The following is an 82,203-nucleotide window of genomic DNA, read 5'->3' on the forward strand; positions in this document are numbered from 1 at the left end:
GAGCCGAAGCGGCGACGGGGGCGGGGTGGGGCGGAGGGGTGGGTGTGGGGGCGGGGGGTGGGAAACGGCGGGGTCTCTTGTCAGCGGTAGGAACGAGGAGCGGGGTTCAGGCGCGGCCGCGCCGCAGGACGGCCTCGGCCAGGTCGACGGCCTCCCGCACCGGCACCAGCCGGCAGTCGGCGGTGCCGATGCGGGCCGTGGTGACGCCGCGGGCGGTGCGCAGGACCTCGGCGCCGAGGCGGCCGAAGTGGAGGTCGTCCAGGTCGGGGGCCCGGAAGGTGGTCCAGCCGTCCACGCCGACGCACCGGTACTCGCGCACGGTCACGTCGGGCATGCGCAGGTCGGCGAGGTGGAAGGCGGTGAAGCGGTCCATCGGGACGCCGAGCATCAGCACCCGGGCGTCCAGGTCGTAGAGCCGTCCGAGCGGCGACTCCGGGCCGAGGTGGGAGGTGAGCGGGTGGTGGGCGGTGACCTCGTGGGCGAGCCGGCCCACGGCGGCCCAGGAGGTCTGCGGGTGCCGGCTGCGCAGGACGCCCGGCCAGGAGCGGACGGCTTCCGACAGCGCCCCCATGGAGGGCGAGGCCGGGGTGGTGGCCGGGTCGAAGCGGGGCATCCGGGCCTGGTAGTCGGCCACCTCCGCCGGGGAGAGACCGGCGGTGGCGGACTGGTGGATGCGGGAGGTGGCGGAGTTCTCGGGCGTGGCGGTGTAGGCGACGAGGGTGCCGTCGGGGCCCAGGGCGTCGAGCAGGGCCTCGACCACCCCGGCCGCCCCGCCGGGCACCGGTCCGAGGGAGCGCAGCGATGCCTGGACGTGCAGCACCGTGCCGGGACGGACCCCGAGGTCGGCGAGGTCGCGGACGAGGGGGTGGACGGGGGAGGCGACGGCGACGCCGCCGCCGGCGCGGGGTTCGGTGAGGATGGCGTCTCCCGGGGGGTGAGGGCCCCGGGCGGGGGAGGTCCCGGGGCAGCGCGGGTGGGAGGTCAGACCCCGGCCCGTTCCCGCCGTACCCGGTCGGCCGCCTGCTCGGCGGCGGCGGGCAGCGACAGGTCGAGCCAGGGTGCCACGGTGGCACGCATGCCGTCGGCGAAGCGCGAGCCGGTCCCGGTCAGGGCTCCGGAGGTCGCCAGCCGCTCCACGGCCTCGGCGGTGTACCGCCGCCAGAGCGCGAACTGCTCCCGCGCCCGGTCGGCGGCCGTGCCCGGCAGTCCGTCGTACGCGAGGGTGCGGGTGCCCCAGTACTCGGTGACGGCCAGGTGGGCGTACGTGCCCTGGAGCAGCCCTTCGAGCGGCCGGGGGTCGGGCCGCCAGGGGGCGAAGTACAGGGTGGGGTCGGCGCGGTCGTACAGGTCGGTCAGGTCCAGCACCGCGCCGAGTTTGACGTGCTGGAACTCGTGCGCGAGCAGCAGGGCGAGGGTCGGCGCGGTGGCGGGCCGGGCGATGCCGACCGCGCCGTACGCCTGCCGGGCCGCCGAGCTGACGTCCCGGCCGGTCGGGCCCGGCCGCAACGGGGTGACCGTCGTCAGGCCGGCCCGGATGCCTTCCGCGTACCCGGGCAGATCGCGCCCGAGCAGCTCCCAGGCTTCGCGCAACGCGCCCGTCCAGTCGAGCAGTTCGCTCTCGGAGAGGTGGTCCGCGACGGGGTGGTCGTGGCAGTCGCGCAGCGGGTCGGCGTCCTCCAGGGCGACCGTCCAGCCGCCGGCCAGCCGGACCCTCCGCAGCGGTTCGTCCAGGTCGGTGCGCACCGTGCCGTCGGACGCCCGGACCGCGAGGCCGCCCGCCCGCCCGGTGACCACGGCCTCGCCGTCGGGTACGGCGATCCGGCCGAGCGTCGGCAGGTGCAGCCAGCCGCCGCGTACGGGCACGGCCACCGCGTCGCCCCGGCCGGCCCGCACGGCGGCCGCCGCGGCGAGCGCGGCCAGCGGGCCGAGTCCGGCCTGGAGGTCCCCGGCGAGGCGGCGGGCCGCCCAGGCGCGGGCGTACGGGTGGCCGAGGACGGCGTCCACGGCGGCGGGGGCCGCCGTGTCGAGCTCGGCCAGCAGGGTCCACGCTTCGGCCCGCCCCTGTCCGGAGGCGTCCCAGGCGGCGGCCAGCATCGCCCGGGTGAGGGCGAGTTGGGAGCGGCCGAGCGCGGCGACGGTCTCCGCGCTCCCGTATCCGTGCGCGAGTTCGTCGAGTTGCGACGGGGCGAGCGCACCGGGCAGCAGCGGTTCGGCCTCCGGCGATGGCGCACCGGGCACACCGGGCGCACCGGGCACACCGGCCGGCTGCGCGGGCACACCGCCGCCGGAACTCCCGCTCCCCGCAATGCCCTTGATGAACGTCATGAGATCACCGCAGTAGACGGAGGGATGGTCGAAGCTGCCTCCCCCATCGTCGCTCCGATAGCGGTGGGCGTACAGCCCGCCACCGCAGGAGCGGACCACGGAGCAGGCGCGGCAGGCCTCGCTCAGTCCGGCCAGGCCGGACTGCCGGGCGGCGATGCCGGGGTGGCGGGCGAGGTCGTCGAGGCTGTGCGCGAAAACGTTCATCCCGGTGGCGGGCGCGCCGTCGTACGCGGTCTTCAGGCTGTCGGCCTGCTCGAAGGTCCCGTCCGTCTCCAGGACGGCCAGGTCGGAGGGCTCCAGTCCGAGCGACTCGGTGAGGCTGGAGAACCCCCGCAGGGTCCGGTGCACGGACTCGAAGGTCCGTACGGCGAACGGCCGCCCGTCCGCGTCCCACAGCCCGTGGACGGTCAGCAGCCAGTCGGCGTACGGGGTGGCACCCAGCTCGGCGGGGCGCCCGGGCGGCTCGTCCCAGGTGGCGTGCGGGAGCAGGAAGTCCACGGCGGGCGGCCGGAGTTCGGCCAGCGCCCGGTACACGGCCACCGGGTCGTTCCGGACGTCCATCGTGCACAGCAGCCCGGCGAACAGGTGCCGGTACCCGGGTTCGTTCAGCAGCGCGACGGCCCGCAGCACCTGCGGGTGGCTGCTGCGTCCGTCGGCGAACCGCCGGTGGCGGTCGTTGGCGGCCTTGTCGCCGTCCAGCGAGATGCCGACCTTGATCTCCTGCTCCGCGAACAGCGCGCAGAAGTCCCGGTTCAGCAGCACGCCGTTGGTGTGGATGCGCAGGTCGAGGGCGCAGCCGGGCGGGAGTGCCGCCCGGAGCGCCTCGGCGGCGCGGCGCAAGCGGTCCGGGCCGGCGAGCAGGGGTTCTCCCCCGTGCAGGACGACCCGGACGGCGGGCAGCCGGTGGGCGGCCGCGTGCTCGCCGATGCGCTCGGCGGCCTTGGCCAGGATCCCGTCCGCGATGACCTTCGGCCGGGACCGCCAGCTGCTGTCCGCATGTTCGTAGACGTAGCAGTGGTCGCAGGCCAGATCGCACCTGCTGTGCATCTTGACCACGAACTGTGTCAACGGCAGCGGAATCGACGTCGTCATGGAACTGTCCGGTTCGCTTCGATCGGCTCGGTCTGCTCGGCCTGGGCTCCGCCGGGAGTTCCGGGCCGGGTCAGATCGAGGAGTTGAAGGCTGCGACCGGCACGAGGCCGGAGTCCGCGCCGGGGAGCGCGCGCTGGAGCCGGGAGGCGAGCTCTTCCGCCCCGAGTGCGGCGAGGTCGGCGAGCGAGGGGCGTTCCGGCGTCTCCTGAGGGTCAGTGAGCTTGCCGGCCGGCCTGGTGCTGGTTACCGGAGTCATATTCGTTTCCTTAGGCGCGGTTAGGACCTGCCGAGGGTGGGTAAGCCCACCCGGTTGCGACCAATGTAGTGCCCGCGAAGACTCCGCGCGGCACCTTGCGGACTCACGTTGGGCTCCCCGGGCTGCCGACGTCGTACGACAGCGCTTTGGGCCCCCAGAATTCACCCGTTCAGCGGTCGCGCACTTCGCCGTGGCCCGCGCCGAAGCGCGTCGCCGCGGCCCGTGCCCGAACAACCACACGGACCAGCCCCTGGTCACACCCCGGGAGTGCCCCGGGAAGCACCGGAACAATCGCCCCGCCGGGCCAAGCATCCGGCAAGCCGGATTCATTCCCCCGGCCCGCCGAGCGCCCGGACGGCCCGCACCAGCTCCCCGGTGAACTCCAGCCCCGCCGCCGTCAGTTCGCCGCAGCTCAGGAGCGTCTCCCCGGCGCTCAGGGTGTGTGTCCGCCAGCGGACGGACTCCCCCCGCGCACGTGCGAGGTCGCCCGCCCCCGCAGCCGCCTCCGCCCGCCAGAAGTCCGCCACCCCCAGGTGCGCGTACGCCCCCTGGAGCAGCGCCCCGGCCGGGCGCGGGTCGGGCCGCCAGGGGGCGTGGTAGGCGGCCGGGCCGTTGGGGCGGTGCAGCGGCACCAGGTCCAGCAGGGCGCCGAGTTGGACGTGCAGGAACTCGTGCACCAGGGCCAGCGCCAGCAGCACCGGATCGTCCGGCAGCGAGGCCGCCACCGCGCCGTACGCCCGCCGGGCGGCGGCGCTGACCGCCTCCCCGCCGGGGGCGGGCCGCAGCGGCACGACGGTGGCCACGCAGGCCGCGACGGCCCGTGCGTGGGGGCGGTGGCGGCGCACCAGGATCTCCCAGGCCTCGGCCAACCGCCGCTCCCAGAGGGCGAGTTCCGTACCGTTCAGCGGGCCGGCCGGCGGGCGCCCGTAGTCCACCCGGCGCGGACCGGCGTGGTCGAGCGACGGCGCCCAGCGCAGCCCGTCGCACTCCAGCGCGAGGGCCGGGCCCGGGGCCGGGCGGAGGAACTCGCCCAGCCCGCCGAGCTGGACGTCCTCCCCCGCCGCCGCGCCGCGCAGGCAGTCGGCCGCCCAGGCGTCCAACTCGGGCCGCAGCAGAACCTCTTCCCAGCGCGCCCGGTCGCTCCGCTGCAGCTCCCGCACCCGGGCGTACGCCTCCCGGTAGCCGTCGTGCTCCGGCACCGCCCGGCGCAGCGCCAGCAGCAGCAGCGCCCGCTTGCTCAACTGCCCGGCGCGCAGCAGCCGGACGGCCTCCGGCCCGCCGCGCGCGCCCGCGACCGCCCGGAACACCGCCCGGTCCACCCCGTGCCGGGGCAGCCCGTCCGCCCCGCGCGCGACCGGCACCCCGGCCGCCACCACCTCGTCCGTCCCCGCCACCGTTCCTCCTCGTGCGTACGGCCTCCGGCCCGTTCGGCCGGCCCATCGCCCAACCCGCCGCGCCCGCCCGCGGTCTCCCCGCGCCGGGGCGGATCAGCCGGACGGCGGCCGGGCATGACCCGGACGGGTGAGCCGAGGGGCCCCTCGACGCTCCCGACCCACCGACCCGACCTCCGCCGACAGCGCCGATCCCGCCGACTCCGCCGCCTGCCCGGGCGCCCCCGCCAGCTCCGCCACCCCCGCCCGCAGCCTCCCCGCCATGTGCCGGATCAGCCGGTCCAGGTCCGCGCAGTACACCGACGGCTGCCCGAAGCCGCCCGCCGCGTACCGGTGGGCGTACAGCCCCCCGCCGCAGACCCGGGCCAGCGGGCAGCCGGCGCAGACCGGCCCGAGGCCCGCGAGGCCGCGCTGGCGGGCCAGGAAGGCCGGGTGCGCGCCCGCCCGGGCGAAGCCGTGCCGCCACACGTCCAGGCCGGTCCCCGGGGCGCCGTCGTAGGCCACCTTGAGGCTGTCCGCCTGCTCGATCGCCCCGTCCGTCTCGACCACCACCAGGTCGACGGGCGCCAGCCCGACCGCCTCGCTGGCGGCCCGCCCGCCGAGCAGCAGCACCGCCAGCTCCTCGAACAGCCGCACCCCGGTCTCCCGGCGCGGCGCGTCGTACCAGCGGTCGAAGGCGGCGATCAGCCACTCCCCGTACGGCGCGGGCTCCGCGCCCGTCGGCGGCGCGTGCGGCACCGTCCGGGGCGGGGCGCCCGGCGGCGGCTCCCGCCAGGTCGCGTGCGGCAGCAGCAGGTCGAGCCGGGGCGGCGCGAACTCCAGCAGCGCCTCGTAGGTGGCGACCGGGTCGGAGGCCAGGTCGACGACGCACAGCAGGCCGGCGAACAGCTCCCGGTGCCGGTCGGAGCCGAGCAGCCGCACCGCCTCGGCGGTGCGCGCCCAGCTGCCCGCGCCGGAGGGCAGCCGGCGGTGCCGGTCGTGGCCGGCCGGGGTGCCGTCCAGCGAGACCCCGACCGCGACCCGGTGGCGGTGCAGCACGTCGAGCAGTGCCGGTTCGTCCAGCAGCCGCAGCCCGTTGGTCTGCACGGTGAACCGCACCCGGGGCCGGACGGCCGCCAACTCGCCGAGCAGCGCGTCCAGATGGGCCGCGCCGACGAGCAGCGGCTCGCCGCCGTGCAGCACCACGGACACCTCGTCCAGCCCGTGCTCGGCCGCGTGCTCGTCGATCCGCCGGGCGGTGCGGCGGACGGTCGCGAGCTCCATCCGCCGCGGCCGCCCGCGCCAGCTCTGGTCCGCGCCCTCGTACACGTAGCAGTAGTCGCAGGCCAGGTTGCACCGACTGTGGATCTTCAGCAGGAACTGCCGGAACGGCACCATGCCCGTGAGCCTAGGCCACCGGCCCCGGAGCGCGGACCACCGCACCTGACGGTCCGTCACACGTGCGGCGGCTCCACGTCGGAGTCCAGCCGCGTGCCGGCCCGCACCGCGATCGTCGTCGGGTGCTCCTCCCCCAGGGTGACCCGGGCCCGCCGGATGCAGTCCGACCGCAGCTCCGCGGCCCGCTCGGCGTACCCGAGGGCGGCCAGCGACAGCGCGAGGTTGGAGTTGATGCCGATGGAGTCGTAGTGGTCCTGGCCGAGGGCGGCGGTCATCAACGGCTCGGCCTCCAGCTCCAGTTCGAGCGCGGCCTGGAGCTCCCCGGCCAGCGACAGGTCGTTGGCGTGGTTCATCATCGCGATCGGGATGTAGAGGTGGTGGGCGCCGAGGACGCGGCGGAACTGCGCCAGCGTACGGCCGGAGAGCTCGCGCGCCTCCGCCGCGCGCCCCGCCAGCCGCAGGTACACCGAGAGGTTGTTGGCGCCGGCCAGCGTCACCGGGTGGTCCTCGCCCAGGTAGTCGCGGTACCGCAGCAGCGCCCGCTCGGCCAGCGGGATCGCCCGGCCGGTGTCGCCGAGCGCGTTGAGGTCGCTGGCCAGGTTGGTGGCGGCGGCCAGGGTGTCGGGGTGCTCGGCGCCGTTGATGTCCAGGTAGCGCTGGTAGATGTCCTCGTCGATCTCCAGGGCCTCGTGGTACCGGCCGGCCCGGCGCAGCGCCACGGCGAGGTTCTTGCGGGCGCGCAGGGTGTCGGTGTGACCGTCGCCGATGGTCTGCTGGTAGATCCGGACGGTCTCCTCCAGCAGGTCCAGGGCCTCCCGCAGCCGCCCGGTCTCGCGCAGGTCGCGGGCGTAGTTGGAGGCGGAGGAGAGCGCGTAGAGGCTGTGCGCGCCGAGCGCGTCGCGCTGCTGGAGGTAGTTGCTGCGGTGCCGTTCCAGGGCGGCCCGGCGGTCGCCGGCCAGGTAGTCGGAGACGGCGAGGTTGTTGGTGATCATCAGGGTGCGCGGGTGGTCCGGGCCGAGGGTGCGCCGGGCGGCGTCCAGGGTGCGGCGGTCGAGCGCCCGGGCCTCGTCGTAGCGGCCGAGGAAGCGCAGGTCGGCGCCGAGGCTATTGGCGACGGCGAGGGTGTGGGAGTGCTCCGGGCCCAGGGTCGCGGTGAAGCGGTCCAGGATGTCCCGGTCCATCTCGTACGCCTCCTGGAGGGCGCCCTGGGAGCGGCGGATGTTGCTCAGCTGGGTGCGCAGCATGAGCGTCTGGGCGTCGTTGTCGACGTCGAAGTCGGGCCCGCCGTAGCCGTCCTGGCGCCAGTGCTCCAGGGTGCGCTCGGCCAGTTCCCGGCCGGACTCGTGCAGGCTGCGCTTCCACTGGTAGCGGACCGAGTCGATGATCCACTGCCGGACGTCCTCGTCGGCGCTGTCGAGCGCCCCGGACGGCCAGAGGTGAGGCAGGAGTTCGGCGTACTCGGCCCAGTTCGCGGGCACGTCCGGGTCGCCGGGGTTGGCGGTGGCGAGCGCGGCGTGGACGACGCCGCGCAGTTCGGCCCGCCGGTCCTCCTCGACCTGGTCCCGCAGCACGGCCTGGACGAGCCGGTGCACGGTGATGGTCTCGCTGCCCTGGTCGGTGCGGGCGAGCCCGAACCGGTTGATGGCGCGCAGGAACTCGCCGATCGCGAGCTTGTCGCGGGGCGCGCGCGGGGGCAGCCGCAGGGCGCGGGTGACGGCCCGGCTGTAGAGCAGCCGCATCGGGATGGCGTCCGGGCCGAAGAAGGCGCAGATCTCCAGGATCTGGGCGGCCGGGGCGTTCATCCGGCGCAGTTCCTCGACCGAGATGCGCCAGGTCGCCGCGGCCGAGTGCGGGTAGTCGGCGGCGCGCAGCCGGGTGCGTTCCAGCATCTCGGTGAGCTCTTCGTCGAGCAGTTCGAGGTAGGTGGCGATCGGCATCGACGTCTCCTGGAGCCAGACGGCGGCCTGGCCGACGGCGAGCGGGAGGTCGCCGAGGCGGTGCGCGACCTGGTCGGCGTCCTCGGAGGAGAGGCCGCCGTTGAAGCGGCGCAGCAGCCGGACGCTCTCCTCGCGGAGGAAGACGTCGACCTCCACCAGGCCGGCGTGCCGGGCCCAGCCCTGGTTGCGGGAGGTGATCAGCACGTGCCCGCCGGAGGAGCCGGCCGGCTGCCAGGGGGCGAGCTCCTCGGGGGTGCCGGCGTTGTCGAAGACGAGCAGCCAGCGGCGGTACGGCTGGCCGCGGCGCAGCGCGTCGAGCACGGTGGCGGCGGTGTGGGCGACGTCGTCGCTGGTGGGCACGCCGAGCCGGGGCGCGAGTTCGGCGAGCTTCTGCGGGATGTTGGCGGGCTCCTCGGCGGGCACCCACCAGACCACGTCGTAGGCGGCCTTGAAGCGGTGCGCGTACTCGGCGGCGATCTGGGACTTGCCGGCGCCGCCGAAGCCGTAGAGCACCTGGCTGAGCACGGCGGCGGGCCCGCCGGTGAAGCGGTTGCGGAGCAGTTCCAGGAGCTTGCCGCGGCCGATGAAGGCGGCGTTGCGCGAGGGCGCGTCCTGGACCTGCGGGGCGGTGCCGGGGAACCGCGCCGGGGCGGCGAACTCCCCGCTGTCGGTGTCGGACTGGCGGCTGCTGCCGGGCGGCGGGCCGAGTTCGGCGTAGAGCTGGGACTCGGCGCCGACCGCGGAGGAGCGGACCAGGTCGGGCGCGGGCTGCCCGGCGAACGGGCGGGGCACCGGCTCGTCCGAGTCCTGGAGCCGGAAGGCGACCAACGCCGGTGAGCCGGAGGCCAGTTCGCGCCCCTGGAGGAGCTGCCAGACCTCGGCGGCCCGGGGCAGCGCGGTGTACTCGGGCGAGAGCAGCGCGAGCAGCCGGCCCTGGCCGTCGACCGGCCCGGCGACCTCGGGCGGCCGGGAGCCGGAGTACGGTTCGGCGGCGCTGTGCAGGGAGGTCTGGTAGCCGAAGCGGGTGAGCGTCCCGGCGGCCCACTCGGCCCACATCCGGTCCTCGGGCGCGTAGCTGACGAACACCTGGCGCGGCACCGCGCGGGCGGAGCGCAGGTAGGCGCCGTACAGCCGGCGGCGGGCCTCGGCGGTGAGCGGGCGCAGGGTGCGGACCCGGCCGTCGGTGATCCAACCCGCCAGCCGTTCGAAGGCGTTGAGCAGGCTGCGGGCCTCCTGCGGCCGGTCGGCGACGGTGGCGGGCACCTCCTCGTAGGCGTAGAAGGGCTTGTACGGCACCTCGACGTCGGCCCAGTAGGCGGCCCGGCGGTCGCCGGCCAGCCAGCGGCCGAGGTAGGGGGCGAAGGCCTCGCGGGCGTAGTCGCGGCCGGCCTCCAGGCGCTCCTGCTCGGCGTCCTCGACCCGCATCGGCACCGGCAGGACCCGGATCGCCCGCTCCTCGGCCTCGGCGATGGCGCGGGCGGCGTCGACGCCGCCGCGGATGTTCTGGACGCTGAAGGTGAAGCAGTCCACCACGGTGTCGGGCATCAGGACGGTGCAGATGCCGGAGGTGTCGCTGACGCCGGTGCGGCTGTCGATGAGCACGTAGTCGTAGCCGCGGGCCCAGCGTTCGCGCAGCTCGCGCAGGAACTCGCCGCCGCGGATGTCCCGGCCGTAGTAGAAGCTGCGCCAGTTGAAGCTGGTGACGGCCGCGCCGTAGGCGGCGTTCTGCCGGCCGGCGGGAAGGAAGTCGAGCCGGCCGCCGGGCGGCAGGTCGAGGGCGAGGCCGCAGACGTAGCCGTCCAGGCGCCCGGGCTCGTCCAGCCAGTCGGCCGGGGACTGCCCGACCGGCCCGGTGGCGGAGGGCAGCGCCTGCTTGACGTAGGAGCGCAGCAGGTCGATCAGGCCGTCGGTGGAGTGCAGTTCCGGGTCGACCAGCAGCGGGTGGTAGTACCGGTGGAGGCCGGGCGCCTCCAGGTCCCAGTCGACGACCAGGACGCGCAGGCCGCGGCTGGCGAGGATCCAGCCGACGTTGGCGAGCGCCATGGTGCGGCCGGTGCCGCCCTTGAAGGAGTAGAACGTGACGACCGATCCCGGTCCGCCGCGCTCCGGCTCCGCGCCGGGCTCAGTGGTCATCGTGCTTCTCCCCCCTCAGCGGGGCGGCGGTGTCCTTGCCCCGGCTCTGGTGCGGCAGGTCCGTGGAACCCGGGAGGCCCCGGTCGGTGCGTGCGGGCCCCTGGCGGGGCCCCGGCGGTCCGGCCGGGATGGCCAGTCCGGGCATCGCCGGGCCGGTGTCCGGGCCGCCGCCCGGACCGAAGCCGAAGGCGCCGCCGCCATCGTCCCCCCAATCCAGGTTGTCGTCCATGAGCTTGTTCTGAGCCACCGTCACCATGATGGTGAGGTCGCTGTCGAAGCTCTCCCGGCTCACTTTGACCCGGAACAAGTGCTCCAGGTCGCTCCGGCGCAGCCAGTTGCGCCGGAAGACGTCGCGCACGCCCGCCCAGAGCGCGTCGCGCTCCGGCCCGTCGGCCGGGTCGTCACTGCCGGCGGGCACCATCACGCCGGTGACCGGGTGGTTCTGCTCGTCGTACGCGCGCAGCGCGGAGCGGTAGCGCTCACCGCCAGCCACCCACGGGTCCACCAGCAGGATGCTCACCTGGCTGTCCTCGCGGGCCTGGTCGAGCTTCTCGGCGAGCGCGGTGTCGACCTCCTCCAGCGTGGTGGTGTGCCCGGCGCCGGTGATCACCTGCTGGGCGCGGGCCGCCAGGGACGGCTGGACGGGCGGGTGGTACGGCGCCCAGTGCCACGGCTTGGCGCCGTACCACCCGCCCGCGCGGGAGTCGCCCGCGGCCGCCTCCGGGGCCCGGCCGGCCGCGATGAACAGCCGCACCATCCCGGGGCTGGAGGCCACCGGCGGCGCCGCCGGGGGCGGGAAGTAGCCGCGCACGGCGCCGAGGTCGAACTCGGGCAGCACGCCGAGCCGGCGCGCGGCCGCGTCCCGGACCCGCTCCGCGACCACCCGGACGACCTGCTCGTACGCCCCGCTCTGCGCGGTGCGCAGCAGGGCCCGCAGGCCGTACCGGGCGTAGGCCTCGCCCATGTCCGGCTGGGCCCACTGGATCTTGTTCACCTCGTCGGCCAGGCCGCCCGGCTCGACGGGCTCCCAGAGCACCGGGACGAGCGCCGGGATGAGCTCCCCGGTGTCCTCGTGGTGGCGCCGGACCCGGCCGCGGAAGGCGGTCCACTCCTTGCCGCAGTAGAGGCTGGCGAAGTAGGCCGGGGAGTAGAGCGCGACCATGGTCCGGCTGCGGCCGAGCATCGTCGCCAGCTTCTCCGCCCAGTCGTCGCCCAGCCGCAGCCGCTCGGTGTCCCGGTAGGCCAGCTCCTCGATGCGCACGCCCGTGCCGACCAGCCGGCCGAGCTCGTCCCGCAGGTCGTTGAAGAACTGGTTGACGAAGGCGTCCTCGGCCTCGTAGTCCCGGCGCGCGTAGCTGAAGAAGAAGTACGGCCGGTGCTGTTCGTGCTCCATCACCTGTTCCCCCCGTGCCCGACGGTCCGCGACGGCGCTGGTTTCATACCCCAGCATGTCGCGAACTCCACCGCCAGTGCAGGGGAGTTGGGGGATTCGGCGGCCGCGTGGGGTTTAGCCGGTGGCCAGGCGCACTCCCCCGACCGGGGGCGCTCCGGCGCTCGGGGGCGCGCCGGCGGGGGCGCGGGCGCTCGTCGGGCCCGACACGCCGGAGGAGGGGCGCGGACGGTGAACGGAGGGCGCGGACGCCGGGCGGGCGCGCCGGGCGGCGCGCACCGGGCAGTGCGCGGCGCGCTACCGGTCGAGCGCCGACTGGAAGGCGGCGAGCGGCTCCGCGCCGGGGGTCAGGGCGTCCGCGACCACCCGGCGCAGCAGGTCGCCGAGGACGGTGTCGGGCAGGGCGTCGAGTTCGTCGAGCGGCAGGGCGGCGACGTCGACCAGGTCAGAGCCGAGTCCAGCGGCGGTTTCCGCACCGGTGACGCCCATCAGTCCCTCACTCGATCGTGTCGGCACAGCGGGCTGCCGGCCGCAAGTGCATCGACCCAGGTCCGCGACGGGCATCCTACACCCGGGGGATGACGGTCCATCAGCTCCGCGCGGGCGCCGCGCGGAGCCTGTGGGCCGAACGGATCACGGGCAGAGCCGCTCCACCCGCCACCCCGTCGGGCTGGACGGGTCGGCGACGTAGCGGAGCCGGTCGTGCAGCCGGTTCTCCCGGCCCTGCCAGAACTCGACGCTCCGCGGGACCACCCGGTACCCGCCCCAGAACGGCGGGACGGGCACGCCCTCGCCCTCCGGGTAGCGGCGCTCCAGCTCGGCGTACCGCTGTTCGAGGACCTCCCGGCCGCCGACCGGGCTGGACTGCTCGCTGGCCCAGGCGCCCAGCTGGGAGCCGTGCGGGCGGGTGCGGAAGTAGGCCGCGGTCTCGTCCCGGCCGACCTTCTCCACCCGGCCCTGGACGATCACCTGGCGGGCCAGCGCGATCCACGGGAACAGCAGCCCGGCATGCGGGTTGGCGGCCAGCTCGGAGCCCTTGCGGGAGCCGTAGTTGGTGAAGAACACGAAGCCGCGCAGGTCGTAGCCCTTGAGCAGGACGGTGCGCGAGCTGGGCCGCCCCTCGGCGTCGGCGGTGGAGAGCACCATCGCGTTGGGCTCCACCACCCCGGCGTCGTCGGCGTCGTGGAACCAGCGGGTGAACTGGCCGATCGGCTCGGGCGCGAGCTGCTCCTCGACCAGGCCCTCGTGGCTGTAGTGCTTGCGCATCACGGTGAGGTCCGGGCCGGGGCGGGCCTCGTCGGCCAGGGTCCGGTTGGCGGGGCTCGGGGGCGTCGACTGGGCGCGATCCGGGGTCTGCACGCCAACATCATCCCGTACGACAAGCAGCGGGCACCGCTACCTCCGGACAAACCCCGGTGGGAGATCAGGTGACCCTCCACCGCTCGGCCGCCCGCCCTGCGGGGAATTGTCCGGAACCGGACGTTTGGTTCCGGCGATTCCAGGGGTTCCGGGAGCGCCACGAGCCCGGCCGGCCCCTCCGACGGGGAAAGTCAAACGGGTCGACGGGAAACATCACCATGGTGGTGTATGGCGCAATGCACCCCGTGCCTGTCACCCTGGCACCGAGTGCCAAACACCATTCGGTCACTGGCGCGCCGCCCCACCACGGCGGAGCGCCGATCACAGAACTGAGGGAGCCGTCGCATGTCCGATTTCGTACCCGGGCTTGAGGGAGTCGTCGCGTTCGAGAGCGAGATCGCCGAACCCGACCGTGAGGGCGGCGCCCTGCGGTACCGCGGTGTCGACATCGACGACCTGGTGGGCAGCGTCTCCTTCGGCCACGTCTGGGGCCTGCTGGTGGACGGCAAGTTCAACCCCGGCCTGCCGGCCGCGGAGCCGTTCCCGATCCCGGTGCACTCCGGCGACATCCGGGTCGACGTGCAGTCGGCGCTCGCCATGCTCGCCCCGGTCTGGGGCCTCAAGCCGCTGCTGGACATCGACGCCGAGCAGGCCCGCGACGACCTCGCCCGGGCCGCCGTGATGGCACTCTCCTACGTCGCCCAGTCGGCCCGCGGCCAGGGCCTGCCGATGGTCCCGCAGAGCGAGATCGACAAGGCCGAGACGGTCGTCGAGCGGTTCATGATCCGCTGGCGCGGCGAGCCCGACCCGAAGCACGTCAAGGCCGTCGACGCCTACTGGACCTCCGCCGCCGAGCACGGCATGAACGCCTCCACCTTCACCGCCCGGGTCATCGCCTCCACCGGCGCCGACGTCGCGGCCGCGCTCTCCGGCGCGGTCGGCGCGATGTCCGGCCCGCTGCACGGCGGCGCGCCGTCCCGCGTGCTCGGCATGATCGAGGAGATCGAGCGCACCGGCGACGCCACCGCCTGGGTCAAGAACGCCCTGGACAAGGGCGAGCGCCTGATGGGCTTCGGCCACCGCGTCTACCGCGCCGAGGACCCGCGCGCCCGGGTGCTGCGCCGCACCGCCAAGGAGCTCGGCGCGCCGCGCTTCGAGGTCGCCGAGGCGCTGGAGAAGGCCGCGCTGGAGGAGCTGCACAACCGCCGCCCCGACCGCGTGCTGGCCACCAACGTCGAGTTCTGGGCCGCCATCATGCTGGACTTCGCCGAGGTCCCGGCGCACATGTTCACCTCGATGTTCACCTGCGCCCGGACGGCCGGCTGGTCGGCGCACATCCTGGAGCAGAAGCGCACGGGCCGGCTCGTGCGCCCCTCCGCGCGCTACATCGGCCCCGGCCCGCGCCGCCCCGAGGAGATCGAGGGCTGGGACGCCATCGCCCGCTGACCCCCCGGTCGGCGAATACCGGACGAGCGTCCGGTCAGTGCCCCTGAGCAGCGGGTCCGGCTCCGGCCGGGCCCGCTGCCGCACGTTTCCGGGCGGCTCCCCGAGCAGCCGTGACCGCGGTCTCAGCGGGCGGACGGCCGTACCCCGCCGGGGCCCCCGGCCGGTAGGCTGCGCGCGTGGCTCAGATCCAGATCCCCGCTGACATCAAGCCCGCAGACGGCCGTTTCGGCTGCGGACCGTCCAAGGTGCGCCCCGAGGCCCTGAGTGCCCTCGCCGCCACCCAGACCTCCCTGCTCGGCACCTCGCACCGCCAGGCCCCGGTCAAGAACGTGGTCAAGCGCGTGCGCGAGGGCGTGAGCAGCCTGTTCTCGCTGCCGGACGGCTACCAGGTCGTCCTCGGCAACGGCGGCTCCACCGCCTTCTGGGACATCGCCGCCTTCGGCCTGGTGCGGGAGAAGTCCCAGCACCTGGACTTCGGCGAGTTCTCCTCGAAGTTCGCCTCCTCGGTCAAGGCCGCGCCGTGGCTCGGCGAGCCGACCGTGATCAAGACCGCCCCGGGCACCCACCCGCTGCCGGTCGCCGAGGCCGGCGTGGACGTCTACGGGCTCACCCACAACGAGACCTCGACCGGCGTCGCGATGCCGATCGCGCGCCCGGCCGGCGCCGACGAGGGCTCGCTGGTCCTGGTGGACGCCACCTCGGGCGCCGGCGGCCTGCCGGTGGACATCACCGAGACGGACGTCTACTACTTCGCCCCGCAGAAGTCCTTCGCCTCCGAGGGCGGCCTGTGGCTGGCCACCTTCTCCCCGGCCGCCCTGGAGCGCGCCGCCGAGATCGCCGCCTCCGGCCGCTACATCCCGCCGTTCTTCTCGCTGCCGACGGCCATCGACAACTCGTCGAAGGACCAGACGTACAACACCCCGTCGCTCTCCACCCTCTTCCTGCTGGCCGACCAGCTGGAGTGGCTGAACGGCAACGGCGGGCTGGACTGGGCGGTCGCCCGCACCGCCGACTCCTCGTCCCGGCTGTACTCCTGGGCCGAGAAGTCCCCCTTCGCGACCCCCTTCGTGGCGAACCCGGCCGAGCGCTCCCAGGTGGTCGGCACCATCGACTTCGACGAGTCGGTGGACGCCGCCGCGGTCGCCAAGGCACTGCGTGCCAACGGCATCGTGGACACCGAGCCGTACCGCAAGCTGGGCCGCAACCAGCTGCGCATCGCGATGTTCCCGGCGATCGACCCGGCGGACGTCGAGGCGCTCACCCACTGCGTCGACTACGTGGTCGAGCAGCTCGCGCAGGTCTGACCCGGTCCCCCGAGGACACGGCCGAGGGCCACCGCCGACGGGCGGTGGCCCTCTCGCCGTTCCCGGGGTCCTGGGGCGTGTCTGTGCCCGGACGGGCCTCCGGCAGGCTCAGGCAGCCCTCGGACGGGCCTCAGGCAGGCCTCAGCGGCCGACCAGTGAGCTGATCAGCACGACGACCAGCATCAGCACCAGGGTGCCGGAGACGATGCGCATACGAGTCTTGGGATCCACGGTCAACGAGCGTACCTCCGGCTCACCCCGGACTCCGCCGGGCCCCTGCCCCACCGCCCCCACGGCCCGCCCCGCGGCGCTCAGCGCTCAGCCCTCAGCCCTCAGCCCTCAGCCCCAGTCGGCCAGCGCCCAGGTGCGCAGCGTCACGTAGCGCGCGGAGCCGCCGCCCTGGTCGCTGCGCACCAGGTGCAGCTCGGCGGCCTCCCACTCCGGCCCCCGGTAGTCGGCCAGCGCCGCCACCAGGCCGTCCAGCTCGGCCGCCGCGACCCGCCGCACGGCCCGCCGGTGCCCGCGCGAGGAGCCCGCCCGGGCGAGGGTGAGGTGCGGGTGGAAGGCGAAGTCGTCGGTCGCCCCGGTGACCTCGGCGGTAGCCTCCGTGACGGCCTCGGCCAGCCTGCGCAGCGCCCAGGCCTGGCCCTCGACCCCGGCCCAGAGCACCCGGTCGCCGAACCGCCCCGCGCCCGCGATCCGCAGCCGGTGCACCGGGTTGACCTCGGCGACGGCGGCCAGGCCCGCCGCCAGCTCGGGCAGCCGCTCGGCGGCCACCTCGCCCAGGAAGGCCAGGGTCAGGTGCCGGCCCTCGGCGCCGGTCCAGCGCAGCCGCTCCGCCCCCGGCAGCTCCCGCAGCGGCGCGACCGCGTCCGCGAGCCCCTGCAGCGCCTCGGTCGTCGGCAGCACCGCCACGAACAACCTCATGGATCAATCTTCCCGCGACCGGCCGTCTGGGGTAGAACGGTCTTCCATGAAGATCCGCAACGGGGGGTCCGCGGACGTCCCCGACATCCTGTCCCTGCTCGACAGCGCCGTCTCCTGGCTGACCGCCCAGGGCCGTACCGGCCAGTGGGGCGACCAGCCGTTCAGCACCAACCAGGCCCGGATCGACCAGGTCTCCTCGTACGCCGAGGAGCCGTTCCTGATCCGCCTCGCCGTGGACGAGGACGGCCGTACGGTCGGCTGCTGCGTGGTCTCCGAGGACCGCGGCCGGTGGATCCCCGCCGTGGACGAGCGCGAGCTGTACGTCCGCAACCTGGTCACCGACCGCACCCGCAAGGGCTCCGGCATCGGCGCCGCGCTGATCGCCGACGCGATCGAGGAGGCCCGCCGGCGCGGCATCGGCCTGCTCCGGGTGGACTGCTACGGCGGCGCCGACCGCAAGCTGGTCGGGCTCTACCGGGCGCTCGGCTTCACCGAGACCGTGACGTTCGAGGTCGAGCAGCCGCACGGCCTCTGGCCCGGCCAGGTGCTGGAGATCCGGCTCTGAACCGTCCGCCTCTGAACCGTCCGGGCTCCTGAACCATCCGGGCCCCCGGGGCACTCCCGGGGGCCTGACACGGCATCAGCAGGCCGCCGCCAGCTCCGACTTGCTCGCCGCACCGGTCCGCGGCACGAAGGCCACCACCCGGCCGCCACGGCCCGGGTGCAGGTCGAACCGCACCCGCAGGTCCGCGCTGCGGGCCAGCACCAGGCCGACCGTGCCGGCCGCCGCCGCGGAGACCAGTCCGCAGGCCAGCAGGCCGAGCCGGGGCCCGTACGAGGCGGTCACCCAGCCGACGACCGGGGCGCCGATCGGCGTGCCGCCGGTGAAGACCAGCACCAGCAGGCCCATCACCCGGCCGCGCATCTCGGGGTCGGTGGACAACTGCAGCATGGAGTTGACGGAGGTGTTGAAGCTCAGCCCGAACACCCCGATGAGCATCAGCAGCAGCGCGAAGGTCCAGTAGTCGGGCGCGAACGCGGCGACCACCTCCAGCGCTCCGAAGGCCAGCGCCGCGCCGACCAGCCGGCGCAGCCGCGGCACGCCCCGGCGGGCGGCGAGCAGCGCACCCGCCAGCGAGCCGATCGCCATCGCGGTGTTCAGCAGGCCGTACTGGCCGGCGCCCACCTCGAAGGTGTCGTACGCGAAACCGGAGAGCAGCGTCGGGAAGTTGAAGCCGAAGGTGCCGATGAACCCGGCCAGCACCATCGGCCAGAGCAGCTCGGGCCGCTCCCTGACGTACCGCAGGCCCTCGCGCAACTGCCCCTTCTCGCGGGCGATCGGCGCGGTCGGGCGCAGTTCGGACTCCCGCATCGCGAGCAGCCCGCCGATCACGGCGGCGAAGGACAGCGCGTTGACGGCGAACGCCCAGCCGCTGCCGACCGCGGCGATCAGCAGGCCCGCGACGGCGGGGCCGACCAGCCGGGCGGTCTGGAAGTTGGCGGCGTTCAGGCTGACGGCGTTGGCCAGGTCCTTCGGGCCGACCATCTCGGAGACGAAGGCCTGCCGGGTCGGGTTGTCCACCACGGTGACCAGGCCGAGCAGCAGCGCGAAGGCGTACACGTAGTACGGCGTCACCACGCCGCCGACGGTCAGCACCGCGAGGCCGGCGGCCAGCAGGCCCATCGCGCCCTGGGTGTAGATCAGCAGCCGGCGCTTGGGCATCCGGTCGGCGAGCACGCCGCCGAACAGTCCGAGCAGCAGCATCGGCAGGAACTGCATGGCGGTGGTGATGCCGACCGCGAGCGGGCTGCCGGTGAGGCTCAGCACCAGCCAGTCCTGGGCGATGCGCTGCATCCAGGTGCCGGTGTTGGACACCACCTGGCCGGCGAAGTAGTAGCGGTAGTTGCGAACGCGAAGGGAGGAGAACATCCCCCCGGGCCTCGTGAAGCGGGCGCCTGTGGGAGATGTGGCCGATCGGGATCGGCCGGGAGCGGCGGGGTCCGCCGCGGTGCGTTCGTCGGGGTCGTCGTCGCCGTTGCCGGGCAGTCCCGTGGGGGCGGGTGCCTGGGCTTCGGCGGCCGCGGCACTGGCCGCGGCGGGGTCGGTGGTGGGCTCGTCGGTGCGGATGGCGGCGCTGGCTGCGGCCGTCGGTGTCACGTTGGTCTCCCCTCGCGGCGCGACGGCCATGGCGGTGGCCGTCGCGCTCCTGGTGTCGGTGGTCGGTCCTGCGGTGATGCGGGCTCCTTGTTCTCCCGGCGGCCGGCCGGGGTCGGTGTGCCTCAGAGGTGTACGAGCTGCGGCCGTACGGACCGCGGGTGTACGGCTACAGGTGTGCGAGCTTGTAGAGCACGGGCGCGGCCTCCCTGAGGACGGCCCACTCCTCCTCGTCGAGCCCCTGGGCGAGCTCGGCGAGCCAGACGTTCCGGCGCCGACGACTCTCCGCGAGGATCGTCTCGGCCTGCTCGGTGCTGCTGACGACCACCTGTCGGCGGTCCTCGGGGTGCGGTTCGCGCCGCACCAGCCCCTTCTCCTCCAGCATCGCGACGATCCTGGTCATCGAAGGAGGCTGCACGTGCTCCTTCCGGGCGAGCTCACCCGGCGTCGCCTTCCCGCACCGGGCGAGGGTGCCCAGCACTCCCATCTCGGTGGGACTCAGCGACTCCTCCACCCTCTGGTGTTTGAGTCGTCGGGAGAGGCGCATCGTGGACGATCGCAGCTGACTGATCGCTGCGAGGTCCTGCTCGGACATCTCGGGCATCTCTTTAGCTTACGTCATTACTCTCGCTAAGGAAAATGAGATCCGCCGCCGTGCCGGAGGGTCACCCCGGTGCCATATTGGTGATGGGCCCCAGCTCTCGACTCCCAGAAGGGCCGACCTGCCATGTCCGACCTCGCCACCGAGCGGTCCGAGCGGTCCGAGCCGTCCGGACGGCCGCAGTCGTCCGAACGGTCCGACCGGCCCCGGTCGTCCGAGCAGCCCCAGCCGACCGGGCCGACCGGGCCCGCCGACACCGGCTTCGGCCGGCTCGCCATGGTCACCATCGACTGCGCCGACCCGGTCGCGCTGGCCTCGTTCTACGGCGAACTGCTGGGGTGGGAGACCAGGCACGCGGACGACCACTTCGCCATCCTGGACAACCCCGAGGGCGGCAGCCCGCTGGGCTTCGGACGGGTGACCGGCTACCGGCCGGAGCCGTGGACGGAGCCGGACGGCAGCAAGCACTTCCACCTCGACTTCTACGTCGACGACCTGGACGAGGCCACCGCCAAGGCCCTCGCGCTCGGCGCCACCGAGCCCGCCTACCAGCACGGCCGCACGCTGCGGGTGCTGATCGACCCGGCCGGCCACCCGTTCGGGCTAGCCCCCTTGGAGTAAGCACCAAAGGCGGCCGGGGACGGTGCGCAGGCGGTGTCAGGGGTTGGTGCCGGGATCATGCAGGCCGCGTAAAGGCCCATCCTGACCTGGGACTTCACGAAAAACGCGAACATTGTGCGACTGCCGGTCGATGGCTAATCTCCCCCTTGTCAGGGGCACCACACGCCAGGCTCCTCCCCGCGGGACGGCGTTCCCGCTCCGGTGCCCGTTCGCCGCGCGCCTTCCCCGACCAGCCGCGCCCTCCCGCGCCCCGGTGCCCTCAACCCTCGTCCAGGGAGCTCTCTTGGGTGCGATCCACCATGCCGACCACGGCTGGGTGACCCCGGCGGTCTCGTACTTCGTCGCCTGCCTCGGCGCCTTCGTCGCGCTGCGCAGCGCCCGCTGGGCGCTCGTCTCCCAGGGCCGCACCCGGGTCGTCTGGCTGCTGTTCGCCTCCACCTCGCTCGGCGCCGGGATCTGGTCGATGCACTTCATCGCGATGCTCGGCTTCTCCGTGACCGGCGCCGAGATCAGCTACCGGCCCCTGCTCACCGTGCTCAGCCTGCTGGTCGCCGTCGCCGTGGTCGGCATCGGACTCTTCACCGTCGGGTACTGGCGCCGCCGCGCCCCGGCCCTGCTGGTCGGCGGGCTGACCACCGGCCTCGGGGTCGCCGCGATGCACTACCTGGGCATGGCCGCGATGGTCCTGCCCGGCCGGCTCGGCTACGACCGGACCGTCGTGGCGGCCTCGGTGGCCATCGCCGTGGTCGCCGCCACCGCCGCGCTCTGGGCCGCGCTGAACATCCGGGGCACGCTCGCCGTCCTGGCGGCGGCGCCGGTGATGGGCGTGGCGGTCTGCGCGATGCACTACACCGGCATGGCGGCGCTCTCCGTCCAGCTGGACTTCTCGCGCTCCACCGAAGGCGGCGTGATGGCGCTCCAGTTCATCTTCCCGCTCGGGGTCGGGCTCGGCTGCTACGTGTTCTTCGGCTCGCTGGCCTTCGCCGTCTCCCCGAGCCGACCCGACTCCCAACCCCTGCTGGCCGGTCCGGCCGCCCCGCTGCCCCCGCGGGCCGCGCGCACCCCGGGCGACCCGGACGGCCAGTTCGTCCCGCAGCGGCGACAGCCGCTGGGCGGGGCGGCCCGGCACTGACGCCGGGTACGGGAGCGGGGCCCGAGCGGGCGTCCGGCCGGGCCCCCCACCCCGGCCGGGCGCCGCCCGTCCCGCTCCTGCCCTCCCCGTACGACGCGCGACCCGCCGCAGCTCGGCCAGCCCGCGCGAACCCCTGTGCCCGCGCGGGCCGTTACGACCGCGCGGGCCGCGTACCGCTCCGCGGTCCGCCTACGACTGAGCCGGCCGCCCGAGCAGCCCCGCCACGTGCTCCGGCGTGGCCACCGGACAGACCTTGTGCACGAAGTCCCGCCGCAGCGCGTGGTACGGCCCGCCCGCCCGGTAGAAGTCGGCGTGCATCCGGCGCAGTTCCTCCGCCCGGTACTCGGCCAGCGGCTTGGCCTCCTCGTCGGCCGCGCGGCGGCGCTTCTTGTCCACCAGCCGCCCGGTGAGCTCCGGCGAGGCGGCGATCCGGGCCGCCTCCCGGGCCACCCAGCGGCGGAACCCGGCCGCGTCCCCGCCGACCGTACGGTCCACCAGGCCGATCCGGCGGGCGTGGTCCGCGCCGACCGGCAGCGCCTCGGCGGTGAGCCGCCCGGCCTGCTCGGCGCCGACCCGGCGGGGCAGGGTGTACGTCCAGTACTCGGAGCCGTACAGGCCCATCAGCCGGTAGTGCGGGTTGAGCACGGCCGAGTCCCGGCACCACACCTCGTCGGCGGCGAGCGCCGCCATCAGCCCGCCGGCCGCCGCGTTCCCGGCCAGGGCCGCCACCGTCACCTTGTCCGTCGTGGTCAGCACCGCCTCGACGACGTCGTCCATCGCGTTGATGTTCTCCCAGGACTCCAGCGCCGGGAAGGCCGCGCCCTGGATGACGTTGAGGTGGATCCCGTTGGAGAAGAAGTCCCGGGGCGCGCCGAGCACCAGCACCGAGGTCGGCCGCTCGGCCGCCTCCCGGTAGGCGGCGAGCAGCCGGCGGCACTGGTCGGTGCTCATCGCCCCGCCCGCGTAGGCGAATTCGAGGAACCCGACCTCGCCCTCCTCGTGGTAGCGCAGCTCCGACCAGGTGTCCCGGCCGCTCGCCCGCTCCGGGCTCACCGGCACCTCGCGGACCCGGTACAGCTCGTCGGCGAGCACCGTGGCGGCCGGCAGCTTGAAGGTGGCCGGCCCGCCGGGGGTGCGGCGCGGGCGCAGCTGCGGTATCCACACCGCGCCGTCCACGGTGGCCCGGCAGATGGCGCCGTCCCGGGTGGCCAGCACGGCACCGGGCACCGGGCCGCGCAGCTCGTCCTCGGGGTGGCCGCCGTGCAGGAAGAACTCCCGTCCGTACAGCTCGTCCAGCACGCCGGGCTGGGAGTCGGCGGCGCGCAGCCTGCGCAGCACGGTGGCGGTGTCGTCCCGCTCCCAGTCGATCCGGCGGGCCTCCTGGCGCAGCGGGGGCCGCGGTTCGCCGTGCACGTCCGGCCGGGCGTAGTCCAGCGGTTCGGGGGTGAACAGCCCGCCCTCGTACCGCTGGACGGCCAGCAGGACGGCCTCGACGGCGGCGTCGGCGAGCTCGCCCCGGTACAACTCGCTCTTGCCGCAGGCCGGGACGGGGAACTCGACGGACGCCCAGATGTCGCCGGCGTCCATCTCCTCGACGGCCTGCAGCACGGTGACGCCCCAGCGCTCGGCCCCCTCGGTGATCGCCCAGTCGAGCGAGGAGGGGCCGCGGTCGCCCTTGGGCCCCGGGTGGACGATCAGGACGGTCCGGGTGGACCAGATGTCCTGCGGGACGGCCTTGGTGAGCATCGGACAGATGATCAGCTCGGGGTCGGTGCGGACCACCGCCGCCCTCATCTGCTCGTCACCGAGGGCTAGTTGGACGGCGACCTGGTGGCCGCGCTCACGCAGCCCGGTGTGGACGCGCTGGGTCAGGCTGTTGAACGCGCTGGCGATCAGGAGAATGCGCAAGGAGGGCCTCCGGCGGGAACTGGGGTCGCGCGCAGGCGATGAAACCAGGGCATGGACACGTAACGATTACGGTCCGCACCTGGGCGCCCTACTCTCACGCACCCCGCACACCCGCACCCCGCGTTTCGCCGGATCTCCCCAAGTCCCCGCTCCGGTCGAGTACTCTGCGCCGCTCCCGCCCCCGTCCGTCCCGCGAGCCCGGCTCAGCGCGGGAACGCCCGGCGGGCCCGCCAGGTGGTGTGCTCCCGGGAGACCGCGTCCTCCGCCTCGGCGGCCAGCCGGGCCCAACGGGCCTCGGCGTCCGGCGCCTTGAGGTCGAGGTCGGACAGCTGGTTGCCGACGTTCTCCAGCTCCCGCGCGGCCAGTTGGTAGGCGGCGGCCAGCGGGCCGAGCTGCTTGAGCTGCGTCCAGGCGATGATCGCCGCGGCCGCGGCCGAGGTGGCGCCGAAGACGTGCACCGGCAGCGCGCCGGTGGCCTGGGCGATGGCCGCCGCAGCACCGACGATGATCAGCACCGCGACGCCGAGCCCCCAGGAGACCGCCTGCGAGTCGCAGGCCTCGGCCCGGGAGCGGTACCAGGTGCGCTGGCCCTCGACCCGGGTGCGCAGGTAGAGCGTGCGCCGGGCGGTCAGGCTCTCGGCGCGCTGCCGGCGCATCTCCGGGGTGATCTCGGCGACGCTGCCGGGCGGCACGATCTCCGGGTCCTCGAAGGCCCGCAGCACGTCCTCGACCTGGAGCAGGTAGCCGCGGTCGGTGTCCTCGGACTCGGCCGCACCGTCGAACGGCCGGGCCCGGACGGTGTACTTCCAAGCCAGCGTCTTGACCGACTCGGCCGCCGCCCGGGCCTGGTACCAGCGGCCCTGCGGGTTGCCGCGGCGCAGCCGGGACCAGAAGTAGCCGGCCACCAGGAAGGCGGCGACCGAGAACAGCGGCCAGATGTCGAGGGCGTTCTTGTCGTCCGGGTCGGGGAACGACCCGATCACGGCGGCGACCACCAGCATCGCGATCAGGCCGCGGTACCAGCGCAGCGTCTCCCGCTGGCCGTCCAGCGAGGCCTTGTCCGTCGTCCAGAACAGCTCCGGCAGCAGCTGCGCCTCGACGCCCCCCGGCGGATCCTGTTGCACCATCGGTCGAGTCCCCTCCCCCTTCTCCGTCCAGCCAGTATTCCCACCGCCAACTGGCCTACACGGGCGCCTTTTTGACAACTTCTGACGGCCGGCCATTGCCCGACCCCCAGGTAACCGGTAGAAACGGTTACATGCCGCTGCACTGGAAGCTCGTCATCGACTGCGCCGACCCGCACCGCCAGGCCGCCTTCTGGGCCGCCGCCCTGGAGTACACACCGGAGGACCACGGCGCGCTGATCACCCGGCTGCTCGCCGCCGGCGCGGTCGGCCCGGAGGCCCTCACCGAGGTGGACGGCCACCCGGCCTGGCGCTCCCTGGCCGCCGTCCGCCACCCCGAGGACCCGTTCGACCCGGCCTCGGACACCGGCCTCGGCCGCCGCGTCCTGTTCCAGGCCGTCCCCGAGCCCCGGCAGGGCAAGAACCGCCTGCACCTCGACGTCCACCCCGGCCCGGGCGAGCGCGAGGCCACCGTCGCCCGCCTCACCGCCCTCGGCGCCACCGTCCTCCGCCACGTCGACGAGCCCGGCGGCGCCTGGACGGTCATGCAGGATCCCGAGGGCAACGAGTTCTGCGTCCACTGACCCGCCCCCAGAACACGAAGGGGCCGGCGGCGGTCGACTGCCCGACCACCGCCGGCCCCACGGGCACGGCCCGGCGCCGTCCGTCAGAGGACGGCCCACTCCGGGTGGGACCCGGTCCGACTGCCGACGTAGACGCCCTCGGAGTCGTTGGCCTTCAGGTACCGGCCGGTGAGGACGTTCTTGATGAACGGACCGTCGTAGTCGAAGGTCTCCCACACCTGGCGCAGGTCGCCGGTGCACGGGAGGAGTACGGCGTGGCCCCACGGGTTGCTGGTGTCCACGTCCGTCAGGCACGCGTTCGCCGCGAGGCTGCGGATCTGCCCCGTCCCTTCGCGCGGGACGTCCCAGAGGAACGGCGGCACGGGGACGCACGGGCCCAGCCCGACGGTCTGGTCCGGGTTCACCGCCAGACACCGCCCGAAGTGCAGGTTCTGGATCTGCCCGACCCGGCCCTCGGGCTGCGCCGAGGCGGCCGGGGCCGTCGTCATGGTCAGAGCGAGGACTGCGCCGCCGATCACCGCGGCAGCCGTTGTACGGCTCACGACTGGTTCCTTTCAGGTCATGGGTACGCGGTCATGGGTCCGCGCCCCTACCCGGGAACCTCCCTCGCCGGCAAGGCGCCACGACCGTCCCGTCCGCAGAACAACCCGAAGGTGTGAAGCCCCGCTGCGGCGAACGCCGACGGCCCCGCCCTCCCGAGCGGGAGGACGGGGCCGTCGGAGAACCGGCGGGGGCCGTCAGAGCAGGCCGAAGGCCGGCATCAGGTAGTAGAAGGCGAAGACCGACGCCACCGCGTACATGGGGACGGGGACCTCGCGGCCGCGGCCGGCGGCCAGGCGCAGCACGCAGAAGGCGATGAAGCCCATGCCGATGCCGTTGGTGATGCTGTAGGTGAACGGCATCATCACGATGGTCAGGAAGGCCGGGATCGCGATCGTGTAGTCGGCCCAGTCGATCTCCTTGATCGAGTTGGCCAGGATCAGGAAGCCGACGGTGATCAGGGCCGGGGTGGCGGCCTGGGCCGGGACCATGGTGGCGAGCGGGGTGAGGAAGAGCGCCACCACGAAGAGCAGGCCGGTGACGATCGAGGCGAAGCCGGTCCGGGCGCCCTCGCCGACGCCGGCGGTGGACTCGACGAAGCAGGTGTTGGCGGAGGCCGAGGTGGCGCCGCCGGCCGCGGTGGCGATGCCGTCGACCATCAGGACCTTGTTGATGCCGGGCAGGTCGCCCTTCTCGTCCAGCAGGTGGGCCTCGTCGGCCACGCCGAGGATGGTGCCCATCGCGTCGAAGAAGCAGGACATCAGCACGGTGAAGACGAACAGCAGGCCGGTCAGCACGCCGACCTTCTCGAAGCCGCCGAACAGGCTGACCTTGCCGACCAGGCCGAAGTCCGGCGCGGAGACCGGGTTGCCCGGCCAGGTCGGGACGGTGAGGCCCCACTTGAGCGCCGGGACGTCGGCCACCTTGTCGATGACCGCGGCGAGCGCGGTGGAGACCGCGATGCTGATCAGGATGGCGCCGGGCACCTTGCGGATCAGCAGGACCAGGGTGAGCACCAGGCCGATCACGAAGATCAGCACCGGGAAGCCGAGCAGGTGCCCGTTGCCGCCGAGCTGGAGCGGGACGGTGGTGTGGGCGGCGTCCGGGATGCGGCTGACGAAGCCGGAGTCGACCAGGCCGACCAGGCTGATGAACAGGCCGATACCGATCGCGATGGCCTTGCGCAGGCCGAGCGGGACGGCGTTCATGACCCGCTCGCGCAGCCCGGTGGCGACCAGCAGCATGATCGCGAAACCGGCCAGCACGACCATGCCCATGGCGTCCGGCCAGGTCATCTTGGGGGCGAGCTGGAGCGCCACGATCGTGTTGACGCCGAGTCCGGCGGCCAGGCCGATCGGGACGTTGCCGATGACGCCCATCAGCAGGGTGGTGAGACCCGCGGTGAGGGCGGTGGCGGTGACCAGCTGGGCGCTGTTCAGGTGAGCCCCGGTGACGTCCGTGCCGCTGGCCAGGATGATCGGGTTCAGCACCAGGATGTACGCCATGGTGAAGAAGGTGGCGACACCGCCGCGGATCTCGCGCGGCAGGGTGGAGCCCCGCTCGCTGATCCGGAAGAAGCGGTCGACGGCGCTCGTGGGGGGCTGCGGCGCGGCGTCGGCGGGTTCGGGCGACTCGGTGGTCGGCTGGACCACAGGCATGCGTGCGTCCTCTGTGGGGGAGCTGAGGAGGGGGTGGGAACGCCCGGGGCGACGGTGGCCGGGCGCAGGGCCTCAAGTATCGTTTCCCGATCGCACACGCGCTATCTTCGCGCGTAGAGCCCGCGCGGGGTCACGGCACCCGCGCAGCCGCCCCAGCGCACCGTACGCTAGGCCCCATGCCCAAGACGCCACTGCACCCCTCGCCCCCTCCGCTGGAGGCCAACGACGTCGCCATCGTCGGCGGCGGCACGGTGCTGTGGTTCATCGCCTTCCTCGCCCTGCTCCCCTTCCAGGGCAGCCTCTCGGCGCACGGCCACGGCACCTGGCCGTGGATCTGCCTCTCCGGCGGCCTGCTCGGCCTGATCGGCCTCTGGTACTGCCGCGCCCGGCGGGACGCGATCGCCCGCGGCCGCGCCGCCGAGGCGGCCGAGGCGGCCGCGCACATGGCCGAACGGACGACCGGCGACGACGGCCAGGACCCGGCCACCCGGTCGGACTGAATAGTCCTTTAGTAGCACGCACCGGACATAAGGCGCCCGTAGAGTCGGTGCCATGACGCAGCCTGCCCAGCCGGCGGAAGAGCAGCCGGCCGACGGAGACCGCCCGGACGGAGCCCACCCCCTCGGCCTGCTGCCCGGCCGACGCGGCGGCCTGACCACCGCCGAGGTCGCCGAACGGGTCGCCCGGGGCCAGGTCAACGACGTCCCCGTACGGTCCAGCCGGTCCACCCGGGAGATCGTCCGCGCCAACGTCTTCACCCGCTTCAACGCGATCATCGGCGTGATGTTCGGGATCATCCTGATCGTCGGTCCGATCCAGGACGGCCTGTTCGGCCTGGTCATCGTGGCCAACACGGCGATCGGCATCATCCAGGAGCTGCGCGCCAAGAAGACCCTGGACAGCCTGGCCCTGATCGGCGAGGCCCGCCCGCAGGTCCGCCGGGACGGCACCGCCCGGCAGGTCGGCGTCTCCGAGATCGTCCTCGACGACACCGTGCTGCTCGGCATCGGCGACAAGGTGATCGTGGACGGCGAGGTCACCGAGGCGGACGGCCTGGAGATCGACGAGTCGCTGCTCACCGGCGAACCCGACCCGGTCCTCAAGCAGCCCGGCGACCAGGTGATGTCCGGCAGCTTCGTGGTGGCCGGCGCCGGCGCGTTCACCGCCACCAAGGTCGGCCGGGAGGCCTACGCGGCCCAGCTCGCCGAGGAGGCCAGCAAGTTCACCCTGGTGAAGTCGGAGCTGCGCACCGGCATCGACAGCATCCTGCGGATCATCACCTACCTGTTGATCCCCACCGCCCTCGGCCTGATCATCAGCCAGCTGGCCGTCGAGGGCCGGGACTGGCGCGAGGCCGTCCGGCGCATGGTGGCCGGCATCGTGCCGATGGTCCCCGAGGGCCTGGTGCTGCTGACCTCGGTCGCCTTCGCGATCGGCGTGGTCCGGCTCGGCCGCAAGCAGTGCCTGGTCCAGGAGCTCCCGGCGATCGAGGGCCTGGCCCGGGTGGACACCGTCTGCCTGGACAAGACCGGCACCCTCACCGAGGGCGGCATGGACGTGGTCGACCTGCGGGTGCTCTCCGACGGGGAGCCCGCCGCCGTCGACAAGGACACCGTCCAACACGCGCTGGCCGTGATGGCCGGCGCCGACGCCCGCCCCAACCCGTCCATGCAGGCGGTCATCGACGCGTACGGGCGCGGCGACGACGGCGCCGCCTCCGGCCGGAACGGCTGGCGGGTGATCGAGGCGATGCCCTTCTCCTCCGCCCGCAAGTGGAGCGGCGTGCAGCTGCTGGAGCCGCAGGGCGGCGAGGCCAGCTGGCTGCTCGGCGCGCCCGACGTGCTGCTGCCCGCCGGGCACCCGGCCCTGGCCGAGGTGGACGAACTGGGTGCCCAGGGCCTGCGGGTGCTGCTGCTGGGCCGCACCCCCGTCCCGCTGGACTCCCCCGACCCGGCGGCCGGCCTCACCCCGCTCGCCCTGGTGGTGCTCCAGCAGCGGCTGCGCTCGGACGCCGCCGAGACCCTGCGCTACTTCGAGGGCCAGCGGGTCCGGGCCAAGGTCATCTCCGGCGACTCGGCGGTCTCGGTCGGCGCGGTGGCCGGCCACCTGGGCCTGCCCGGCGCCGACCACCCGCTGGACGCCCGCTCCCTGCCCACCGACCCGGAGCAGCTCGCCGAGACCGCCGACCGGACCAGCGTCTTCGGCCGGGTCACCCCCCAGCAGAAGCGCCAGCTGGTCGGGGCGCTGCAGTCCCGCGGCCACACCGTGGCGATGACCGGAGACGGCGTCAACGACGTGCTCGCGCTCAAGGACGCCGACATCGGCGTGGCGATGGGCACCGGCTCCGACGCCACCAAGGCGGTCGCCCAGATCGTGCTGCTGAACGACTCCTTCGCCTCGCTGCCGTCGGTGGTGGCCGAGGGCCGCCGGGTGATCGGCAACATCGAGCGGGTCGCCTCACTCTTCCTGGTGAAGACCGTCTACTCGGTCCTGCTGGCGCTCCTGGTGATCTTCACCCACTCGCCGTACCCGTTCCTGCCCCGGCACTCCACCGTGCTGTCCTCGCTGACCATCGGCATCCCGGCCTTCTTCCTCGCCCTCGCCCCCAACAACGAGCGGGCCCGCACCGGCTTCGTGAAGCGCGTGCTGCGGCTGGCGGTCCCCGGCGGCGCCATCGCCGGCACCGGCACCTTCGTCGCCTACACGCTCGCCCGCACCGACCACGCGACCGACCTCAAGGCCGACACCAGCGTGGCCACCCTGACGCTCTTCCTGATCGCCATCTGGGTCCTCGCCATCGTCGCCCGCCCGTACAACTGGTGGCGGCTGCTGCTGATCGGCGCCATGGGCGGCGCCTTCGCCCTGGTCCTGCTGGTGCCCCCGCTGAAGTCGTTCTTCGACCTCTCCCTGGTCGGCTACCGCGACCCGCTGACGGGCGTCGCCGTCGCGGTCGTCTGCGGCATCGCCCTGGAGATCGCCTGGCGCGTGATGAAGCGCCGCGGCATGGAGTGACGGAGCCGCCGGCCGGCCGCGCCACCGCGTGACAAGCCCCCCGCGCACACCCGATGATGACCCCGGAAGGGGGTGCCGAATGGCACGCAGGGGTGGGGACCTGGAGGCGTTCATCGCCTTCCTGGGCGGCTTGGCGGCGGCCGGACTGGCCGCCCTGGCGATGGCGGGCGTCGGGCTGACCGTCCGGCCCACGCCCGCGCTGCGGACCGCCGCGCTGGTGACGCTCGGCGCGGTCTGGCTGACCGCCACCACCGCCGTCTACCGGCGGCTGCGGGCGCGCACCGACCGGCCGACCGGTGCGCGCCGCGGGGCTCAGCCCTCGAAGTCCCGGGCGGCCGAGAGCTCGTAGGCGCGGTCGGGCTCGCTGAGCGCGGCCAGCACCTCGAAGCGGCGGTGCCACTGCCCGACCGACCAGGCCAGCCCGGCGGCGAGGCCCTCCGGGGTGGCCGCGTGCAGCAGGCCGGGCACCGGCGGGACCTCGAACTCGTCGTCCTCGTCGCCGGCCTCGGCCAGCTCCGGGTCGTACGGCGGCTCCGGGGTGTCCGCCCCGGTGTCCCAGCGCCAGTCCACCGCCGCCTCGCCGCCGTCCGGCCCGACGACCAGCAGCTCCTCGTGCTCCTCGTAGGCGACCGGGCAGCCGGGCAGCAGCTCCCGCACCACCGCCGGGACCCGGTGCAACACGCCCTCGGACAGCACCCGGCCGCCCGCCACCTCGCTGGCCAGCGACACGTGCAGCCGCTCGGCGAGGTCGGCGGCCAGCGCCGGGGCGACCGGCAGCAGCGGGTACGGGTGCAGCAGCTGGACCAGGTCGGGGGCGTCGGCGACGACCGCCTCGGTGGCGTCCACCACCACGGTGTGGGCCGGCCGGCGCCCGGTGTCCGGGTCCATCGGCGGCAGCGCCCGCACCACGTCCAGCGGCTCGATCCGCTCGCGGTCCACCCGGGCCAGCGCGGTGTGGATGCCGTGCAGCTGGCGGTGGCCGACCTCGGCGTCCGGGTCGGTCATCCGGTCCAGCACCTCGTCCGGCCCGTGCGGCTCGGCGAGCAGCGCGGCCAGCGTGGTGCGCACCCCGAGCGCGTGCAGGAACTGCTCGTCCAGGGTGGTGCGGGCCTCGTCGTACAGGCCGCGCAGCAGCGGGTCGGCCCCGGCGGCGCGCAGGCCGGCCGGCTCACGGCCCGCCAGCACCGGGTGGTCGCGCAGCCACCAGGCGGTGTACGGCGGCAGGTCGGCGTACGAGCCGTCCGGCAGCAGGGTGCGCACCGGGCCGACCACGGCCTCCCGGTACGGCGGGCGGGCCAGCGCGGCGAGCGCCTCCGGCCAGGCGTCGTCGTCCACCAGGTCGAGGTCGCGCACGGCCAGCAGCTCGGCGGCCACCGGCGGGACGCCGACCGCCTCGTCGGCCTGCAGCGCCTCCAGCGCGTCCTCGGCCCACTCGGCGAGCCCGTCCGGCGCCTCGTCCAGCAGGCCGGTGGGGTGGCCGCCGGCCGCGCGGTCGGCGGGGACGGTCGGGTCGAGCCGCTCCAGGTCGTCCGGGTCGAGCACCACGTCCTCGGCGCGCACCAGCACGAAGTCGGCCAGCACGCCGACCGCGGCGAGCACCTCGGACCCCCAGCGCTCCAGCAGCTCGTCGTCCACCCAGCCGGCGTCCTCCTCGCGGGCGAGCGCGGCGAACGGGCTTCCGGGCAGCACGAGTTCGCCGGCCCGGGCGGGCTCGCCCTCGTCGTCGAGCAGCGCCAGCCGGGCCAGCCAGGGGTGGGCGCCCGGCTCCGGGGCGGCGGCCTTCACCAACGCCAGGACGGCGTCGGCGAGTTCGAGCGCCGCGTCGAGGTCGTCCTCGGCCAGCTCGTAGGAGCGGGCGACGGCGGCCCGCGCCTCGGGGGTGTCCAGCACCCCGGCCGGGGTGGCGGTGCCGGCGCCGAGCCTGGCCAGCAGCGGGTGGGCCGCCTCGGGATGGGCCAGCCGCAGGTCGAGCGCCGCGAGCGCGCCCGCGAGCGACCCGGGGTAGCCGGGGAAGGCCGCCCAGTCGGCGTCCTCGGAGGGCAGCAGGACGCGCCGCGGCCCGGTGACCGTCCGCCCGTCGGCGAGCGGGACGGGCAGCGCGCCGAGCGCCTCCGGGTCGGCCGCGCCGAGCGCCGCGTACAGGTTGCGCCACCACGCGGGCTCGCGGTCCAGGCCGCCGAGCTGGTCCACCACCTCGGCCAGCGGCACCCGGCGCACGTTCAGCACCCGCAGCTCGGTACGGCGCTCCAGGCCGGCCGGCAGCAGCCCGGGGAAGATCGGCGAGAGCGCCTCGACCACCGAGCCGTCCGCGCCCTCCAGCAGCGTCGCGTCCCGGGGCCGCAGCGCGGGCGTGCCCTCCTCGACCGGTGCCGGGTGCGGCAGGAACGGCGTGTCGGGCAGCCGGGAGAGCACCCCGGCGCGCAGCGCGTTGTCCAGCGCGCCCTGGCCGAGCGGGGCCGGGACGAGGCCGAGCGAGCCGAGGTCGGCGCCGCGGGCGCGCAACAGCTCGGCGTAGCTGTCGGCGGCCCGCTCGGTGAGGAAGTCGGCCAGCGGGCCGGGGGCGACGTGCCGGCGGGTGGAGTCCAGCGGGTAGGAGGCGATCAGCAGCGCGGGCAGGCCGACCGGCTCGTCGCTGGGGGTGGGCGCGTGCAGCACGGAGGCGATCCGGGGCCGCTGCGGGGCGCCGTCCTCGCCGACCGGCACGGCCCAGGTCACCGTCCAGTACGGGCGGGCGCGCTCCTCGGTGGGCCGGTCGGCCAGCAGCTCGGCGGCGAGCGTGCCGGAGGCGCCGGCGGTCTGCCAGACCGTCCGCCGCGGCCGGCCGTCCGCGTCGTCGGTGACGGTGACCTCGGTGACCCCGTCCGGGCGGGTCTCGGCGGCGTCCCGGGTGAGCGTCCGGACGCCGTCCGGGGTCTCCACCACGACCTCGCGCAGGCCGGGCAGGGTGAGCAGCAGCGCGTCGTCGATCCCGGCCAGCAGACGGCGGGTCAGGTCCTCGGCGGCGGCGTCCCGCAGCGGCAGCACGACCACCGTGTCGTAGCCCTCCGGGGCGGTGCCCTCGGCCGCGAACGGCAGCCGCAGCAGCGGCACGTGGCCGTCCCGGCGGCGCAGCTCCTCGGCCAGCTCGGGCTGGGCCCCGGCCAGCGACCGGGCCTCGCCGAGCGACCAGCGCACCCCGCCGCCGGCGCCCAGCACGGCGGGCTCGTCGGTGACCGCGAGGACGGCGGCGAAGCCGACCCCGAACCGGCCCACGGCGGGCGCCTCGCCGCGCTTGGAGGAGGCGCGCAGGGTGGACAGCGACTCGACGGCGGCCGCGTCCAGCGGGGCGCCGGTGTTGGCGGCGGCGAGCACGCCGTCGGCGAGGGTCAGCCGCAGCCGGCCGGGGCCGTGGCCGGCCCGGACCGCGGCGTCGGCCGCGTTCTGCGCCAACTCGACCACCAGGCGGTCCCGGTAGCCGCCGAGCGCCAGCTCCTCCTCGGCGTTGGCGTCCTCCCGGAACCGGGACGGCGAGGCGGCCCAGGCGTCCAGCACCCGCCGGCGCAGCGCGGCGCTCCCGAAGGGGTCCGCGAGGTGCTCGTCCGTGCCGCTGCCGATGATCCGAGGTTCCACTGGACCTGCCACCTTCCGCTGCCCTGTTCGTCGTAGGGCATTCTTCCCTGCCCCACCGACTGCTCCCGACCACGGACCCCGCCGGCGTCGGCCCCGGGACGGCGCCGACGGCGCCCCCGCCGCCCGCCCGGAGCCGCGCGGAACCGTCCGGACAGCACCGCGGCCCGCACCGGTCGGTGACCAGTGCGGGCCGCGGAAGACAGACCCGAGGGAAGGCCCGGGGCTCAGGAGTGGCCGAGCTCCTCGGCCGGGCCGTCGGGCTCGACGGAGCCGGAGGCGCGGTCCGGGTGCAGCGGCAGCGGCTCGACCACCAGCTCGTCCAGGATCAGCTCGGACGGCGCCGGCGGAGCCGGGATGACGGCCGCCTCGGAGTGCCCGCCGCAGCCGTACGCGAAGGAGACGATCTGGCCGTCGGCCGGACCGAACTCGTTGCCGCACACGCCGAAGGCCTGCCCGAGCGAGCCGCCGATCGGCACCAGGAAGCCGCAGCTCGCGCACGAGGCCGGGGCGGCCTGCGCCATCGGGGTCTGCGGGCCGTGGGACTTCTCCCAGCGCTCGGCGGCCAGGTGCAGGCCGAGCCGGGAGAGCACCCGGCTGCGGCCGAGGCCCAGCTCCTCGGCGACGGCGTTGATCCGGGCGCGGGCCGGGGCGGGCTGGACGTGCGGGTCGGTGACGACCAGGTCCTCGTCGTCCACCAGGGCGACCGCGGAGTTCGGCGCCGGCTCGTCCTCGCCGGTCCAGCCGGGCTCCAGCCGCAGGTCGTCGGCGCCGGTGGGCAGCAGGTCGCCCGGGCCCATGTCGCCGGGGCGCAGCCGGTCGCTCCACGGCACCCACTCGGGGGCGAGCACCGCGTCGGCGCCCGGCAGCAGCACGACCTCGTCCAGGGTCACGTTCTTGGCGCGCGGGGCGCGGGCGACGGTGACCGCCCAGTGCCAGCCGCGGTAGGCCGCGTCCAGGCACTCGAAGGTGTGGGTGACGACGCGGTCGGCGTCGGCCTGGACGCCCAGGTGCGGCCCGACGGCCTCCGCACCGACGGCCTCCTCGGCGGCCTGGCGGGCGAGTTCGACGGCCTCGGCACAGAGCCGGTCGGGGGTACGGCTTCGCATCGCAGCACTCACGGCGTCGATTCTCTCCCAGTTCTTCTGTCGCCCACGGCGTGTTGCCTGTTCCGTCGCGGCTCGGTGTCCCTCGTCCATTCTGCGCGACCGGGAGCCCCCTCGGGTACCGGCCGCGCCGCTCGACCGGCCTGCCGGCGCCCCGGCGCTCCGGCGGGTCGACCTTGGGCAGGCTACCCGTCGGCCGGTGCCCCGGCACAGTCCGGGGCGGACACGGCCGCTCCGGGGCCGCGCCGAGCGGAGTCCGGTCCCGCGTCGGCTCGGCGTTTCTGGGGCAGGATGGGCTTGTGGCGGACCACGACCCGTCGCAGCACGCACTGCGCGCCCCGCAGGCCGGCAGCCCCGACCAGGCGGACGCCGTGCCGCGACAGCAGCCCCCGGTCCCCGGCGCGGACGAACCGCAGCCGGCGGACGGCCCCGAGGCGCCCGCCGGCCCCCCGGACCGGCCCGGGAACGAGGCCCCGGAGACGCCGGGAGCCCCCGACCGGACCGCGCGGCAGCCGGACGGGCACGGGGACGAGGACGAGTTCGGGGACGAGGTCCCCGAGCCCCGCCGGCACTTCCTGGTCCGCACCGCCTCCGCCGCCGGCTCCCGCACCGGCAAGGTGGTGCACGGCACCGGCCGGCGGATCCGCCGGGCCACCGCCGCCGAGGGCGCGGGCGAGTCCGGCCTCGCCAAGCTGATCGAGCTGCACGCGCTCAACTCCTTCGGCGACATGCTGATCACCATCGCGCTGGCGTCCACCATCTTCTTCTCGGTGCCCACCGGCGAGGCCCGCGGCCGGGTCGCGCTCTACCTGCTGATCACGATGGCCCCGTTCGCCCTCCTGGCCCCGGTGGTCGGCCCGCTGCTGGACCGCCTCCCGCACGGCCGCCGGGCGGCCATGGCGATGGCCATGCTGGCCCGCGCCGTGCTGGCCTGGACGATGGCCGGGGTGATCGCCGGCGGCGGCATCGCGCTCTACCCGGAGGCGCTCGGCGTGCTGGTCGCGTCCAAGGCGTACGGGGTGGTGCGCAGCGTGGTGGTGCCCCGGCTGCTGCCGAGCCGGCTGTCCCTGGTGAAGGCGAACTCCCGGGTCACCCTGGCCGGGCTGCTGGCCACCGGCGTGGCGGCCGCGGTGGGCGGGCTGCTGCACCTGATCGGGCCCGGCTGGCCGCTGCGCGGCGCCTTCCTGGTGTTCGTCGTCGGCACCCTGATGGCCTTCCACCTGCCGCCCACGGTGGACTCCGCCAAGGGCGAGCAGCGGGCCGTCCTGCACGCCGAGGTGCACGGCGAGGGCTCGCACCTGATCCACCACCGGCCGCCGCCGGTCAAGGCCTCGCTGCGCACGGTCGGCCCCTCGGTGATCCTGGCGCTGCGGGCGATGTCGGCGATGAAGTGGCTGGTCGGCTTCCTGGTGATGTTCCTGGCCTTCCTGCTGCGGGAGGAGCCGATCGGCGGGCTGCGGCCGACGGTGGCGCTGGGCCTGGTGGCGCTGGCGGCCGGGACGGGCAACGCGCTGGGCTCGGTGCTCGGCTCCTGGCTGCGCACCCGGGGCCCGGAGGCGACGGTCGCCGCGATGCTGCTGCTGGCGACCTGCGTGACGGCGGCGGCCGCGCTCTGGTACGGCGTGGTGACGGTGGTTCTGGTCGCCGGGGTGGCCGGGATGGCGGCCTCGCTGGGCAAGCTGGCGCTGGACGCGCTGATCCAGCGGGACGTCCCGGAGGCGGTGCGGACCTCGGCGTTCGCCCGGTCGGAGACCCTGATGCAGGTGTCCTGGGTGGCCGGCGGCGCGGTCGGCATCCTGCTGCCGCTGAACGGTGAGCTGGGCCTGTCGATCGCCGCCGGGGTGGTCGGCCTGGCGCTGCTGTGGACGCTCCGCTCGCTCTTCCGGGTGGGCCTGCGGCGGCACCCGGCGACCCCCCGGGTGGCCTGAACGGGGCGGTGCGGCAACACGCGGTGCCTACCCCCGCGTCGCGTGATCGGCCCGGCCCGGTAGATTCTGACGCATGAGCCTCAATTCCCGTGCCATCGCCGCCCTCGGCGCCGTCGTCGTGGTCGGCGCCGCCACGGTGGGCACCTCCGTCGCCATCGCCGCCGGCCAGACCGAGCACATCTCCCACCAGGCCACGCTCACGGTGGGCAACTCCTCGGTCGTCGCGCAGCCGCTGTGTTGGAACGGCGGCAGCCCGCTCACCGAGGACCAGCAGCAGCAGTGCCAGGAGGACGCGACCAAGGCGCTGAAGGACGGCTCGCTGCCCTCCTCGGACGTCGTGGGCAGCGACCGGGTCGGCGTCGGCGTCTCGCCGAACGTGGCCGACACGGGCTGGTGGGCCTTCACCAACGGCGGCTCGGCCAACCAGGGCGGGCGCTACAGCCTGTTCTCGGCCGCCAAGGGCCAGACCTGGTCCGGCGCCCAGGCCGCGGGCAAGCTGCTGAACTCCAGCGGCAAGACCGTGGTGACCGTGGTCGAGGGCGACCCGAACCAGGAGGCCCCGATCGCCGTCTGGTACTTCCAGCTGAACACCCAGGACAGCTGACGGTCCCGCGATGACCGCGCACGCCGTCGCCGACGGCCGGGGCGAGCAGCCGGACCCCGCGGGGGCCCGGCTGCTCGTCGTCGTCGCGGTCGCCGCCGAGGCCGAGGCGGTGCTGCGCGGCCTGCCCGGCGGGTCCGCCGCGCTGCCGCTGCCCGGCGGCACGCTGCACCGGGCCCTGGCGGTGCCGGTGGACGTGCTGGCCGCCGGGGTCGGCCCGGCCGCCGCCGCGGCCGCCGCCACCACCGCGCTGGCGGCCCACCCGTACGCCCTGGCCGTCTCGGCCGGGATCGCCGGCGGCTTCGCCCCGCTCGCCCCGGTCGGCGCCACCGTGCTGGCCGACGCGATCGTGGCCGCGGACCTCGGCGCCGAGACCCCCGAGGGCTTCGCCGACGTCACCGAGCTGGGCTTCGGCACCGTCCGGCACACCCCGCCGCCGGCCGCCGTCGCGCTGGCCGCGCGGGCGCTGGACGCCGTGACCGGCCCGGTGCTGACCGTCTCCACCGTCACCGGCAGCGCCGAGCGCGCCGCCGCGCTGGCCGCCCGCCACCCGGGCGCCGTCGCCGAGGCGATGGAGGGCTTCGGCGTGGCCGAGGCCGCCGCCCGGTACGGCGTGCCGGCCCTCGAACTGCGCACCGTGTCCAACCCGGTGGGCCCGCGCGACCGGGCCGCCTGGCGGATCGGCGAGGCCCTGGCCGCCCTGGAACGGGCCTTCGCCGCCCTGCCCGTCCACGAGCTGGCATCCGCTCCACGAACCGATTGAGGAGGCCGGCCGTGGCTGAACGGCTGAGCATCGCGTACTCGCCCTGCCCGAACGACACCTTCGTCTTCCACGCCTGGGCGCACGGCCTGGTGCCCGCGGCGGACGCCCCCGAGGTGACCTTCGCCGACATCGACATCACCAACGGGCAGGCCGAGCGCGGCGAGCTGGACGTCCTGAAGATCAGCTATGGCGCGCTGCCCTGGGTCCTGGAGCAGTACACGCTGCTGCCCTGCGGCGGCGCGCTGGGCCGCGGCTGCGGCCCGCTGGTGCTCACCCTGCCGGGCGTGGACTCCCCCGCCGACCTGGCCGGGAAGACCGTCGCGGTGCCCTCCGAGCGCTCCACCGCCTACCTGCTGTTCCGGCTCTGGGCGGCGAAGGCGGTGCCGGGCGGCTTCGGCGAGATCGTCGTCCTGCCGTTCCACGAGATCATGCCCGCCGTCCGGGACGGCCGGGTGGACGCCGGCCTGGTCATCCACGAGGCCCGCTTCACGTACCAGCAGTACGGCCTGCACAGCCTGGCCGACATGGGCGAGGCCTGGGAGCGGGAGACCGGCCTGCCGATCCCGCTGGGCGCGATCGTCGCCCGGCGCTCGCTCGGCGCCGAGCGGCTGCGGGAGATCGCCGACGCGATCCGCTCCTCCGTCCGGCAGGCCTGGGCGGACCCGGCCGCGAGCCGCGGGTACGTGCTGGCGCATGCCCAGGAGATGGACCTGGACGTCGCCGAGCAGCACATCGGGCTGTACGTCACCGAGTTCACCGAGGACCTCGGCGAGGAGGGCTACGCGGCCGTCCGCGCGCTGCTCACCCGGGCCGCCGCGGAGGGGCTGGTGCCCCCGCTCGACCCGGGTGCGCTGGCGTTCTAGAGCGTTCCGACTTCAGGGCGGCCCGGCTCCAGGGCTGTCCGGCTCCCCGTCAGACGTCGAAGTTGTCGGCCACCGCGCGCAGCAGGCCGGCCAGCTTCTGGCCGGTCGGCTTGGCGGGGTAGCGCCCGCGCTGGAGGCCGGGCAGCACCGCGTCCAGCGTGGTGATCAGGTCCTGGACGATCGGCGCCATGTCGTCGGCGCTCCGCCGCTGGGCGGCGGCCACCGAGGGCAGTGCGTCCAGCAGCTGCACGGCCATCGCCTGGTCCCCGCGGTGGCCGGCGACCACGCCGAACTCGACCCGCTGACCCGGCTTCAGCGACGTGACACCGTCGGGCAGCGCCTTGGTGTGGACGAAGACGTCCCCGCCGTCGTCGCGCGACAGGAAGCCGAAGCCCTTCGTCTCGTTGAACCACTTGACCTGGCCGGTGGGCATCTCGAACAGTCCTCGAATGGGTGTGAGGGATCCCGGCCCTGGCCGGGGATCACTGGGTGGTGGGGAAAGGCGGCCGACCTCGGCTCGGCGCCCGTGGGCGCTCGTGGCCGGCACGCGGTCAGGAGCAGACTAACCGTCCGTCACTGCCTCATCCGCGTTCCGCGAGGGACCCGCGTTCCGAGGCCCGGTGGGGGCGGCGGGAACGGGATCTCGCGGTCACGGGCGACCCGGCACTGGCACGGCCGGGGCGCGGCTCCGCGCGGTCCATCGGCTCACACCCCCGGGTCTGAGGACGCGGGGCGCACCTGTAGCGCCCCTCGGCACCCCGTGCATACCCCCGCTCAACAGGGATCAAAACGTTCAGCTGCCGGGAAACTGCGCAACGTGACCGGCCCGCTCCGGTGGGCCTCCCTGGCGGCCGCTCTGCCAGACTGGGGGCAGTTCCGACCGGCCCGTAGGAGTGAGCAGACGTGAGCAGCCAGAGCGCCGACCCCGGCGACGTGTACGTCAAGGCCGGGGTGATCGTCTTCGGTCTCGGCGCGCTCGCCACCCTGGTCACCTTCGTCCCGCTGTTCCTGCACCTGACGCCGCTGCCGACGGCCGCGTACTGGCTGAGCATGCTGATGCCGGCCGGCTTCCTGGCCGCGCTGACCGGACTGCTGCTGAACGCGCGGGCCCAGCGCCGCCGGATCGAGCCGGTCGAGTCCTGAGGCCCTCCGACTCCTGAGGCCCGTAGGCCTGCTCCGGCGCCGGGTCTAGCGGTCGGCCAGGTGCCCGGCGAGCCAGTCCGGGAAGCCGGTGAGGTCGTCCAGCACCACGTCCGCGCCCGCCTCGTGGAGCTCCCGCGCGCTGTACGGGCCGGTGGGCACGCAGACCGCGAGGGCGTCGGCGTGCCGGGCCCCCCGGATGTCGCCGAGGTGGTCGCCGACGTAGACGCTCGCGCCGTGCTCGCGCAGCGCGTCGCCCTTGGTCTCCGCCCACAGGTCGCCGATCACGGTGTCCGCGGCCAGCCCGGCGTGCTCCAGGTGGAGGCGGGCGTTCGGCTCGTACTTGCCGGTGATCACCGCGACCCGGCCGCCGTGGGCGCGGACCGCCTCGACGGCGGCGTGCGCGCCGGGCAGGGCCACGGTCGGGGCGAAGGCGTGGTCGCGGTAGAGCTCGCGGTAGCGGGTGACGGCCCGCTCCACCTCGTGCTCCGGGAACCAGTTGCGGATCTCGTCCAGCAGCGGCGGGCCGAGCCGGGTGACCACCAGGTCGGCGTCGATGGGGGTGCCGGTCTCGGCGGAGAGCGCCAGGTAGGTGGCGCGGATACCCGGCCGGGTGTCCAGCAGCGTCATGTCGAGGTCGAAGCCGACGGTGAGCGGGGCGGGTGAGGTCGCGGGCATGCCGCCAGGCTACCCAACGGGTGCCCCGGGCCACGAGGCGATTTGCCCGGGCTTCACGGCGGAACTTAGGTTTGCCTGAGTTGTCAGCGGAGAGGGCCCATGACCGACACCAGCGCACCGCCCGGTGCGCCCCGCGCGCCGTACCGCGCGCCGCGGCGCCGAATACTGTGGCTGGCCGCCGCACTCGTCGTGCTGGCCGCCGCGGTGCTGCTGAGCCTGGCGGTCGGCAGCCGGACCATCCCGTTCGGCGACACGCTGGACGCCCTGCTGCACGGCGGCGACACCGCGAACGCCGTGGTGGTCCGCGAGCTGCGGGTGCCGCGCACCGTCGTCGGGCTGGCCGTCGGCGCGGCGCTCGGCCTGGCCGGGGCCGTCATGCAGGGCCTGACCCGCAACCCGATCGCCGACCCCGGCATCCTCGGCGTCTCCCAGGGCGCGGCGGCCGGCGTGGTGGTCGCCATCTCCGGCTTCGGCGTCTCCACCCTCACCGGGTACGTCTGGTTCGGCTTCGCCGGCGCGGTGATCGCCACCGTGCTGGTGTACGGGCTCGCCGGTCGCGGCCGGGGCGGGGCCACGCCGATCAAGCTGGCGCTGGCCGGCTCGGCGACGTCCGCCTTCATCGCCTCGCTCAACACCCTGGTGCTGACCACCGACGCGGCCACCATGGACCAGTTCCGCTTCTGGCACGTCGGCTCGCTCTCCGGCCGGACCTCGGACGTGGCCTGGCAGCTGCTGCCGTTCCTGGCCGTCGGCACGGTGCTGGTGGTCGCGGTGGCGCGCGGACTGGACGCGCTGGCGCTCGGCGACGACACCGCGAAGGGGCTGGGCGCCAAGACCGGCCTGGTCCGAGCGGTCGGCGCGCTCGGCGCGACCGTCCTGACCGGCTCGGCGGTCGCGGCGGCCGGCCCGATCGCCTTCGTCGGCCTCGCCGTCCCGCACGCGGCCCGCGCGCTGGCCGGCGCCGACCACCGCTGGATCCTCGCCTTCTCCGCCGTCCTCGGCCCGGCGCTGCTGCTGCTCGCCGACACCCTCGGCCGGGTCCTGTTCCCGCCGTCCGAGGTCCCGGCGGGCGTGATGACGGCGCTGGTCGGCGTCCCGGTGCTGGTGGCCCTGGTCCGCCGCCGCAAGGTGGTGGCGGCATGACTTCCGTCCCCGGTACGAGCTCCGTCCCCGGCACGGCATCCGTCTCCCGCAAGGTCTCGCTGCGCGGCTACACCGTCGTCCGTGCCGGGCGGGCGTCGTTCCTGGTGCACCGGCGCTCGCTGGCCGTCACTGTCGGGCTGCTGGTGGCGCTGGCGGCGACCGTGGTGGCCTCGCTCTGCCTGGGCGAGTCCACCGTCGCGCCGTCCGAGGTGGTCAAGGTGGTGCTCGGCCGGCCGAGCCCGCACGAGCTGGTGGTCGGCGAGTTCCGGCTGCCCCGGGTGGTGGTCGGGCTGCTGGTCGGCCTGGCGCTCGGGCTGGCCGGGGCGCTGATCCAGACCGTCGCCCGCAATCCGCTGGCCAGCCCCGACGTGGTGGGCGTGACCTGGGGCGCGACCGCGACCGTGGTCGGTCTGATGGCGTACGGCGTGGTCGGCTCGACCGGCCAGGCCCCGTACGCGGCGGTGGCCGGCGGCCTGGTGGCCGGGCTGCTGGTGTACGCGCTGGCCTGGCGGCGCGGCCTGCACGCGCAGCGCTTCGTGCTGATCGGCATCGGCATCAGTGTCGCGCTGTCCTCGCTCACCTCCGTCTTCCTCACCAAGGGCGACGGCTTCCAGGCCCAGGCCGCCAAGGTCTGGATGACCGGCAGCCTGAACGGCGCCGGCTACGACCAGGCCGACTGGCTCGCCTGGGTGCTGCTCGCCGCCGTGCCGGTCGCGCTGTGGGCCGCCCGCGCCCAGCGGTCGATCTCCTTCGACGACGCCACCGCCGTCGGCCTCGGCCTGCGCCTGGACCGGATCCGCCTCGGCATGGCGCTGCTCGGCATCGTGCTGGCCTCGTGCGCGGCCGGGGCCGCCGGGCCGGTGGACTTCGTCGCGCTGATGGCCCCGCAGATCGCACTGCGGCTGGCCCGCTCGGCGCAGATCCCGCTGTTCTGCTCGGCGCTGACCGGCGCGCTGGTGGTGGTCCTCGCCGACCTGGTCGCCCGACGGCTGCTGGCTCCGACGGAGCTGCCGGTGGGCGTGGTGACCGGCCTGGTCGGCGCGCCGTACCTGATGTGGCTGCTGATCCGATCCCGCCGTGGAGGTTCCTGATGTCCGAACACCGCCTGGAGGCCCGGGGCCTCACCCTGGCCTACGAGGCGCGCACGGTCGTCGAGGACCTGGACGTGGCCGTCCCGGACGGGCGGGTGACGGTGATCGTCGGCCCGAACGCGTGCGGCAAGTCGACCCTGCTGCGGGCCCTCGGCCGGCTGCTGAAGCCGGTCCGGGGCGCGGTGCTGCTGGACGGCGAGGAGCTGGCGCGGATCCCGACCAAGCGGATCGCCCAGCGGCTCGGCCTGCTGCCGCAGTCGCCGTCCGCCCCCGAGGGCATCTCGGTGGCGGACCTGGTCGCGCGCGGCCGCCAGCCGCACCAGAGCTGGTGGCAGCAGTGGTCGCCGGAGGACGAGGCGGCGGTCGCGGAGGCGCTGGAGCGCACCTCCACCGCCGAGCTGGCCGAGCGGAGCATGGACGAGCTGTCCGGCGGCCAGCGCCAGCGCGCCTGGATCGCGATGGCGCTCGCCCAGGGCACCGACATCCTGCTGCTGGACGAGCCGACCACCTACCTGGACATCGCGCACCAGGTGGAGGTGCTGGACCTGGTCCGCCGGCTGAACGTCGAGCGCGGCCGGACCGTCGTCGCGGTGCTGCACGACCTCAACCAGGCCGCCCGGTACGCCGACCACCTGGTGGCGATGCGGGACGGCCGGGTGGTGGCGCAGGGCGCGCCCGGGGACGTGGTGACGGCCGAGCTGGTGCGGGAGGTGTTCGGCCTGGACTCGGTGGTGGTGCCGGACCCGGTGACCGGCACGCCGCTGGTCGTGCCGGGCGCCCCGTGGGCGGCGCTCGCCCCGGACGCCACTCGCGCCTGACGGCCCGCGCTTAACGGCACTTTAGGTGCCATTTCGGACATAATCGACGGCGCCCCGACCCCACCGCGCCGCCAGAGGACCGCCGATGCCCCGGATCTCCCGCCGCACCCTCCTCACCGGCCTCGGCGCGGGCGCGCTCGCGGCGGCCACCGGCTGCACCGCCGCCCGGCGGCCGGCCCCGGCGACCGCGGACGGCCCCGCCGGCGGCGCCTCGCCGTCCCCGACCCCGGTGCCGCCGGTGACGGTGAACGCCGCCACCGGCCCCGTCGTGGTGCCGGGCGCGCCGATGCGGGTGGTCGTGCTGGACACCGACGTGCTCGACTCCGCGCTGACCCTCGGCATCACCCCGGTCGGCGCCGCGCTCCCGGCCCGCGACACCCGCTACCCCGAGTACTGGCCGACCTCCCGGACGGCCGGGATCCGGCTGGTCGGCCCGGCCGGCTCACCCGACCTGCCGACCGTACGGGCGCTGCGGCCGGACCTGATCCTCTCCAACCAGACCCGCGACGGCGACCGCTACGAGCAGCTCCGCGAGATCGCCCCGACCGTGCTCACCCAGACCGCCGGGGCGCCGTGGAAGGCCGACTTCCAGCTGCACGCCCAGGCGCTCAACCGGGAGGCGGCCGCGGCGGCCTTCGCAGGCGCGTACCAGAAGCACGCCGGGCAGGTGGCCCAGGCGCTGGCGGCGGCGAAACTGTCCGGGCGCAAGGTGAGCCTGGTGCGGTTCGTGGAGGGCGGCGGCATCCGGCTGTTCGGCCGGCAGAGCTTCCCCGGCACGGTGCTCGCCGACGCCCAGGTCGGCCGGCCGGACGCGCAGAACGTCGACCAGTCCGACACCGAGATCCCGCCGGACCAGCTCGCCAAGGCCGACGGCGACCTGCTGCTCTACGCGACGTACGGCGATCCGGAGCTGTCCGGGGCCAACGCCGCCCTGGCGAGCCCGGGTTGGCAGGCGCTGGGGGCGGTCAAGGGGCACCGGGCGTTCCCGGTCGACGACCAGCTGTGGTTCCAGGGGATCGGGTACACCGGGGCCAACTACGTCCTGGACGAGCTGCAGCGCTTCCTCGGAGCCTGACCCGCCCCCGCGTAGCGGGCCGGGGGCACGCCGACGGCGGCGGCGAAGTCCCGGGTGAGGTGCGCCTGGTCCGCGTACCCCAGCTCGGCGGCGAGCGCGGCCAGGTCCAACCCGCCGTCCGTCCCGGCGCGTTCGGCGGCCTCGTGGAGGCGGGCACGGCGCAGCACCCACTTCGGGGAAGCGCCGACGTACTCGGCGAACAGGCGCTGGAGGCGGCGGACCGTCAGACCCAGCTCGGCGGCCAGCGCGTCCACCCGGCACAGGTCCGGCCTGCCGGTGATCCGGTCCACCATCGCGGCGACCTCGGCGGCGACCGGGTCGGGCTCGGGCAGCCGGGGGCGGAGGAAGGCGTCGGCGAGGGCCGCGGGGTCACCGGACGCCCCGAGGACCTCCGCGTTGAACCGGTCGGCCCCGGGCCCGAAGTACTCGGCGGCGGGCACTGACCGGTCGGCCAGACCGCTCACCGGGTGCCCGGCGAGGGCGCGGAAGGCGCCGGCCCGGAACCGCGCGCCCAGCACGTGCCCCGCGCCCTCCAGACGGCGGACGAAGAGCGAGCGGTCCACCCCGTACACGCGCGCCCGCGGGGCCTCGAAGACCAGGTGGACGTTGGGGTGGGCGAGCACCTTCTGCTCGTACGGCGGCAGGCCGCGCAGGTCCCAGCGGACCAGCCAGTAGTACTCGACGAACCGCGCCACGGCCGGGTCGGGGACGAGCCGGTCCACGGTGATCAGCTCCGCCGCCCGGGCGGGGTGGAGCACGCCGCGGCCGAGGCCGGGAGCGTCCGGGGGTTCCAACGGGTCCAGCGGGTCCGTGCCCATGCCGCCAGGCTAGCCGTCGCGTTTCTTCAAGACCGGCCGGTACGGCCCCGCGCAGAATCGGCGCCATGACCGCCCACCCGATGCACCCGCTCCTGGCCCGCGCCGCCTCCGCCGCCGCCGCTGTCGCCACCGCCGTCCCGGCCGACCAGCCCCTGGACGCGCCGACGCCCTGCCCGGAGTTCGACACCCGTGCGCTGATCAACCACTGGGTGCTCTACACCTCGCACGGCCTGGAGCACCGGGCCCGGCGGGTCGAACTGCCCGAGGAGCTCGGCGCGCGGGACTTCACCGCCGACGCCGACTGGCGCTCCGGCTACGCGGCCCAGCTGGAGCGCGCGGTCGCGGCCTGGGCGGACCCGGCCGTCTGGGAGGGGGACGTCGACCTCGGCGGCGCCCCGGTACCGGCGGTCGGGATCGCCCGGATGCTGGTCCTGGAGCTGCTGCTGCACGGCTGGGACGTGGCCCGGGCGACCGGCGGGCACATCGGGGTCGACGAGGAGCTCGCCCTGCTGGCCGGGGAGATCGTGGCGGAGAACGCCGAGCTGTACCGCCGGTACGCGGGCTTCGCCGAGTCGGTGGCGCTGCCGGAGGACGCCTCCGCGTGGGACCGCGCGCTGGCCGCCTCGGGGCGCGATCCGCACTGGAAGGCCTGAGCTCCGGTCGACGGGCCCGCCGGCCCGCCCGCGCCGGTACGGGGGGACGGCGCGGCGCGGCGGGCGGCGCTCAGGCCGGGCGCATCACTGCGGCGGGCGGCGCTCAGGCCGGGCGCATCGCCGCGGCGAGCTTCGCGCGCAACAGCCGTACCGCCGGGGACTGCTGGTCGCGGCGGACGACCAGCCCGAGCCGGGCGCAGGTGGCGGCGTCGGCCAGCGGGACGGCCCGCAGCCCGGCGCCCGTGGCGGAGGAGGCGCTGAGGACGGCCACGCCCGCGCCGCGCTCGGCGAGCCGGAGCAGGGCGGCCGGGGAGCTGGCCTCGATGTCCACCCGCGGATCGAGGCCGAGTCGGCGGCAGGAGTCCTGGTAGGCGGCGCGCAGGCCGGTGCCCGGGGGGAGGCAGAGGACCTTCTCGCCGCGCAGGTCGGCGAGGCGGAGCCGCGCCCGGTCGAGGGGGTGCCCGGCGGGGACGACGGCGGCGATCGGCTCGTCGACGACGACGGTGTCCTCCAGCCCCGGGGCGGCCTCGCCGGTGTAGCCGATCAGGGCCAGGTCGAGGGAGCCGGCCAGGACCTGTGCCTGGAGGTCCTCGGAGTGCCCCTCGTGCAGGCTGAGTTCGATGCCGGGGTGGCTGCGGCCGAGGTCCGCGACGGTGTCCAGGAAGGGCGGGATCGAGCAGCCCATGATCATGCCGAGCCGGACCCGGCCGCGGACGGCGTCGGCGAACTCGGCGGCGGTGTGCTGGATGGCGTCGAGGGTGGCCAGGGCGTTCCTCGCCAGCGGGAGGACCGCCTCGCCGACCGGGGTGAGGCGCACCTGCCGGCCGGTCCGGTCGAGCAGCTGCTGGCCCAGTTCGCGCTCCAGCTTGGCCACTTGGGTGCTGACGCCGGACTGGCTCACGTGCAGCCGGGCGGCCGCGGCGGTGAAGGTGCCCTCGTCGACCACGGCGGCGAAGTAGCGCAGCTGGTGCATCTCCATGGGCGACGACGATAGGCGACCGGACCCCTGCGGCATAACCAGAAGAGATGGACTCCATCCGATCCATCTGTTGGACGGATGGACGAGGTGCTCGGGAAGATGGAGGCATGACGACGACGAAGACCGCGCGTGAGCTTGCCGAGACCTACTTCACCGCCTGGGAGGCGGGCGACTTCGAGACCGTCCGGGGCCTGCTGGCCGACGACGTCGACTTCGTCGGCGCGCTGGGGACGGCCTCCGGGGTGGAGGAGGCGCTGGCCGGGCTGAAGGGGCTCGGACAGGTGCTGGAGAAGATCGACGTGAAGGTCCGGGTGGCCGAGGGCGACGAGGTGATCACCTGGTTCGAGCTGCGCACCAGCATCGCCCCGCCGGCGCCGACGGCGAATTGGATGCACGTCGAGGGCGGGCGGATCACCCGGATCCGGGTGACCTTCGACCCGCGCGGGCTGCTGGCCGGTTTCGGCGGCTGAGGGGCCTCGCGGCCGCCCGCGGGACGCGCGCGGGGGCCGCGACCGACCCCGCTCGGTCACTCACCCGAGCAGTCATCCCCCGCAGGCGACGCGGGACGGGGCGCGCTACCACTGGGTGAAAGCCCCCACTCCCCTCCGGGAGCCCCACCATGAGCGAATCGACGATCCCCGCGCCCACCGTCGGTGCCACCGTGCACCACGTCGAGTCGGACGGGAAGGCTGGTCCGGCCCTCGCCCACGGCATCCTCCTCGGCCCCCGCACTCTCCTGGTGCCCGATCCGCCGCGCACGGTCGGCGACCCGTGGCAGAGCCTCGCCGTCCGCATCACCGTCGCCCCCGACCCGGGCGACGGCACCGAGGCCCTGCGCGTGGCCGGCATCAGCCTGGCCGCCTTCGCCACCGACGACGTCCGCGGCGCGGCGGCCTTCCTGACCCTGCTCACGCCGTCACGGCACGCGCCCGCCCCCGGGGAGGTCACCCGGGACCGGCTCAACGACACCCTGCGGCAGTACCACGGCGACCTGTGGGCCGCCCACGCCGCCCTCGGCTATCCGGTCCGTCCACCGGAGCGCGCCACCCCGCCGGAACCGTGGTGGTCCGACATCCCGGTGGAGGGGTTCCGGGAGTTCGACGACAACTGGTGCTGCCTCGGCTCGAACACCTCGTGCTGCCGGGAACTCCGGTTGTGACGGAGGTCGCGACAGACGGCGTCCGCCGCCGGGGGTCACCGACCGTCACGGCGGCGGACGCCGCGCTGGCACTGGCGGTCACCGTCCCCGACGTCTTCTTCTACGCGGCCCCGCTCGCGACCGGGACGAACGTCCGCGACCAGCTGCTGCTGGCCGCGTTCGCCGTCCCGGAGGCCGTCGCGCTGACCTTCCGCCGACGGTGGCCGGAGGCGGTGTTCGCCGTCGTCTGGGCCGCTGCCGTGGGCGCGGCCCTGCTCTCCCTGAACAGCGGCTTCGCCTTCACCCCCTTCTTCGGCGTACTGCTCGCGCTGTACACGACGGCCCGGCTGAGCGGCCGGCCCGCCTCCGTCGCCGCCCTCGTGCTGACGGCCCTGCCGATCGCCCTGGCCATCTGGTACCCGGTCGCCGACGGGGCGGTGCCTCCCTCCCGTCGGACGTCGTACCTCGTCAGCGGCATCGCCTACTTCCTGCCGATCACCGCCGTCGCCTGGGGCGCCGGCCGCCGGGTCCGGGCCGCCGCCCTCGCCGCCGAGCGCGACCAGCGCGAACTCGCGCGCGCCCGCCAGGCCGTCCTCGGTGAACGCGTCCAGATCGCCCGGGAGTTGCACGACATCGTGGCCAACGCGGTGGCCGTCATCGTCATGCAGGCCGACACCGCCCGCTGCACCGCGCCCGCCGACGCCGACCGACTGGCCGGCACCCTCCGCGACATCGAGGAACTGGGCCGCAACGCGATGGCCGAACTGCGCCGCATGCTCCGGCTGTTGCGCACCGCCGACGTCCCCATGACGGACGGGACCGGGCGCCACGGGCTCGCCGACCTGGGCCCGCTGCTGGAGGACGCCCGACGCGCCGGGATCCTGATCGACCTGGAGGTGCGCGGCACCCCGGCCCACCTCGACGACAGCGTCGACCTGACGGCCTACCGGCTGGTCCAGGAGGCCGTCACCAACATCATCAAGCACTCCGGCGCCGGCAGCCACGCCTCGGTGCGGATCAGCTGGTCCGAGGTGCTGACCCTCGACGTGGTCGACGACGGCGCGGGCCGCCGCCCCGAGGCCCGCCGGGGACTGTCCACCGGGCACGGCCTGCTCGGACTCGCCGAGCGGATCGCGCTGTTCGGCGGCGAGCTGACCGCCTCGCCCTACCGCTCGGGCTTCCGGGTCACCGCCACCCTGCCGCTCTCCCCGCCGCCCTCCCCGCCGCCCGGCACGGCGGGCTGACCGGCCACGGCGGCTCCCGGCCTCACGGCGCCTCCTGCTGCTCCGCGTACCTGGTCGTGAAGCCCAGGACCGCCACGTACCGGCCCTCGGCCGGCCCGGTGACCTCGCTCGGCCGCACCGGCTGCCAGGCCAGGTACTCGGACCGCTGCCCCTCGTCGTTCCGGTAGCGCCGGCCGCCGTACTTCTCGTACCAGTAGTCCTCGCCGGAGGTCAGGAGTTCGGGGCCCGGCGGCCGGGAGACGCTCACGGCCAGCTCCGTCCGCACCGCCTCGTCCGTCGCCGGCCTGAACTCCACCGACGGGGCGATCGGCCGGGCCGCCGCCTCCGCCACCTCCTCCGGGGTCGGGCCGGCGGGCGGCTGGTGGGCGTACTCGTCGGCCGCGACCAGGCCGCTCCACCGCTGCGAGCTCCGCCAGCCCTCGGCGTCCAGGTACCGGTCCAGATCGGCCAGCCGGGAGCGGACGTCGCCGCCGTCGAAGGCCAGGTACACGTTCACGGTCCGCTCGCAGGCCACCGGCAGCCACAGCCCCCGGAGGAACAGGCCGCCGTGGTAGTCGGTGCGGCACACGTCGACCGTCGACCGCCCCAACCCCTGGGCCCACGGCAGCAGTTCGGGCAGCCGGTCGATCCGGTCGGCCATCCGCCGCTCGGCCGCCAGGCGGGCCTCCTCGGTCTCCGGCGCCCGCGCCACCCCCGGGACGTCCGGCGGGGCCGGAATGGCCGTGTCGCGGTAGAACCGCCACCCGGCCCAGCCGCCGAACACGACCGCCACTCCCAGGAGCGCGATCAGCGCCCACCTCAGCCAGAACCGAACCACACCCACCCCCGGTCTCCACCCACCCCGCTCGGGCATCGTACGGGCGCGAACGCGTCGGCGGACGGGCGATGCCTCCGAAGGGCCGTCCCGGCGACGGATCCCGGCGCCAGGGCGTGACGGTCACCCGCCGGACGTGACGGTCACCCGCCGGAGCGGATCGGCTCGCCCGTCCGGTGCAGATGGGTGAAGATCTCCCGGTAGGAGCGGAACAGGCCCGTCTCGTAGTACGCGACGCCCTTCTCGGCGCAGAACTCCCGGGTGATCCGGGCAGCCCGCCCGAGCGCCGGAGTCGGCATGCTGGGGAACAGGTGGTGCTCCACCTGGTAGTTGAGGCCGCCCATCACCGCGTCGATGAGCAGCCCGCCGCGGACGTTGCGCGAGGTGAGCACCTGGCGGCGCAGGAAGTCGAGCTTCATCTCCGGGGTCACCATCAGCATGCCCTTGTGGTTCGGGGCGAAGACGCTGCCCAGGTAGACGCCGAACAGCGCCTGGTGCACGGCGATGAAGGCGACGGCCTTGCCGGCCGGGAGCGCGGCGAACACCAGGCCGAAGTAGGCGAGGAAGTGGACCACCAGCAGCACGCCCTCCAGCACCGGGCGCTTCACCACGGGCCCGCGCAGCGCGCGGAAGCTGTTGAAGCTGAGGTTGAGGCCCTCCAGCAGGAGCAGCGGCACGAACAGGTACGCCTGCCGGCGGCCGATGAACCGGGCGACGCCGCTCGCCTTCCGGGCCTGCCGCTGGGACCACACCAGGAGTTCGGGGGCGACGTCCGGGTCCCGCTCCTCGTGGTTCGGGTTGGCGTGGTGGCGGGTGTGCTTGTTCATCCACCAGCCGTAGCTCATGCCCATCAGCAGGTTGGCGGCGATCCGGCCGCCGATCTCGCTCGGCACCCGCCGGTCGAAGACCTGACGGTGCGCCAGGTCGTGGGAGAGCAGGCCGATCTGGGCGAAGACGACGGACATCGCCGCCGCCAGGCCGAGCTGCCACCAGGTGTCGCCCAGCGCGAACAGGGCGTACCAGCCGCCGAGGAAGGCGGCGAACACCAGGGCCATGCGGGCGGCGTAGTAGCCGGGGCGCCGGTCGAGCAGGCCCTCGTCGACTATTCGGCGGGTCAACTGGGCGAAGTCGCTGCCGCCGCTCCCGGACCGGGAGGAGGGGGCTTCGGGCGCTTCGGTCGTCATCACGGGCTGCGCGGACATACCCCGGAGTCTGTCAGTGACAGGCCCTCCAGCGGAACGGGGAAAGCACCCGCCCCGTACGGGTGTTAGCCCCCTTGCCGCGAGGGGTGCCCGCCTGCCGCGCCGATCGGCGGGCCGGACCGGCGGACCGGAGGGCCGTCGCGACGGTCGACGGCACCGGCCGTCAGCCGGCTTCCGGCCGCCCGAACAGCTCGTCCAGGTGGTACGCGAGGACCGCGAGCGCCTGCTCACCGGTGCGCTGGCCGCCCAGCACGCTGGAGCCGAGCCCGTTGACCATCGCCAGCAGCCCGGCCGCGACCGCCTCGACGTCCCGCTCCGGCCCGATCCCCCCGGCCTGCTGCGCCGCCCGGAGCTGCTTGGCGAGGAAGCCCTCCAGGACGACCGGCGGCTGCGCGGCCTGCTTCGCCAGCACCTCGGGGTCGCCGAGCACCAGCGCGTAGTACGCCGCGTACGTCCTGGTGATCCGGCGGCTCTCGGCGTCCGTCGGCAGGATGCAGGACAGGATCGCCGCCACCACCTCCCGGGGGGCGCGGGCCTGGCCGATCCACCGTTCCATCCGGGCCTGGAGCTGGGTGCCGAGCCTGGCCAGGGCGTCCAGCAGCAGGCCCTCCTTGGTCGTGAAGTAGTACTGGACGAGCCGCAGCGAGACCCCGGCCTCCGTGGCGACGGCCCGCATGCTGGCGGACTGCAGGCCCTGGGTGTCGGCGATGCGCAGCAGGGCCTCGGCGATCTGCCGGCGGCGTTCCTCGTGGTCGACCTTCGCGGTCATTCCGGCCTCCGTCTGTTCGTCCCGCTTCACTTGGTACACCCGTATCATGCATGTGATACACATGTACCATGCGAATCAGCGAGTTCAAGAACGGCAAGGCCGAAGCCCGCTTCCGCGCCGCCTACGAGCGCGCGCTGACCGAACTCCGGCCGGGGCCCTGGACACCGCTCGACGTCCCCACCGGCTACGGCACCACCCGGGTGTACCGCACCGGCCGCGCCGAGGGCCGGCCGATCGTGCTGCTGCCCGGCTCCGGCGGCAACGCGCTGATGTGGCACCGCCACCTCGACGCCCTCGCCGCACAGCACCCCGTGATCGCCGTGGACACCGTCGGCGAACCGGGCGCCAGCGTGCAGAGCGCCCCCGTCACCGACGGCCGCGACGCCGCCGCCTGGCTGGAGGAGCTGCTCACCGCCCTCGACCTGCCCTCCGCCCACCTGGTCGGCTGCTCCTACGGCGGCTGGATCGCCCTCAACCACCAGATCCACCACCCCGGACGGACCGCCGCCCTCACCCTGGTCGAAACGGCGGGCCTCGCCGACCTGGACCGCCGCTTCTACACCTGGCTCGTCCTCGGCGGCCTCGCCGCGACGGCCCCGCGCCCGCTGCGCCCCCGGCTGGCCCGGCTGGTCGGCAACAGCGCCGTCCTGGAGACCGAACTGATGGCGCTGGTCCGCGCCTCGATGGGCTTCCGCCGCCGCCTGCCCCCGGCCGCCACCCTCACCGACCGGGAACTCGGCCGGCTCACCGCCCCCGCCCTCTTCCTCCTCGGCGAACGCAGCGCCCTGCACGACGCCCGGGCCGTCGCCGACCGCCTGCACCGGCTGGTGCCCACCGCCCGGGTCGAGATCGTCCCCGGCGCCGGCCACGCACTGCCCACCGACGACCCGGCGGCCGTCACCGCCGGCATCCTCGGCACGGCCGCGCGGCAGGCCAGCTGACCCGGGGCCTACGACCCGTCGACCGGCCCGCCGAGGGCGGCGCGGACCAGGCGGGTGACCGCCGGGGTGGCGACGGCCAGGTCGGCCCCGCCGCCCACGGCTCCCGCCGCCTCCGCCGCCAGCGCGTCGTAGGTCTCGAAGGCGGTGAGCACGAAGAGCAGGCGCCCCGCGTCCGCCGGGGCGTCGGGCAGCCGGCCGGCCAGCACCGCGGCGCCCTCGCGGCGGCGGGCGTCGCGGTCGGCGATGACCCGGCCGACCTCCTCGTCGAGCGCGGCAAGGGCGCGCAGGCGGCGGGTGCAGACCCGGTCGACCGCCCAGAAGCCGCCCATCACCTCGACGAAGCGGTCCACCGCCGCCCAGGGGTCGGCCTGGGTGAAGGCCTCGGCGAGCCGGGCCATGCCGCCCTGCTCGGCGAGGGCGTCGCAGACCGCCTCCAGCAGGCCCGCCTTGGAGCCGAACTGGTAGTAGACGGTCGCCCGGGCGACGTCCGCGCGGCGGGCGACCGCGTCCAGCGAGACCCCGCCGGTCTCGGCCAGGTGCGCGCGGGCGGCCGCGACGATCCGGGCGCGGGTCTCGTCGACCTCCGCCTGCCGCTGTCCCATCCGGTAGGACCGGGGGCTCATCCCGCTCGCCTCCACTCGTTCCGTGTGAACTGGCAGTATCGCCGATCGGTTCACCCGGGCGGGGAAGGCCCGGCGCCCGGCGGAGCGGGCCCGGCGCTCAGAGCATGACCCGCCCGCCGCTGACGTCCAGGGTCTGCCCGGTGATCCAGGAGGACGCGTCGGAGGCCAGGAAGAGCGTGGCCGAGGCGACGTCCGCCGGCTCGCCGAGGCGGCCCAGCGGGTGCGCGGCGGCGACCGCGGCCTGCACCTCGGGCGGCATCTGCGCGGCGGTCCGCTCGGTGCGGACGGCGCCCGGTGCGATGGCGTTGACCCGCACGCCCTCACCGGCGACCTCCAGGGCGAGGTGCCGGGTGAACATCAGCACCCCCGCCTTGGCCGTGGCGTACGCCGCGGAGGCGCCGCCGGCCAGCCGGCCGGCCGTGGAGGCCATGGTGACGATCGAACCGCCGCGGCGGGCCAGCAGGCCGGGCAGGAAGGCCTGGACGGTGAGGAAGGTGGCGGTGAGGTTGCCGTCGAGCACGGCCCGCCAGTGCTCCTCGGTCTCGCGGACGGTCGGTACCGGGTAGCCTCCGCCGCCGGCGAAGGCGGCCAGGGTGTCGACGGGGCCGAGGTCCCGCTCGATCCGGGCGGCGGCGGAGCCGAGTGCCGCCGCGTCCGTGCAGTCGGCGACCAGTCCGAGCGCCCGGACCCCCTCCGCCCGCAGGCCGTCCGCCACCTCCGCCAGCGCCTGCGCGTCGCGCCCGAGGACGGCGACGGCCGCGCCCTGCCGGGCGAAGGCGCGGGCGGTCTCCGCGCCGATGCCGCGGCTGCCGCCGGCGACCACGACCACCCGGCCGTCCAGGTCGGGGTACCGATCCTGCCGAACTCCCATGTTCCATCGCTCCTTCGGGTTCGCACGCGCGGTGCGCCGTGGTTCACTTGATTTCATTCATACAGTCCATCTGAATGAATGACAAGGCGCCATCCGAGACCGAACCATCCCGAACCATCCCGAACCATCCCGAGGAGGGAACCGATGAGGATCGCAGTCGTGGGTGCCACCGGACGCACCGGCCGTCTGGTGGTCGACCTCGCACTGGCCGCCGGACACACCGTCACCGCCGTCGCCCGCGACCCCGCCCGGCTACCGGAGTACGCGCACGGCACCCCGCTCACCGCCCGGGCCGACGTCGGCCGGCCGGGCTCCCTGCGGGGGCCGCTGAGCGACCAGGACGCCGTCGTCGCCACCCTCGGCACCACGGGCCGCCGGACCGTCACCACCGTCTTCTCCGACGGCGCCCGGGAGTTGACCGCGGCGCTGCGGGACGGCGGCGCCCGGCACCTGGTCACGATGAGCTCGGCGGGGCTGGACACCAGCCGGCTCCCGCGCGCCCAACGGGTGGTGGCCAGGCTGGTGGTCGACCGGCTGTACCGGGAGGTCCACCACGACCTGGCCCGGATGGAGGCGGTGCTCGCCGGCTCCGACACCGCCTGGACGGTCGTCCGCGTGCCGATGCTCAAGGACGGCCCGCCGTCCCCGGGCCCGCAGGTCTCGTACGACCGACCGCTCCCCCGGGCCGGCACCGCCACCCGCGCCACCGTCGCCCACTGGATCGTCGACCACCTCGGCGACCCGACGACCTTCCGCCGACTCGTCCACCTCGCCGACGACTGACGCCCCGCCCGCGCCCCGGCGCCACCGTCACACAACGGCGGCACCCACGCCGTCGTGGACGGCTCCGGCTGCTTCGTCCGCAAGTAGCCCTGCCCGGCGGGGGCCGGACCGGACCGGCCCCCGCGCTCAGCCCTGCTGCTGCGGCGGGCGGCGGCGCAGGGCGAGCAGCAGCAGGACCACCGCCGACAGCACGGCGGACAGCCGCAGCACGTTCGGGGCGGACGACCAGCTGATCGCGCCCAGCGGCGAGCCCGACTGGAGGCCGCCGCCCTGTCCGCCGGCCTGCTTGGCCTGCTGCATGGAGTAGAAGGTGGACACGCTCATCGTGACCAGCGGGATGCCGAGGATCACGAACTTCCGCATCAGGTCGGAGATCTGGCGGGACAGGTAGCCGAGGCCCCAACCGGCCAGCATGGCCGGGAGGAAGCCGGAGACCGCTCCGCCGACCAGCAGCGCGCAGGAGAGCAGGATCAGCGGGGAGGGCTTGCGGGCGGGCGCCTCCTTCTCCGCCTCCTTGCCCTTCCCCTTGGCCTTCCCCTTCCCCTTGGCCTTGCCCCCGGCCTTCCCGGCCGGGGCCTCGGGCGGCGCGGGAGGGGCGGCGGGGGCCGGCCTGAGCCAGCCCCTGCGCGGCTTCTTCGTCAGGTCCGCGGCGGGCGCCGCCGCCGTCTCCGCCGTCTCCGCCGCCGCCTGCTCGGCGGCCTCCTCGGCGGTGCGCTGCCCGGGGATCGGCTTCGGCGCGGGCCGCGGCCCGTCCGAGAAGTCGAAGAGCGTCATCGTCCACGGGCCGGTGCTCGACACCGTCGTCGGCGGGGGCCCGTCCGGCCGGTCCCCGGCGACGGTCTCCGGCAGGTGCAGCGGCACGGACGGGATGCCGCCCGCGCTCGGCGCCGGCGGGTCGTACACGCTGTCGGGGTCGAAGTCCGGAGCGGGAACGGGGGCGGACGGAGCCTCCGGAGCGCCGCCGGACGCGGCCTCACCCGAACCGGCGCCCGAGCCCGAACCCGAGCCGGCGTCCGAAGCGGCGTCCGGGCCCGCGTCCGGGCCGCCGACCGAACGCTCGCTCCACGGCCCGCTCTTGCGCCACCACTCGCCGTCCGTCATCACCGACCACCCCGCCTCGCCCGTACCGGCCGCCCACCGAACCGCCCTCGGCGAGACGCTACCCACCCCGCCCCCGCCCGCGCGAGTCCGTCCGCCGGTACGGCGGAGCGCCGGAGGTGCGCCCGGACGACGGACACCCCGTCGTCCCCGCGCCCGACTAACCTAGGTCGAATGACCACACAGCAGGGCCCTCAACGCCGGGGCAGGTCCGCCACCGGCCCGCGCACCCTCGCCGAGGAGTTGCGCGCCCGTCCCGACGACGCGCTCGCCGCCCTGCTCCGCTCCCGCCCCGACCTGCTGAACCCCGTCCCCGGCGACCTCACCCAGCTGTCCGCCCGGCTCTCCTCGCGCGCCTCCGCGCTGCGCGCCCTGGAGCGGCTCGACCGCTTCACCCTCCAGGTCGCCGAGGCCCTGGCCACCGCCCCGGACGGCACCTCGCTGAGCACCGTCCGCACCCTGCTGACCGGCCCGGCGAAGGTCAAGCCGCACCCCGGCGCCACCCCGCTCACCCCCGCCGACCGGTCCGCCGTCGCCACCGCCCTGCCGCGCGCGCTCGCCACCCTGCGCGACCGGGCGCTGCTCTGGGGCCCGGACAACGGGCTGCGGCTGGTCCTCGCCGTCCGCGAGGCGCTCGCCCCGACCGCCGTCAACCCGGGCCGCACCGGCCTCGGCCCCACCCTCGCCGACGCCACCGTCGGCATGTCCCCGGCCCGGCTGCAGCAGCTGCTCGCCTCGGCGGGAGAGCCCGGCACCCCGGACCCGGTCAGCGCCGTCGCCGCGCTCACCGCGCTGCTCACCGACCGCGCCCGCTGCGCCGCACTGCTCGACACCGCGCCCGAGGCCGCGCTGCGGCTGCTGGAGCGGCTGGTCTGGGGCCCGCCCACCGGCACCGTCCCGGACGCCACCCGCCCGGTCACCGCCGAGGACGCGCAGAGCCCCGTCGAGTGGCTGCTCGCCCGCGGCCTGCTGCTGCCCAGCAGCCCCGGCAGCGTCGTGCTGCCCCGCGAGCTGGCCCTGCACCTGCGCGGCGGCCGCACCCACCGCACCGTCGAGCCGGTCCAGCCCGAGCCCGCGCCCGCCGCCGCCCCGCGCGACCCGCAGGCCGTGGACGCCGCCGCGGCCGGCCAGGCGCACACCGCCGTCAAGACCGTCGAGGAGCTGCTGGACGGCTGGGGCCTCACCCCGCCGCTGACCCTGCGCGCCGGCGGCCTCGGCGTCCGCGACCTCAAGCGCACCGCCCAGGCCCTGGAGAACACCGAGCAGCAGACCGCCTTCTGGCTCGAACTCGCCTACACCGCAGGCCTGCTGGCCCCCGACGGCGAGGTGGACGAACGCTGGGCCCCCACCCCGGGGTACGACACCTGGCTGCACCTGGACACCGCCGAGCGCTGGTCCGTCCTGGCCGGCGCCTGGCTCGCCGCCACCCGCGTCCCCGCCCTCACCGGCACCCCGGACGGCCGGGGCAAGCCGCGCGCCGCCCTCGGCCCCGAACTCGACCGCACCCTCGCCCCGTCCGTCCGCCGCGCCACCCTCGCCCTGCTCGCCGAACTGCCGCCCGGCACCCCGGCCACCGCCGAGGAGCTGCTCCCCGCCCTGCGCTGGCAGCGCCCGCTGCGCGGCGGCCCCGTCGGCCCGGACGGCCGCGACCTGCGCGACGAACTCACCGCCTGGACCCTCGACGAGGCCGAACTCCTCGGCATCACCGGCCGCGGCGCCCTGGCCGCCCCCGCCCGCGCCCTGCTCACCGCCGAGTCCGACCCGGCCGAGGTGCTCGCCCCGCTGCTCCCGCAGCCGCTGGACCACGTGATCCTCCAGCCGGACCTCACCGCGATCGCCCCCGGCCCGCTGCTCACCCCGCTCGCCCAGGCCCTCGCCCTGTGCGCCGACATCGAGTCCAAGGGCGGCGCCACCGTCTACCGCTTCACCCCGGCCTCGGTGCGCCGCGCCCTCGACGCCGGCCGCACCGCCACCGACCTGCGGGCCTTCCTGGAGCAGCACAGCCGTACGCCCGTCCCGCAGCCGCTCGCGTACCTGGTCGACGACGTCGCCCGCCGGCACGGCGTCCTGCGGGTCGGCGCCGCCTCCTCCTACCTGCGCTGCGACGACCCGTCGCTGCTCGGCGAGGTCCTCGCCGACCGCCGCTCCGCCGACCTGCGGCTGCGGCTGCTCGCCCCCACCGTCCTCGCCTCCCAGGCCGCCCCGGACGTCCTGCTCGCCGCCCTGCGCACCATGGGCTACGCCCCGGCCGCCGAGTCCGCCGAGGGAGACGTGCTGATCACCCGCCCGGACAGCCGCCGCACCCCGCCCCGGACGGCCCCCGCGCCCGTCCCCGACGGACCGCCCGCCCCCGACGACACCCTGCTCGCGGCCGCCATCAAGGCCATCCGGGCCGGTGACCGCGCCGCCACCGCCACCCGCCGCGACCCCGCCCCCGACCCGCGCCGGCTCCCCCGCACCGCCGCCGCCGAGACCCTGGCCGCCCTGCAGACGGCCGTCCTGCTCGGCGAGCGCATGTGGATCGGCTACCTCAACGCCGAGGGCATCGCCAGCCAGCGCATCATCGACCCGGTCAAGGTCGAAGGCGGCTTCGTCACCGCCTTCGACCACCACGCCGACGAACTCCGCACCTTCGCCCTGCACCGCATCACCGGCGTCGCGGAACTCGACGAGTGACCCCGGGGAGGCCGGGGGCCTTCAGTGCCCCTGCTGCGCCTCCTTCATCTTGTCCTGGACGGCCTTGTCCGCCAGGCTGCCGATCTGCCCCTGCCCGACCGGCATCGACCCCCCGGTGACGGTGTCCGCCAGCAGGAACCCGGGCGCCGCGAGCAGGCCGCCGGGCCCCTCGCCGATGCCCGCGAGGGCGTGGGCCGAGCCGGCCGAGGAGGCGGTGGCCGCGAAGGCCGAGCCCATCAGGGCGAGGGCGGTGAGAACACGCTTCGACTTCTTCATGACCAGCTCAACGAGCGAGTACGGACGGTGGTCACTCCGGGCGGCTCCCGCGCACCGCCCGCGATGCGCGACACTGGAGGGTCTGCGTCAATCCACCCTGTCAGCCAGTGGAGGGCTTCCCCGCGTGAACGACGGACCGCTCATCGTCCAGGCGATCAAGCCTGATGCGCACGTCATCACATCATCAAGGTCGGACCTGGCCCTGTCGTAGCAGCTCTACGAGCATGTCCACGTTCGTCCAAGGATTGGCTCGGTGCCCAATCGCACTTCCCGTACGCAGCTTCTCTGCACGCTCCTTGGCCTCGATGTATCGGGCATCGTCCGAACCACGGAGCTTCGCGTAGTCCAGATGCTTTCGTTGGACCGTGTAGCCGCAGTCCACCGCCTTCTCCAACGCGGTCTGCATGGAGTCCGAGGTCTGGTAGGCCGAAACACGCTTGAGGTGCAGCAGGATCCAGAGTTCGAAGCATGGGTTGGACAAAGCCATGTTCACCCCCGCCTGTTGCGCGAGCTTCAAGGCTTGGTCGAGCGAAGGGTGGGGAATCGGGGCCTCGACATCAACAACACACCACACCTCGTCGTACGGGGTGTACCTGTCTGCGGCTGACTGAGCAGCTCGCTCCTTGTGCTTGATGGCTGATCTCACCAAGGACTTGGGCTCGCCATGGTCGCCACCGAGACAGATGGTCACAGGCAGCGACTTCAACTCTTGCTTGAGTCCCTTGAAGTACTGGTCCTCGGTGCGTTCGCCCTCGCAGTAGATCAGGAACCTGCGCTGTTCCGAACGCGAGCTGCCCGCCCTCTGCAACGGCTTCCCCCTGCGCCCCACCTACGCCCCTCCGACCGCCTCGGAAATCTCGCTCATCAAGTCATCGTCCAGATACGGGACCGCTCCGTAGCGACCAGCCAGGTAGCGCTTCTCCAAGTTCTCCAAGGAGTCACGCACGTGGAACTCGGTCATGGGGAAGAGCCGGGTTGCCAAGGTATCGGCGTCCTTCTCCGTGAACCACACCTGGTCCCGGAAGAGCTCGGTCCGCACATTCCTGCCCAGCAGGGCGGCCTCATGAGTACTGAAGATCAGTTGCGCACCTGAGCGGTTGATGTCAGGTGATTGAAACATGCCGACGAGGGCGTCGACGAGGTACGGATGGAGACGGGCATCGAGTTCGTCCACGCACAGCACGGCACCCTGGGCGAGGGCTACGAGCACGGGACCCATGAGTCCGATCCACGTGCGCGTACCACTCGACTCCTCCCCGAGGTCCAGCGGAAAAACTCCCTCGACAGTCCGGTGTTCGACGCGGACCGAATGAAGGCCCTGCGCTTCGACACGCACCCTCTCGCCCAACGCTTCCCTCATCGCCTGGGTGAGTCGCTCGTAGTCATCCACAACCGCCTCATCCGGCTCCTCTACCTCCAACCCCGAGACCCCGAGGTCCGCGAATTGGAGCAGCCTCATCACCGGCGCTGGCCCGACCTGCTGTCGGCCACCCAGCAGAAGCTGGACAGTGTGATCCAAGCGAGCCCTGAAGTTACCGTCCGTGGCGAGCCGCAGGCCCGTCTGGAACCATCGGTACACCTCACTGAGCTGCGGGTGTCCTTGAGCCGCCGCAACCGACAGATACAGACTGTTCGGACGGAGCAACTCGGAAATGATCTTCTTTCGACCTGTCAAGGACCGGCCGAACACAACCGAAGAGTCAGCCCTACGCTCATACAGTCGATTGGCCTTGCGCTCCGGGTAGTAGTAGAGCCACTCCTCGGTCACACGGTCGTCGTCGACGGAGAAGCCAAACTCGTGGCGCACCCCGTTCAAGGCGAAATCGACGCTGAACGAGGTCGGCGACGACGCCACGTCCCGGCGAAGTGCGAAAGGACGGCGCGGAACCCCACCGGTTGGGTCCCAGCGCCGGAACGATGACAGCACGGCTTGGCGCATCCAGCGGATCGCATCGACCACGTTGGACTTGCCGGATGCATTCGTTCCGTAGATCGCGGCTACGGGCACGACACGGTGGCCCCCGCTAGCGAGCTCGCGTTCTGCCCGTTCGGGGTGGCGGTCGGACGCAACCAGGGAAAGTTCCTGCTCATCCCGCAGGGACGCATGGTTGGTCACCCGGAACCGCAGCAGCACAGCAACCTCCTCAAGCAGTCATACCTGTCGCCCAACAGCTCTGTTTCTCAAAATCTGACGATACAAGCCCCTAGGCGCGACGGCTAGGCCGTTCACTCTGTCGTGGCATCTCGCGGTCAATGGACACCCGGCCTCGTTGCCACCGCACGTTGCTCCCGCCATCGGTTGATACGGCATACTGAAACTTTGGCCGCCCACATCTGGGCAGCTGCCTGTTGGAAGGACGCGTGCCAGGTGAATGGACCGCTCATCGTCCAGAGCGACAAAACTCTTCTCCTGGAGATCGACCACCCCAGGGCCTCCGACTGCCGTCGCGCCATCGCGCCGTTCGCCGAGCTGGAGCGGGCGCCCGAGCACGTGCACACGTACCGGGTGACGCCGCTCGGGCTGTGGAACGCGCGGGCGGCCGGGCACGACGCCGAGCAGGTGGTGGACGCCCTGGTGACGTACTCGCGCTACCCGGTGCCGCACGCGCTGCTGGTGGACGTGGCGGACACCATGGGCCGGTACGGGCGGCTCCAGCTGCTCAAGCACCCGACCCACGGGCTGGTGCTCACCACCACCGACCGGCCGGTGCTGGAGGAGGTGCTGCGCTCCAAGAAGGTCGTCCCGCTGGTCGGCGCCCGGGTCGACCCGGACACCGTGGTGGTGCACCCCTCCGAGCGCGGGCAGATCAAGCAGGTGCTGCTCAAACTCGGCTGGCCCGCCGAGGACTTCGCCGGGTACGTGGACGGCGAGGCGCACCCGATCGACCTGGACGAGGACGGCTGGCAGCTGCGCCCGTACCAGGCGCAGGCCGTCGAGGGCTTCTGGCACGGCGGCTCGGGCGTGGTCGTGCTGCCCTGCGGCGCCGGCAAGACGCTGGTCGGCGCGGCCGCGATGGCGCACGCCAAGTCGACCACGCTGATCCTGGTCACCAACACCGTCTCGGCCCGCCAGTGGAAGCACGAGCTGGTCAAGCGCACCTCGCTCACCGAGGACGAGATCGGCGAGTACAGCGGGACGAAGAAGGAGATCCGCCCGGTCACCATCGCCACCTACCAGGTGATGACGACCAAGCGGAAGGGCGTCTACGCCCACCTGGAGCTGTTCGACGCCCGCAACTGGGGCCTGGTGGTCTACGACGAGGTGCACCTGCTGCCCGCGCCGGTGTTCAAGTTCACCGCCGACCTCCAGGCCCGCCGCCGGCTCGGCCTGACCGCGACGCTGGTGCGCGAGGACGGCCGCGAGGGCGACGTGTTCAGCCTGATCGGCCCCAAGCGCTTCGACGCGCCGTGGAAGGAGATCGAGGCGCAGGGCTACATCGCGCCCGCCGACTGCTGCGAGGTGCGGGTCACCCTGACCGACTCCGAGCGGCTCGCCTACGCGACCGCCGAGCCGGAGGAGCGCTACCGCTACTGCGCCACCACGGCGACCAAGCGGCGGGTGGTGGAGGCGCTGGTCAGGAAGCACGAGAAGGACCAGACGCTGATCATCGGCCAGTACATCGACCAGCTGGACGAGCTCGGCGAGGCCCTGGACGCCCCGGTGATCAAGGGCGAGACCAGCAACGCCCAGCGCGAGAAGCTCTTCGAGGCCTTCCGGAACAAGGAGATCGGCGTCCTGGTGGTCTCCAAGGTCGCGAACTTCTCGATCGACCTGCCCGAGGCCACCGTGGCCATCCAGGTCTCCGGGACCTTCGGCTCCCGCCAGGAGGAGGCCCAGCGCCTCGGCCGGGTGCTGCGCCCCAAGGCGGACGGCCACTCGGCCCACTTCTACTCGGTGGTCGCCCGGGACACCGTGGACCAGGACTTCGCCGCCCACCGGCAGCGCTTCCTGGCCGAGCAGGGCTACGCGTACCGGATCATGGACGCGGACGACGTGCTGTGACGCACGGGCGGTAGGCCGTCCCGGGAACGGACACGGCCTTCAGTACCGGACGGCGCCTTCAGTACCGGACACCGTCGCGCCCGAGGAAGATCACGCGCGCGGCGGTGTCCAGGGCGATGCCGACGTTGCGGACGGCGGTGCTCAGCGGGTTGCGGTGGCGCCCGGAGACGGCGGTGGCGCCGGACGGGCCGGGTCGGGGGGTTCGGTTCGTGGTGCTCATGTCTTCAACGGTAGGCACCCGACCGGCGGTCGGCATCACTCCAAAGGCCGTATCCGCAGGTGCGCGGCTCGTCCGCCGGGTGTACGGCGGCCCCCGAGGCCGGGGTAGGGCGAACCCCGAGGCCGGTACGGCCGGAACCCCGGGACCCGCGCGGCTGGCCCCCAGGGGCGGACGGGTCTAAGATCGTCCGTCTGCCCCCTCCCGAACCGTGGTACCTGCTGAAGTCCCGCAGGCAGCCGGGGGAGGTACCGACCGTTCGGCAACCGGTCGGCCGTACCCACCGTGAGCTCCTACGATCCGCTGCGCCCGCCACCGGGGGCAGCCGGGAAGGTTCGCTGTGCCCGCCACCTCCACCACCGACCCCCTCCAGCGCGAACGCGACCACCTGGCCGCCTCCCGGGCCGCGCTGCGCGCGATGCGCGAGGACGTCGAGTCGCTCGACATCCGCGACGTGACCGGCACCTGGGTCACCGCCCTCGTGCTCCAGAACCAGATCGAGGCCAGGATCGCCGCCCTGGCCGACCTCTCGCACACCCCGCTGTTCTTCGGCCGCCTCGACTACCTGCACGCGATCAGCGAGGAGCTGAGCGAGGGCAGCGGCGGCGAGAGCTTCTACATCGGCCGCCGGCACGTCCACGACGCCGACGGCGACCCGATGGTGATCGACTGGCGCGCGCCGGTCTCCCAGCCGTTCTACCGGGCCAGCCGCACCGACCCGATGGACGTCGACCGCCGCCGCCGCTTCGGCTACACCGGCGGCGAGCTGACCGCCTACGAGGACGAGCACCTCAGCGACCCGGCCGAGACCGATTCCGCCTCCGCGCTGCTGGCCGCCGAGATCGAGAAGCCCCGCGTCGGCCCGATGCGCGACATCGTCGCCACCATCCAGCCCGAGCAGGACGAGATCGTCCGCTCGGACATCACGGGCACCATCTGCGTCCAGGGGGCGCCCGGCACCGGGAAGACCGCCGTCGGCCTGCACCGCGTCGCGTACCTGCTGTACGCCCACCGCGAGCGCCTGGCCCGGACCGGCACCCTGGTGATCGGGCCGAACAACGCCTTCCTCTCCTACATCGAGCAGGTGCTCCCGGCCCTCGGCGAGCTGGAGGTCGCCCAGGCCACCGTGCAGCAGCTGGTCGGGCACGTCGAGGTGAGGGGCGAGGACGACCCGGAGGCGGCCCGGCTGAAGGGCGACGCCCGGATGGCCGAGGTGCTGCGCCGGGCGGTGCGGTCGGGCATCGCGCTGCCCACCGAGCCCTGCGTGGTGGTCCGCGGCTCCCGCCGCTGGCGCGTACCGGTGTACGAACTGGTCGAGATCATCGAGGAGTTGAAGGGCCGCGAGACCCGCTACGGCGCGGCCAGGGACGCCCTGCCGCAGCGCATCGCGCACGCCGTGCTGCTGAAGATGGAGCAGGGCGGCGAGGCCCCGGACGACCGGGTGCAGGACGCGGTGGCCCGCAACAGCGCCGTCAAGGCGGTGGTCAAGGAGTGCTGGCCGGCCGTCGACCCGGCGAAGCTGGTCCTGCGGCTGCTCTCCGAGCCGGAGTTCCTGGCCGCCTGCGCCGAGGGCGTGCTGACGCCCGAGGAGCAGCGGGCGGTGCTGTGGCCCAAGCCCGGCCGCTCGGTGAAGACCGCCCGCTGGACGGCGGCCGACGCCGTCCTGGTCGACGAGGCCACCGACCTGGTGCAGCGCACCCCCTCGCTCGGGCACGTGGTGCTGGACGAGGCCCAGGACCTCTCCCCGATGCAGTACCGCGCGGTCGGCCGCCGCTGCACCACCGGTTCGGCGACCGTCCTCGGCGACCTCGCCCAGGGCACCACCCCGTGGGCGACGGCGAGTTGGCCGGAGGCGCTGCGCCACCTGGGCAAGCCGCAGGCACACATCGAGGAGCTGACCAAGGGCTTCCGGGTGCCGGAGGAGGTCATCGCGTACGCCTCCCGGCTGCTCCCGGCGATCGCCCCCGGCCTGGCCCCGGCCTCCTCGGTCCGTGAGGCGCCCGGTTCGCTGACGATCCGCCGGATCGCGGACGGCGACGCCAACGGAGACACGGACGGGAACGGCGACGCGGCCGGCACGGAGGCGGTCCTGGCCGCCTGCCGGGAGGCGCTGCAGCACGAGGGCTCGACCGGCCTGATCGCCGCCGACGCCCGCGTCCCGCGGCTCGCCGAGGCGCTGACCGCGGCCGGCCTGCCGTACCTCTCCCCCGGCGACGAGACCAGCGCGGAGGCCCGGCTCACCCTCGTCCCGGCCTCGCTGGCCAAGGGTCTGGAGTACGACTACGTGGTGCTGGACGAGCCGGCCGCGGTGGTCGCCGGGGAGCCGGACGAGCGGACCGGCCTGCGGCGGCTGTACGTGGCGCTGACCCGTGCGGTCTCCGGGCTGACGGTGCTGCACCGCGAGCCGCTGCCGGAGCAGCTGCGGTAGTGCGCGGAAGGGCCGGTCCGCGGACCGGCCCTTCCGTACGAACGCCCGTACCGGCGCACCCGCGCTCAGGCGTCGATCAGCGCCCGCCACTCGGCGACCTTGGCCGCGTCCACCGGCGTCCGCCAGCCGTCGACCCGCACCGCGCCGCCGACGTGGAAGGCGTCGAAGCCCTCCGCCCGCAGCTCCTTCAGGTGCTCGGCCCGCAGGCCTCCGCCGATCAGGATCCGCTGCCGGTACCCGGGCTCGCCGGCCCGGGCCAGCTCGGCCGACAGCACCTCGCGCCCGGCGTCCACCCCGGCGGCCGCGCCGGAGGTGAGGAAGGTGTCCAGGCCGGGCAGCCCGCCGACGGCGGCCCGCAGGGCGGCCCGGTCGGCGCTGTGGTCGATCGCCCGGTGGAAGGTCCAGCGGCAGCCGGCGATCGCCTCGGCGACGGCCGTGGTGGCGGCCAGGTCGACGGCGCCGTCGGCGTCGAGGAAGCCGAGCACGAACTCCTCGGCCCCCTCGGCGCGCAGCGCGGCGGCCCGGGCGCACAGCCCGTCCACGTCGCCGGGGGCGAAGCCGTCCCGGATCCGCAGCATGACCCGCAGCGGGATGCCGACGGCGGCCCGGATCCGGCCGAAGTCCTCGACGGACGGGGTGAGCCCGTCGGCCGCCATGTCGGTGACCAGTTCGAGCCGGTCGGCGCCGCCCGACTCGGCGGCCTGGGCGTCCTGGGGCGTCAGCGCGATGACTTCGAAAATTGGTCTAGACATATTCGACAGCCTGCCACATCGGCCCGCCCCCGGAAACTCCCAGGGGGCCGTTCCGGTCACGCCGGAACGGCCCCCCGAACCTCCCGGTCACGCCGGACCGTGGACCGCCCCGATCGCACCGGACGCCCCGACCGCCTCCGACCGGCCGAACCGGTGCACCGCCACCGCCACCAGCACCAGCGCGGCCACCGACGGCCCCACCGCCGGCAGCAGCTGCGAGACCCCGCCGGACCCGCGCCAGATGTTGAACAGGCAGCCCGGCCCGGCCAGCACCAGCGCCGCCACCCCCGCCGCCGTCGGCGCCACCCGCCCGCGCAGCCCGGCGAAGGTCAGCAGCAGCGGGACGACCAGCATCACCACGAACCACACCAGGTCCAGCGGGAAGGTGGTGTCGTCCCAGCTCTGGGCCGCCTCCAGCAGCCCGCCCACGGCCCCCGACGCCAGCACCAGGCCGGCCGCGCGCAGGCCCGGCCGGGGCAGCAGGTCCGTCGGCGCCGCCGCCAGCAGCAGCGCGGCCAGCACCAGCGGCAGCGTGGCCATCGCGATGTAGCCGCTCCACCACAGGTCGAAGGAGGAGGACCAGACGGCGTCCGCCAGGTTGTAGAGCCCCACCGCCCCCAGGACCAGCGCGCTGCCCCGCACCGCCGTCCACCGCCCCAGCAGCCCCGCCACCAGGAGCAGCGCGGCCGCCACCGGCGCGCAGAGCGACGAGAAGTAGACCTTGTACGGGTCCTCCCAGGTGAGCCAGTTGACGATCCGGTCCACGGTGGTCACCCAGGCCACCAGCGTGGCACCGGCCACCGCCCCGGCGAGCATCGGCGCGACCATCGCCAGCAGCCGCCCGGCCGCCGTGGCGCCGGTCAGCCCGAGCCGCACCCGCAGCCCGTACACCGCCAGGCCGAGGACCTCCCGGGCGACCGCCGGCCGGCCGCCCGCCGCCGTCGTGTCGGCGAACACCTCGGCCAGCTCCTCGCCGCGCTCGCGGCGGTACGGCTCCGGGTAGAGCTGGAGCGCGGCCCGCAGCACCGCGGAGGGCCCCGCGCCGATCACCGGTGTGGTCATGAGAGGCCTCCCCCCGTCGCGGGCCGCCCCTGCGACCCGGTCTTGCCCGGCAGCATCGACCGGATCCTGGTCAGCCGGCGCTCGGCCTCGGTGGCGACCGCCCGCAGCCGCTCCGCCTCGGCGGCCAGCGCCTCGCGGCCGGCGGCGGTCAGCGCGTAGCTGCGCCGGGCCCGGCCGTCCACCACCTCCTCGGCGGCGACCTCGATCAGGCCCTGGCCCAGCAGCCGGTCGAGCGCCCCGTAGAGCGTGCCGGTGCGCATCTTGACCCGGCCGTCGGAGATCGCGGCGATCTCCTGGATGAGCGCGTAGCCGTGCCGCGGGGCGTCGGCCAGCGCGGTGAGCAGCAGCAGCGTGGGCTCCTGCATGGAGCGTTCTGTCATACGACTACATATATCGTCAACCTACCTATAGGTCCAGCGCCCACTCCCCGGGTCCGGCACCCGGCCGGGCCGCCACAATGGTCGCCATGCCGACCACCGAGGACGCCCCGCCCGCCGAGGAACCGCTCACCGACGCGCCCGCCGAGGGCCCGCTCGCCGACCCGCCCGCCGAGGGCCCGCTCGCCGACCCGCCCACCGACGACCTGCTCGCCGCCTGGACCGCCCTGCTGCACCGCTGCGGGGCCGCCGTCGACCCCGAGCCGTACGGCCGGGAGCTGCTGCGCCGCTGGTCGGAGCCGCAGCGCCGCTACCACACCGCCGCACACCTGCGCGCGGTGCTGGGCCTGGTCGACGAGCTGGCCGGGCACGCCGCCGACCCGGAGGCCGTCCGCCTCGCGGCCTGGTTCCACGACGCCGTCTACCGCCCCGACCGCACCGAGAACGAGGAGCGCAGCGCCGCCCTGGCCGTCCGCGCGCTGACCGCCGCCGGGCTGCCCGCCGAGCGGGTCGCCGAGGTCGAGCGCCTCGTGCTGCTCACCGTCGGCCACGACCCCGCCCCCGGCGACCGTGACGGCGAGGTGCTCTGCGACGCGGACCTCGCCGTCCTCGGCGGCTCCCCCGAGGCGTACGCGGCGTACGCGGCCGCGGTCCGCGAGGAGTACGGTTTCGTCCCCGCGCCGGACTTCGCGGCCGGCCGGGCCGCCATCCTGCGCCATCTGCTCGCCCTGCCGGACCTCTACCGCACCCCGGCCGCCCGCGAGCGCTTCACCGCGGCCGCCCGCGCCAACCTGACCGCGGAGCTCGGCACCCTCTGAGGCCCGTCAGCCCCACCGCCCGCGCACCCGGTCCGCGGCGGCCACTCCCCCCGTCACGGCCAGCACCCGCCCGGCCACGGCCCACCACGCGTCGTGGCCGGCCCCCGCCGCCTCCAGCACGGCCCACCACAGCCCGAGCCCGCAGCACCCGCCCGCCACACCCCACACCCAGCGCCTCATGCGCGCACCGTACCCACCCGCGCACCACCCCCGGAAGGCACCCCCGGCCCCGAGCCGGCCGGGCTAGGCGAGCTTCCCCACCGGCGCCACCACCGCGCCCTGCTTGCCGCACACCCAGTGCGGCTCCGGCCCCAGCTCGGGCTCCACGCTCAGCGCGTGCGGGTCCCCGTCGGCCGCGCACCCGGTGCACAGCGGCCAGCGCCCGTACGCCTCCAGCAGCGCGTCCTGGACGTCCTGGGCGACCAGCCCGAGCACGTACTCGGTGCCGTCCGGCCACTGCTCCAGCCACCAGCGGCGGTGCGTCACGGCCTGCTCCACCAGCGAGACGACGGCGGCGTCCGCCACGTCCCGCGCGGTGAGGTCGGCCAGGATCAGTGCCCGCGCGTTGTGCAGGGCGGTCTCGATGTCGTCGGAAGCCATCCGTCCATTCTCCGTCCACCCGGCCGAACGCCGAAACGCCCGGACGTCCGAACGCCCGGGCCCCGGAACTTCCGGACGCCGCCGGACGCCGAAACGCCGTGTGGGCGGCCCCCCGAAGGGAGCCGCCCACACGGACGAGGAACCAGCCGATCCGATCCGAGGGATCAGGATCAGAAGTCCATGTCACCGCCCGGCATGCCGCCGCCGGCGGCCGCGGCGGCCTTCTCCGGCTTGTCGGCGATGACGGCCTCGGTGGTCAGGAACAGCGCCGCGATGGAGGCGGCGTTCTGCAGCGCGGAGCGGGTCACCTTGGCCGGGTCGATGATGCCCTCGGCGATCAGGTCGACGTAGGTGTTGGTGGCCGCGTTCAGGCCGTGACCGGCGGGGAGGTTGCGCACCTTCTCCACCACGACGCCACCCTCCAGGCCGGCGTTGGTCGCGATCTGCTTGATCGGGGCCTCCAGCGCGACCTTGACGATGTTGGCACCGGTGGCCTCGTCGCCCTCCAGCTCCAGCTTGTCGAAGGCGACACCGGCCTGCAGCAGGGCGACGCCACCACCGGCGACGATGCCCTCCTCGACGGCGGCCTTGGCGTTGCGGACGGCGTCCTCGATGCGGTGCTTGCGCTCCTTGAGCTCCACCTCGGTGGCCGCGCCGGCCTTGATGACGGCCACGCCGCCGGCCAGCTTGGCGAGGCGCTCCTGGAGCTTCTCGCGGTCGTAGTCCGAGTCGCTGTTCTCGATCTCGGCGCGGATCTGGTTCACGCGGCCCGCGACCTGCTCGCTGTCGCCGCCACCGTCGACGATGGTGGTCTCGTCCTTGGTGATGACCACCTTGCGGGCGGTGCCCAGCAGGTCGATGCCGGCGTTCTCCAGCTTGAGGCCGACCTCCTCGGAGATCACGGTGCCACCGGTGAGGATGGCGATGTCGCCGAGCATGGCCTTGCGGCGGTCACCGAAGCCCGGGGCCTTGACGGCGACGGACTTGAAGGTGCCACGGATCTTGTTCACGACCAGGGTCGACAGGGCCTCGCCCTCGACGTCCTCGGCGATGATGACCAGCGGCTTGCCGCTCTGCATGACCTTCTCCAGCAGCGGGAGCAGGTCCTTGACCGAGCCGATCTTGGAGTTGGCGATGAGGATGTACGGGTCCTCGAACGTCGCCTCCATCCGCTCCAGGTCGGTGGCGAAGTAGGCGGAGATGTAGCCCTTGTCGAAGCGCATGCCCTCGGTGAGCTCGAGCTCCAGACCGAAGGTGTTGCTCTCCTCGACGGTGATGACGCCTTCCTTGCCGACCTTGTCCATGGCCTCGGCGATGAGCTCGCCGATCTGGGTGTCAGCGGCGGAGATGGAGGCGGTGGAGGCGATCTGCTCCTTGGTCTCCACGTCCTTGGCCTGGGCCAGCAGCTGGTCGGAGACGGCCGCGACGGCCTTCTCGATGCCGCGCTTCAGGGCCATCGGGTTGGCGCCGGCGGCGACGTTGCGCAGACCCTCGCGAACCAGGGCCTGGGCGAGCACGGTGGCGGTGGTGGTGCCGTCACCCGCGACGTCGTCCGTCTTCTTGGCGACCTCCTTGACGAGCTCCGCACCGATCTTCTCGTACGGGTCCTCGAGCTCGATCTCCTTGGCGATGGAGACACCGTCGTTGGTGATCGTGGGGGCGCCCCACTTCTTCTCCAGCACGACGTTGCGGCCCTTGGGGCCGAGCGTGACCTTCACGGCGTCGGCGAGCTGGTTCATGCCACGCTCAAGGCCGCGGCGAGCTTCCTCATCAAAGGCGATGATCTTGGCCATCTGAAGTGGTCCTCCGGGACACGGTCGACTGCTCGGACCAAGGGGTGCCCGCGACGGACGGCCCTGGTGTGCGGGGGTCCATTCCCCTACCGCTCCCGGGGGCCTCACCGACCCGGTCCGCTGTCACTCTCACGCTGTGAGTGCTAACGCCAATGATTAGCACTCCGGGTGGTCGAGTGCAAGCCCAATCGACGATCCGCGAGCCGTCGCCGGAGCCCCGCCCGAGCCCCGGCGGAGCCGTGTCGGGGAACGCCGACGGGCCCGTACGACACGCGTCGCACGGGCCCGTCGAGAAGCGAGTGGTCACCAGCCGTAGGGCCGCGCCGAGCTCCTGGAGTCGGAAGGGGTCAGACCGCCGCGCGGACCATGTCCGCCTGCGGGCCCTTCTGTCCCTGGGAGATCTCGAACTCGACCCGCTGGCCCTCCTCGAGGGTGCGGTAGCCGTCCATCTGGATCGCGCTGTAGTGGACGAAGACGTCCGCACCACCGTCGACCGCGATGAAGCCGTAGCCCTTCTCCGCGTTGAACCACTTGACGGTGCCCTGAGCCATTCCGAACTCCCCTAGTGCTGTGCTGGCCCTTCACGTGCCCGCAGGTCGCGGGCCCGGGTTGGTTGAAGGCCGGCCCGGGGAACCCCCCCTGGGCGCAGCCGTGCACGCCGCAACCATCCGCGCGGAACGCCGGGCGGCCTCCGGTGAGCGGGTGATTGCGTCGACCGCCGCTGAATGTATCCGGATCGACGCCCTCTGCAACAGGGCCAACCGCCGGTAATTCCGCCAAGGCGTCAAGGGACAGGACGGATCGAATCGGAATAATCTCGGCATTCCACGCCGGACATAGCGGACGAATTACTCAAATGCCCGCGCGAATTCTGACATCTGCCTGACATGTTTCACGGTCCGCCCCCGGCGGCCGGACGCCCCCGGGCCGAGCACTGCGGGGGCCGAAAGGGAAACCCTGTTCCCAGCCGAGCCACACTCTACTCCGACTCGACCCGGAAATATTCCCGCCGGAATGCGAGCGGTCGCCCGCGCATACGGAGAACGGATTTCCGTACGCGCGGGCGACCGCGGGTTCTGCTTTGTCGGCTCAGCAGCCGCCGGCCACCGCCGGGATGATCGAGACGCTGGCGCCGTCCTTGATCTCGGTCGCCAGACCCTCGGCGAAGCGCACGTCGTCGTCGTTCACGTAGACGTTCACGAAGCGGCGCAGCTTGCCCGTGTCGTCCAGGACGCGGGCCGCGATGCCCGCGTGGTTCTTCTCCAGGTCGGCGACGACCTCGGCCAGGGTGGCACCCTCGGCGGTCACCTCGGCGGCGCCGTCGGTGTAGGTGCGCAGGATGGTGGGGATGCGGACGGTGGCGCTCATGACTCTCCTAGCGGGGGCGGGGCCTATCGGGTGGTTCAGGCGGACACGAGGCCGGCGGCGCGGAACGAGTCCAGCGTCGGGCGGATGACGGCGGTCATCCCGGAATCGGAGACGGCGTCCAGGGTCTTCAGCCCGTCGCCGGTGTTGATCGCGACGGTCTCCTTGGCCGGGTCCAGCTGCCCGGTCTCGACCAACTTCTTCAGCACGCCGACGGTCACCCCGCCCGCGGTCTCGGCGAAGATCCCCTCGGTCCGCGCCAGCAGCCGGATCGCCGCCACGACCTCGGCGTCCGTGACGTCCTCCACCGCGCCACCGGTACGGCGGGCGATGTCCAGCACGTACGGGCCGTCGGCCGGGTTGCCGATCGCCAGCGACTTGGCGATGGTGTCCGGCTTCACCGGCTTGATCACGTCCCGGCCGGCCTTGAACGCGGCCGACACCGGCGAGCAGCCCTCCGCCTGGGCGCCGAAGACCTTGTACGGCCGGTCCTCGACCAGGCCGAGCCTGATCAGCTCCTGGAGCCCCTTGTCGATCTTCGTCAGCTGCGAGCCCGAGGCGATCGGGATCACGATCTGCTCCGGCAGCCGCCAGCCGAGCTGCTCGCAGATCTCGTACGCCAGCGTCTTGGAGCCCTCGCCGTAGTACGGCCGCAGGTTCACGTTGACGAAGCCCCAGCCCTCGCCGGCCGGGTCGCCGATCAGCTCCGAGCAGAAGCGGTTCACGTCGTCGTAGTTGCCCTCGATGCCGACCAGCTCGCCGCCGTACACCCCGGCCATGACGACCTTGCCCTGCTCCAGGTCGTGCGGGATGAACACGCAGGACCGGAACCCGGCCCGGGCCGCCGCCGCACCCACCGCGCCGGCCAGGTTGCCGGTGGAGGAGCAGGACAGCGTGGTGTAGCCGAACGCCCGGGCCGCCTCGATCGCACACGCGACCACCCGGTCCTTGAACGAGTGCGTCGGGTTCCCGGAGTCGTCCTTGACGTGCAGCTGGGCGGTGAAACCGAGCTCCCGGCCCAGGTTGTCCGCCTTCACCAGCGGGGTCCACCCCGGGTTCAGGTTCGGCTTGGACGCCACGTCGGCCGGCACCGGCAGCAGCGGCGCGTACCGCCAGATGGAGGCCGGACCGGCCTCGATCCGCTTGCGCAACTCCTCGGCGCCCTCGCTGCCGAACTCGTAGGCGATCTCCAGCGGGCCGAAGCACTCCAGGCACGCGAAGCTGGGGCCGAGCGGGAAGCGGGTGCCGCACTCGCGACAGGACAGCGCGGCGGCCGGGCCGAGGTCGACGGAAACGGGTGCGGCAGTGTCGATAGCCATGATGGCGAGGCCTCTCTCCTCATCTTCCCCGTGGCGCGGTCGCGACACGGGACGGAATTGGCACCTGTCCCGCCGGGGCCTGTCGACAGACAGCCGCGCGAGAAGGTTGCCGGGACGTCAACGGGCCGTTCCCTCAGTCCCTCTGGATGAGCTTGTGAAATTGTGGTGGTGCTCAACGGAGACCCCGGCGTGCAAAGGTCCGACCGCTGTACGAAGACTGTATCCGAAGGCGTCAAACCTGAACGGGACCGTCCGCCAAGCGAGATGACCCGTCCCACCGACCTCGCCGAGGAGATCTCCGTGCCCGCCGAACCGACTCCCGCGCTCCTCCCGCAGGCGGCGTCCTGGCTGCGCCGCCGCTCCTGGAGCGCGGCCGACCGGCCGGTCCGCACCCTGCTCGACGCCAAGGAGCGCACCGGTCGCACGGTCAGCGTGGTCCTCCCCGCCCTGGACGAGGAGGCCACCGTCGGCGACATCGTCCGCACCATCCGCCGCGAGCTGATGGAACGCCTCCCGCTCGTCGACGAACTCGTCGTCGTCGACTCCGGCTCCACCGACGCCACCGCCGCCGTCGCCGCCGAGGCCGGCGCCCGGGTCGAGCACCGCGACGCCGTCCTGCCCCGGCTGCCCGCCGTCCCCGGCAAGGGCGAGGTGCTCTGGCGCTCACTGCTGGTCACCCACGGCGACATCGTCTGCTTCGTCGACGCCGACCTGCGCGAGTTCGACCCGGCCTTCGTCTCCGGCATCATCGGCCCGCTGCTCACCGACGAGTCCATCCAGCTGGTCAAGGCCATGTACGACCGCCCGCTGGAGTCGGAGGGCGCCGTCCTGCCAGCCGGCGGCGGCCGGGTCACCGAACTCGTCGCCCGCCCCCTGCTCAACCTCCACTGGCCGGAACTCGCCGGTTTCGTCCAGCCCCTCGGCGGCGAGTACGCGGCCCGCCGCTCACTGCTCGAACGGCTGCCCTTCCCCACCGGCTACGGCGTCGAACTCGGCCTGCTGGTCGACGCCCTGGAGCTGGCCGGCCTGGACGCCCTCGCCCAGGTGGACGTCGGCGTCCGGCACCACCGCCACCAGGACGGCCAGGCCCTCGGCCGGATGGCCGCCACCATCTACCGGACCGCCCTGGAACGCCTCGACCGCACCCACCGCCTCAAGGCCTCCGCCGACCTCGTCCACCCCCACCTCACCCAGTTCACCCGCGACCCGGAAACCCGCGCCTTCACCGCCCACACCCACCCGGTGACCGCCCTCGAACGCCCCCCGATCCACACCCTCCCCGAGTACGCCGCCCGCCATTAGGGCCTCTCTTCGACGGGCCGCACGGGTTTGCCACGCCGACCCCACGGCAACATGCCAACCATGGGCGATCTCACGACCAACCGTTCGAGCGTGACCGGCACCGCCCCCGTCCTGGTGGCGTCCAACCGGGGACCGGTGTCCTTCAGCACCGCCGACGACGGCACACTGACCCTGCGCCGCGGCGGCGGCGGCCTGGTCTCCGGCCTCTCCGCCATCGACGACCCGAACGCCGTCTGGGTCTGCGCCGCCCTCGACGACTCCGACCGCAGGGCCGCCGCCGAGGCACCCCACGGCCGCCTCGACCTGGCCGGCCACGAGGTCGGCGGCCAGGCCGTACGGATGCTGGACATCGACCCGCTGACCTTCGCCCGCGCCTACAACGGCGTCGCCAACTCCACCCTCTGGTTCGTCCACCACCTGCTCTACGCGACCCCCACCGCCCCCTCCTTCGACGCCGCCTTCCGCACCGAATGGGCCGCCTACCGGGCCTACAACGAGGCCTTCGCCGAAGCCCTCGCCGCCGAGGCCGCCCCGAACGCCGCCGTCCTCGTCCAGGACTACCACCTCTCCCTGGTCCCGGCCCTGCTCCGCGAAGCCCGCCCCGACCTGCGGATCGGCCACTTCTCGCACACCCCCTGGGCCCCGCCGGAGTACTACCGGATGCTGCCCGACGACGTCGCCCGGGCCGTCCTCACCGGCATCCTCGGCGCCGACCGGGCCGGCTTCCTGACCCAGCGCTGGGCCCGCGCCTTCGCCGCCTGCTGCGAGGACCTCCTCGGCGCGACCGTCGACCACGACGCGCTCACCGTCACCGTCGACGGCCGCACCACGGGCCTCGGCGTCCACGCCCTCGGCGCCGACGCCGACTTCCTGCGCGAGCGCGCCCACCGCCCCGACGTCGACGAACGCCTCGCCGCCCTCCGCGCGGCCGTCGGCGACCGCCGCACCATCGTCCGGGTCGACCGCACCGAGCTGAGCAAGAACATCGTCCGCGGCCTCCAGGCCTACCGGCACCTGCTCCGCACCCGCCCCGAGTGGCACGACCGGGTGGTGCACATCGCCTTCGCCTACCCGTCCCGCACCGACCTCGCCGAGTACCGCGCCTACACGGCCGCCGTCCAGCGGCTGGCCGAGGAGATCGACGCCGAGTTCGCCACCCCCGCCTGGCGGCCCCTGATCCTCCACGTCGACGACGACTTCCCGCGCTCCCTCGCCGCCTACCGGCTGGCCGACGTCGCCCTGGTCAACCCCATCCGCGACGGCATGAACCTGGTCGCCAAGGAGGTCCCGGTGGTCTCCGACCACGGCTGCGCCCTCGTCCTCTCCCGCGAGGCCGGCGCCCACGCCGAACTCAAGGACGACGCCCTCACCGTCAACCCCTACGACGTCATCGCCACCGCCGAGGCCCTCCACGCCGGCCTCACCATGAGCCCGGAGGAGCGCGCCGACCGCACCAAGCGCCTGGCGGCGGCGGCCACCGCGCTCCCCCCGCAGCAGTGGTTCCTGGACCAGCTCAACGCACTGTGAGCGCGTCCGCCAGGGCCCCCAACAGCTCCACCACGCCCTCCGGCCCGGCGACCACCAGGTCCGCCCGGTCGGCCAGCTCCCGCACCGGCGCGTCCCCCACCGCGCCGGCGCAGACCAGCACCCCGGCCACGCCTTCGCCGCGCAGCTCCTCCACCGCGGCGAAGGCCGCCACGTCCCCCAGGTCGTCCCCCGCGTAGAGCACCGACCGCGCCCCCCGCTCGCGCAGGAACCCGGTCAGCGCCGCCCCCTTGTCCACCCCCGGCGGCCGCAGCTCCAGCACCAGCCGCCCGGGCTCCACCACCAGCCCGTACCCGGCCGCCAGCTCCCCCACCGGCGCCCGCAGCAGCTCCAACGCCTCCTCCGGCGCCGCCGTCCGCCGGGTGTGCACGGCCACCGACCGCCCCTTGTCCTCCACCCACGTCCCCTCGGGCGCCCCCACCCGCTCCAGCACCCCCGGCAGCACCGCCCGCACCCGCGCCACCCCCGGATGCACCTCCGGCGCCGAGAGCTCCCCGCCCTCCCACCGCTCGGCCCCGTAGTGCCCCAGCACCACCACCCCCGGCAGGTCCGCGAACCCCCCGTACTCCACCGCCACCCCGGCCGGCCGCCCCGTCACCACCACGACGCCCCCCACCACCGGCGCCAGCCGCCGCAACACCCCCACCACCCCCGGATGCGCCCGCGCCCGCCCCGGATCCGCCACGATCGGCGCCAGCGTCCCGTCGAAGTCCAACCCGATCACGGCATCCCCGGGCGCGCCCAGCACCGCCCGCACCCCGTCCCGCCCAGCCCCGGTCCCCGGCACGAACATCTCTTCAAAGCCCATACCGAAGCCCTACCCCGGAGCCCCCCACTCCGCACCCCGCCCACCCCGGAGCCCCCGCCCCCCGGCCTCCCCCACCTCCCCACCAGGGCCACCTCCCCCACCCCCACCCACCCGCCCCTCCCCCACCCACCGCAACCACCCACCCACCCCTCGATTCACCCGGCGAGAGGGACGCGCTGCGGGAGGGGGTGGCGCAGGGGGTGGCCGCGGAGAGGGGCGTGACGGGTGATTTTCAGACTGCCAACGGTCTGAACGCCCCACCTCCAGGGTTGGCAGTCTGAAAATCACCCAGCCCCCGGAGCGGGCCCCCCCCGGGCCCCCCCCGGCCCCCACCCTCCCGAGAGCCCGAACCCCCCCACCCGTCAACGGGCCCCCCGCCGAGCCTCCCGCACCCGCCGCAGCCGGTTCACCAGCACCGGCGCGTGCGCCAGCGCCTCCTCCCGGTCCAGCAGCGCGTTCAGCACCTGGTAGTACCGCGTCGGGGAGAGCCCCAGCTCCTCCCGGATCGCCCGCTCCTTGGCCCCCGCCGTCCGCCACTGCCGCCCCTCCAGCGCCAGCACCGCCCGGTCCCGCTCGCTCAGCTCGCCCACCGCCGACACCTCCGTCCACCGCTACGGAGTGTCATTCTCGCGCGCGACCCGGACACACACTGCTCGCCCCACCGCTCCCCGCGCCCGGCTACCGTCACCCCCATGACCACGCCGAGCTTCGCCCTGCACATCCCGACCGCCGACCTCGACCCCGACCCGCTCGACCCGTCCCAGATCGTCTCGGGCACCCCCGAGGTCACCGGCAGGGTGCTCTCCGAGTCCGCCGACGGCCGCCACCTGCGCGGTCTCTGGCAGATCACCCCCGGCGTGGTCACGGACGTCGAGGCGGACGAGATGTTCGTGGTGCTCAGCGGCCGGGCCACGATCGAGGTCGAGGGCGGCCCGACCCTGGAGGTCGGCCCCGGCGACTGCGCGGTGCTGCGCGAGGGCGACCGCACCACCTGGACGGTCCACGAGACCCTCCGCAAGGCCTACGCCATCACGCTGCCCTGAGCCCCGTCGGGGCCGGGGCGAACCACGCCCCGGCCCCGACGACCTGCTACTTGCGGACCTTCACCGCTTCCTTCACCGCCGCGTCCTGCAGTCCTTCGAGCACCTGCTTCGGGTCCCCCGTCACGGCCTGCCCGATCCCGGCCTTGATCCGGTTGCTGACCTCGCCCCAGGCCGGGTCCCCGAACGGGTAGAAGCTCGCGTTGCTGAGCCCGACCGCGAACTGCTTGAGGTCCTCGTGCTTGGGGTCGGACGACATCTGGGCGAACGCGTCCTGGGTGACCGGCAGGAGGTTGTACTGCTCGTCGAACTTCAGCTGGTTGTCCTTGCCGTAGACGAACGCCAGGAACTTCTTGATCTCGTTCTTGTGCCCGTTCGCCTTCAGCGCCATCATCCAGTCCGCGACCCCGAGGCTCCCGGTCCGTCCGACGCCGTCCTTCTTCGGGATCGGCGCCGTGCCGAACTCGATCTTCCCGGCGGTCGCCATCCGCAGCAGGGTCGGGTGCCCGTTCAGCATCGCGACCTTCCCGGCGGCGAAGTCCTGGAACACCGGGGTGCGGTTCATCTTGCCCGGGTCCGGGTACGTCAGCCCGGTGGCCACCAGGTTGCTCTTCAGCCAGCCGAAGGTGGCCTGGTTCTGGGCGCTGTCGATGGTGTAGTTGCCGACGTCGTCGGAGATGCTGCCGCCGCCGCTCAGCGTCCACAGCATCGACTCGGCCGGTGCCTCCTCCGGCCCCAGCGGCAGCCCGTACGGGGTCACCCCCGGCACCTTGGCCTTGATCTTCTCGGCGTCCTGCCGCAGCTCGTTCCAGGTGGCGGGCGGCTGGGTGATCCCGGCCTGCCGGAAGACCGCCTTGTTGTAGAAGAGCACCCGCGAGGAGGAGACGAACGGGATCCCGTACTGCGTCCCGACCACCTGCCCGGCGTGCGCGAAGGTGTCCAGGAACCTGGCCTGGGTGTCCACCGAGAGCACGTCGGAGGCCGGGTACAGCCGGTCCGCCGCGACCTGGTCCGCGAAGCCGCCGGTCTGGAGCAGGTCCGGCGACTTGCCGGCGGCGATCATGTCCTCGACCTTCTTTCCGATCTCGGTCCAGCTGTCCACCTCGACGCTGACCTTGATCCCGGGGTTGGCCGCCTCGAAGTCCCTGGCGACCGCGTCCCAGTAGTGCTGGGAGCTGGTCTCGGGGCTCTCCCCGTAGTCGGCGGCGACCAGTCTGAGGGTGACCGGCCCGTCGTCCTGCCCGCCGCAGGCACTGACCGCGGTGAGGACCAGTGCTCCGGCCAGCGCACCGCCGAGCACACGGGTGGGAACGTGGACGCGCCTGTTCAACGCGGGTACCGCCTTCGGGGGGATGGAACGGGGGGTGAACGCAGCCGGAACGGGGGAATCCGGCAGGGGGACGCGCAACACTCCCAAACCCGTCGACCACCGGTCCACACCACCGCCCGGCGCCGCCCCAGTAGTTATCGAAGTGCTCGGCGTCATTGCACAATGCGCAACAAAACCCCCACTCACCCCGGTCCGCACCCGCCCCGCACCCCGGCGCAAAGCCGCGCACACCCCCGCAGCTGCGACAAAGCTCACCCAGTATGGACCAGACCAATCCGACAACTGGACTAGACCTCTTCTACCCGCCCAAGGGAAACTGTCCTCCGTGAAGCACGTCATCGCACTCGATGTAGGCGGCACCGGCATGAAGGCCGCGCTGCTCGCCCAGGACGGCTCCGTGCTGTTCGAGGCACGCCGACCGACCGGGCGGGAGCACGGCACGGACGCCGTCGTCGCCGCCATCCTCGACTTCGCCACCGACCTGGCGGACGAGGGCCGCAGCCGTTTCGGCGTCGCCCCGCTCGCGGCCGGTGTCGCCGTCCCGGGCACGATCGACGAGAAGAACGGCATCGCGGTCTTCTCCGCCAACCTCGGCTGGCGCGAGCTCCCGCTGCGCAAGCTCCTCGGCGAGCGCCTGGCCGGGCCGGACGGCGGCGCGATGCCGGTGGCCCTCGGCCACGACGTGCGCTCCGGCGGCCTGGCCGAGGGCCGGCTCGGAGCCGGCCGCGGCGTCGACCGCTTCCTGTTCATCGCCCTCGGCACCGGCATCGCCGGCGCCATCGGCATCGACGGCCGGATCGAGGCCGGCGCGCACGGCTACGGCGGCGAGATCGGCCACGTCGTGGTCCGCCCGGGCGGACCACAGTGCGGCTGCGGCGCCCGCGGCTGCCTGGAGACGCTGGCCTCGGCCTCCGCCGTCTCCCGCGCCTGGGCCGAGACCAGCGGCGACCCCGACGCCGACGCGGCATCCTGCGCCGCCGCGGTGGACGCCGGGGACGACCGCGCCCTCGCGGTCTGGCAGCGCGCCGTCGACGCCCTGGCGGACGGCATCGTGCTGGCCCAGAGCCTGCTCGACCCGTCCACCGTGATCGTCGGCGGCGGGCTGGCCGAGGCCGGCGACACGCTCTTCACTCCGCTGCGCGCGGCGGTCACCGGGCGACTGACCTTCCAGATGCCCCCGAAGGTCGTACCCGCCATGCTCAAAGACACCGCCGCGTCCCTGGGCGCGGGCCTGCTCGCCTGGGATCTGCTCTCCATGGAGGTGACCGCGTGACCACCGCGGACCGTGACCGTACTGCCCTGGCCGGTGCCCGGCTGGTCCTGCCCGGCGGCGTCGTCGAGGGCGACCGCCTCGCCGTCGAGGGCGAGCGCATCGCCGGCCTCGGCGGCGACACCGAGCCCGGCGACCTCGACCTGACCGGGTACACCGTCGTCCCCGGCTTCGTCGACCTGCACGTCCACGGCGGCGGCGGTGC

General features: G+C 74.3%; 76 protein-coding genes, 1 pseudogene and 1 riboswitch. Of the genes and pseudogenes, 33 read left to right on the forward strand and 44 right to left on the reverse strand.

The annotated features are described in order from the left end of the window. Nucleotides 1-106: 106 nt before the first annotated feature. From ACFVXH_RS38485 to pdxH, 9 genes are all read right to left on the reverse strand, one after another. Nucleotides 107-820, reverse strand: coding sequence for an aminoglycoside N(3)-acetyltransferase (locus ACFVXH_RS38485; RefSeq protein WP_387830817.1), 714 nt, complete (start codon nt 818-820; stop codon nt 107-109). A gap of 161 nt (nt 821-981) precedes the next feature. Further along, nucleotides 982-3,417, reverse strand: coding sequence for an FxsB family cyclophane-forming radical SAM/SPASM peptide maturase (locus ACFVXH_RS38490; RefSeq protein ID WP_387830819.1), 2,436 nt, complete (start codon nt 3,415-3,417; stop codon nt 982-984). Between the two features lie 70 nt (nt 3,418-3,487). Next, nucleotides 3,488-3,673 (reverse strand): hypothetical protein, encoded by a 186-nt coding sequence (locus ACFVXH_RS38495; protein ID WP_049660424.1) that lies wholly within the window; start codon nt 3,671-3,673, stop codon nt 3,488-3,490. A 326-nt stretch (nt 3,674-3,999) separates the two neighbouring features. Then, nucleotides 4,000-5,067 carry an aKG-HExxH-type peptide beta-hydroxylase gene (locus tag ACFVXH_RS38500; protein WP_387830821.1) on the reverse strand — a complete coding sequence of 356 codons (1,068 nt, stop codon included), beginning with the start codon at nt 5,065-5,067 and terminating at the stop codon, nt 4,000-4,002. Nucleotides 5,068-5,160: 93 nt separating this feature from the next. Beyond that, nucleotides 5,161-6,441 carry an FxsB family cyclophane-forming radical SAM/SPASM peptide maturase gene (locus tag ACFVXH_RS38505; protein ID WP_387830823.1) on the reverse strand — a complete coding sequence of 427 codons (1,281 nt, stop codon included), beginning with the start codon at nt 6,439-6,441 and terminating at the stop codon, nt 5,161-5,163. Nucleotides 6,442-6,497: 56 nt separating this feature from the next. After that, nucleotides 6,498-10,511, reverse strand: coding sequence for an FxSxx-COOH system tetratricopeptide repeat protein (fxsT, locus tag ACFVXH_RS38510; protein ID WP_387830825.1), 4,014 nt, complete (start codon nt 10,509-10,511; stop codon nt 6,498-6,500). After that, the gene (locus tag ACFVXH_RS38515) at nt 10,501-11,904 is read right to left on the reverse strand and encodes a TIR-like protein FxsC (protein WP_387830827.1); all 1,404 of its coding nucleotides are present in this window, start codon (nt 11,902-11,904) and stop codon (nt 10,501-10,503) included. Before ACFVXH_RS38515 ends, fxsT begins: the two co-directional genes overlap by 11 nt. Nucleotides 11,905-12,198: 294 nt before the next feature. After that, nucleotides 12,199-12,390, reverse strand: coding sequence for an FxSxx-COOH cyclophane-containing RiPP peptide (gene fxsA / locus ACFVXH_RS38520; protein WP_049656076.1), 192 nt, complete (start codon nt 12,388-12,390; stop codon nt 12,199-12,201). 144 nt (nt 12,391-12,534) lie between these two features. Then, the gene (gene pdxH, locus ACFVXH_RS38525; protein WP_049656088.1) at nt 12,535-13,167 is read right to left on the reverse strand and encodes a pyridoxamine 5'-phosphate oxidase; all 633 of its coding nucleotides are present in this window, start codon (nt 13,165-13,167) and stop codon (nt 12,535-12,537) included. Nucleotides 13,168-13,605: 438 nt separating this feature from the next. Here pdxH and ACFVXH_RS38530 point away from each other — a divergent pair, with 438 nt between their 5' ends. Together ACFVXH_RS38530 and serC are read left to right on the forward strand one after the other, a co-directional pair. Beyond that, nucleotides 13,606-14,706 carry a citrate synthase 2 gene (locus ACFVXH_RS38530; protein ID WP_049656080.1) on the forward strand — a complete coding sequence of 367 codons (1,101 nt, stop codon included), beginning with the start codon at nt 13,606-13,608 and terminating at the stop codon, nt 14,704-14,706. A 176-nt stretch (nt 14,707-14,882) separates the two neighbouring features. Beyond that, nucleotides 14,883-16,010, forward strand: coding sequence for a phosphoserine transaminase (gene serC / locus ACFVXH_RS38535; RefSeq protein WP_049656082.1), 1,128 nt, complete (start codon nt 14,883-14,885; stop codon nt 16,008-16,010). A gap of 339 nt (nt 16,011-16,349) precedes the next feature. Here the strand turns inward: serC and thpR are convergent, their stop codons facing one another. After that, entirely contained in the window at nt 16,350-16,937 is a 588-nt protein-coding gene (gene thpR, locus ACFVXH_RS38540) for an RNA 2',3'-cyclic phosphodiesterase (protein WP_063780281.1), read from the reverse strand. Nucleotides 16,938-16,983: 46 nt separating this feature from the next. Between thpR and ACFVXH_RS38545 the strand changes: the two genes are divergently transcribed. Then, nucleotides 16,984-17,502 carry a GNAT family N-acetyltransferase gene (locus ACFVXH_RS38545; protein ID WP_387830831.1) on the forward strand — a complete coding sequence of 173 codons (519 nt, stop codon included), beginning with the start codon at nt 16,984-16,986 and terminating at the stop codon, nt 17,500-17,502. Between the two features lie 75 nt (nt 17,503-17,577). Here ACFVXH_RS38545 and ACFVXH_RS38550 read toward each other — a convergent pair whose 3' ends face one another. Both ACFVXH_RS38550 and ACFVXH_RS38555 read right to left on the reverse strand, forming a co-directional pair. Beyond that, nucleotides 17,578-19,125, reverse strand: a complete 1,548-nt coding sequence (locus tag ACFVXH_RS38550) for an MFS transporter (protein WP_387830833.1) — start codon at nt 19,123-19,125, stop codon at nt 17,578-17,580. A 136-nt stretch (nt 19,126-19,261) separates the two neighbouring features. Next, the gene (locus tag ACFVXH_RS38555; protein WP_030235202.1) at nt 19,262-19,696 is read right to left on the reverse strand and encodes a MarR family winged helix-turn-helix transcriptional regulator; all 435 of its coding nucleotides are present in this window, start codon (nt 19,694-19,696) and stop codon (nt 19,262-19,264) included. 123 nt (nt 19,697-19,819) lie between these two features. On the opposite strand from ACFVXH_RS38555, the gene ACFVXH_RS38560 reads away from it, so the two are divergent. After that, on the forward strand, nt 19,820-20,314 hold the full coding sequence (locus ACFVXH_RS38560) for a VOC family protein (RefSeq protein ID WP_234348557.1): 495 nt from the start codon (nt 19,820-19,822) through the stop codon (nt 20,312-20,314). Nucleotides 20,315-20,597: 283 nt separating this feature from the next. After that, entirely contained in the window at nt 20,598-21,446 is an 849-nt protein-coding gene (locus ACFVXH_RS38565) for an MHYT domain-containing protein (RefSeq protein ID WP_375876453.1), read from the forward strand. A gap of 189 nt (nt 21,447-21,635) precedes the next feature. On the opposite strand, the gene ACFVXH_RS38570 is transcribed toward ACFVXH_RS38565, so the two are convergent. Then, a complete protein-coding gene (locus ACFVXH_RS38570; RefSeq protein WP_387830836.1) occupies nt 21,636-23,354 on the reverse strand; it encodes a hydrogenase maturation protein in 1,719 nt (572 codons plus the stop codon). A 203-nt stretch (nt 23,355-23,557) separates the two neighbouring features. Next, nucleotides 23,558-24,481, reverse strand: coding sequence for a DUF4231 domain-containing protein (locus tag ACFVXH_RS38575; RefSeq protein ID WP_049655027.1), 924 nt, complete (start codon nt 24,479-24,481; stop codon nt 23,558-23,560). Between the two features lie 131 nt (nt 24,482-24,612). On the opposite strand from ACFVXH_RS38575, the gene ACFVXH_RS38580 reads away from it, so the two are divergent. Next, nucleotides 24,613-25,062 (forward strand): VOC family protein, encoded by a 450-nt coding sequence (locus ACFVXH_RS38580; protein WP_387830838.1) that lies wholly within the window; start codon nt 24,613-24,615, stop codon nt 25,060-25,062. Nucleotides 25,063-25,145: 83 nt separating this feature from the next. Here the strand turns inward: ACFVXH_RS38580 and ACFVXH_RS38585 are convergent, their stop codons facing one another. Together ACFVXH_RS38585 and ACFVXH_RS38590 are read right to left on the reverse strand one after the other, a co-directional pair. Further along, nucleotides 25,146-25,604 carry a ricin-type beta-trefoil lectin domain protein gene (locus tag ACFVXH_RS38585; protein ID WP_375876451.1) on the reverse strand — a complete coding sequence of 153 codons (459 nt, stop codon included), beginning with the start codon at nt 25,602-25,604 and terminating at the stop codon, nt 25,146-25,148. Between the two features lie 195 nt (nt 25,605-25,799). After that, nucleotides 25,800-27,260, reverse strand: coding sequence for an NCS2 family permease (locus tag ACFVXH_RS38590; protein WP_049655021.1), 1,461 nt, complete (start codon nt 27,258-27,260; stop codon nt 25,800-25,802). A gap of 176 nt (nt 27,261-27,436) precedes the next feature. Here ACFVXH_RS38590 and ACFVXH_RS38595 point away from each other — a divergent pair, with 176 nt between their 5' ends. The 3 genes from ACFVXH_RS38595 (at nt 27,437) to ACFVXH_RS38605 (ending at nt 30,621) form a co-directional block, all read left to right on the forward strand. After that, nucleotides 27,437-27,760: a DUF2530 domain-containing protein gene (locus ACFVXH_RS38595; protein WP_387830841.1), complete on the forward strand. Its 324-nt coding sequence runs from the start codon at nt 27,437-27,439 to the stop codon at nt 27,758-27,760. Between the two features lie 52 nt (nt 27,761-27,812). Next, nucleotides 27,813-30,272: an HAD-IC family P-type ATPase gene (locus ACFVXH_RS38600; RefSeq protein ID WP_049655015.1), complete on the forward strand. Its 2,460-nt coding sequence runs from the start codon at nt 27,813-27,815 to the stop codon at nt 30,270-30,272. A gap of 79 nt (nt 30,273-30,351) precedes the next feature. After that, nucleotides 30,352-30,621, forward strand: coding sequence for a hypothetical protein (locus ACFVXH_RS38605; RefSeq protein WP_049655012.1), 270 nt, complete (start codon nt 30,352-30,354; stop codon nt 30,619-30,621). On the opposite strand, the gene ACFVXH_RS38610 is transcribed toward ACFVXH_RS38605, so the two are convergent. Together ACFVXH_RS38610 and ACFVXH_RS38615 are read right to left on the reverse strand one after the other, a co-directional pair. Then, nucleotides 30,585-33,881: a sacsin N-terminal ATP-binding-like domain-containing protein gene (locus tag ACFVXH_RS38610; RefSeq protein WP_380740368.1), complete on the reverse strand. Its 3,297-nt coding sequence runs from the start codon at nt 33,879-33,881 to the stop codon at nt 30,585-30,587. The genes ACFVXH_RS38605 and ACFVXH_RS38610 overlap by 37 nt on opposite strands. A 224-nt stretch (nt 33,882-34,105) precedes the next feature. Next, the gene (locus tag ACFVXH_RS38615) at nt 34,106-34,987 is read right to left on the reverse strand and encodes a DUF3027 domain-containing protein (RefSeq protein WP_049659506.1); all 882 of its coding nucleotides are present in this window, start codon (nt 34,985-34,987) and stop codon (nt 34,106-34,108) included. 572 nt (nt 34,988-35,559) lie between these two features. On the opposite strand from ACFVXH_RS38615, the gene ACFVXH_RS38620 reads away from it, so the two are divergent. From ACFVXH_RS38620 to ACFVXH_RS38635, 4 genes are all read left to right on the forward strand, one after another. Then, nucleotides 35,560-36,912 (forward strand): MFS transporter, encoded by a 1,353-nt coding sequence (locus ACFVXH_RS38620; RefSeq protein ID WP_049659510.1) that lies wholly within the window; start codon nt 35,560-35,562, stop codon nt 36,910-36,912. 73 nt (nt 36,913-36,985) lie between these two features. Further along, entirely contained in the window at nt 36,986-37,516 is a 531-nt protein-coding gene (locus tag ACFVXH_RS38625) for a hypothetical protein (protein ID WP_049659504.1), read from the forward strand. 10 nt (nt 37,517-37,526) lie between these two features. After that, a complete protein-coding gene (locus ACFVXH_RS38630; protein ID WP_387830844.1) occupies nt 37,527-38,276 on the forward strand; it encodes a futalosine hydrolase in 750 nt (249 codons plus the stop codon). An 11-nt stretch (nt 38,277-38,287) separates the two neighbouring features. Then, on the forward strand, nt 38,288-39,139 hold the full coding sequence (locus ACFVXH_RS38635) for a 1,4-dihydroxy-6-naphthoate synthase (protein WP_387830846.1): 852 nt from the start codon (nt 38,288-38,290) through the stop codon (nt 39,137-39,139). Between the two features lie 49 nt (nt 39,140-39,188). Here ACFVXH_RS38635 and ACFVXH_RS38640 read toward each other — a convergent pair whose 3' ends face one another. Continuing rightward, on the reverse strand, nt 39,189-39,572 hold the full coding sequence (locus ACFVXH_RS38640; RefSeq protein WP_049658465.1) for a cold-shock protein: 384 nt from the start codon (nt 39,570-39,572) through the stop codon (nt 39,189-39,191). Between the two features lie 470 nt (nt 39,573-40,042). On the opposite strand from ACFVXH_RS38640, the gene ACFVXH_RS38645 reads away from it, so the two are divergent. Continuing rightward, nucleotides 40,043-40,282, forward strand: a complete 240-nt coding sequence (locus ACFVXH_RS38645; RefSeq protein ID WP_049658468.1) for a hypothetical protein — start codon at nt 40,043-40,045, stop codon at nt 40,280-40,282. A 45-nt stretch (nt 40,283-40,327) separates the two neighbouring features. Here ACFVXH_RS38645 and ACFVXH_RS38650 read toward each other — a convergent pair whose 3' ends face one another. Further along, a complete protein-coding gene (locus ACFVXH_RS38650) occupies nt 40,328-40,957 on the reverse strand; it encodes an HAD family hydrolase (protein ID WP_049658472.1) in 630 nt (209 codons plus the stop codon). A 99-nt stretch (nt 40,958-41,056) separates the two neighbouring features. Between ACFVXH_RS38650 and ACFVXH_RS38655 the strand changes: the two genes are divergently transcribed. The 4 genes from ACFVXH_RS38655 to ACFVXH_RS38670 all read left to right on the forward strand — a co-directional run bounded on the left by ACFVXH_RS38655 (nt 41,057) and on the right by ACFVXH_RS38670 (nt 45,084). Further along, nucleotides 41,057-42,100 carry an iron ABC transporter permease gene (locus tag ACFVXH_RS38655; RefSeq protein WP_049658474.1) on the forward strand — a complete coding sequence of 348 codons (1,044 nt, stop codon included), beginning with the start codon at nt 41,057-41,059 and terminating at the stop codon, nt 42,098-42,100. Further along, nucleotides 42,097-43,191: a FecCD family ABC transporter permease gene (locus ACFVXH_RS38660; protein WP_375876448.1), complete on the forward strand. Its 1,095-nt coding sequence runs from the start codon at nt 42,097-42,099 to the stop codon at nt 43,189-43,191. Before ACFVXH_RS38655 ends, ACFVXH_RS38660 begins: the two co-directional genes overlap by 4 nt. After that, entirely contained in the window at nt 43,191-44,009 is an 819-nt protein-coding gene (locus ACFVXH_RS38665) for an ABC transporter ATP-binding protein (RefSeq protein ID WP_074005463.1), read from the forward strand. Before ACFVXH_RS38660 ends, ACFVXH_RS38665 begins: the two co-directional genes overlap by 1 nt. A gap of 85 nt (nt 44,010-44,094) precedes the next feature. Next, nucleotides 44,095-45,084 carry an ABC transporter substrate-binding protein gene (locus ACFVXH_RS38670; RefSeq protein WP_375876447.1) on the forward strand — a complete coding sequence of 330 codons (990 nt, stop codon included), beginning with the start codon at nt 44,095-44,097 and terminating at the stop codon, nt 45,082-45,084. Here the strand turns inward: ACFVXH_RS38670 and ACFVXH_RS38675 are convergent. After that, nucleotides 45,045-45,902 carry a DUF6597 domain-containing transcriptional factor gene (locus tag ACFVXH_RS38675; protein ID WP_387830851.1) on the reverse strand — a complete coding sequence of 286 codons (858 nt, stop codon included), beginning with the start codon at nt 45,900-45,902 and terminating at the stop codon, nt 45,045-45,047. The two genes, ACFVXH_RS38670 and ACFVXH_RS38675, sit on opposite strands and share 40 nt — an antisense overlap. Before the next feature lie 65 nt (nt 45,903-45,967). Between ACFVXH_RS38675 and ACFVXH_RS38680 the strand changes: the two genes are divergently transcribed. Further along, complete coding sequence (locus tag ACFVXH_RS38680) at nt 45,968-46,555, forward strand: TIGR03086 family metal-binding protein (protein ID WP_387830853.1); 588 nt, start codon at nt 45,968-45,970, stop codon at nt 46,553-46,555. A 103-nt stretch (nt 46,556-46,658) separates the two neighbouring features. Here the strand turns inward: ACFVXH_RS38680 and ACFVXH_RS38685 are convergent, their stop codons facing one another. Then, nucleotides 46,659-47,534 carry a LysR family transcriptional regulator gene (locus tag ACFVXH_RS38685; RefSeq protein WP_380776396.1) on the reverse strand — a complete coding sequence of 292 codons (876 nt, stop codon included), beginning with the start codon at nt 47,532-47,534 and terminating at the stop codon, nt 46,659-46,661. Between the two features lie 107 nt (nt 47,535-47,641). Here ACFVXH_RS38685 and ACFVXH_RS38690 point away from each other — a divergent pair, with 107 nt between their 5' ends. The 3 genes from ACFVXH_RS38690 to ACFVXH_RS38700 all read left to right on the forward strand — a co-directional run bounded on the left by ACFVXH_RS38690 (nt 47,642) and on the right by ACFVXH_RS38700 (nt 49,916). Continuing rightward, on the forward strand, nt 47,642-48,004 hold the full coding sequence (locus ACFVXH_RS38690; protein ID WP_387830855.1) for a nuclear transport factor 2 family protein: 363 nt from the start codon (nt 47,642-47,644) through the stop codon (nt 48,002-48,004). Nucleotides 48,005-48,153: 149 nt separating this feature from the next. After that, nucleotides 48,154-48,693 (forward strand): hypothetical protein, encoded by a 540-nt coding sequence (locus tag ACFVXH_RS38695; protein ID WP_387830857.1) that lies wholly within the window; start codon nt 48,154-48,156, stop codon nt 48,691-48,693. Beyond that, nucleotides 48,690-49,916 carry a sensor histidine kinase gene (locus ACFVXH_RS38700; RefSeq protein ID WP_387830859.1) on the forward strand — a complete coding sequence of 409 codons (1,227 nt, stop codon included), beginning with the start codon at nt 48,690-48,692 and terminating at the stop codon, nt 49,914-49,916. Before ACFVXH_RS38695 ends, ACFVXH_RS38700 begins: the two co-directional genes overlap by 4 nt. 22 nt (nt 49,917-49,938) lie before the next feature. Here ACFVXH_RS38700 and ACFVXH_RS38705 read toward each other — a convergent pair whose 3' ends face one another. The 3 genes from ACFVXH_RS38705 to ACFVXH_RS38715 form a co-directional block, all read right to left on the reverse strand. Next, nucleotides 49,939-50,739, reverse strand: coding sequence for a hypothetical protein (locus tag ACFVXH_RS38705; RefSeq protein WP_387830861.1), 801 nt, complete (start codon nt 50,737-50,739; stop codon nt 49,939-49,941). 134 nt (nt 50,740-50,873) lie between these two features. Next, a complete protein-coding gene (locus tag ACFVXH_RS38710; RefSeq protein ID WP_079272734.1) occupies nt 50,874-51,932 on the reverse strand; it encodes an acyl-CoA desaturase in 1,059 nt (352 codons plus the stop codon). A gap of 163 nt (nt 51,933-52,095) precedes the next feature. Then, a complete protein-coding gene (locus tag ACFVXH_RS38715) occupies nt 52,096-52,701 on the reverse strand; it encodes a TetR/AcrR family transcriptional regulator (protein WP_387830864.1) in 606 nt (201 codons plus the stop codon). 68 nt (nt 52,702-52,769) lie between these two features. Here ACFVXH_RS38715 and ACFVXH_RS38720 point away from each other — a divergent pair, with 68 nt between their 5' ends. After that, nucleotides 52,770-53,642: an alpha/beta fold hydrolase gene (locus tag ACFVXH_RS38720; protein WP_387830866.1), complete on the forward strand. Its 873-nt coding sequence runs from the start codon at nt 52,770-52,772 to the stop codon at nt 53,640-53,642. Between the two features lie 8 nt (nt 53,643-53,650). Here ACFVXH_RS38720 and ACFVXH_RS38725 read toward each other — a convergent pair whose 3' ends face one another. Then, nucleotides 53,651-54,265: a TetR/AcrR family transcriptional regulator gene (locus tag ACFVXH_RS38725; protein WP_387830868.1), complete on the reverse strand. Its 615-nt coding sequence runs from the start codon at nt 54,263-54,265 to the stop codon at nt 53,651-53,653. Between the two features lie 97 nt (nt 54,266-54,362). Next, on the reverse strand, nt 54,363-55,136 hold the full coding sequence (locus ACFVXH_RS38730; protein WP_049659549.1) for an SDR family NAD(P)-dependent oxidoreductase: 774 nt from the start codon (nt 55,134-55,136) through the stop codon (nt 54,363-54,365). Between the two features lie 144 nt (nt 55,137-55,280). Here ACFVXH_RS38730 and ACFVXH_RS38735 point away from each other — a divergent pair, with 144 nt between their 5' ends. Next, a complete protein-coding gene (locus tag ACFVXH_RS38735) occupies nt 55,281-55,919 on the forward strand; it encodes an NAD(P)-dependent oxidoreductase (protein ID WP_387830870.1) in 639 nt (212 codons plus the stop codon). A 126-nt stretch (nt 55,920-56,045) separates the two neighbouring features. Here the strand turns inward: ACFVXH_RS38735 and ACFVXH_RS38740 are convergent, their stop codons facing one another. Next, nucleotides 56,046-57,020 carry a hypothetical protein gene (locus tag ACFVXH_RS38740; RefSeq protein ID WP_387830872.1) on the reverse strand — a complete coding sequence of 325 codons (975 nt, stop codon included), beginning with the start codon at nt 57,018-57,020 and terminating at the stop codon, nt 56,046-56,048. Between the two features lie 171 nt (nt 57,021-57,191). Here ACFVXH_RS38740 and ACFVXH_RS38745 point away from each other — a divergent pair, with 171 nt between their 5' ends. Beyond that, nucleotides 57,192-59,693 (forward strand): helicase-associated domain-containing protein, encoded by a 2,502-nt coding sequence (locus ACFVXH_RS38745; protein ID WP_387830874.1) that lies wholly within the window; start codon nt 57,192-57,194, stop codon nt 59,691-59,693. 21 nt (nt 59,694-59,714) lie between these two features. Here ACFVXH_RS38745 and ACFVXH_RS38750 read toward each other — a convergent pair whose 3' ends face one another. From ACFVXH_RS38750 to ACFVXH_RS38760, 3 genes are all read right to left on the reverse strand, one after another. After that, nucleotides 59,715-59,969: a hypothetical protein gene (locus ACFVXH_RS38750; RefSeq protein ID WP_049652328.1), complete on the reverse strand. Its 255-nt coding sequence runs from the start codon at nt 59,967-59,969 to the stop codon at nt 59,715-59,717. 184 nt (nt 59,970-60,153) lie between these two features. Continuing rightward, the gene (locus ACFVXH_RS38755) at nt 60,154-60,798 is read right to left on the reverse strand and encodes an RloB family protein (RefSeq protein WP_387830876.1); all 645 of its coding nucleotides are present in this window, start codon (nt 60,796-60,798) and stop codon (nt 60,154-60,156) included. Then, nucleotides 60,799-62,103, reverse strand: coding sequence for an ATP/GTP-binding protein (locus ACFVXH_RS38760; RefSeq protein WP_387830878.1), 1,305 nt, complete (start codon nt 62,101-62,103; stop codon nt 60,799-60,801). Nucleotides 62,104-62,337: 234 nt separating this feature from the next. Here ACFVXH_RS38760 and ACFVXH_RS38765 point away from each other — a divergent pair, with 234 nt between their 5' ends. Next, nucleotides 62,338-63,972, forward strand: a complete 1,635-nt coding sequence (locus ACFVXH_RS38765) for a DNA repair helicase XPB (protein WP_117489067.1) — start codon at nt 62,338-62,340, stop codon at nt 63,970-63,972. A gap of 58 nt (nt 63,973-64,030) precedes the next feature. Here ACFVXH_RS38765 and ACFVXH_RS38770 read toward each other — a convergent pair whose 3' ends face one another. After that, on the reverse strand, nt 64,031-64,192 hold the full coding sequence (locus tag ACFVXH_RS38770; RefSeq protein WP_158077777.1) for a hypothetical protein: 162 nt from the start codon (nt 64,190-64,192) through the stop codon (nt 64,031-64,033). A gap of 337 nt (nt 64,193-64,529) precedes the next feature. Here ACFVXH_RS38770 and ACFVXH_RS38775 point away from each other — a divergent pair, with 337 nt between their 5' ends. Then, complete coding sequence (locus ACFVXH_RS38775) at nt 64,530-66,617, forward strand: HelD family protein (RefSeq protein ID WP_387830881.1); 2,088 nt, start codon at nt 64,530-64,532, stop codon at nt 66,615-66,617. A gap of 65 nt (nt 66,618-66,682) precedes the next feature. On the opposite strand, the gene ACFVXH_RS38780 is transcribed toward ACFVXH_RS38775, so the two are convergent. The 3 genes from ACFVXH_RS38780 to ACFVXH_RS38790 all read right to left on the reverse strand — a co-directional run bounded on the left by ACFVXH_RS38780 (nt 66,683) and on the right by ACFVXH_RS38790 (nt 68,811). Then, entirely contained in the window at nt 66,683-67,369 is a 687-nt protein-coding gene (locus ACFVXH_RS38780; RefSeq protein ID WP_049652332.1) for a copper homeostasis protein CutC, read from the reverse strand. 87 nt (nt 67,370-67,456) lie between these two features. Beyond that, the gene (locus tag ACFVXH_RS38785) at nt 67,457-68,431 is read right to left on the reverse strand and encodes a hypothetical protein (RefSeq protein ID WP_387830883.1); all 975 of its coding nucleotides are present in this window, start codon (nt 68,429-68,431) and stop codon (nt 67,457-67,459) included. Next, the gene (locus ACFVXH_RS38790; RefSeq protein WP_049652335.1) at nt 68,428-68,811 is read right to left on the reverse strand and encodes a PadR family transcriptional regulator; all 384 of its coding nucleotides are present in this window, start codon (nt 68,809-68,811) and stop codon (nt 68,428-68,430) included. The genes ACFVXH_RS38785 and ACFVXH_RS38790 overlap by 4 nt, the downstream gene beginning before the upstream one ends. A gap of 77 nt (nt 68,812-68,888) precedes the next feature. Between ACFVXH_RS38790 and ACFVXH_RS38795 the strand changes: the two genes are divergently transcribed. Then, nucleotides 68,889-69,626 carry a hypothetical protein gene (locus ACFVXH_RS38795; protein WP_387830885.1) on the forward strand — a complete coding sequence of 246 codons (738 nt, stop codon included), beginning with the start codon at nt 68,889-68,891 and terminating at the stop codon, nt 69,624-69,626. 6 nt (nt 69,627-69,632) lie between these two features. Here ACFVXH_RS38795 and ACFVXH_RS38800 read toward each other — a convergent pair whose 3' ends face one another. The 6 genes from ACFVXH_RS38800 to thrC form a co-directional block, all read right to left on the reverse strand. Further along, nucleotides 69,633-69,806, reverse strand: a complete 174-nt coding sequence (locus ACFVXH_RS38800; RefSeq protein WP_181970643.1) for a hypothetical protein — start codon at nt 69,804-69,806, stop codon at nt 69,633-69,635. 63 nt (nt 69,807-69,869) lie between these two features. Then, complete coding sequence (locus ACFVXH_RS38805) at nt 69,870-70,226, reverse strand: hypothetical protein (protein WP_049652339.1); 357 nt, start codon at nt 70,224-70,226, stop codon at nt 69,870-69,872. A gap of 170 nt (nt 70,227-70,396) precedes the next feature. Continuing rightward, the gene (gene groL / locus ACFVXH_RS38810) at nt 70,397-72,019 is read right to left on the reverse strand and encodes a chaperonin GroEL (RefSeq protein ID WP_049652341.1); all 1,623 of its coding nucleotides are present in this window, start codon (nt 72,017-72,019) and stop codon (nt 70,397-70,399) included. A gap of 347 nt (nt 72,020-72,366) precedes the next feature. Further along, entirely contained in the window at nt 72,367-72,570 is a 204-nt protein-coding gene (locus tag ACFVXH_RS38815; RefSeq protein WP_030289665.1) for a cold-shock protein, read from the reverse strand. 538 nt (nt 72,571-73,108) lie between these two features. Then, complete coding sequence (locus ACFVXH_RS38820) at nt 73,109-73,387, reverse strand: MoaD/ThiS family protein (RefSeq protein ID WP_387830888.1); 279 nt, start codon at nt 73,385-73,387, stop codon at nt 73,109-73,111. 35 nt (nt 73,388-73,422) lie between these two features. Beyond that, complete coding sequence (thrC, locus tag ACFVXH_RS38825) at nt 73,423-74,703, reverse strand: threonine synthase (RefSeq protein ID WP_074005446.1); 1,281 nt, start codon at nt 74,701-74,703, stop codon at nt 73,423-73,425. 16 nt (nt 74,704-74,719) lie between these two features. Beyond that, a riboswitch (SAM riboswitch) is annotated at nt 74,720-74,856 on the reverse strand. A gap of 111 nt (nt 74,857-74,967) precedes the next feature. On the opposite strand from thrC, the gene ACFVXH_RS38830 reads away from it, so the two are divergent. Next, on the forward strand, nt 74,968-76,005 hold the full coding sequence (locus tag ACFVXH_RS38830; protein ID WP_375876433.1) for a glucosyl-3-phosphoglycerate synthase: 1,038 nt from the start codon (nt 74,968-74,970) through the stop codon (nt 76,003-76,005). 60 nt (nt 76,006-76,065) lie between these two features. Continuing rightward, nucleotides 76,066-77,532 carry a trehalose-6-phosphate synthase gene (locus ACFVXH_RS38835; RefSeq protein WP_387830890.1) on the forward strand — a complete coding sequence of 489 codons (1,467 nt, stop codon included), beginning with the start codon at nt 76,066-76,068 and terminating at the stop codon, nt 77,530-77,532. Here ACFVXH_RS38835 and otsB read toward each other — a convergent pair. Together otsB and ACFVXH_RS38845 are read right to left on the reverse strand one after the other, a co-directional pair. Further along, nucleotides 77,519-78,358 carry a trehalose-phosphatase gene (otsB, locus tag ACFVXH_RS38840; RefSeq protein ID WP_387830892.1) on the reverse strand — a complete coding sequence of 280 codons (840 nt, stop codon included), beginning with the start codon at nt 78,356-78,358 and terminating at the stop codon, nt 77,519-77,521. The two genes, ACFVXH_RS38835 and otsB, sit on opposite strands and share 14 nt — an antisense overlap. A gap of 362 nt (nt 78,359-78,720) precedes the next feature. Beyond that, the gene (locus tag ACFVXH_RS38845) at nt 78,721-78,948 is read right to left on the reverse strand and encodes a DUF3263 domain-containing protein (RefSeq protein WP_079272731.1); all 228 of its coding nucleotides are present in this window, start codon (nt 78,946-78,948) and stop codon (nt 78,721-78,723) included. A 102-nt stretch (nt 78,949-79,050) separates the two neighbouring features. Here ACFVXH_RS38845 and ACFVXH_RS38850 point away from each other — a divergent pair, with 102 nt between their 5' ends. Next, complete coding sequence (locus ACFVXH_RS38850; protein WP_049655188.1) at nt 79,051-79,401, forward strand: cupin domain-containing protein; 351 nt, start codon at nt 79,051-79,053, stop codon at nt 79,399-79,401. Nucleotides 79,402-79,447: 46 nt separating this feature from the next. Here the strand turns inward: ACFVXH_RS38850 and ACFVXH_RS38855 are convergent, their stop codons facing one another. Then, complete coding sequence (locus ACFVXH_RS38855) at nt 79,448-80,728, reverse strand: extracellular solute-binding protein (protein WP_074005442.1); 1,281 nt, start codon at nt 80,726-80,728, stop codon at nt 79,448-79,450. Nucleotides 80,729-81,053: 325 nt separating this feature from the next. On the opposite strand from ACFVXH_RS38855, the gene ACFVXH_RS38860 reads away from it, so the two are divergent. Both ACFVXH_RS38860 and ACFVXH_RS38865 read left to right on the forward strand, forming a co-directional pair. Then, the gene (locus ACFVXH_RS38860) at nt 81,054-82,001 is read left to right on the forward strand and encodes an ROK family protein (RefSeq protein WP_049655186.1); all 948 of its coding nucleotides are present in this window, start codon (nt 81,054-81,056) and stop codon (nt 81,999-82,001) included. Then, nucleotides 81,998-82,203: pseudogene (locus tag ACFVXH_RS38865) on the forward strand (N-acetylglucosamine-6-phosphate deacetylase); the annotation flags it as partial. The gene ACFVXH_RS38860 and the pseudogene ACFVXH_RS38865, both read left to right, overlap by 4 nt.

The organism is Kitasatospora sp. NPDC058184 (assembly GCF_042883725.1).
Taxonomy (GTDB): domain Bacteria; phylum Actinomycetota; class Actinomycetes; order Streptomycetales; family Streptomycetaceae; genus Kitasatospora.

What these genes read in the sequence shown, in the direction of transcription:
- ACFVXH_RS38670 (WP_375876447.1), top strand. Translation starts at nt 44,095, where the DNA reads ATGCCCCGGATCTCCCGCCGCACCCTCCTCACCGGCCTCGGCGCGGGC.
- ACFVXH_RS38735 (WP_387830870.1), top strand. Translation starts at nt 55,281, where the DNA reads ATGAGGATCGCAGTCGTGGGTGCCACCGGACGCACCGGCCGTCTGGTG.
- ACFVXH_RS38745 (WP_387830874.1), top strand. Translation starts at nt 57,192, where the DNA reads ATGACCACACAGCAGGGCCCTCAACGCCGGGGCAGGTCCGCCACCGGC.
- groL (WP_049652341.1), bottom strand. Translation starts at nt 72,019, where the DNA reads ATGGCCAAGATCATCGCCTTTGATGAGGAAGCTCGCCGCGGCCTTGAG.
- ACFVXH_RS38675 (WP_387830851.1), bottom strand. Translation starts at nt 45,902, where the DNA reads ATGGGCACGGACCCGCTGGACCCGTTGGAACCCCCGGACGCTCCCGGC.
- thrC (WP_074005446.1), bottom strand. Translation starts at nt 74,703, where the DNA reads ATGGCTATCGACACTGCCGCACCCGTTTCCGTCGACCTCGGCCCGGCC.
- ACFVXH_RS38650 (WP_049658472.1), bottom strand. Translation starts at nt 40,957, where the DNA reads ATGCCCGCGACCTCACCCGCCCCGCTCACCGTCGGCTTCGACCTCGAC.
- ACFVXH_RS38730 (WP_049659549.1), bottom strand. Translation starts at nt 55,136, where the DNA reads ATGGGAGTTCGGCAGGATCGGTACCCCGACCTGGACGGCCGGGTGGTC.
- ACFVXH_RS38795 (WP_387830885.1), top strand. Translation starts at nt 68,889, where the DNA reads ATGGTCGCCATGCCGACCACCGAGGACGCCCCGCCCGCCGAGGAACCG.
- thpR (WP_063780281.1), bottom strand. Translation starts at nt 16,937, where the DNA reads ATGAGGTTGTTCGTGGCGGTGCTGCCGACGACCGAGGCGCTGCAGGGG.
- ACFVXH_RS38505 (WP_387830823.1), bottom strand. Translation starts at nt 6,441, where the DNA reads ATGGTGCCGTTCCGGCAGTTCCTGCTGAAGATCCACAGTCGGTGCAAC.
- ACFVXH_RS38665 (WP_074005463.1), top strand. Translation starts at nt 43,191, where the DNA reads ATGTCCGAACACCGCCTGGAGGCCCGGGGCCTCACCCTGGCCTACGAG.
- ACFVXH_RS38800 (WP_181970643.1), bottom strand. Translation starts at nt 69,806, where the DNA reads ATGAGGCGCTGGGTGTGGGGTGTGGCGGGCGGGTGCTGCGGGCTCGGG.
- ACFVXH_RS38555 (WP_030235202.1), bottom strand. Translation starts at nt 19,696, where the DNA reads ATGCCCGAGATGTCCGAGCAGGACCTCGCAGCGATCAGTCAGCTGCGA.
- ACFVXH_RS38835 (WP_387830890.1), top strand. Translation starts at nt 76,066, where the DNA reads ATGGGCGATCTCACGACCAACCGTTCGAGCGTGACCGGCACCGCCCCC.
- ACFVXH_RS38495 (WP_049660424.1), bottom strand. Translation starts at nt 3,673, where the DNA reads ATGACTCCGGTAACCAGCACCAGGCCGGCCGGCAAGCTCACTGACCCT.
- ACFVXH_RS38615 (WP_049659506.1), bottom strand. Translation starts at nt 34,987, where the DNA reads ATGCGAAGCCGTACCCCCGACCGGCTCTGTGCCGAGGCCGTCGAACTC.
- ACFVXH_RS38805 (WP_049652339.1), bottom strand. Translation starts at nt 70,226, where the DNA reads ATGGCTTCCGACGACATCGAGACCGCCCTGCACAACGCGCGGGCACTG.
- ACFVXH_RS38740 (WP_387830872.1), bottom strand. Translation starts at nt 57,020, where the DNA reads ATGACGGACGGCGAGTGGTGGCGCAAGAGCGGGCCGTGGAGCGAGCGT.
- ACFVXH_RS38545 (WP_387830831.1), top strand. Translation starts at nt 16,984, where the DNA reads ATGAAGATCCGCAACGGGGGGTCCGCGGACGTCCCCGACATCCTGTCC.
- ACFVXH_RS38770 (WP_158077777.1), bottom strand. Translation starts at nt 64,192, where the DNA reads ATGAGCACCACGAACCGAACCCCCCGACCCGGCCCGTCCGGCGCCACC.
- ACFVXH_RS38600 (WP_049655015.1), top strand. Translation starts at nt 27,813, where the DNA reads ATGACGCAGCCTGCCCAGCCGGCGGAAGAGCAGCCGGCCGACGGAGAC.
- ACFVXH_RS38660 (WP_375876448.1), top strand. Translation starts at nt 42,097, where the DNA reads ATGACTTCCGTCCCCGGTACGAGCTCCGTCCCCGGCACGGCATCCGTC.
- ACFVXH_RS38625 (WP_049659504.1), top strand. Translation starts at nt 36,986, where the DNA reads ATGAGCCTCAATTCCCGTGCCATCGCCGCCCTCGGCGCCGTCGTCGTG.
- ACFVXH_RS38725 (WP_387830868.1), bottom strand. Translation starts at nt 54,265, where the DNA reads ATGAGCCCCCGGTCCTACCGGATGGGACAGCGGCAGGCGGAGGTCGAC.
- ACFVXH_RS38785 (WP_387830883.1), bottom strand. Translation starts at nt 68,431, where the DNA reads ATGACCACACCGGTGATCGGCGCGGGGCCCTCCGCGGTGCTGCGGGCC.
- ACFVXH_RS38790 (WP_049652335.1), bottom strand. Translation starts at nt 68,811, where the DNA reads ATGACAGAACGCTCCATGCAGGAGCCCACGCTGCTGCTGCTCACCGCG.
- fxsT (WP_387830825.1), bottom strand. Translation starts at nt 10,511, where the DNA reads ATGACCACTGAGCCCGGCGCGGAGCCGGAGCGCGGCGGACCGGGATCG.
- ACFVXH_RS38690 (WP_387830855.1), top strand. Translation starts at nt 47,642, where the DNA reads ATGACGACGACGAAGACCGCGCGTGAGCTTGCCGAGACCTACTTCACC.
- ACFVXH_RS38490 (WP_387830819.1), bottom strand. Translation starts at nt 3,417, where the DNA reads ATGACGACGTCGATTCCGCTGCCGTTGACACAGTTCGTGGTCAAGATG.
- ACFVXH_RS38550 (WP_387830833.1), bottom strand. Translation starts at nt 19,125, where the DNA reads ATGGCCGTCGCGCCGCGAGGGGAGACCAACGTGACACCGACGGCCGCA.
- ACFVXH_RS38820 (WP_387830888.1), bottom strand. Translation starts at nt 73,387, where the DNA reads ATGAGCGCCACCGTCCGCATCCCCACCATCCTGCGCACCTACACCGAC.
- ACFVXH_RS38750 (WP_049652328.1), bottom strand. Translation starts at nt 59,969, where the DNA reads ATGAAGAAGTCGAAGCGTGTTCTCACCGCCCTCGCCCTGATGGGCTCG.
- ACFVXH_RS38655 (WP_049658474.1), top strand. Translation starts at nt 41,057, where the DNA reads ATGACCGACACCAGCGCACCGCCCGGTGCGCCCCGCGCGCCGTACCGC.
- ACFVXH_RS38780 (WP_049652332.1), bottom strand. Translation starts at nt 67,369, where the DNA reads ATGTCTAGACCAATTTTCGAAGTCATCGCGCTGACGCCCCAGGACGCC.
- pdxH (WP_049656088.1), bottom strand. Translation starts at nt 13,167, where the DNA reads ATGCGCAAGCACTACAGCCACGAGGGCCTGGTCGAGGAGCAGCTCGCG.
- ACFVXH_RS38710 (WP_079272734.1), bottom strand. Translation starts at nt 51,932, where the DNA reads ATGTCCGCGCAGCCCGTGATGACGACCGAAGCGCCCGAAGCCCCCTCC.
- ACFVXH_RS38720 (WP_387830866.1), top strand. Translation starts at nt 52,770, where the DNA reads ATGCGAATCAGCGAGTTCAAGAACGGCAAGGCCGAAGCCCGCTTCCGC.
- ACFVXH_RS38530 (WP_049656080.1), top strand. Translation starts at nt 13,606, where the DNA reads ATGTCCGATTTCGTACCCGGGCTTGAGGGAGTCGTCGCGTTCGAGAGC.
- ACFVXH_RS38830 (WP_375876433.1), top strand. Translation starts at nt 74,968, where the DNA reads ATGACCCGTCCCACCGACCTCGCCGAGGAGATCTCCGTGCCCGCCGAA.
- ACFVXH_RS38605 (WP_049655012.1), top strand. Translation starts at nt 30,352, where the DNA reads ATGGCACGCAGGGGTGGGGACCTGGAGGCGTTCATCGCCTTCCTGGGC.
- fxsA (WP_049656076.1), bottom strand. Translation starts at nt 12,390, where the DNA reads ATGGGCGTCACCGGTGCGGAAACCGCCGCTGGACTCGGCTCTGACCTG.
- ACFVXH_RS38595 (WP_387830841.1), top strand. Translation starts at nt 27,437, where the DNA reads ATGCCCAAGACGCCACTGCACCCCTCGCCCCCTCCGCTGGAGGCCAAC.
- ACFVXH_RS38575 (WP_049655027.1), bottom strand. Translation starts at nt 24,481, where the DNA reads ATGGTGCAACAGGATCCGCCGGGGGGCGTCGAGGCGCAGCTGCTGCCG.
- ACFVXH_RS38640 (WP_049658465.1), bottom strand. Translation starts at nt 39,572, where the DNA reads ATGCCCACCGGCCAGGTCAAGTGGTTCAACGAGACGAAGGGCTTCGGC.
- ACFVXH_RS38590 (WP_049655021.1), bottom strand. Translation starts at nt 27,260, where the DNA reads ATGCCTGTGGTCCAGCCGACCACCGAGTCGCCCGAACCCGCCGACGCC.
- ACFVXH_RS38685 (WP_380776396.1), bottom strand. Translation starts at nt 47,534, where the DNA reads ATGGAGATGCACCAGCTGCGCTACTTCGCCGCCGTGGTCGACGAGGGC.
- ACFVXH_RS38715 (WP_387830864.1), bottom strand. Translation starts at nt 52,701, where the DNA reads ATGACCGCGAAGGTCGACCACGAGGAACGCCGCCGGCAGATCGCCGAG.
- ACFVXH_RS38630 (WP_387830844.1), top strand. Translation starts at nt 37,527, where the DNA reads ATGACCGCGCACGCCGTCGCCGACGGCCGGGGCGAGCAGCCGGACCCC.
- otsB (WP_387830892.1), bottom strand. Translation starts at nt 78,358, where the DNA reads ATGGGCTTTGAAGAGATGTTCGTGCCGGGGACCGGGGCTGGGCGGGAC.
- ACFVXH_RS38680 (WP_387830853.1), top strand. Translation starts at nt 45,968, where the DNA reads ATGACCGCCCACCCGATGCACCCGCTCCTGGCCCGCGCCGCCTCCGCC.
- ACFVXH_RS38850 (WP_049655188.1), top strand. Translation starts at nt 79,051, where the DNA reads ATGACCACGCCGAGCTTCGCCCTGCACATCCCGACCGCCGACCTCGAC.
- ACFVXH_RS38560 (WP_234348557.1), top strand. Translation starts at nt 19,820, where the DNA reads ATGTCCGACCTCGCCACCGAGCGGTCCGAGCGGTCCGAGCCGTCCGGA.
- ACFVXH_RS38695 (WP_387830857.1), top strand. Translation starts at nt 48,154, where the DNA reads ATGAGCGAATCGACGATCCCCGCGCCCACCGTCGGTGCCACCGTGCAC.
- ACFVXH_RS38580 (WP_387830838.1), top strand. Translation starts at nt 24,613, where the DNA reads ATGCCGCTGCACTGGAAGCTCGTCATCGACTGCGCCGACCCGCACCGC.
- ACFVXH_RS38515 (WP_387830827.1), bottom strand. Translation starts at nt 11,904, where the DNA reads ATGGAGCACGAACAGCACCGGCCGTACTTCTTCTTCAGCTACGCGCGC.
- ACFVXH_RS38815 (WP_030289665.1), bottom strand. Translation starts at nt 72,570, where the DNA reads ATGGCTCAGGGCACCGTCAAGTGGTTCAACGCGGAGAAGGGCTACGGC.